Annotated in this window: 106 protein-coding genes, 3 tRNA genes and 1 pseudogene (1 of these 110 running past the window's edge); 63 read left to right on the forward strand and 47 right to left on the reverse strand. The window is 70.4% G+C overall.

The genetic code is table 11. The features are described 5' to 3' along the window. Positions 1-144: 144 nt before the first annotated feature. The 4 genes from J5V96_RS00005 (at position 145) to J5V96_RS00020 (ending at position 4,197) form a co-directional block, all read left to right on the forward strand. The gene (locus tag J5V96_RS00005) at positions 145-1,464 is read left to right on the forward strand and encodes a sensor histidine kinase (protein WP_208499170.1); all 1,320 of its coding nucleotides are present in this window, start codon (positions 145-147) and stop codon (positions 1,462-1,464) included. Further along, the gene (locus tag J5V96_RS00010; RefSeq protein ID WP_208499172.1) at positions 1,464-2,099 is read left to right on the forward strand and encodes a response regulator; all 636 of its coding nucleotides are present in this window, start codon (positions 1,464-1,466) and stop codon (positions 2,097-2,099) included. The genes J5V96_RS00005 and J5V96_RS00010 overlap by 1 nt, the downstream gene beginning before the upstream one ends. Before the next feature lie 95 nt (positions 2,100-2,194). Next, positions 2,195-3,079: an ABC transporter ATP-binding protein gene (locus J5V96_RS00015; RefSeq protein WP_208499174.1), complete on the forward strand. Its 885-nt coding sequence runs from the start codon at positions 2,195-2,197 to the stop codon at positions 3,077-3,079. Next, the gene (locus J5V96_RS00020; protein WP_208499176.1) at positions 3,076-4,197 is read left to right on the forward strand and encodes an ABC transporter permease; all 1,122 of its coding nucleotides are present in this window, start codon (positions 3,076-3,078) and stop codon (positions 4,195-4,197) included. Before J5V96_RS00015 ends, J5V96_RS00020 begins: the two co-directional genes overlap by 4 nt. A gap of 55 nt (positions 4,198-4,252) precedes the next feature. Here J5V96_RS00020 and J5V96_RS00025 read toward each other — a convergent pair whose 3' ends face one another. The 3 genes from J5V96_RS00025 to J5V96_RS00035 all read right to left on the reverse strand — a co-directional run bounded on the left by J5V96_RS00025 (position 4,253) and on the right by J5V96_RS00035 (position 7,607). After that, entirely contained in the window at positions 4,253-5,845 is a 1,593-nt protein-coding gene (locus J5V96_RS00025) for a hypothetical protein (protein WP_208499178.1), read from the reverse strand. Continuing rightward, positions 5,827-6,606: an ABC transporter ATP-binding protein gene (locus J5V96_RS00030; RefSeq protein ID WP_208499180.1), complete on the reverse strand. Its 780-nt coding sequence runs from the start codon at positions 6,604-6,606 to the stop codon at positions 5,827-5,829. Before J5V96_RS00030 ends, J5V96_RS00025 begins: the two co-directional genes overlap by 19 nt. A gap of 89 nt (positions 6,607-6,695) precedes the next feature. After that, positions 6,696-7,607: a hypothetical protein gene (locus J5V96_RS00035; RefSeq protein WP_208499182.1), complete on the reverse strand. Its 912-nt coding sequence runs from the start codon at positions 7,605-7,607 to the stop codon at positions 6,696-6,698. Between J5V96_RS00035 and J5V96_RS00040 the strand changes: the two genes are divergently transcribed. After that, positions 7,606-8,457, forward strand: a complete 852-nt coding sequence (locus J5V96_RS00040) for an SMP-30/gluconolactonase/LRE family protein (protein ID WP_208499185.1) — start codon at positions 7,606-7,608, stop codon at positions 8,455-8,457. The genes J5V96_RS00035 and J5V96_RS00040 overlap by 2 nt on opposite strands. Before the next feature lie 204 nt (positions 8,458-8,661). Then, positions 8,662-9,690, forward strand: a complete 1,029-nt coding sequence (locus J5V96_RS00045; protein ID WP_208499187.1) for a VanZ family protein — start codon at positions 8,662-8,664, stop codon at positions 9,688-9,690. Between the two features lie 100 nt (positions 9,691-9,790). Here the strand turns inward: J5V96_RS00045 and J5V96_RS00050 are convergent, their stop codons facing one another. Further along, entirely contained in the window at positions 9,791-11,929 is a 2,139-nt protein-coding gene (locus J5V96_RS00050; protein WP_208499189.1) for an ATP-dependent Clp protease ATP-binding subunit, read from the reverse strand. Positions 11,930-12,115: 186 nt separating this feature from the next. Between J5V96_RS00050 and J5V96_RS00055 the strand changes: the two genes are divergently transcribed. From J5V96_RS00055 to J5V96_RS00075, 5 genes are all read left to right on the forward strand, one after another. Continuing rightward, positions 12,116-12,442, forward strand: coding sequence for a hypothetical protein (locus J5V96_RS00055; protein ID WP_208499192.1), 327 nt, complete (start codon positions 12,116-12,118; stop codon positions 12,440-12,442). Positions 12,443-12,764: 322 nt separating this feature from the next. Then, complete coding sequence (locus J5V96_RS00060; RefSeq protein ID WP_208499194.1) at positions 12,765-13,610, forward strand: methylenetetrahydrofolate reductase; 846 nt, start codon at positions 12,765-12,767, stop codon at positions 13,608-13,610. Positions 13,611-13,743: 133 nt separating this feature from the next. Further along, a complete protein-coding gene (gene metE / locus J5V96_RS00065; protein WP_208499196.1) occupies positions 13,744-16,089 on the forward strand; it encodes a 5-methyltetrahydropteroyltriglutamate--homocysteine S-methyltransferase in 2,346 nt (781 codons plus the stop codon). A 126-nt stretch (positions 16,090-16,215) separates the two neighbouring features. After that, complete coding sequence (locus tag J5V96_RS00070; RefSeq protein WP_208499198.1) at positions 16,216-18,129, forward strand: FAD-dependent monooxygenase; 1,914 nt, start codon at positions 16,216-16,218, stop codon at positions 18,127-18,129. A gap of 25 nt (positions 18,130-18,154) precedes the next feature. After that, a complete protein-coding gene (locus J5V96_RS00075; protein ID WP_208499200.1) occupies positions 18,155-18,619 on the forward strand; it encodes a MarR family winged helix-turn-helix transcriptional regulator in 465 nt (154 codons plus the stop codon). 200 nt (positions 18,620-18,819) lie between these two features. On the opposite strand, the gene J5V96_RS00080 is transcribed toward J5V96_RS00075, so the two are convergent. Further along, positions 18,820-19,983 (reverse strand): acyl-CoA dehydrogenase family protein, encoded by a 1,164-nt coding sequence (locus tag J5V96_RS00080; protein ID WP_208499203.1) that lies wholly within the window; start codon positions 19,981-19,983, stop codon positions 18,820-18,822. Between the two features lie 115 nt (positions 19,984-20,098). On the opposite strand from J5V96_RS00080, the gene J5V96_RS00085 reads away from it, so the two are divergent. Together J5V96_RS00085 and J5V96_RS00090 are read left to right on the forward strand one after the other, a co-directional pair. Next, positions 20,099-20,959: a 3-hydroxyacyl-CoA dehydrogenase family protein gene (locus J5V96_RS00085; RefSeq protein WP_208499205.1), complete on the forward strand. Its 861-nt coding sequence runs from the start codon at positions 20,099-20,101 to the stop codon at positions 20,957-20,959. Beyond that, entirely contained in the window at positions 20,943-22,076 is a 1,134-nt protein-coding gene (locus J5V96_RS00090) for a CaiB/BaiF CoA transferase family protein (protein ID WP_208499206.1), read from the forward strand. Before J5V96_RS00085 ends, J5V96_RS00090 begins: the two co-directional genes overlap by 17 nt. 130 nt (positions 22,077-22,206) lie before the next feature. On the opposite strand, the gene J5V96_RS00095 is transcribed toward J5V96_RS00090, so the two are convergent. From J5V96_RS00095 to J5V96_RS00110, 4 genes are all read right to left on the reverse strand, one after another. Continuing rightward, positions 22,207-23,178 carry a GlxA family transcriptional regulator gene (locus J5V96_RS00095; RefSeq protein ID WP_208499208.1) on the reverse strand — a complete coding sequence of 324 codons (972 nt, stop codon included), beginning with the start codon at positions 23,176-23,178 and terminating at the stop codon, positions 22,207-22,209. Between the two features lie 249 nt (positions 23,179-23,427). Continuing rightward, positions 23,428-24,639, reverse strand: a complete 1,212-nt coding sequence (locus J5V96_RS00100) for a glycosyltransferase (RefSeq protein WP_208499210.1) — start codon at positions 24,637-24,639, stop codon at positions 23,428-23,430. 41 nt (positions 24,640-24,680) lie between these two features. Next, complete coding sequence (locus J5V96_RS00105) at positions 24,681-25,910, reverse strand: glycosyltransferase (RefSeq protein ID WP_307793060.1); 1,230 nt, start codon at positions 25,908-25,910, stop codon at positions 24,681-24,683. Between the two features lie 179 nt (positions 25,911-26,089). Then, complete coding sequence (locus tag J5V96_RS00110; protein ID WP_208499214.1) at positions 26,090-27,517, reverse strand: CCA tRNA nucleotidyltransferase; 1,428 nt, start codon at positions 27,515-27,517, stop codon at positions 26,090-26,092. 67 nt (positions 27,518-27,584) lie between these two features. Here J5V96_RS00110 and J5V96_RS00115 point away from each other — a divergent pair, with 67 nt between their 5' ends. Then, the gene (locus J5V96_RS00115; RefSeq protein WP_208499216.1) at positions 27,585-28,427 is read left to right on the forward strand and encodes an EamA family transporter; all 843 of its coding nucleotides are present in this window, start codon (positions 27,585-27,587) and stop codon (positions 28,425-28,427) included. Positions 28,428-28,434: 7 nt separating this feature from the next. Here J5V96_RS00115 and J5V96_RS00120 read toward each other — a convergent pair whose 3' ends face one another. After that, on the reverse strand, positions 28,435-29,955 hold the full coding sequence (locus tag J5V96_RS00120) for a DUF7059 domain-containing protein (protein ID WP_208499218.1): 1,521 nt from the start codon (positions 29,953-29,955) through the stop codon (positions 28,435-28,437). A gap of 260 nt (positions 29,956-30,215) precedes the next feature. Then, complete coding sequence (locus J5V96_RS00125; protein ID WP_208499220.1) at positions 30,216-30,584, reverse strand: DoxX family protein; 369 nt, start codon at positions 30,582-30,584, stop codon at positions 30,216-30,218. A gap of 107 nt (positions 30,585-30,691) precedes the next feature. On the opposite strand from J5V96_RS00125, the gene J5V96_RS00130 reads away from it, so the two are divergent. Then, a complete protein-coding gene (locus tag J5V96_RS00130) occupies positions 30,692-31,084 on the forward strand; it encodes a winged helix-turn-helix transcriptional regulator (RefSeq protein ID WP_208499222.1) in 393 nt (130 codons plus the stop codon). A 129-nt stretch (positions 31,085-31,213) separates the two neighbouring features. Next, on the forward strand, positions 31,214-31,648 hold the full coding sequence (locus tag J5V96_RS00135) for an Hsp20/alpha crystallin family protein (RefSeq protein WP_208499224.1): 435 nt from the start codon (positions 31,214-31,216) through the stop codon (positions 31,646-31,648). A 137-nt stretch (positions 31,649-31,785) separates the two neighbouring features. On the opposite strand, the gene galK is transcribed toward J5V96_RS00135, so the two are convergent. Together galK and galT are read right to left on the reverse strand one after the other, a co-directional pair. Then, a complete protein-coding gene (gene galK, locus J5V96_RS00140) occupies positions 31,786-32,979 on the reverse strand; it encodes a galactokinase (RefSeq protein WP_208499225.1) in 1,194 nt (397 codons plus the stop codon). Next, the gene (galT, locus tag J5V96_RS00145) at positions 32,976-34,154 is read right to left on the reverse strand and encodes a galactose-1-phosphate uridylyltransferase (RefSeq protein ID WP_208499228.1); all 1,179 of its coding nucleotides are present in this window, start codon (positions 34,152-34,154) and stop codon (positions 32,976-32,978) included. The genes galK and galT overlap by 4 nt, the downstream gene beginning before the upstream one ends. 93 nt (positions 34,155-34,247) lie before the next feature. On the opposite strand from galT, the gene J5V96_RS00150 reads away from it, so the two are divergent. From J5V96_RS00150 to J5V96_RS17180, 9 genes are all read left to right on the forward strand, one after another. Then, the gene (locus J5V96_RS00150; protein ID WP_208499230.1) at positions 34,248-35,249 is read left to right on the forward strand and encodes a LacI family DNA-binding transcriptional regulator; all 1,002 of its coding nucleotides are present in this window, start codon (positions 34,248-34,250) and stop codon (positions 35,247-35,249) included. A gap of 261 nt (positions 35,250-35,510) precedes the next feature. Then, positions 35,511-37,658 (forward strand): DUF6049 family protein, encoded by a 2,148-nt coding sequence (locus J5V96_RS00155; protein ID WP_208499232.1) that lies wholly within the window; start codon positions 35,511-35,513, stop codon positions 37,656-37,658. Then, entirely contained in the window at positions 37,658-39,274 is a 1,617-nt protein-coding gene (murJ, locus tag J5V96_RS00160) for a murein biosynthesis integral membrane protein MurJ (protein WP_208499234.1), read from the forward strand. The genes J5V96_RS00155 and murJ overlap by 1 nt, the downstream gene beginning before the upstream one ends. A 236-nt stretch (positions 39,275-39,510) precedes the next feature. Next, positions 39,511-39,972, forward strand: coding sequence for a DUF4383 domain-containing protein (locus J5V96_RS00165; RefSeq protein ID WP_208499236.1), 462 nt, complete (start codon positions 39,511-39,513; stop codon positions 39,970-39,972). A gap of 107 nt (positions 39,973-40,079) precedes the next feature. Then, complete coding sequence (trxB, locus tag J5V96_RS00170; protein WP_208499238.1) at positions 40,080-41,060, forward strand: thioredoxin-disulfide reductase; 981 nt, start codon at positions 40,080-40,082, stop codon at positions 41,058-41,060. A gap of 64 nt (positions 41,061-41,124) precedes the next feature. Then, complete coding sequence (gene trxA, locus J5V96_RS00175) at positions 41,125-41,448, forward strand: thioredoxin (RefSeq protein ID WP_208499240.1); 324 nt, start codon at positions 41,125-41,127, stop codon at positions 41,446-41,448. Between the two features lie 343 nt (positions 41,449-41,791). Beyond that, positions 41,792-42,535: an SDR family oxidoreductase gene (locus J5V96_RS00180; protein ID WP_208499242.1), complete on the forward strand. Its 744-nt coding sequence runs from the start codon at positions 41,792-41,794 to the stop codon at positions 42,533-42,535. A 53-nt stretch (positions 42,536-42,588) separates the two neighbouring features. Further along, on the forward strand, positions 42,589-43,485 hold the full coding sequence (locus J5V96_RS00185; protein ID WP_208499244.1) for an SDR family oxidoreductase: 897 nt from the start codon (positions 42,589-42,591) through the stop codon (positions 43,483-43,485). A gap of 116 nt (positions 43,486-43,601) precedes the next feature. After that, on the forward strand, positions 43,602-44,204 hold the full coding sequence (locus J5V96_RS17180; RefSeq protein ID WP_307793061.1) for a TetR/AcrR family transcriptional regulator: 603 nt from the start codon (positions 43,602-43,604) through the stop codon (positions 44,202-44,204). A 119-nt stretch (positions 44,205-44,323) separates the two neighbouring features. Here J5V96_RS17180 and J5V96_RS00195 read toward each other — a convergent pair whose 3' ends face one another. The 4 genes and pseudogenes from J5V96_RS00195 to J5V96_RS17320 all read right to left on the reverse strand — a co-directional run. Continuing rightward, positions 44,324-45,292, reverse strand: a complete 969-nt coding sequence (locus J5V96_RS00195; RefSeq protein ID WP_208499248.1) for an SRPBCC family protein — start codon at positions 45,290-45,292, stop codon at positions 44,324-44,326. A 33-nt stretch (positions 45,293-45,325) separates the two neighbouring features. Next, positions 45,326-45,661: an ArsR/SmtB family transcription factor gene (locus J5V96_RS00200; protein ID WP_208499250.1), complete on the reverse strand. Its 336-nt coding sequence runs from the start codon at positions 45,659-45,661 to the stop codon at positions 45,326-45,328. A 76-nt stretch (positions 45,662-45,737) separates the two neighbouring features. After that, on the reverse strand, positions 45,738-46,538 hold the full coding sequence (locus tag J5V96_RS00205) for an alpha/beta fold hydrolase (RefSeq protein WP_307793515.1): 801 nt from the start codon (positions 46,536-46,538) through the stop codon (positions 45,738-45,740). Positions 46,539-46,608: 70 nt separating this feature from the next. Beyond that, positions 46,609-46,935: pseudogene (locus tag J5V96_RS17320) on the reverse strand (epoxide hydrolase N-terminal domain-containing protein); the annotation flags it as partial. 54 nt (positions 46,936-46,989) lie between these two features. On the opposite strand from J5V96_RS17320, the gene J5V96_RS00210 reads away from it, so the two are divergent. Together J5V96_RS00210 and J5V96_RS00215 are read left to right on the forward strand one after the other, a co-directional pair. Continuing rightward, positions 46,990-47,994, forward strand: coding sequence for a helix-turn-helix transcriptional regulator (locus tag J5V96_RS00210; RefSeq protein ID WP_307793062.1), 1,005 nt, complete (start codon positions 46,990-46,992; stop codon positions 47,992-47,994). 105 nt (positions 47,995-48,099) lie between these two features. Continuing rightward, positions 48,100-48,819: a Type 1 glutamine amidotransferase-like domain-containing protein gene (locus J5V96_RS00215; RefSeq protein WP_208499252.1), complete on the forward strand. Its 720-nt coding sequence runs from the start codon at positions 48,100-48,102 to the stop codon at positions 48,817-48,819. Between the two features lie 12 nt (positions 48,820-48,831). Here the strand turns inward: J5V96_RS00215 and J5V96_RS00220 are convergent, their stop codons facing one another. From J5V96_RS00220 to J5V96_RS00230, 3 genes are read right to left on the reverse strand one after another with little or no spacing between them, the layout of a single operon-like run. Further along, positions 48,832-49,182: a tryptophan synthase subunit alpha gene (locus J5V96_RS00220; protein WP_208499254.1), complete on the reverse strand. Its 351-nt coding sequence runs from the start codon at positions 49,180-49,182 to the stop codon at positions 48,832-48,834. 49 nt (positions 49,183-49,231) lie between these two features. Continuing rightward, positions 49,232-49,915 (reverse strand): response regulator, encoded by a 684-nt coding sequence (locus J5V96_RS17185; RefSeq protein WP_208499256.1) that lies wholly within the window; start codon positions 49,913-49,915, stop codon positions 49,232-49,234. A gap of 30 nt (positions 49,916-49,945) precedes the next feature. After that, entirely contained in the window at positions 49,946-51,571 is a 1,626-nt protein-coding gene (locus J5V96_RS00230) for an ATP-binding protein (RefSeq protein ID WP_307793063.1), read from the reverse strand. Positions 51,572-51,740: 169 nt separating this feature from the next. Between J5V96_RS00230 and J5V96_RS00235 the strand changes: the two genes are divergently transcribed. The 3 genes from J5V96_RS00235 to J5V96_RS00245 are packed head-to-tail and all read left to right on the forward strand — an operon-like array spanning position 51,741 to position 54,923. Next, complete coding sequence (locus tag J5V96_RS00235; protein WP_208499258.1) at positions 51,741-52,796, forward strand: Bug family tripartite tricarboxylate transporter substrate binding protein; 1,056 nt, start codon at positions 51,741-51,743, stop codon at positions 52,794-52,796. Further along, positions 52,796-53,359, forward strand: a complete 564-nt coding sequence (locus J5V96_RS00240; protein WP_208499260.1) for a tripartite tricarboxylate transporter TctB family protein — start codon at positions 52,796-52,798, stop codon at positions 53,357-53,359. The genes J5V96_RS00235 and J5V96_RS00240 overlap by 1 nt, the downstream gene beginning before the upstream one ends. Then, the gene (locus J5V96_RS00245) at positions 53,352-54,923 is read left to right on the forward strand and encodes a tripartite tricarboxylate transporter permease (RefSeq protein ID WP_208499262.1); all 1,572 of its coding nucleotides are present in this window, start codon (positions 53,352-53,354) and stop codon (positions 54,921-54,923) included. The genes J5V96_RS00240 and J5V96_RS00245 overlap by 8 nt, the downstream gene beginning before the upstream one ends. Before the next feature lie 82 nt (positions 54,924-55,005). Here the strand turns inward: J5V96_RS00245 and J5V96_RS00250 are convergent, their stop codons facing one another. The 11 genes from J5V96_RS00250 to rpmH form a co-directional block, all read right to left on the reverse strand. Continuing rightward, on the reverse strand, positions 55,006-55,263 hold the full coding sequence (locus J5V96_RS00250; RefSeq protein WP_208499264.1) for a DUF7218 family protein: 258 nt from the start codon (positions 55,261-55,263) through the stop codon (positions 55,006-55,008). 1 nt (position 55,264) lies between these two features. Beyond that, positions 55,265-56,128, reverse strand: coding sequence for an SDR family oxidoreductase (locus J5V96_RS00255; protein WP_208499265.1), 864 nt, complete (start codon positions 56,126-56,128; stop codon positions 55,265-55,267). A gap of 1,616 nt (positions 56,129-57,744) precedes the next feature. Then, on the reverse strand, positions 57,745-58,734 hold the full coding sequence (locus J5V96_RS00260) for a ParB/RepB/Spo0J family partition protein (protein WP_208499266.1): 990 nt from the start codon (positions 58,732-58,734) through the stop codon (positions 57,745-57,747). Next, positions 58,734-59,648 carry a ParA family protein gene (locus J5V96_RS00265; protein ID WP_372439920.1) on the reverse strand — a complete coding sequence of 305 codons (915 nt, stop codon included), beginning with the start codon at positions 59,646-59,648 and terminating at the stop codon, positions 58,734-58,736. The genes J5V96_RS00260 and J5V96_RS00265 overlap by 1 nt, the downstream gene beginning before the upstream one ends. Before the next feature lie 183 nt (positions 59,649-59,831). Then, positions 59,832-60,842: a diacylglycerol/lipid kinase family protein gene (locus tag J5V96_RS00270; RefSeq protein WP_307793064.1), complete on the reverse strand. Its 1,011-nt coding sequence runs from the start codon at positions 60,840-60,842 to the stop codon at positions 59,832-59,834. Between the two features lie 852 nt (positions 60,843-61,694). Further along, on the reverse strand, positions 61,695-62,366 hold the full coding sequence (gene rsmG, locus J5V96_RS00275) for a 16S rRNA (guanine(527)-N(7))-methyltransferase RsmG (RefSeq protein ID WP_208499268.1): 672 nt from the start codon (positions 62,364-62,366) through the stop codon (positions 61,695-61,697). Then, a complete protein-coding gene (locus J5V96_RS00280) occupies positions 62,323-62,814 on the reverse strand; it encodes a Jag family protein (RefSeq protein WP_208499270.1) in 492 nt (163 codons plus the stop codon). Before J5V96_RS00280 ends, rsmG begins: the two co-directional genes overlap by 44 nt. A gap of 40 nt (positions 62,815-62,854) precedes the next feature. After that, positions 62,855-63,904: a membrane protein insertase YidC gene (yidC, locus tag J5V96_RS00285; RefSeq protein ID WP_307793065.1), complete on the reverse strand. Its 1,050-nt coding sequence runs from the start codon at positions 63,902-63,904 to the stop codon at positions 62,855-62,857. A 7-nt stretch (positions 63,905-63,911) separates the two neighbouring features. Beyond that, positions 63,912-64,265, reverse strand: coding sequence for a membrane protein insertion efficiency factor YidD (gene yidD, locus J5V96_RS00290; protein ID WP_372439925.1), 354 nt, complete (start codon positions 64,263-64,265; stop codon positions 63,912-63,914). Positions 64,266-64,267: 2 nt separating this feature from the next. Further along, positions 64,268-64,642, reverse strand: a complete 375-nt coding sequence (rnpA, locus tag J5V96_RS00295; RefSeq protein WP_208499274.1) for a ribonuclease P protein component — start codon at positions 64,640-64,642, stop codon at positions 64,268-64,270. A 27-nt stretch (positions 64,643-64,669) separates the two neighbouring features. Further along, positions 64,670-64,807, reverse strand: a complete 138-nt coding sequence (rpmH, locus tag J5V96_RS00300) for a 50S ribosomal protein L34 (RefSeq protein ID WP_055988770.1) — start codon at positions 64,805-64,807, stop codon at positions 64,670-64,672. 353 nt (positions 64,808-65,160) lie between these two features. On the opposite strand from rpmH, the gene dnaA reads away from it, so the two are divergent. From dnaA to J5V96_RS00345, 9 genes are all read left to right on the forward strand, one after another. Then, positions 65,161-66,555, forward strand: a complete 1,395-nt coding sequence (dnaA, locus tag J5V96_RS00305; protein ID WP_208499276.1) for a chromosomal replication initiator protein DnaA — start codon at positions 65,161-65,163, stop codon at positions 66,553-66,555. Between the two features lie 546 nt (positions 66,556-67,101). Then, positions 67,102-68,244 carry a DNA polymerase III subunit beta gene (gene dnaN, locus J5V96_RS00310; protein WP_208499279.1) on the forward strand — a complete coding sequence of 381 codons (1,143 nt, stop codon included), beginning with the start codon at positions 67,102-67,104 and terminating at the stop codon, positions 68,242-68,244. Between the two features lie 93 nt (positions 68,245-68,337). Further along, entirely contained in the window at positions 68,338-69,564 is a 1,227-nt protein-coding gene (gene recF, locus J5V96_RS00315; protein WP_208499281.1) for a DNA replication/repair protein RecF, read from the forward strand. Then, positions 69,561-70,049, forward strand: a complete 489-nt coding sequence (locus J5V96_RS00320) for a DciA family protein (RefSeq protein WP_208499283.1) — start codon at positions 69,561-69,563, stop codon at positions 70,047-70,049. The genes recF and J5V96_RS00320 overlap by 4 nt, the downstream gene beginning before the upstream one ends. 122 nt (positions 70,050-70,171) lie before the next feature. Then, the gene (gene gyrB / locus J5V96_RS00325) at positions 70,172-72,235 is read left to right on the forward strand and encodes a DNA topoisomerase (ATP-hydrolyzing) subunit B (protein WP_208499285.1); all 2,064 of its coding nucleotides are present in this window, start codon (positions 70,172-70,174) and stop codon (positions 72,233-72,235) included. 104 nt (positions 72,236-72,339) lie between these two features. Continuing rightward, the gene (gyrA, locus tag J5V96_RS00330) at positions 72,340-74,901 is read left to right on the forward strand and encodes a DNA gyrase subunit A (protein WP_208499287.1); all 2,562 of its coding nucleotides are present in this window, start codon (positions 72,340-72,342) and stop codon (positions 74,899-74,901) included. Further along, complete coding sequence (locus J5V96_RS00335; RefSeq protein ID WP_208499289.1) at positions 74,898-75,302, forward strand: DUF3566 domain-containing protein; 405 nt, start codon at positions 74,898-74,900, stop codon at positions 75,300-75,302. Before gyrA ends, J5V96_RS00335 begins: the two co-directional genes overlap by 4 nt. A gap of 85 nt (positions 75,303-75,387) precedes the next feature. Further along, positions 75,388-75,464: transfer RNA gene (locus tag J5V96_RS00340), tRNA-Ile, on the forward strand. A gap of 140 nt (positions 75,465-75,604) precedes the next feature. Further along, a tRNA-Ala gene (locus tag J5V96_RS00345) sits at positions 75,605-75,677 on the forward strand. A gap of 81 nt (positions 75,678-75,758) precedes the next feature. Here J5V96_RS00345 and J5V96_RS00350 read toward each other — a convergent pair. Continuing rightward, positions 75,759-76,427, reverse strand: coding sequence for an aquaporin (locus tag J5V96_RS00350; protein WP_208499291.1), 669 nt, complete (start codon positions 76,425-76,427; stop codon positions 75,759-75,761). Between the two features lie 69 nt (positions 76,428-76,496). Then, complete coding sequence (locus J5V96_RS00355; RefSeq protein ID WP_208499293.1) at positions 76,497-76,838, reverse strand: ArsR/SmtB family transcription factor; 342 nt, start codon at positions 76,836-76,838, stop codon at positions 76,497-76,499. A gap of 56 nt (positions 76,839-76,894) precedes the next feature. Between J5V96_RS00355 and J5V96_RS00360 the strand changes: the two genes are divergently transcribed. From J5V96_RS00360 to J5V96_RS00385, 6 genes are all read left to right on the forward strand, one after another. Continuing rightward, on the forward strand, positions 76,895-78,340 hold the full coding sequence (locus J5V96_RS00360; RefSeq protein ID WP_208499295.1) for an NAD(P)-binding domain-containing protein: 1,446 nt from the start codon (positions 76,895-76,897) through the stop codon (positions 78,338-78,340). Further along, positions 78,337-78,837 carry a GNAT family N-acetyltransferase gene (locus J5V96_RS00365; protein ID WP_208499297.1) on the forward strand — a complete coding sequence of 167 codons (501 nt, stop codon included), beginning with the start codon at positions 78,337-78,339 and terminating at the stop codon, positions 78,835-78,837. Before J5V96_RS00360 ends, J5V96_RS00365 begins: the two co-directional genes overlap by 4 nt. A 78-nt stretch (positions 78,838-78,915) precedes the next feature. Beyond that, entirely contained in the window at positions 78,916-79,782 is an 867-nt protein-coding gene (locus J5V96_RS00370; protein WP_208499298.1) for a metalloregulator ArsR/SmtB family transcription factor, read from the forward strand. Between the two features lie 49 nt (positions 79,783-79,831). Further along, positions 79,832-80,248: an arsenate reductase ArsC gene (locus J5V96_RS00375; RefSeq protein WP_208499300.1), complete on the forward strand. Its 417-nt coding sequence runs from the start codon at positions 79,832-79,834 to the stop codon at positions 80,246-80,248. A 113-nt stretch (positions 80,249-80,361) separates the two neighbouring features. After that, a complete protein-coding gene (locus tag J5V96_RS00380; protein ID WP_307793067.1) occupies positions 80,362-81,591 on the forward strand; it encodes an MFS transporter in 1,230 nt (409 codons plus the stop codon). A gap of 69 nt (positions 81,592-81,660) precedes the next feature. After that, a complete protein-coding gene (locus tag J5V96_RS00385) occupies positions 81,661-81,849 on the forward strand; it encodes a CsbD family protein (RefSeq protein WP_208499302.1) in 189 nt (62 codons plus the stop codon). Between the two features lie 56 nt (positions 81,850-81,905). On the opposite strand, the gene J5V96_RS00390 is transcribed toward J5V96_RS00385, so the two are convergent. The 3 genes from J5V96_RS00390 to J5V96_RS00400 form a co-directional block, all read right to left on the reverse strand. Next, the gene (locus tag J5V96_RS00390) at positions 81,906-83,324 is read right to left on the reverse strand and encodes an MFS transporter (RefSeq protein ID WP_208499303.1); all 1,419 of its coding nucleotides are present in this window, start codon (positions 83,322-83,324) and stop codon (positions 81,906-81,908) included. A gap of 92 nt (positions 83,325-83,416) precedes the next feature. Beyond that, positions 83,417-83,980: a TetR/AcrR family transcriptional regulator gene (locus tag J5V96_RS00395; RefSeq protein ID WP_208499304.1), complete on the reverse strand. Its 564-nt coding sequence runs from the start codon at positions 83,978-83,980 to the stop codon at positions 83,417-83,419. Between the two features lie 138 nt (positions 83,981-84,118). Further along, complete coding sequence (locus J5V96_RS00400; RefSeq protein WP_208499305.1) at positions 84,119-84,430, reverse strand: hypothetical protein; 312 nt, start codon at positions 84,428-84,430, stop codon at positions 84,119-84,121. A 405-nt stretch (positions 84,431-84,835) separates the two neighbouring features. Between J5V96_RS00400 and J5V96_RS00405 the strand changes: the two genes are divergently transcribed. The 3 genes from J5V96_RS00405 (at position 84,836) to J5V96_RS00415 (ending at position 87,127) form a co-directional block, all read left to right on the forward strand. Beyond that, on the forward strand, positions 84,836-85,264 hold the full coding sequence (locus J5V96_RS00405) for an NUDIX hydrolase (RefSeq protein ID WP_208499306.1): 429 nt from the start codon (positions 84,836-84,838) through the stop codon (positions 85,262-85,264). Positions 85,265-85,275: 11 nt separating this feature from the next. Further along, positions 85,276-85,713, forward strand: coding sequence for a type II 3-dehydroquinate dehydratase (gene aroQ, locus J5V96_RS00410; RefSeq protein WP_208499308.1), 438 nt, complete (start codon positions 85,276-85,278; stop codon positions 85,711-85,713). A 97-nt stretch (positions 85,714-85,810) separates the two neighbouring features. After that, positions 85,811-87,127 carry a PAS domain S-box protein gene (locus J5V96_RS00415; RefSeq protein ID WP_208499309.1) on the forward strand — a complete coding sequence of 439 codons (1,317 nt, stop codon included), beginning with the start codon at positions 85,811-85,813 and terminating at the stop codon, positions 87,125-87,127. Here the strand turns inward: J5V96_RS00415 and J5V96_RS00420 are convergent. Together J5V96_RS00420 and J5V96_RS00425 are read right to left on the reverse strand one after the other, a co-directional pair. Beyond that, positions 87,124-87,618, reverse strand: a complete 495-nt coding sequence (locus tag J5V96_RS00420; RefSeq protein ID WP_208499310.1) for an aminoacyl-tRNA deacylase — start codon at positions 87,616-87,618, stop codon at positions 87,124-87,126. The two genes, J5V96_RS00415 and J5V96_RS00420, sit on opposite strands and share 4 nt — an antisense overlap. Beyond that, positions 87,618-88,139, reverse strand: a complete 522-nt coding sequence (locus tag J5V96_RS00425; protein ID WP_208499312.1) for a DNA helicase — start codon at positions 88,137-88,139, stop codon at positions 87,618-87,620. The genes J5V96_RS00420 and J5V96_RS00425 overlap by 1 nt, the downstream gene beginning before the upstream one ends. Positions 88,140-88,278: 139 nt before the next feature. Between J5V96_RS00425 and J5V96_RS00430 the strand changes: the two genes are divergently transcribed. After that, positions 88,279-88,836, forward strand: coding sequence for a peptidylprolyl isomerase (locus tag J5V96_RS00430; RefSeq protein WP_208499314.1), 558 nt, complete (start codon positions 88,279-88,281; stop codon positions 88,834-88,836). Between the two features lie 24 nt (positions 88,837-88,860). Then, positions 88,861-89,742 carry a rhomboid family intramembrane serine protease gene (locus J5V96_RS00435; RefSeq protein WP_208499316.1) on the forward strand — a complete coding sequence of 294 codons (882 nt, stop codon included), beginning with the start codon at positions 88,861-88,863 and terminating at the stop codon, positions 89,740-89,742. Positions 89,743-89,893: 151 nt separating this feature from the next. Here the strand turns inward: J5V96_RS00435 and J5V96_RS00440 are convergent, their stop codons facing one another. After that, positions 89,894-90,145: a cell division protein CrgA gene (locus J5V96_RS00440; protein ID WP_208499318.1), complete on the reverse strand. Its 252-nt coding sequence runs from the start codon at positions 90,143-90,145 to the stop codon at positions 89,894-89,896. 34 nt (positions 90,146-90,179) lie between these two features. Here J5V96_RS00440 and J5V96_RS00445 point away from each other — a divergent pair, with 34 nt between their 5' ends. Continuing rightward, positions 90,180-90,959, forward strand: coding sequence for a class E sortase (locus J5V96_RS00445; RefSeq protein WP_208499321.1), 780 nt, complete (start codon positions 90,180-90,182; stop codon positions 90,957-90,959). Continuing rightward, positions 90,959-91,114 (forward strand): hypothetical protein, encoded by a 156-nt coding sequence (locus J5V96_RS00450; protein ID WP_208499323.1) that lies wholly within the window; start codon positions 90,959-90,961, stop codon positions 91,112-91,114. The genes J5V96_RS00445 and J5V96_RS00450 overlap by 1 nt, the downstream gene beginning before the upstream one ends. A gap of 18 nt (positions 91,115-91,132) precedes the next feature. Here the strand turns inward: J5V96_RS00450 and pknB are convergent, their stop codons facing one another. The 7 genes from pknB to J5V96_RS00485 all read right to left on the reverse strand — a co-directional run bounded on the left by pknB (position 91,133) and on the right by J5V96_RS00485 (position 100,296). Then, complete coding sequence (gene pknB / locus J5V96_RS00455; protein WP_208499325.1) at positions 91,133-92,887, reverse strand: Stk1 family PASTA domain-containing Ser/Thr kinase; 1,755 nt, start codon at positions 92,885-92,887, stop codon at positions 91,133-91,135. Between the two features lie 53 nt (positions 92,888-92,940). Continuing rightward, positions 92,941-94,767, reverse strand: a complete 1,827-nt coding sequence (locus J5V96_RS00460) for a serine/threonine-protein kinase (protein WP_208499327.1) — start codon at positions 94,765-94,767, stop codon at positions 92,941-92,943. Further along, complete coding sequence (locus J5V96_RS00465; RefSeq protein WP_208499329.1) at positions 94,764-96,233, reverse strand: peptidoglycan D,D-transpeptidase FtsI family protein; 1,470 nt, start codon at positions 96,231-96,233, stop codon at positions 94,764-94,766. The genes J5V96_RS00460 and J5V96_RS00465 overlap by 4 nt, the downstream gene beginning before the upstream one ends. A 67-nt stretch (positions 96,234-96,300) precedes the next feature. Beyond that, positions 96,301-97,677 carry an FtsW/RodA/SpoVE family cell cycle protein gene (locus J5V96_RS00470; RefSeq protein WP_208499331.1) on the reverse strand — a complete coding sequence of 459 codons (1,377 nt, stop codon included), beginning with the start codon at positions 97,675-97,677 and terminating at the stop codon, positions 96,301-96,303. Continuing rightward, positions 97,674-98,996: a PP2C family protein-serine/threonine phosphatase gene (locus J5V96_RS00475; RefSeq protein WP_208499333.1), complete on the reverse strand. Its 1,323-nt coding sequence runs from the start codon at positions 98,994-98,996 to the stop codon at positions 97,674-97,676. Before J5V96_RS00475 ends, J5V96_RS00470 begins: the two co-directional genes overlap by 4 nt. Before the next feature lie 11 nt (positions 98,997-99,007). Next, on the reverse strand, positions 99,008-99,544 hold the full coding sequence (locus J5V96_RS00480) for an FHA domain-containing protein FhaB/FipA (RefSeq protein WP_208499335.1): 537 nt from the start codon (positions 99,542-99,544) through the stop codon (positions 99,008-99,010). Between the two features lie 5 nt (positions 99,545-99,549). Continuing rightward, complete coding sequence (locus tag J5V96_RS00485) at positions 99,550-100,296, reverse strand: FHA domain-containing protein (protein WP_208499337.1); 747 nt, start codon at positions 100,294-100,296, stop codon at positions 99,550-99,552. Positions 100,297-100,435: 139 nt separating this feature from the next. On the opposite strand from J5V96_RS00485, the gene J5V96_RS00490 reads away from it, so the two are divergent. Further along, positions 100,436-100,519 (forward strand) — tRNA-Leu (locus J5V96_RS00490). A 97-nt stretch (positions 100,520-100,616) separates the two neighbouring features. On the opposite strand, the gene J5V96_RS00495 is transcribed toward J5V96_RS00490, so the two are convergent. Then, on the reverse strand, positions 100,617-101,324 hold the full coding sequence (locus J5V96_RS00495; RefSeq protein WP_208499339.1) for a FadR/GntR family transcriptional regulator: 708 nt from the start codon (positions 101,322-101,324) through the stop codon (positions 100,617-100,619). Between the two features lie 162 nt (positions 101,325-101,486). On the opposite strand from J5V96_RS00495, the gene J5V96_RS00500 reads away from it, so the two are divergent. The 10 genes from J5V96_RS00500 to nagA all read left to right on the forward strand — a co-directional run. Then, entirely contained in the window at positions 101,487-103,079 is a 1,593-nt protein-coding gene (locus J5V96_RS00500; RefSeq protein WP_208499341.1) for an ABC transporter substrate-binding protein, read from the forward strand. A 71-nt stretch (positions 103,080-103,150) separates the two neighbouring features. Beyond that, positions 103,151-104,107, forward strand: coding sequence for an ABC transporter permease (locus tag J5V96_RS00505; RefSeq protein ID WP_307793068.1), 957 nt, complete (start codon positions 103,151-103,153; stop codon positions 104,105-104,107). Between the two features lie 3 nt (positions 104,108-104,110). Beyond that, complete coding sequence (locus J5V96_RS00510; RefSeq protein WP_208499343.1) at positions 104,111-106,159, forward strand: dipeptide/oligopeptide/nickel ABC transporter permease/ATP-binding protein; 2,049 nt, start codon at positions 104,111-104,113, stop codon at positions 106,157-106,159. Further along, complete coding sequence (locus J5V96_RS00515; RefSeq protein ID WP_208499345.1) at positions 106,156-106,962, forward strand: ABC transporter ATP-binding protein; 807 nt, start codon at positions 106,156-106,158, stop codon at positions 106,960-106,962. Before J5V96_RS00510 ends, J5V96_RS00515 begins: the two co-directional genes overlap by 4 nt. Before the next feature lie 15 nt (positions 106,963-106,977). Then, entirely contained in the window at positions 106,978-107,925 is a 948-nt protein-coding gene (locus J5V96_RS00520; RefSeq protein WP_208499347.1) for a dihydrodipicolinate synthase family protein, read from the forward strand. Next, positions 107,925-108,872, forward strand: a complete 948-nt coding sequence (locus J5V96_RS00525; protein ID WP_208499349.1) for an ROK family protein — start codon at positions 107,925-107,927, stop codon at positions 108,870-108,872. The genes J5V96_RS00520 and J5V96_RS00525 overlap by 1 nt, the downstream gene beginning before the upstream one ends. Further along, positions 108,869-109,555, forward strand: coding sequence for an N-acetylmannosamine-6-phosphate 2-epimerase (locus J5V96_RS00530; protein ID WP_208499351.1), 687 nt, complete (start codon positions 108,869-108,871; stop codon positions 109,553-109,555). Before J5V96_RS00525 ends, J5V96_RS00530 begins: the two co-directional genes overlap by 4 nt. After that, complete coding sequence (nagB, locus tag J5V96_RS00535; RefSeq protein ID WP_208499353.1) at positions 109,555-110,328, forward strand: glucosamine-6-phosphate deaminase; 774 nt, start codon at positions 109,555-109,557, stop codon at positions 110,326-110,328. The genes J5V96_RS00530 and nagB overlap by 1 nt, the downstream gene beginning before the upstream one ends. Then, a complete protein-coding gene (locus J5V96_RS00540; RefSeq protein ID WP_208499355.1) occupies positions 110,325-111,272 on the forward strand; it encodes a DUF4862 family protein in 948 nt (315 codons plus the stop codon). Before nagB ends, J5V96_RS00540 begins: the two co-directional genes overlap by 4 nt. After that, on the forward strand, positions 111,272-112,262 hold the 5' portion of the coding sequence (gene nagA / locus J5V96_RS00545) for an N-acetylglucosamine-6-phosphate deacetylase (RefSeq protein ID WP_208499357.1). It continues 188 nt past the right edge of the window; 991 of the gene's 1,179 nt are visible here — the first part of the coding sequence; it begins with the start codon at positions 111,272-111,274; its stop codon lies beyond the right edge, outside the window. Before J5V96_RS00540 ends, nagA begins: the two co-directional genes overlap by 1 nt.

The following is a 112,262-nucleotide window of genomic DNA, read 5'->3' on the forward strand; positions in this document are numbered from 1 at the left end:
GGGAGCGATCCCCCGGCCCGCTTTCGCATCCCCGCGGCGCCCCGCCCGGGCCGACCCCGCGCCACCCCCGCGCCACCCCCGTCCCGCCCGGATGTCCGCCTCGCGGGGGAGGAGCGTGCGCCGTCCATTCCGTACGGTGAAGGGATGACCCTTCTCGTGCGCGGCGCGCGCGGCGTGCGCGGCCTGCTCACCCCGGCCGCCGACGCCCCCGCCACCGACGCAGCGGCCGCCGCGCGACCCGCGCCGAACCGCAGCGAGCTGCGCCGCGACGCCGCGCTCGCGGTCGGCCTCTTTGTGGCCGCCGTGCTGAGCGTGGCCCTGTCGACCGTGTCTCAGCTGTTCACCTTCCGCGACGACTCGGGCGCGTGGCCGCTCGTCTTCGCCGCGCTGGGCACTCTGCCGCTCGCGCTGCGCCGGCGCTTCCCCCTCACGATCGGCGTGGTGATCGCCGCGGTCTACTTCGTCGGCGCGAGCCTCGAGGCCACCGAGCTCTACGTCAGCCAGGTGACCGTGTTCATCGCGTTCTACACGGTGGGCGCGTGGGCGACCGACCGGCGCCGCGCCACCTGGGGCCGCGCGCTGATCATCATCGGCATGTTCATATGGCTGCTCGTCTCCACCTACGCCGGGGCGGTGAACCCGGATGAGCGGATGCCCGACGCGTCGCCGGGCGCGTTCTCGCCCTACGTCGCCTACATGCTCATCCTCTGGCTGATCAACATCGCGTACTTCGGCGGCGCCTGGTATCTCGGCGACCATGCCTACGCCGCGGCGCTCGACCGCGAGGCCCTGCGGCGACGCACGCGCGAGCTCGAGGAGGAGCGCGAGATGTCGGCCGCGCAGGCCGTGGCGCTCGACCGCGTGCGCATCGCCCGCGAGCTGCATGACGTCGTCGCGCACCACGTCTCCGCCATGGGAGTGCAGGCCGCCGCCGCACGCACGGTGATGGATCGGGATCCCTCGGGGGCGCGCGACATCCTGCAGTCGGTCGAGGGATCCGCCCGCTCGGCCCTGCGCGAGCTGCATCTGCTGCTCGACACGCTGCGTTCGGGCGAGGGCGCCGACGACTCCGGGTCGACTCTGCGCCTCGACGACCTGAAGGACCTCGCGCGGGAGGCCTCGGCCGCGGGCACGCCCACCACGCTCACCGTGGTCGGCGAGCCGCGCGAGGTGCCCGAGACGGTGCACGTGAACCTCTACCGCATCGCGCAGGAGGCCCTCACGAACACCCGCCGCCACGCGGGGCCCGATGCGACCGCCGATCTGCGCCTGCGCTACCTCGCCGACGCGGTCGAGCTCGAAGTGACCGACACCGGACGCACCGCGGCGCACGCGCGTCCCGGTCTCGGGCAGCTGGGCATGCGCGAGCGCGCGATCGCGTCGGGCGGCTCGCTGGAGGCACGGCCTCGCGACCGCGGCGGATACCTCGTGCGCGTGCGGGTGCCCTCGGGCGGTGCCGGATGATGCCCCGCGTGCTCCTCGTCGACGACCACGCCGCGATGCGGCTCGGGTTCCGCACCATCCTCGAGGCCTCGGGCATCCGCGTCGTCGGGGAGGCGTCGACGGGATCCGAGGCGGTTGTGGCGGCGGCGACACTGCGCCCCGACGTGATCCTGATGGACGTGCAGATGCCCGACATGGACGGGATCGAGGCGAGCCGCCGGATCCTGCAGAGCGGCGGATCCGCGCAGGTGCTGATCGTCACCACCTTCGACCGCGACGACTACCTGTTCGCGGCGCTGGATGCGGGAGCGAGCGGGTTCCTGCTCAAGAACGCCGATCCCGAGGACCTCGTGTCGGCGGTGCGCGTCGTCGCCGCGGGCGACGCGCTGCTGGCGCCCGAGGTCACCCGGCGCGTCATCGAGAGGCACGCGCGCCTGGCTCCCCCGGCGGCCCCGCGGCTCGCCGTCGAGCTCACCGAGCGCGAGCGCGAGGTGCTGCGGCTGCTCGCCGAGGCCCTCAGCAACTCCGAGATCGCCGCCCGCCTGCACATCGGCGAGGCCACCGTGAAGACGCACGTGTCGAACCTGCTGCTCAAGCTCGGCGCCCGCGACCGGGTGGCGGCGGTCGTCTTCGCCCATCGGCACGGGCTCGCCTGACCCGCCGCACGGGGGATCAGGATCTCCGCCCGGCGGGGGATCCGCCGCATCCGCCACCTGCCTAGCGTGAGTGTCATGGATGAACAGGATCGCCGATGCTGGCGTTGACCGGGATCGAGAAGAGCTACGGCGAGCGAAGAGTGCTCGATGACGTGTCGTTCGCCGTCGCACCGGGTCGTCTGACGGGTTTCGTCGGCGGCAACGGCGCGGGCAAGACGACCACCATGCGCATCGCCCTCGGGCTGCTGGCGCACGACGGCGGGCAGGTGACGCTGCACGGCGCACCGGTCACGGCCGCAGACCGCCGGGGCTTCGGCTACATGCCGGAGGAGCGCGGGCTGTACCCGAAGATGCGGGTGCTCGAGCACATCGTCTACCTCGCCCGCCTGCACGGTCTGTCACGCGCGGATGCGCACACCCGCGCCACGGCGATCCTGGAGCGCCTGGGGCTCGAGGAGCGCCTGAACGACAACATCGAGGCCCTCTCGCTCGGCAACCAGCAGCGCGCGCAGATCGCGGCGGCGCTGGTGCACGACCCCGAGGTGCTCATCCTCGACGAGCCGTTCTCCGGTCTCGATCCGCTGGCCGTCGACGTGGTGGCCGGCGTGCTGCAGGAGCGCGCGGCCACGGGCGTCTCGGTGCTGTTCTCGTCGCACCAGCTCGACGTGGTCGAGCGGCTCTGCGACGACCTCGTGATCATCGCGGGCGGCACGATCCGTGCACAGGGATCCCGTGACGAGCTGCGCGCGCAGCACGCCTCCCGCCGCTTCGAGCTGCTCACCTCCGCCGATGCCGGCTGGCTGCGTGAGGAGCCCGGCGTCGAGGTGCTCTCGTTCGACGGCGGCTATGCGGTCTTCGAGGTGACAGATGACGCCGCCGCGCAGCGCGTGCTGCGTGCCGCCGTCGAGCGCGGCGACGTCGCCGCGTTCACCCCCCAGCGTCCGTCGCTGGCCGAGATCTTCAAGGCGGTGATCGTGTGAGCGCCCCCGCACCGCGCGCCACGGCGCGCCCCGAGGCGAACCTCTCGCCGCTGCAGGCGGTCTGGCTCGTCGCCGAACGCGAGATCGGCGGCAAGCTGCGCAGCAAGTCGTTCCTCATCTCCACCGCGATCCTGCTGCTCCTCGCCCTCGCCGGCGTGCTGTGGGGCGGCTTCCAGGCCGGATCGACGGAGGCCACGCCCGTCGCCGCCACGAGCGGAGTGGCCTCGGACGTGCGCGGGCTGAGCGGCATCGAGGTCACCGAGGTGGCCGACCGTGCCGAGGCCGAGGAGCTCCTCGCCGATGGCACGGTCGAGGCCGCCGTGCTCGACGACGCCGATTCGCCCACGGGGATGCGCGTGCTCGCCGAGACCGAGGCCCCCGGCTCGCTGCTGTCGCAGCTCTCGCTGTCGCCGACGGTCGAGCTGCTCGACGCGGACGGGGCGAGCGAAGGCCCGCTGCGCTACCTGCTGGGCATCATCTTCGGCGTGGTGTTCATGATGTCGGCCGTCACCTTCGGCTCTCCGATCACCATGAGCGTGATCGAGGAGAAGCAGACCCGCGTGGTGGAGATCCTGATCTCGGCCATCCCGGCCCGTGCGCTGCTGGCCGGCAAGGTGCTCGGCAACACGATCCTCGCGATCGGGCAGATCGTGCTGCTCGCCGCCGTAGCGGTGATCGGGCTCATCACCACCGGGCAGACCACGATCCTGCAGGGTCTCGGCGCCCCGATCGTGTGGTTCGCGGTCTTCTTCCTGTTCGGGTTCCTGCTTCTCGCGGCGATGTTCGCGGCGGCGGGGTCCCTGGTGTCGCGTCAGGAGGACGCCGGCCCGACCCTGCAGCCAGTGATGTGGCTGACGATGATCCCGTACTTCCTCGTGCTGTTCGTCGGGGAGAACCCGGTGGCGATGGCGATCATGTCGTACGTGCCGTTCTCGGCGCCCGTGGCGATGCCGATCCGGCTGTTCTTCGGCGAAGCCGCCTGGTGGGAGCCGCTGCTCTCGATGGCGATCATGCTGGCGTCCTGCCTCGCCGTGGTCGTGCTCGGAGCGCGGATCTACGAGAACTCGCTGCTGCGTATGGGCGCGCGCGTGAAGCTCGCCGACGCGCTGCGGGGCTGACGGCCCACGCACAGGGGCGGGCCGGGGGATCACCTCCGGCCCGCCCCTTCGTGTGTCAGCTCTCGCTGCCGACCTCGGCCAGGATCTCGGGCCAGCGGCGGTCGAGCACGCGTCCGCCCCAGACCACCCCGCCCCAGACGGCCAGGCCGCCGAGCACCAGGCCGCTCAGCAGCGACAGCCACCCGAGCCAGGGGTTCCACAGCGCCGCGATCGCCAGGCCGAAGGGCAGCCCGCCGACGATGCCCGCCGCGGGCATCATGATGAGCAGCGCGAGTAGCGACTGGATGCCGCCCGACGAACCGCGTCCGAGCGGGCTGGCCTCCGGCGCGGGTGCCCGCCCGGGAAGCCAGGTGCCCACCAGCGCCCCCGCGCCCGCCGCGATCGCGGAGAGGCCGATGGACGACCCCAGCGCCGCCGGCAGCAGCTCCCAGGCGCCGGTGAACCCGCAGGCCGCGATCGAGAGCACCACGGCCGAGGGAACGGCGATCACGAGCACTCCGAGAACGCGACCGGCGCGATCCGACGATCCGCGCAGCCCCACCAGCACGTGCAGGGCGACCGCGTTGTTGTCGTAGGCGACATCCATCTGCACGATGGTCGCCACCATCAGCGCGCTGATCGACGGCGCGAGCACGATCATGTTCCGCAGCACACCCAGGTCGAACTCCTCGGGCTGCAGCACGATCGGCACCACGAACAGGATCGGCAGCGCGACCAGCGCGACCGTGTTCAGGATGTGCCGCGGGTCGCGTCGCCGGTACCGGAGCGCGCGGGCGGCGATCGCTCCGGCGGGGGAGGCGGGCAGCATCCGGTCGAGCAGCGCTCCGCCGCGGATGCGCCCGCCGCCGCGGTTGACGATCGGGGCCACCAACCGCGCCGCGAGCATGGCGCGCGCGGCCAGCCAGAGGGCCGCGAGGGTGACGAGCGCGATGACGAGCCGAGCCGTCGCCACGCCCACGGCGCCCTGCGAGATCGCCGCGGGCACGCCGAAGGCCGCGCCGAGGGGCGTCCACGCGGCGACCGCGGCGAGGTCGGTGACGGCGGCACGGGGGTCTTCAAGCGAGGCGAACGCGCTCACCCCGAGGTTGAGGATCACGCCCGAGAAGATCAGCACGAGCGCCACGAGCACCGCGACAAGATCGCGGGTCTTCCGTCCCGCCAACCAGGACGCCAGCAGCCCGGCCACGACTCGCGCGCCCAGGATGCAGATGGCGAAGGCCACCGGGAGCATCACCACCGCCGCGATGACCGCCGGCCACGACGCCGACCATCCGATCAGCGACAGCAGCAGGAACACGAGGGTGAACATGCCGCCGATGCCGAGAGCGCTCGCGGCGAGCAGGCCCGGCAGCAGCTGGGAGGCACGCACGGGCAGCAGCGAGAAGCGCTCGGGAGCGAGAAGCTCATCGGCGCTCACGAGCACGGCGCCCGCCCACCAGCCGAGCGTCACGACAGCGCCGAGCAGCACAAGCACCATGGCGGCGAGCTCGGGCGCGGTCACGCGCATGGCGATGAGCCCGGCCCCGAGGCCGAACAGCGCACCCAGCGCCATCAGGCCGAAGACCACGAGCGACACGATCATCCACGGGTTCTTGGTCAGCTGGTGCCCCAGCTGACGCCACCGCAGGCTTACGAGGAGCGCAACCATGCGAGCGTCTCCTCTCCGAGGTCGTGGCGCCCCACGAGCGTGAGGAAGCGCTGCTGCAGCGACTCTCCGGCACGCACCTCGTCGAGGGATCCGTGCGCGAGCAGGCGCCCCTCCGCGACGATGGCGACGCGGTCGCAGAGCGACTCGACGAGCTCCATCACGTGACTCGACATCACGACGGTGCCGCCGCCGGCCACGAAGGCACGCAGGATCTGCCGGATCGTGTCGCCCGAGACCGGGTCGACCGCCTCCAGAGGCTCGTCGAGCAGCAGCAGGCGGGGAGCGTGGATCAGCGCGCACGCCAGCCCGATCTTCTTGCGCATGCCGGCGGAGTAGTCGACGACGAGGGTCGATCCGGCGTCGGCGAGACCGAGGGCATCGAGCAGCTCACCCGAGCGCGAGACCACGTCGGCCTCGGCCATGCCGTGCAGCAGGCCGGTGTAGCGCAGCAGCTCGGCGCCCGTGAGGCGGTCGAACAGTCTCACGCCGTCGGGCAGCACGCCCATCTGCCCCTTGGCGGCGGCCGGATCCTGCCAGACGTCTCGCCCCATCACGTAGGCCGTGCCGTTGGTCGGGCGCAGCACACCCGTCGCCATCGAGAGGGTGGTGGTCTTGCCGGCGCCGTTGGGGCCGAGCAGGCCGAGCATCGAGCCGGGCGGCACGTCGAGCGACAGGTCGTTGACCGCGACCTTTCCGGAGGGGAACACCTTGGTGAGGTTGCGCAGGGCGAAAACGGGCGGGACAGGGGAAGGGGCTTCCATGCTCAGCACGCTATCGGCGGGCCCGGATGGCGCGCATCCGTCCAGAGACGGAGACGCGATCCGGATGCGCGATCCAGCTCTGCGGCCGGTCAGGCGACCGAGGCGAGGCCCCAGGCGATCATCAGCACCACGACTCCGAGGGCGAGAGCCACGGCGAAGCATCCGATGCCCCTGCGCGCCGCCTGCTTCGTCTGTTCGCCGTAGGCCGCCCGCAGGGCGGGCGAGAGGGCACCGGATCCGTCCCGCGCGGCACGGCGCACGCCGTCGACCGCCCCGCGCAGGTCGGCGGCGGTGATCTCGCCGTCGAGCAGCTGGGCGGCGTGGCTCTGCAGCCCCGCGCCGATACGTCCGAGCTGCTGCCGCTGGGCATCGTCGAGTCTCGCCCCGACCGCCGCGACGGCGGAGGCGATCCGGGGATCCTGCGCGATGTCCTGCGCCCGGTCGGCGACGCGGCGTGCGGCCGGATCGTCGCCGGCGACCTGCGCGATGCGCTGGGCTACCACGCCGGCGACGTGTCCCGGATGCGCGCGCGACGCGGCGAGCGCCTGCTCGACCTCACCGCGACTGGCGCCGATGGCATCGAGCGCGCCCGCGACATCGCCTCCGCGCAGGGCGGCGAGCGCCTCCTCGAGGTCGCGGTCCGCTCCGACGGCGACGCTCGGCGCGGCCCCGGTCGCGGGCGCGGAGGCGGCGTGCGGCGGGTCGGCCTGCGGGGCGGCGTCTTGCCGCGGGATGTTGTGCGGCGAGGCGGCGTGCGGGGCGGCCATCGCGGTCCAGTCGCCCACGGCGGGCAGACCCAGCGGCCTCAGCTCGGGCAGCTCGACGCGCCCGATGGAGAGCAGCTCCGCCAGATCGGGCAGCCCCGGCACCTCGGCGCGGGGCGGCTGAAAGCCCGTCGCACCGCTCGTCTCGTCGCCCATGCGCACATCCTGCCGCACCTCGGCGCCCGCGATGTCGACAGAATGGAGACGCCCCACCCGATCCGTCCCCAGGAGAGCCATGCCGACCGCCTCACAGATCACCGATTCCGTCACCTATCACGGCGAGGGTGCGGTGTGGCATGAGGGCCTGGGCGGCCTCCGCTGGGTCGACATGCTGGAGGGCGACGTCCTGTCGCTCGACGAGCGCACCGGATCCGTCTCCAGGCTGCACACCGGGTCACCCGTGGCCTGCGTTGTGCGCCCGCGCACGACGGGCGGATTCATGGTCGCGCTCGAGCGCTCGTTCGCCGCCTACGACGCCGACGAGCGCCGCGAGTGGGAGACCCCGCCGCTGTGGGAGGGCGCCATCCGCTTCAACGAGGGCGCGGTCGACCCGAAGGGCCGTCTGCTGCTCGGCCAGATGGCGTACGACGCGGCCGAGGGGGCGTCTGCGATGTTCCGCCTGGGCGCGGACCGCTCGGTCGAGAGGCTCTTCGGGGGCCTCACCATCTCGAACGGGCTGGGGTTCACCGCCGACGGTTCGCGCGCGTACTTCGCCGACACCGCGACGGGGCGGATCGACGTGTTCGACGTCACCGACGAGGGCGAGCTCACCGAGCGCCGCCCGTTCGTGACGATCCCCGAGGACGCCGGCGGCCCCGACGGACTGTGCGTCGACGTCGACGGCGGATTCTGGGTCGCGCTGTACAACGGCCATGCCGTTCGCCGATACAGCGCCTCGGGAGAGCTCACCGAGATCGTCGAGGTGGGCGCCGCCCGGGTCACTTCCTGCGCGCTCACACCCGACGGCACCCTCTACATCACCACCTCGCGCGAGGGCCTCGCCCCGGGCGAGGAGCCCGCCGCGGGCGCGCTCTTCCGCGCCTCCGTCGGCGTCGCGGGCGTGCCGATCCGCACCGTCGAACTCTGACCCCCGGCGCGCCGGCCGACCGACGCCGAGCGGGTGCGTGCCCGCCGACCGGGTGCGTGCGCGCGCACCCGGTCGGCGCAGGCGCACCCGCTCGGCGCCGGGGCCAGCCGGCCGATCATCCCGCCGATGTATTCAGGGTCGCCTCGCGATGTATGTCGCGCTCTTTCACGCGGTCGGCGCACCGCGCGCCCATAGCGTGAAGACATGGGACCACATCTGACACCCGCGATCGTCGCGGTGCTCGCCGGTGTGCCGGTGGCCGTTGCCCTGTTCGTGCCGTTCGTCGCGGGAGAGTACCGCCGACGCGGGCGTCTCTCGGTCGGGCGTCTCCTGCTGTGGATCTCCTCGCCCGTGTACGCCATGGCGCTGTGGACCTACACGCTGCTGCCGCTGCCGGATCCCGCGACGGTCGTCTGCGCGCCCGCGCAGCTGCGGCCGGGTCAGTTCATCGCCGACATCCTCACCTTCGACGTCTCGTCCGTCGGGGCGATCCTGCGCAACCCGGCCGTGCAGCAGGTGGTGCTCAATGTGGTGCTGTTCGTGCCGCTCGGGATCTATCTGCGCTGGCTGTGGGGCCACGGCGTGGTGGCGGCGACCGCGGCGGCGCTGACCGTCTCGGCGCTGATCGAGGTCACCCAGCTCACCGGCCTGTTCGGCCTCTACCCCTGCGCCTACCGCGTGTTCGACGTGGACGATCTCCTCGCCAACACCCTGGGCGGCCTGATCGGCGCCCTCATCGCGCTGCTGTCGGCGCGTCGCCGTCCGACGGAGGCACTGCCCACGCGTGTCACCGCGGGGCGCCGATTCGTCGGCATGCTGTGCGACCTGCTCACCGTCACCGTGCTCAGCGTCCTGGTGGGCATGAGCACGCGGCTCGTGCAGATCGCCGCGCTCGACATCCCGTCGTCCGATCGCTCCGCCGAGCAGCTCGCGACCGCGCTCGCCTCGCTTGTGCCCTTCATCCTCTGCGGCCTGGTCGCCGCGGTGACTGGCCGCACGATCGGCGATCACGCGGTCGGCATCCGGTTCGCCGGGCGCAAGGCGGGCGTGCGGCGCTACGTCTTCGGCATCGGCGGCTTCCAGCTGCTCGGCATGGTCAGCGGGCTCGACACGCTGTTCGCGGTGATCAGCGTCGTCGCCATGGTGGCCACGGCAGACCGCCGGGGTCTGCCGGGCCTGCTGCTTCGCCGCGCACCCGAGATCCACGCCCCCGCGGCGGCACCGCACCCCTGACCCGCGCCAGCGCGGCGTGCCCGCCGAGCGGGTGCACGCCCGCCGAGCGGGTGCGTGCGCGCGCACCCGCTCGGCGCCGGAGCACCCCCTCGGCGCCGAGCTACGCGGCGGTCACAACCAGCTGGCTGCCGTCGGCCGAGACGTCGACGCGCACAGCCTCGCCGTCCTTGACGCCGCCCGACAGGATCGCGAGAGCGAGGCGATCCTGGATCTCCTGCTGGATGAGGCGGCGCAGCGGGCGCGCGCCGTAGATCGGGTCGTACCCGCGCTCGGCGAGCCACGCCCGCGCATCCGGGGTGACGGCGAGGGTGAGGCGACGATCCGACAGGCGCTTCTGCAGCAGGTCGACCTGCAGCTCCACGATCTGGGCGAGGTCGTCCTGCGACAGCGCCTGGAACATCACGATGTCGTCGAGGCGGTTCACGAACTCGGGCTTGAACGCCTGGCGCACGAGCTGCATGACCTGATCCCGCTTGGCGTCGGGCGCGAGGATCGGATCGATGAGGATCGGCGATCCGAGGTTCGACGTCAGGATCAGGATGACGTTCTTGAAGTCGACCGTGCGGCCCTGGCCGTCGGTGAGGCGGCCGTCGTCCATCACCTGCAGCAGCACGTCGAAGACCTCGGGGTGCGCCTTCTCGACCTCGTCGAGCAGCACCACGCTGTACGGGCGCCGCCGCACGGCCTCGGTCAGCTGGCCGCCCTGCTCGTAGCCGATGTAGCCGGGAGGGGCGCCGACGAGGCGCGAGACCGAGTGCTTCTCGCCGTACTCCGACATGTCGATGCGCACCATGGCGTGCTCGTCGTCGAAGAGGAACTCGGCCAGGGCCTTGGCGAGCTCGGTCTTGCCCACTCCGGTGGGGCCGAGGAACAGGAAGGATCCGGTCGGCCGGTTCGGGTCGCTGATGCCCGCACGCGAGCGACGCACCGCATCCGAGACGGCCTTGACGGCGTCCTTCTGGCCGATGAGGCGGCGACCGAGCTCGTTCTCGAGGTGCAGCAGCTTCTCGGTCTCGCCCTGCAGGAGGCGTCCCACGGGGATGCCTGTCCATGCGGCGATCACGGCGGCGATGTCGTCGTCGGTGACCTGCTCGTTGACCATCCGCGGCTCGTCCGATCCGGCATCCGCCTGGGATTCGGCCTCGGCCAGCTGCGCCTCGAGCTGGGCGATGGTCTCGTACTGGAGCTTGGACGCCTTCGCGTAGTCGGCGTCGCGCATGGCGCGGTCGCGCAGCGTGACGGCCTCGTCGAGCTTCTTCTTGAGGTCGCCGACGCGGGTGAGGCCGCCCTTCTCGCGCGCCCACCGGACCTCGAGCGCACGCAGCTCGGCCTCGGACTCGGCCATCTGCTCGCGGAGCTTGGCGAGGCGCTCCTTGGAAGCGTCGTCCTTCTCCTTCTTGAGCGCCAGCTCCTCGAGGCGCATGCGGTCGACCTGCCGCTTGAGCTGGTCGATCTCGACGGGCGACGAGTCGATCTCCATCTTGAGACGGCTCATGGCCTCGTCGATCAGGTCGATCGCCTTGTCGGGCAGCTGGCGGCTGGGGATGTAACGGTTCGAGAGGGAGGCGGCGGCGACGAGGGCGCTGTCGGTGATGGTCACGCCGTGGTGCGCCTCGTAGCGGCCCTTCAGGCCGCGCAGGATCGCCACCGTGTCCTCCACCGATGGCTCGCCCACGTACACCTGCTGGAAGCGGCGCTCGAGGGCCGCGTCCTTCTCGATGAACTCGCGGTACTCGTTGAGCGTGGTGGCGCCGATGAGGCGCAGCTCGCCGCGGGCGAGCATGGGCTTGAGCATGTTCGAGGCCGCGACGGATCCCTCGCCGCCACCTGCGCCCATCAGCACGTGCAGCTCGTCGATGAAGGTGATGACCTCGCCCTCCGACTCGGTGATCTCCTTGAGCACGCTCTTCAGGCGCTCCTCGAACTGGCCGCGATACATGGCACCCGCCACGAGCGCCGACATGTCGAGGCTGATGAGGCGCTTGTCCTTGAGGCTCTCGGCGACGTCTCCCGCGACGATGCGCTGAGCCAGGCCCTCGACGACCGCGGTCTTGCCGACGCCCGGCTCGCCGATGAGCACGGGGTTGTTCTTGGTGCGTCGCGTGAGCACCTGACTGACGCGACGGATCTCACTGTCTCGCCCGATCACGGGGTCGAGCTTTCCGGCGCGCGCACGCTCGGTCAGGTCGATGCCGAACTGCTCGAGGGCGCTCTGCTGCTCTTGCTGCTGGTCTGCCATGCGGTCCTCCCCGGTGGTGATCTGCTCTCGTGGCGAACTTGAGCCGCGTCGACTCAAGTTTACCGGATCCCTCCCGAATCCGTCGAGAGGGCGCGAGCGAATGGAGGCGCCGAGCCCTCCTCGGTCGCCCCACCCCCTCCGAAATACCTACAGACATACCCACGCGATATCCACCACTCTGGGGGGATGCCCGCGACGCACGCCCCCTTCGCAGCCTCGCGACCCAAGCTCGCAGTCGCCGGCACGGTCGTGACCGTGCTGGGCCTGGTCGCCGCCGCCATCTCGATCCTCGGACTCCTGCAGGTGCTCTACGTGGCCGTCTCGGCCGAGGGCAGAGAGGCGCTGTGGAACCTCTACGGCGTGGCCGCTTCGGTGGTCGCCGGTGCGATCGCCGTTGTGCTCGGCGCGATCGGCTGCTTCTTCGAGGACACCGTGCGCCTCGCCCGCGTGGCGGTGATCACCGGCATCGCCTCTCCCGGCGCGGTGCTGCTGCTCGGCTGGACCACCAGCTGACCCGATCCGGATCCGGATCCCCCGGACAAGGCCGCCGTCGCTGATCACAGCGGGGGCGGTCTTTTTTGCGAGCGGCCGAGTCGCTCCGCAGCGCCCAGCCATACTTTCTCGTGCCGGAGAGGCATGTGCCGGAGCTATGGCTCGCGGCGCCGACCGCAGCGGCGAGCGCAGGAACCCCCGGTGAGATGCCGTTTCCTTGGCATACCTATGGGCCGAGGGATATGCGCGTATCCATGGTGCAACAGAGGGCAACCCGGCGAGCGCGCCCGCTGCCCGCTTCCTACCGTGAAGGGGTCCCCACCGGCCCACGTCAGGAATCCTCATGTCGTATCCCGTTCCGTTCTCGTTCGAGCTGTACCCGGCGCGCACCGAGGCCGGCATGGACATGGTGGCCGAGACGGCGACGGCCCTCGCGGCGGCCGGTCCCGAGTTCGTCTCGGTGACCTACGGCGCCGCCGGATCGTCGAACGACCGCTCTCTCGGTCTGCTCGGACACCTGCACGGGGCGGGAGCCCGCACCGTGGCGCACCTCACGACCGTGGGCCAGACCCGCGCGCAGCTGGTGGAGCGCGCCGAGACGTTCCTCGCCGCGGGCGTGCGCGACTTCCTCGCCCTGCGCGGCGACCTGCCGGCGTCGGGGGATGCCGGGGAGCTCGACGGCCCCGTACCGCTCACCGCCCTGCTGCACGAGGTGGCCGCACGCCTCGGTGTGGACATCTCGGTCGGCGTCGCGGCGTACCCGCAGGGACACGGCCGAACGGGCGACATCGCCGGCGACATCCGGGCCCTGCTCGCCAAGCAGGCCGCGGGAGCCTCCTACGCGATCAGCCAGGTCGTCTTCGAGGCGTCGGCCTACGGATCCTTCGTCGCGGCGGCGCGTGCCGCGGGCGTCACGATCCCGATCATCCCGGGGCTGATGCCCGTGAGCACGTCGCAGAAGCTCGAGCGCGTGGCGGAGCTCACGGGAGTGGATGCCCCGATCTCGCTCGTCGAGGCGCTGCTCGCGGCCGGCGACACCGACCGCGAGGTCGTCGCCATCCGGTCGACCGCCCGGCTCGCGCAGGAGCTGCTCGCAGCCGGCGCCCCCTCGATCCACCTCTACGCCTTCAACCGCCACGAGACGGTGCTCGCCGTGCTCGACGAGCTGACCAGCGCCGCTCTCGTCTGACCCCACCGCGGCGCGCGGCCCGTCAGGCGGCGCCCCTCTTCCTCTTCCGTCCCACTCGCTCGACCAGCGAAGGGTCCACAGCTCCGGCTGTCGCACCGCTCGCGCACCCACTTCCGCCCTCAGGAGGCTCGAAATGACCGCATTCCCCGCCGGCACCGTACTCGGCTACCCCCGCCTCGGCCCGCAGCGCGAGCTCAAGCGCGCACTCGAAGCGCACTGGGCCGGACGCCTCGACGCGGCCGGGCTCGAGGACGCCGCGCGCGCCCTCCGCGCCCGCACCCGCTCCCACCTCGCCGCGCTCGGCCTCAGCGCCGACGGCTCGGCCATCCCCGAGGCCTCGTCGCTCTACGACCAGGTGCTCGACGCGATCGTGGCCACCGGCGCCGTGCCCTCGCGCTTCACGGCCCCCGGGCCCGACTCGGTGCTCGACGCCGACGGCGGGGTCAGCCTCGCCGGGTACTTCACCCTCGCCCGCGGCTCCGAGGCGCATCCGGCCCTCGAGATGACGAAGTGGTTCGACACCAACTACCACTACCTGGTTCCCGAACTGGCTCCGGATCAGGCCTTCCGCGCCGATCCGTCGCGTCTGGCCGCGCAGGTCGCCGAGGCGCGCGCGCAGGGATTCGTCACGCGCCCCGTGCTCGTGGGCCCCGTCACCCTTCTCGCGCTGGCCAAGCCGGCCGCGGATGCCCCGGAGGGCTTCCAGCCGCTGTCGCTGCTCGACCGCCTGCTGCCCGTGTACGCCGAGCTGCTCTCGGCGCTGCGCGAGGCCGGCGCCGAGTGGGTGCAGCTCGACGAGCCCGCGCTGGTCTCGGAGTCCCTCGACGCGACGCCCGCCGAGCTCGCCGCGGCGGCCGCGCAGGCCTACGCCGTGCTCGGCGCGCTCGAGGCGCGCGCGCGCCTGCTCGTGACCACGCCGTACGGCTCGCCGTCGGAGGCGGCGTGGGCCGCCCTGACCGCGGCCCCCGTCGAGGCGCTCGCGATCGATCTGGTGCGGGGCTCGCTGCCGGCCGCCGCGCCGGGCCTTGCCGACAAGACGCTGGTGGCCGGTGTGGTCGACGGTCGCAACGTGTGGCGCGGCGACCTCGCGGCCGCCTTCGACACGCTCGAGGCCGCGGCTTCGCTCGGTGCCGCCGCCGTGACCGTGGGCACGTCGACCTCGCTGCAGCACCTGCCGCACACCGTCGCCGACGAGACGGCCCTGGATCCGCGCCTCGTGTCGTGGCTCGCCTTCGCGGACGAGCGCGTGGCGCAGGTGACGACCCTCGCGCGCGGCCTGGGCGAGGGGCGCGCGGCGATCGCCGCCGAGCTCGACGCCGCCACGGCCGCCCTCGCCGACCGCGCCGCGGCCGACGGCGTGCGCGTCGAGGCCGTGCGCGCCCGCACCGCCGCCCTCACGCCCGCCGACATCGAGCGCCTGCCCGCGCACGAGCGCGCCGTGATCCAGCAGGACCGACTCGCCCTGCCGATCCTGCCGACGACGACGATCGGGTCGTTCCCCCAGACCGCCGAGCTGCGCATCGCGCGTGCTCAGCACGCTCGCGGCGAGGCCACGACCGAGGCGTACGAGGAGGTGCTGCGCCTGGAGATCGCGCGCGTGATCGGGCTGCAGGAGGAGATCGGCCTCGACGTGCTCGTGCATGGCGAGCCCGAGCGCAACGACATGGTGCAGTACTTCGCCGAGCACCTCGACGGCTTCGCGGTCACGCGCAACGGCTGGGTGCAGTCGTACGGATCGCGCGCCACGCGACCGTCGCTGCTCTGGGGCGACGTGTCGCGCCCCGCGCCGATCACCGTGCGCTGGGCCGAGTTCGCGCAGTCGCTGAGCGAGAAGCACGTCAAGGGCATGCTCACGGGTCCCGTGACCATCCTCGCCTGGTCGTTCGTGCGCGACGACCTCGCGCTGGGGGAGACCGCGCGACAGGTGGCGCTCGCGCTGCGCGACGAGATCGCCGACCTCGAGGCGGCGGGCATCGCGATCGTGCAGGTCGATGAGCCCGCGCTGCGCGAGCTGCTGCCGCTGCGGGCCGACGCGCAGGAGGAGTACCTGCGGTGGTCGGTCGACGCGTTCCGCCTCGCCACGGCGGGCGCGGCGCCCGAGACCCAGATCCACACGCACCTCTGCTACTCGGAGTTCGGCGTGGTGCTCGACGCGATCCGCGGCCTCGACGCCGACGTCACCTCGATCGAGGCCGCCCGCAGCCGTGGCGAGGTCATCGCCGAGCTCGCCGCCGCCGGCTTCGACCGCGGCATCGGCCCGGGTGCGTACGACATCCACTCCCCGCGTGTTCCCTCGACCGACGAGGTGGCGGCGCTGCTCACGCTGGCCGCCGAGCAGCTGCCGCTGCGCCAGGTCTGGGTCAACCCCGACTGCGGGCTCAAGACCCGCGCCTACCCCGAGACGATCGCCGCGCTGACCCACCTCGTCGAGGCCACGGCCCGCGTGCGCGAGACCGTCACCAGCGACGCCCTGGTCTGAGGTCGCCCGCCTCTCCCGCCCTCTCGCCGGGCTCACCGGCTCAGGGGTGGGAGAGGCGTCCGCCTCATATCGTTGGGGTACGCACTAATATGGGAGATCCCACCCCAGGGCATCAAAGGAGATCCCATGCAGTTCTTCGCGGACGGCTACCACCCCGGCGACCCGACCATCGCGCCCGAGCACCCGCAGCGCTGGCAGCCCGGCCTTCCGGCCGAGATCGATGTGCTCATCGTCGGCACCGGCCCCGCGGGTCTGGTGCTCGCCGCCCAGCTGGCGCGTTTCCCCGGCATCCGCACCCGCATCGTCGAGCGCCGCACCGGCCCGCTCCTGCGCGGCCAGGCAGACGGCGTCTCGTGCCGCTCCGTCGAGATGCTGCAGGCCTTCGGCATCGCACAGAAGCTGCTCTCGGAGGCGTACTGGGTCAACGAGACGATCATGTGGCAGCCCGATCCGGATGACCGTCGCCGCATCGTGCGCACGAGTCGCGTGCAGGATGTCGCCGACGGACTGAGCGAGATGCCCCACGTGATCATGAACCAGGCGCGTGTGCACGACTACCTGCTCGAATCGGCGCGCGCACAGCCCGCGCGTCTCGAGCCCGACTACGGCTGGGAGTTCGTCTCGCTGCAGAGCCCCGACGATGACGGACCCGTGCTCGTGACGCTCGCGCATCGCGACGACACGGGCGAGGCGACCGGCCGCACCCGCACGATCCGGGCCCGCTATGTGATCGGGGCCGACGGCGCCCGCAGCCGCGTGCGCACCGCGATCGGCCGCGCGCTCTCGGGCGACGCCGCGAACCACGCGTGGGGTGTCATGGACGTGCTCGCCGACTCGGACTTCCCCGACCTGCGCTTCAAGACGATGATCCAATCGGACGGACACGGATCGATCCTCCTCATCCCCCGCGAGGGCGGACGCCTCGTGCGCGTGTACGTCGATCTCGGCACCGTCACCGACGAGAGCCGTGAGCGCGTGCGCGCGATGACCGCCGCCGAGATCACCGACATCGCCAACGGCGTGCTGCACCCGTACTCGCTCGATGTGAAGCAGACGGTGTGGTCGTCGGTGTACGAGGTGGCCCAGCGCATCGCCGACGGCTTCGACGACGCCGCGGGACGCGACCGCGCACCGCGCGTGTTCATCGCGGGCGACGCCTGTCACACCCACTCGGCGAAGGCCGGCCAGGGCATGAACGTGTCGATGCAGGATGCCTTCAACCTCGGCTGGAAGCTCGCGGCCGTGCTCGAGGGACGGGCCGACGCGTCGCTGCTCGAGACCTACGACGCCGAGCGCCGCCCGATCGCGCAGGAGCTGATCGACTTCGACAGGGAGTGGTCGGCGATGCTCGCGCAGCCCGCGCAGGATCCGGATCACCCGGAACGCGGCGGCGTGACGGCCGCCGAGCTCGCCACGTACTGGGCGCGACAGGGTCGCTACACCGCGGGCGTCGCCGCGCGCTATGCGCCGGGCCGGCTCACGGGGAAGGGCACGCACCAGCACCTCGCGACCGGCTTCGAGATCGGCACCCGGTTCCACTCGGCCGAGGTCGTGCGGGTGGGCGACGGGCGACTGCTGCAGCTCGGGCACACGCACGAGGCGGATGGCCGCTGGCGCCTCTACGCGTTCGCCGACGCCGGCGAGCAGGCGCTCCGCGCTCTTCTCGGCTGGCTGAGGACGGATCCGTCCTCTCCCGTTGTGCGCACAAGACGAGACGGCGACGACATCGACGCGCTGATCGATGTGCGCGCGATCCTGCAGTCCCCGCTGCACGACGTCGACTTCGCGGGGCTGCCCGAGATCCTGCGGCCGCGCACCGGTCGCCTCGGGCTCGTCGACTACGAGAAGGCCTTCACGGCCGCACCGACCGGGTCGGCCGCGACCGCGGGCATCGACATCTACGGCGAGCGCGGCGTCTCTCGCGAGGCCGGGGCGCTGGTGGTCGTGCGCCCGGATCAGTACGTGGCGCATGTCCTTCCGCTCGATGCGCGCGGCGAGCTGACCGGGTTCTTCGAGGGCATCCTGTTGTCGGCGTCGTAAGCCGCCTCTGCGGCAGGATGGCCTGATGGAGAGCCTGGTCGACGAGGAACCCGAACCGCTGCGCCACCTCGGCCACCTGCTGCGCCGCGCGCAGCAGGTGCACCTCGCGGCGTGGCAGCGCGAGGTCTCGCGCGACATCACCAGCGTGCAGTACGCCGCGCTCGCCGTGCTCGAGCGCCTGCCCGGATCGAGCCAGGCGGTGCTCGGCGCCGAGCTCGACCTCGACCGCTCGACCATCGCCGACCTCGTCGCGCGGATGACGCGCCGCGACCTCATCGCACGCACGACGGATCCGGACGATCGCCGCCGCAACGTGCTCGAGCTCACGGCCACGGGCCGCCAGACGCTGGAGGCACTGCGCCCGCGCGTCCACGGCCTCGAAGAGGTGCTTGTCGGATCCCTCGCGCACGCCGATCGGGCCGAGCTGCGGCGCATCCTGCGCGCGATGCTCGCGGAGGCCCAGCGCGACGGCCTCCTCGCGAGCGAGTAGCCCCCACCCCCTCGCTCGTCGAGCGAGCGCCAGCGAGTCGAGACGCCCCAAACCCGCCGGCGGCTCCAGCCCGCGGTCGTGACACCCGTTTCGACTCGCTCCGCTCGCTCAACGAACGAACCAGCACCTCCGCCCGAGGTCGTGACACCCGTTTCGACTCGCTCCGCTCGCTCAACGAACCGGCCGGCGAGCGGGCCGGGTCAGCCGCGGAAGGCGGCGTGGCCGGTGATGCGCTGCCCGAGGATCAGCGTGTGCACCTCGTCGGTGCCCTCATAGGTGCGCACCGACTCGAGGTTGTTCGCGTGGCGCAGCGGCGAGTAGTCGAGCGTGATGCCGTTGCCGCCGAGCACCGTGCGCGCCTGGCGGGCGATGTCGATCGCGATCCGGGTGTTGTTGAGCTTGGCGACCGAGATCATGTGGTGCTCGAGCGTTCCGGCGTCCTTGAGGCGCCCGAGGCGCAGGGCCACGAGCTGGGCCTTGACGATCTCGAGGGCCATGTTCACGAGCTTCTCCTGCGTCAGCTGGTAGGCCGCGAGGGGCTTGTCGAACTGGATGCGCTGCTGCGAGTAGGCCAGGGCCGCATCGAAGCTGTCGCGCGCCGCGCCCACCGCGCCCCACGCGATGCCGTATCGCGCCTCGTTCAGGCACGAGAAGGGCCCGCTCAGGCCCCGGGCTCCCGGCAGCATCGCCGACTCGGGCAGACGCACGTCGGTGAGGGTGATGTCGCACTGGATCGATGCGCGCATCGAGAGCTTCTGCGTGATCGGCGTCGCGACGAACCCGGGGGTGTCCGTCGGCACGACGAAGCCGCGCACGCCGTCGTCGGTCGCGGCCCAGATCACCGCGACGTCGGCGATCGAGGCGAGGCCGATCCAGCGCTTCGCGCCGTTGAGCACCCACTCGCCGCCCTCGAGCACCGCCCGCGTCTGCATGCTGGAGGGATCCGATCCGGCCGTCGGCTCGGTGAGGCCGAAGCATCCGACGGCCTCGCCGCGCGCCATCCGCGGCAGCCACTCCTGCTTCTGCTCCTCGGATCCGTGCTTGGCGATCGCCGACATCGCGAGAGAGCCCTGCACCGACACGAACGTGCGGATGCCCGAGTCGCCGGCCTCCAGCTCCTGCATCGCGAGTCCGTACTCGACGGCCGATCGCCCGGCGCATCCGTAGCCCTTCAGGTGCATTCCGAGCAGGCCGAGCTCGGCCATCTCGGGGACGATCTCGACGGGGAAGCGCGCGTCGTCGTACCACTCGGCGATGTTCGGTCGGATCCGCCGATCGACGAAATCGCGAACGCGGTCGCGGATCTCCTGCTCTTCTGCACTGAATTCGGCCGAGATGTCGAGCAGATCGCTGGGGTCGGTCATGATGTGAGTCTGACGCCCCGAGGCGAGGATCGGAAGGGCCGATCTGCCCGGCGCCCCATCTGGTGGCGCCCCGTCGCACGGGCGAAGCTGGTCGGACGACAGCAAGGGAGCAGTCATGACCGTCGAAGTGCAGAGGATTCTCGTGATCGGCGCGGGCGCAATGGGCCGGCAGATCGGCGCCGTGTTCGCCCTCGCCGGATACGACACGACCGTGGGCGACGTGTCGCAGGACATCGTCGACGCGGCGCGCGACGAGATCCGCACCCGGATCGCACGGCTCGCCGAGAAGGGGCAGGTGGACGATCCGCAGGCGGCGCTCTCGCGCCTGACCTGGACGTCCGACTGGGACGACGCGGCGCGGGAGGCCGACCTCGTGGTCGAGGCCGCGACCGAGCGGCTGGAGCTGAAGCGGCAGATCTTCGCCCGGGTCAGCGAGCTCGCGCGACCCGACGCGATCCTCGGCACGAACTCGTCGACGATCCCGTCGTCGCTGCTGGCCGACAGCATCCGCAATCCCGAGCGTCTCTGCAACATGCACTTCTTCAACCCGGCGCTCGTGATGGCGTGCGTCGAGATCGTGCCGAACCCGCAGACCTCGCAGGAGACGATCGACACGGTCGTGTCCGTGTCGCAGCGCACAGGCAAGGAGGTCGTGCTGCTCAAGCGCGAGATCCCGGGGTTCATCGCGAACCGGCTGATGCAGGCCGTGCTCGACGAGGCGATGCGCCTGCACGCGTCCGACGTCGCCACGATCGAGGACATCGACGCGGCCGCGCGCCTGGCGCTCGGACACCCCATGGGGCCGTTCCAGCTCATGGATCTCGTCGGCAACGACGTCATCAGCTTCATCCATCACGCCGAGTTCGAGCTGACGGGCGACGAGAGCGCCAAGCCCAGCCCCGAGCTCGAGGCGCTGGTGGCCGAGGGGCGGCTCGGCCGCAAGGCGGGACGCGGCTGGTATGACTACTCCTCCTGAGGGCGGGCCCCTCGCGGGAGTGGTGGTCGCCGACCTCAGCCGGGTGCTGGCGGGGCCCTACTGCACGATGATGCTCGGCGACCTCGGCGCGACGGTGATCAAGGTCGAGAGTCCGCAGGGCGATGAGACCCGCACGTGGGTGCCGCCGGAGCGCGACGGATCCGGCACGTACTTCCTGTCGGTCAATCGCGACAAGCAGTCGATCGCGCTCGACTTCTCCGCGCCCGACGACCTCGCGCTGGTGCGACGCATCGTCGACCGCGCCGACGTTGTGGTGCAGAACTTCAAGCCCGGCGGGCTTGTGCGGTTCGGCCTCGACTACGAGACGCTGAGCGCCGCACGCCCGGAGCTCGTCTACGCCTCCATCTCGGGGTTCGGATCGACGGGCGGCGCGGATCTGCCGGGCTACGACCTGCTCGCCCAGGCGGTGAGCGGCATGATGTCGGTCACCGGATCGCCGGACGGCGAGCCGACGAAGGTGGGCGTCGCGGTCTTCGACGTGATCGCGGGGCTTCATGCCGTCACGGGCATACTCGCGGCGCTGCGCGCCCGCGACCTGACCGGCCGGGGCGATCACGTCGAGGTCAACCTGCTGTCATCGGCGCTGTCGGGCCTGGTCAACCAGGCCTCGGCATATGTCGCCGGCGGCGTGGAACCGGGGCGCCTGGGCAACGCGCATCCGTCGCTCTACCCCTACGAGCCGTTCCCCGCGCGCGACCGCGAGATCGTGATCGCGGTGGGCAACGATGCGCAGTTCGCCCGGCTCGCGGATGCCGTGGGGCTGGAACCGGATCCCTCCTGGGCCACCATGCGCGGACGCAACCTCGCGCGCGCCGACGTGCGCGCAGCCCTCATCGAGCGCCTGGCCGCGCGCGATGCCGACGAGTGGTTCGCGGTGCTGCGCGCCGCGGGCGTGCCGGCCGCGCCGATCCTGTCGATCGGCGGGGGCGTCGCCCTCGCCGAGGAGCTGGGGCTCGCGCCCGTCACCCTCGCGGGCGACGTGCCCACGATCCGCCACCCCATCGGCTTCGCGAACGCGACCCTGCCGGATCCGGTCGCCCCTCCCGCCCTCGACGCCGACCGCGCCGCGGTGCTGGAGTGGCTGGGCGAGCAGTAGCCCGGGGTGGCTCGGCGCAGCGGCGTTGACTAGTCCCGCGCGGCGTTACTAGTCCAGGCGGGACCAGTAATCCCGCGGAAGACTAGTCAACGCCAGGCAGGTGGCCCGGAGTTCGTGCCACGACCTCGGCTCAGGCCGCGACGGCCTCACGCACGGGGCAGGCGAACCGCGCGCGGTACGCCGTGGGGGTGAGGCCCAGCACACGGCCGAAATTCTGGCGCAGCACGGCGGCCGATCCGAAGCCGCACTCGTCGGCGATGCGGTCGAGGCCCCACTCGGTCTGCTCGAGCAGGCGCTGGGCGTGGATGATGCGCTGGCGTGCGAGCCACGCCGCCGGCGTGGTGCCGTAGTCGGCCTTGAAGCGGCGGGCGAACGTGCGAGGCGACATGTGCGCGTGCTGCGCGAGCAGCTCGACGGTGAGGTCGCGGTGGAGGTTCTCGAGCGCCCAGTCGGCCACCGGCGCGAGCGAGAGCCCCGTCGCCTCGGGCACGGGTCGCACGATGAACTGCGCCTGGCCGCCGTCGCGCTGCGGCGCCACGACCATACGCCGCGCGATGACGTTGGTCGCCTCGGCGCCGAGCTCCTGCCGCAGCAGGTGCAGGCAGGCATCCAGGCCCGCCGCCGTGCCGGCGCTCGTGATGATCTTGCCGTCCTGCACGTAGAGCACATCCGGATCCACGTCGATCTCGGGATACATCCGCGCGAGGCGGTCGGTGTACTTCCAGTGCGTGGTCGCGCGGCGACCGTCGAGCACGCCGGCATCGGCGATCGCGAAGGCCCCGCTGCACACGCTCAGCAGCCACGCGTCACGGTCGACGGCGGCCCGGATGACATCGAGCACACGCGGGTCGACCGCGCCCCACTGCTCCTTCGGCACGGGGGCGACGACCACGAGGTCGGCTTCGTACGCGAACGAGAGGTCGAGGTCGACGTTGAGCGAGAAGCCGAGCTTGGTCGTGACCACGCCGGGCTCAGGCGTGACGACGCGGAAGTCGAAGTTCTCGATGCCGTCGTCGCTGCGATCGAGGCCGAACGCCTCACACGCCACGCCGAACTCGAACGGCGAGAAGCCGTTCTGCACGATGCACGCGACGGTCTTCATCCGGATCCTCCTGGCAGTTTTCCGATGCAATGTGTCGATCCTGCCACTGTTGGCAGGATCTTCGCAATCGCAGGATGACTGCCATGATGATTCTCGTGGTGGCGCTGGTGATGTCGGCAGTCGGCGTGGGCGCGACGGTGCGCGCCCTCGCGTCGGACGGGATGCGAAGGGTGCCGACCCGGCACGCGGCGGAGTGAGGGCTCGCATCCCCGCTCGTCGAGCGCGGAAGGAGCGACCGGGGCGAAGCGCCTAGACGCCCGTCGCGCGCCGGTAGACCTCGATCATCGCGGCGGTGCGCGACGACTGGCGGAACTTCGTCGGCATCTGCGGATCGGGCGCCGGCGCGGTGCCGTGCTGGATGTCGGAGGCCGCCTTGCGCAGCGCCGCGGCGAGCGCGGTGATGCGCCCCGGCTCGTCATCGGCGATGGCGACGGGCCAGACGCCCGCCCCGACCTCCGCGGCGATGTCCGGATCGCTGACGACGGCGGGCGTGCCGAGGGAGGCGGCCTCGAAGGGTGTCATGCCCTGCGTCTCGAAGCCGATCGACGTCTGCACGAGGGCGTCGGCTGCCGCGATGCGGCGCAGGGTCTCGTCGTACCCGAGCCGGCCCGCGAAGGTCACCGGCAGGCGGTGCTTGGCGACCAGGCGCTGGGCGGCCGCGAGCTGGGCTCCGCCGCCGATGATCTCGACCTCGCAGGTCACGCGCGCCTCGGCGAGTGCCTCGAGGAAGGGCAGCAGGCGCTTCTCGGGGCTCATGCGGCCGAGCCAGACGAAGCGCGGCGGCCCCGCCGTGCGCTCCGGCGCGGCTTCGGCGCGCACCCGATCCAGCAGCTCGTCGTCGATGCCGTTCCACACGACATCCACGCTCGGGAACACGGCGTGCTGCTCGAGGCGGCGGGCGAAGTGCCCCGACGGCGCCGTCACCGCCCGCGCGCCGAGCGCGAGCCCCCGCAGGTACGCCCATCCGTCGACGCCGGTGGCGAGTCCGCCGATCCTGCCGCGCAGCGCCCCGCGCCGCCAGGCGTTCAGCGCGCGCAGCACCAGGGCGGGGAAGGGCGCCGTCGCCTCGATGCCGACGTCGACGCGGTTGTGCATCGTGTGCACCACCGGCAGGTCGTGCCGCGCCGCAAGGCGATAGCCGAGGAACGCGCCCCAGAAGTCGGCCTGCACGTGCACCACGTCGACGGGCGGTCGCCCCGCGAGTCCGGCGTCGATGGCGCGGTCGGCACGCCGCCCGGGCCAGGTGAGCGAGTACTCGCGATCGGGGGTGATCGGAACCGACGGAAGGTCGAGGTAGGCGGGATCATCCGGATTCACGCGCGCTCGCGCCCCGTGCCGCCGCGGTGCGACGATCGTCACCGTGTGACCCGCCCACTCGAGATAGCGGCGCTGCAGGCGCATGGACACCTGGGCGCCGCCGAGCGACTCGACGTGCTGATCCGCGAAGATCACAACGTGCATGACGGCAGCGGATCCGATCCTGGTCAGGTGTTTCCGGTCGCTTATGCGGCCGGCTTCTCGCCCCGGCCGCTCTGGAGGTCGCGGGGATCCGCACCGCGATAGAGCGCCTCGAAGGTGTCGAGCGTGCGGTTGATGTCGTGCACGAGCACGCCGTCGAGCGAGGCCTGCTGCATGCGCAGGTACTCCTCGGGGCGTGCGGTGAGCACGGTGGTGAGCTTGGCGGCGAGCTCGTCGGCGTCTCCGGGCTTGAAGAGGTAGCCGTTCTCACCGTCGTGCACGAGGTGGGGGAGCGCCACGGCGTCGGCGGCCACAACGGGCAGGCCCGAGGCCATCGCCTCCATCGTTGCGATCGACTGCAGCTCGGCGATTGACGCGATCGCGAAGACCTTGCCGGCCGTGAGCGTCGCCCGCAGGTGCTCGTCGCTCGAGCGTCCGTGCAGCACAACGCGGTCGGCGATGCCGAGCTCGACGGCCAGCTGCTCGAGCGCGGGCTCCTGGTCGCCCTGGCCCACGAGATCGAGCTTCACGTCGAGCGACGGGTCGAGCTTCGCGATCGCGCGCAGGATGACGTCGACCTGCTTCTCGGTGGTCATCCGGCCCACGAAGACGATGCGGTTCTCGCTGCGGGGCGTGAGGTCGGCCGTGTAGACCGTGCGGTCGATGCCGCAGCTGATCGGGATCACGCCCTGGATGTCGATGGACTTCTCGAGGAAGTCGGCCGCTCGGCGCGTGGGTGTGGTGACCGCGCGCGTCATGCCGAAGGTGCGCTTGGCGTCGTCCCACGCGAGCTTGACCAGGATGCGGTTTGCCCACTCGGGCAGGGTCGTGTGGTCGAGGATGTTCTCGGGCATCACGTGGTTGGTCGCGATGACGGGGATGCCGCGCTTGCGGGCCTCACGTGCCAGCCCCCGGCCGACGACGATGTGCGACTGGATGTGGACGACGTCGGGCTTGACCCGGTCGAGCACGCGGCGCGCGTGGTGCTTCGAGCGCCACGGCCAGACGAAGCGGATCCACTCGTGCCACCACAGCCTCTGCGACGGCAGGCGATGCACCGTCATCTGCTGGCCCTCGATGACCTCGGTGCGGCCGGGCTCGTCGGCGAAGCGGGTGTTGGGCGCCGCGACGTGCACCTCATGGCCGCGCTGCACGAGGCCCGCGGCGAGGCGCTCGGCGAAGCGCGCGGCGCCGTTGATGTCGGGCGCGAAGGTGTCGGCGCCGATCAGGACGCGCAGCGGACGACGCTGCTCGGAAGCGGGAGAGTCGGTCACGTTCGGCCTCACTGGTGCTGTTCGTGGCGGCACGTCGCCCCGGCGCGGGTCGGCTCGGGGGACGGGAAGTCGGAGATCCGAGCCTATCCGACCCTCCTCCGAGGCCCCAGGAGGCATGCCGCGCCCTGTGGAGAGCGGATCCCGCCCGCTCAGCCCTGCTCGGCCCCGCTCAGCCCTGCTCAGCCCTGCTCAGCCCACCAGGCCAGCAGGCGGCGCTCGGCCTCCTCCTGACCGAGCACACCCTCGTCGAGGCGCAGGTCGAGCAGGAAGCGGTACGCCTGGCCGACCACCGGGCCCGGCTTCACACCCAGCAGCTCCTGGATGCGGTTGCCATCCACCTCCGGGCGGATCGAGTCGATCTCCTCCTGCTCCCGCAGGGTGACGATCCGGGCCTCGATGTCGTCATATGCCGAAGCGAGCATGCGGGCCTTGCGCTTGTTTCGCGTGGTGACGTCGGCACGGGTCAGGATGTGCAGGCGCTCGAGCTGGTCGCCCGCGTCGCGCACGTAGCGGCGCACTGCCGAGTCGGTCCAGGCGCCCTCCGCGTAGCCGAAGAAGCGCAGGTGCAGCTCGATGAGCGTGGTGACCGCGTTGATGGTGTCGCCGTCGAAGCGCAGAGCCTGCAACCGCTTGCGGGCCATCCGCGCACCCACCGCGTCGTGGTGATGGAAGGTGACCGCACCGCCCGGCTCGAGCTTGCGGGTGCGGGGCTTGCCGATGTCGTGCAGCAGGCTGGCGAGGCGCAGCGGGATGTCGGCGCCCCGATCCGGGAACCGCGCCTTCTCGTGCCCGATCGCCTGCTCCAGCACCGTGAGCGAGTGCTCGTACACGTCCTTGTGATGGTGGTGCTCGTCGACCTCGAGACGCAGCGCCGAGACCTCGGGCAGGAACTCCTCGATGAGGCCGGTCTCGACGAGCACGCGGATGCCGCGCACCGGATCGTCGGTGCCGAGCAGGCGCGTGAGCTCGCCCTGGATGCGCTCCGGGCTGACGATCGAGAGGGTGCCGCGCAGCTGGGCGATGGCGTCTCGTGTGTCGTCAGCGATGTCGAAGCCGAGCTGCGACGCGAAACGTGCCGCTCGGAGCATACGAAGCGGATCGTCGCCGAACGAGACGGCCGGATCGATGGGCGTGCGCAGAATGCCTGCGAGCAGGTCCTCGACACCGCCCGTGGGGTCGATCAGCTTCGCCTCGGGCACCTTGAGCGCCATGGCGTTGACCGTGAAGTCGCGGCGCACGAGGTCGGCCTCCAGCGAATCGCCGAATGCGACGGTGGGCTTGCGCGTTGTGCCGTCGTACTCATCCGCGCGGTAGGTGGTGATCTCGACCTGCTCGCCCTGCACTCTCGCGCCGATCGTGCCGAAGGCGCGTCCGATGTCCCAGTGCGTGCTCGAGATCGGCCGCACGATGGACAGGATCTGATCCGGCGTCGCGTTCGTGGTGAAGTCGAGGTCGTGGGTGTCGCGGCCGAGCAGGGCGTCGCGCACCGGGCCGCCCACGATCGAGAGGTCGAAGCCCGCCTCGGCGAAGGCTCGCGCCAGGGTGGAGATCACCGGCGAGGCCGCCAGCTCGCCGAGACGTGCGATTCCGGCGGCCATGTTCAGCATGGTCTCCAGTCTACGGAGGGTGGTCCCCACCCACCCTCGCCCGCGTTTCACGTGAAACCATGGACGGATGCTCGCCGTCGTCCTCGCCCTCGCCAGCGCGGCGGCCTATGGCGTCTCCGACTTCCTCGGCGGCCTCTTCGCCAAGCGCGACAGCGCCTGGACCATCGCCCTGTGGGGTCAGGCGGGTGCACTCGTCGCGGCGGGAGGGCTCGCGCTGTTCTTCGGCGGCGCGCCCGCCGGGGCCGATCTCCTCTGGGCCGCGGTGTCGGGCGTGGGCTCCGGCCTCGGCGGAGCCTTCCTCTACCGAGGCCTCGCGAACGGCCGGATGAGCGTCATCGCGCCGATCTCGGCCGTGATCAGCGCCGCTGTGCCGGTCGTCACGGGCGTCGTCACGGGGGAGCGCCCGTCGGGGCTGACCTGGGTCGGGATCGTCGTGGGGCTCGTCGCGATCTGGCTGGTCGCGCGCGCCCCGGATCCCTCGGGCGCGCCGCGCGAGGGAACGGGGGCGTCGATCCGCGACGGTCTTCTCGCGGGCGCGGGCTTCGGCACCTCGTTCGCGGCGATCGGTCAGATCCGCGACGAGGCGGGGCTGTGGCCGAACGCCGCGAGCATGGTGGTCGCGATCGTGGTGCTGCTGGGCGCCGTGCTGCTGGTGCGTGCGCGCATCCTGCTTCCCCCACGCCGGGCGCTGGTGGCGATGACGCCCGGAGTGCTCAGCGCCGCGGCGCTGGCGTTCTTCCTCTTCGCGAGCCAGGCGGGGCTCCTCACCGTGGTGTCGGTGATCTCGTCGCTCTACCCGGCCAGCACTCTGGTGCTCGCCGCCCTCGTGCTGCGGGAGCGAATCCTTCCGGGCCAGGCGGTCGGGCTCGCCGCCTGCGCGGTGGCCGTCGGTCTGGTGGCCGCCGGATAGGCGCCCGTCAGGCGAACGCCAGGAACCCGTCCATCAGCAGCTCGCGCACGCGCGGAAGCAGCTCGGCGCGGAGCGCTGCGGGATCCACCTCGAGCAGCGAGGCGATCGCGTCGATCAGCGTTCCGACGGGCAGGTCGCCGTCGCACGCTCCCACGAGTGCCGCGAGCCCCGGATCCACACCGATGGCCCGGCCGAAGCCCGCCCCCTGGCGCAGCTCGATGACCTGCGGGTCGCCGACGCCCGGAAGGTGATGCCGCGCCTCGGTGACGTCGGCCGCGGTGCGCAGCGTGACATCGGCGAGCGCGTCGTCGGAGAGGCCGGCGACGCGGTCGAACGCCTCAAGCGCCGCGGCGAGGTGCCCGCCGAGCCCGCCCTCGGAGGGAATGGGCTGGGTCACGCGCTCGTAGCGCGTGAGCCTCGGCCCTCCGACGGCACGGCGCAGCAGCACGTAGCCGAAGCCCACCGCGCTCACTCCGCGCTCAGCGAAGTCGTCGAGCCACGCACTCAGCAGCCCGTCGTGGGCGGGGGATCCGGGCGCGGTGCCGCCATCGCGGATCCACATCTCGGCGTACTCGATCGGGTTCAGCTGCTCACGCTCGACCACCCATGCCTCGAGCGGAATATCCGACTCCTCGACCCATCGGCGCACGCGCTCCAGGCCCGGCACCCCGCCACGGGTCTCCCAGTTGCCGAGCAGCTGCGCCACACCGCCCGGAGTGAGGTGAGCGCCCACTCCGCGCACGACCTGCTCCACGAGCGCGTCGCCGACCAGGCCTCCGTCCCGGTACTCGTAGCCCGGAACACCCTTCGCGCGCGGGGTGATGACGAACGGCGGATTCGACACGATGCGATCGAACGACTCGCCCTCGACGGGCTCGAACAGGCTGCCGTGACGGGTGTCGATCCGCTCGTCGCGGTTCAGCATCGCGTTCAGCCGTGCGAACAGCAGCGCGCGCTCCGACAGGTCGGTCGCCACGACCGCATCGGCGTACCGGCGCGCACGCAGGGCCTGGATGCCGCAGCCCGTGCCGAGATCGAGCACACGCCGGGCCGGCGTCGGGAGCTGAAGACCGGCGAGCGTGAGGGAAGCCCCGCCGACGCCGAGCACGTGATCCTCGGCCAGCGCGCCGCCACCCGTCGCGATCTCATCGAGATCGCTCGCGAACCACCACTCGCCGGTGCCCTCGGTGTCGAGATACGACTGCGGCCGGATGATCGCTCGCGGGGTCACCAGTTCGGTGACCGAGGCGAGTCCCAGCGACGCGAGCCCCGCGGATCCGAGCGTCGGCAGCGCCGCGTCGACCGCGGCCACGGGCTGGGCCACGCCCAGCACAAGCAACCGACCGAGCGTGGCGAGCGCGTCATCGCGGTCGCCCAGGCCGCGCAAGGCGGGCACGCGCAGGCCACGACCGATGGCATCGTCGGCCTCGACGCCCCATGCGGCGCGCAGCGCCTCGGAGCGGAAGCGCGCGGCCTGCAGGTCGGCGGCGAGAGCGGCGCAGAGCGCGGGATCCGGGTTCGGAGTCATGCGTCCATTCTCGCCCGCACCCGCCTGCGCCCCGCTCCCGCGCCCCGCCCGGCGACGCGCCCCGCCCGAGCGCCCCACCGCCGCTCGTCGAGCGAGGGAGGAACGACCGAGTCGAGACGCCCCAGCCCAGCCCTGCACCCCGCCCGGCGCCCGCCCCAGCGCCCCACCCCCCGCTCGTCGAGCGAGGGAGGAACGACCGAGTCGAGACGCCCCAGCCCGCCCGCGCCCGCCCCGCGACGCGCGGCGACGCGCGCCCCGGATCAGCCGAGCACGACGGCGAAGCTGAGCGCCGCCGACGCCACGGCGATCAGAGTGATCACGAGCGCGGGCACAAAGGGCTCCTTGCGGCGGATGTGAACCACCGTGGCGCCGGCCATGATGATGACGAGTCCCAAGGCCGCGAGGGGCGTCAGGATCGGCGCGATGCCGGTGGCGAGGGGCAGGATCAGGCCGAGCGCGCCGAGAACCTCGACGATGCCGATGAAGCGCGAGAATCCGCCGGGGAAATCGTCGACCCAGCCCATGCCCTTCTCCTTCAGCTTCTCCGGGGCGGAGAGGGCCTTCATGCCGCCCGAGAGCAGCATGAGCGCGGCGAGGATGCCGTTGACGATCCAGGTGGCGATGAGCATGGGTTTCCTTCTGTTACTGACTTACGATGTGTGAGCTACCTCATGATCCGTGATCATTCAGGCGCATACAAAAGGCACATCCGTGTGCCTGACCAGGAGGGATCCGGATGGGCGACGCCACCGAGACCGAGTACGCCTCCGCCTGCGCCGCGGTCAGCGACAGTGACAGTCGCGCGATCCGCGCGGTGCTCGATCGCATCGGCGACAAGTGGTCGCTGCTGGTCATCGGCGAGCTGAGCCACGGAGTGCGCCGGTTCACCGGGCTCCTCCGAGGCATCCCGGGCATCTCGCAGCGCATGCTCACGCTCACCCTGCGTCAGCTCGAGCGCGACGGACTTGTGACGCGCACGGTGCACGCCGAGGTGCCGCCCCGCGTGGAGTACGAGCTCACACCGGTGGGCGAGACCCTCATTCCGCACGCCATCGCGCTCGCGCACTGGGCCGTCGAGCACTACCCCTCGATCGAGACATCCAGAGCCTCCTTCGACGCCGGATCCTGATCCGGATCCCGCAGAAAAAGATCTGGCACTCTCGGGTCGAGAGTGCTAAAACAGGTATCGAGTCCAGAGGGCTCGACCCTCGGGACTCCGTCCGAAGAATCAGCGCTTCAGACAAAGAGGAGGATCACGATGGCGATGTTCTTCGACCCCTTCCGCGAGTTCGACCGCGTGGCCGAGCAGCTGTTCGACCGTCAGGGTCCGCGGCTGATGCCGATGGACCTCTACCGCGACGGCGATCACTACGTGCTCAGTGCCGACCTTCCCGGCATCGATCCGGGCAGCGTCGACATCGACGTGGACGGCCAGCTGCTCACCATTCGGGCCGAGCGCACCCCGCGCAGCGACGACGGCGTGAAGTGGATCACGCGCGAGCGCTCGACGGGCTCCTACCTGCGCCAGCTGAACCTGGGGCAGGGCATCGACACGGCCGGCATCTCGGCCACCTATGACAACGGCGTGCTCAGCGTGCTGATCCCGATCAGCGAGCGGGCGAAGCCGCGCAAGGTCGAGGTGCAGCGGTCGGTCGGCGGCGCGCAGGACGTCACGCCCGAGCTGACGACCTGACGCACTCCTGGCTCGTCGAACGAGCCGACGAAGAACGAGCGAGGCGAGACGCCCCGGCCTCACGCGAAGGCTAGGCGTGTCTCGCCTCGCTTCACGCGCGCGCTCGCCCGGCGCACGAGCGAGCGCGACGAGCGGTGTCACACGTCGCGGCGCGCGCCCTCCGACGGGGTGATGGTGAAGCAGACGGGCGCGGTGTAGCCGCGCTCGGCGAAGGCCGCCTCGACGGCGGTCGTCACCTCGGCGACGGCGTCACGCGAGATGAGCGCGATGGCCGAGCCGCCGAAGCCGCCGCCGGTCATCCGCGCGCCGACCGCGCCGGCCGCGAGCGCGCCCTCCACGGCGGTGTCGAGCTCGGGCACCGAGATCTCGAAGTCGTCGCGCATCGAGGCGTGCGAGGCGACCAGCAGGTCGCCGATCGCGCGCGGACCGGCCGCGGCGAGCGCCTCGACGGTGTCGAGCACCCGCTGGTTCTCGGTGACGATGTGGCGCACCCGCCGGAAGGTCACGTCATCCAGCAGCTGCTGGGCGCGCGGGAGATCCGCGACCGTGAGGTCGCGCAGCCACGGCACGCCCATGGTGGACGCGCCGAGCTCGCACGAGGCACGCCGCTCGCGGTAGCCGCCCGAGGCGTGCGCGTGCTCCACGCGGGTGTCGATGGCGAGCAGCACGAGGCCCTCGGCCTCGAGCCCCAGGTCGACGGACCGCGTCTCGAGCGTGCGGCAGTCGAGGAAGGTCGCGGCATCCGAACGGCCCATGATCGACGAGACCTGGTCCATGATGCCGGTCGGCGCCCCGACGGCCTCGTTCTCGGCCTTGCGGCCGACCTGGGCGAGTTCGAGCGGGGTCAGCTCGAGCGCCCAGAGGTCGTTCAGGGCGAGCGCGACGGATCCTTCGATCGCCGCCGACGACGAGAGTCCGGCCCCCACGGGGACGTCCGATGCGATCGCGATGTCGACGCCGGCGACCTGGTCGGCCGCGCGGCCGGCCGCGGCGAGCGCCGCCCACGCCACGCCCAGCACGTAGGCCGCCCACTCGGGCACACGGCCGGCGGCGACCGCTGCGCCGGGCTCCCCGTCGAACATCGCGAGGTCCGCGAGGCGCAGCTCGACCGGATCCGGAGCGAACGTCGACGAAACGCGGATCGCCAGATCCGCATGCATGCCCACCGCGGCATACGTGCGGTGCTGAATGGCGAAGGGCAGCACGTAGCCCTCGTTGTAGTCGGTGTGCTCGCCGATGAGGTTCGCGCGGCCGGCGGACGACCAGACGCCCTCGGGGGCGTGCCCCGTGCGCGACTCGAACAGGGCGCGCGCGTCGTCGAGAGCGCTCATGACAGGACCTCCGGGATGGTGGCGAGGGCCTCGCCCAGCCGGTCTGCGGACTGCTCGGGCGGGATGTCGCCGATCCAGGCGCCCATGGCGGCCTCGGATCCGGCGAGGAACTTGAGCTTGTCGGCCCCGCGACGCGGCGACGTGAGCTGCAGGTGCAGACGCGCGCTGTCGCGAGCGACGTCAACCGGGGCCTGGTGCCAGGCGGCGATGTAGGGCGTCGGGGTGCCGTACAGCGCGTCGACACCGCGCAGCAGGCGCAGGTAGAGAGGGGCGAGCTCGTCCTTCTCGGCCGAGGAGAGCTCGGCGAAGTCGGCCACGTGGCGTCGCGGGGCCATGTGCACCTCGACCGGCCAGCGGGCGGCGAACGGCACGTAGGCGATCCAGTGCTCACCCTCGAGCAGCACGCGCGGCCCGGCGGCCTCGAACTCGATGATGCGCGCGAACAGGTCCGCTCCCTCGCGCTCGATCGACTGCAGCAGCAGCTGCGTGCGCGGCGTCACGTAGGGGTAGGCGTAGATCTGGCCGTGGGGGTGGGGGAGCGTGACGCCGATCTCGGCGCCGCGGTTCTCGAACACGAACACCTGGCGCACGCCGGGCAGGGCCGACAGCGCGGCCGTGCGGTCGGCCCACGCCTCGATCACGGTGCGGGCGCGCGTGACCGAGAGCGATCCGAAGGATCCGACGCGGTCAGGGCTGAAGCACACCACCTCGCACCGCCCCACGGAGGTGCGCGAGCGTCCGAGCCCCGGGGCGGCGAGGTCTTCGAGGCCCGAAGCCGGGTCGATCGCGGCGGGCGCGTCGCCGACGGCGACGTCGAGGGCCGGCCCGAACGAGGGGGAGCGGTTCTCGAACACCGCGACGTCGTACGCGCTCGGCAGCTCCGACGGGTTCGTGGGCGTCTGCGGGGCGAGCGGATCGAGGTCGGCGGGCGGCATGACCACGCGCGACTGGCGCGACGCGGCCACCGAGATCCAGTCGCCCGTGAGCACATCGCGCCTCATCGTGGCGGTCTCCGGACGCGGGGCCAGCTCGCGCGCGTCGATGGCTCGCTCGGCCGGAAGCGCCGTGCCGGGGTCGTCGTAGTAGAAGAGGTCGCGGCCGTCCGCCAGGCGGGCGGAGCGCTTCACGACCCCCGCGCCGAGCGTGGCGGCGGGCAGGTCTGCGGACTGCGTCATCGGTATCCTTCGAACGCGCGCTCTCGCGCATGTTGACGTCAACATGGATGATAGAACGAGAGTGCAGGATCCGGCAACGAGAGCGAGCAGCGGATGTCCAGAAGCGTGTCGGCAGCGGATGTCGCCCGCCTTGCCGGTGTCTCCGGTCAGACGGTGTCCCGCGTGGCCAATGGCTCCGAGCGCGTCGATCCGGGCACCCGGGCACGCGTCGAGGCGGCGATGCAGCAGCTGGGCTATCGCCCCCACCGGGCGGCACGGGCGCTGCGCACCGGCCGCACGCGCACCATCGGCGTGCTCGTGCGCACCTTGGCCTCGGTGGGCAACGCCCGCATGCTCGAGGCGCTGGTGTCCGCGGGCGCCGCGCACGAACACGCCGTGCTCGTCGTCACCCTGGCCGATGACACCCCCGAGGCGGCGAAGGCGGCGCTGGCCGGACTCGCCGATCACGGCGTGGACGGCGCCATCGCCCTGAACGAGGCGACCCCGAGCGTGCAGGCCGCAGGCACCGCCTCGTTCCCGCTGGTGGCCGTCGACGCGTCGCCGGAGGCGGGGCTCATCGCGCTCGAGTCGGATCACGCCGGGGGAGCCGCCGCCGCCGTGCGGCATCTGCTGGACGCGGGGGCGGCAACCGTCCACCACCTGGCCGGGCCGGCCGGATCCTTCGCCGCCGATGAGCGAGAACGCGGCTGGCGATCCGCGCTCTCTCACACGGCGGGGCAGGATGTCGCGGGTCGGGCGGATGAGGCGACCCCGCCGGATCCGATCCGCGGCGACTGGACCGCGGCATCCGGATTCACGGCGGGGCGGACCCTCGCCGCCGATCCGTCCGTCACGGCGGTGTTCGCCGCGAACGACCAGATGGCGCTCGGTCTGCTGCGCGCCCTGCGCGAGGCGGATCGCGCCGACGTGGCCGTTGTGGGCTTCGACGACGTGGTCGACGCCGCGCACTACCAGCCGCCGCTGACCACCGTCGCCCAGGACTTCGACGCGCTCGGCGCCACCGCGGTCGATCTGCTGCTCGCCCGCGTCGCCGGCACCGAGGTGCCCGCCCGCACCGTCATCCCCACGCGGCTCGTCCTTCGCGGGAGTGCGTAGCCTGCGGGCTCGGCGAGGGGCGTTGACTAGTCCCGCGCGGCATCACTAGTCCAGGCGGGACTAGTAATCCCGCGGAAGACTAGTCAACGCCCCGACGCTAACCCACCCCGCGCCCCACACGACCACGCGGGCCGACCCGGCACCACGCCGCGCGGGCCGACCCCGCGCCTCATCGCACCGCGGCGGTCGCGCTTCCAGAGGTTCCGCAGGCATCTCCGTAGAATCGAGTCACTGCGGGCGACGTTCCGCGGAAAACACACCATGACGCCGAACACCCCTCGAGCGCGGGCGCCCCGCCGCCTGCTCGCCGCCCTCGCTGCCGCGGTCTTCACCGCGCTCTCGGGCGCGATCGTCGCCCCCGCGTACGCCGCCGTCGAGGAGCAGCCCGAGCCCGAGCTCATCCTCGCGTCGAGCGTGCGCGGCGTCGCCCACGCGGGCGCGGCGCTGAGCGCGTCACTCCAGATCGCCAATGCGGGCAACGAGCCGCTGCCCGCATCCACCGCCGTGCTGCAACTGGGCACTCGACCCCTCGCCGACCGCTCGGCCCTGCGCTCGTGGCTGGCGGGACTGGATCCGGATCTCCCGCTCACGTCGATCGGCTCGACGGCCGGATCCGCGGTGGCAGCCGACGGCTCCACGGAGGTGTCGCTGACCGCGCCGGCCGAAACGCCCGCGCTCGCGGCGCTGACCCCGGGTGTCTATCCGCTGCAGGCGACCTACGGCGGAGCGACGGCGCAGTCGGTGATCGTCGTCGGCGCCGAAGCCGAGCCCACCAGCCTGATCCTGCCGATCACCGCGCCGGTCGAGAACGCCGGCCTGTTGAGCGCCGACGAGCTCGCCTCGCTGACCGCCCCCGACGGCGCGCTCACCGCGCAGCTCTCGGCGGCCGCGGGCACTCCTGCCGCCCTCGCGGTCGATCCGGCGATCCCGGCCGCCATCCGCGTGCTCGGCGAAGACGCGCCGCTGAGCGCGATCGAGTGGCTCGAGCGGCTGATGCTGCTGCCCAACGACCGCTTCGCGCTGCAGTTCGGCGACGCAGATGTCGCCCCGCAGCTGCAGGCCGGGCTGCCGGCGCCGCTCTCACCGCTCTCGCTGGAGGGCTACGAGGCCGCGGCCGAGCCCGAGCCGACACCCACCCCGACGCCGACGCCCACCGAGAAGCCCGCCGCGGTCGGTTCGGACGAAGAGGACCTCGACCTCGCCCGCTTGCTCTCGATCGGCGACGACGCCATCGATTCGGTGTACTGGCCCGCCCCGGGTCAGGCGACGCCGGCCGTGATGGATGCCCTCCGCGCGGCGAATCCGGACGCGATCGCCGTCACGCCGTCCGAGGCGACACAAGAGGGGGCATCCGGATCTGCGGTGCCTGCCTCCGGCGCGATCGCGGGCGGGGGAGCGGCGCTGGTCTACGACACGGATGCCTCGGCCGCGCTCGACGCGGTGGTGCGCGCCGCGACCGCAGCGGAGCGCTCCGCAGCCTCGGCCGTCGCCACGGCCGAGCTGTTCTTCGCGGGACGGGAAGCGGGCGACGCCCCCGTGCTCGTGGCGCTCGACCGCGCTCTGAGCACCAGGCTGAGCATGGCAGAGGAGGGCGAGGCCGGCGACGCCGCTCTGGACGACCTCGCCGATCGCCTGAGCGCCGCGATCGACCTCGTGGCGCTCACCTCGACGATCGCCCCCCAGCACCTCGACGATGTGCTGGCCGCCCCTGCGCAGCCGATCACCCCCGTCGACGCGACGCCCGACGCGGCGCGCGTGGCCCTGGCCGCGAGCATCGCCGATGCCGAGTCGAGGGTCGGCGTGATCGCCACGGTGCTCGAGACACCCGCCATGCTCAACGGCCTGCAGCGCGCGGAAGCGCTCCAGGCGCTGGGCGTCGGATGGGCGGCTCGCACCGACGAGTGGCAGGCGGTGGCGACCGGGTTCGCCGATCGCACGGCGGCCCGGGCCGACGCGGTCGCCATCCAGGAGCCCGCCCCCGTGAATCTGCTCAGCGCCGGCGTCAACCTGCCGGTCTGGGTGCGCAACGACCTGCCCTGGCCCGCGACGCTCACGCTGCGCGCCAGCCCGTCGGATCCGCGTCTCGTCGTCGCCGACACCACCTCGGTCGTCGCCCAGCCCGCGAGCCGCACGCAGGTGCAGGTGCCCGTGCAGGCGCGGGTCGGCAGCGGCGATGTCGACATCGCGCTCACGCTCATCAGCCGGGACGGACACCGGATCGGACCGTCGCAGACCGTCGATGTCAGCGTGCGTGCCGAGTGGGAGACGATCGGCGTCATCGTGCTCGGTGTGCTCATCGGCGGCCTGCTCGTCGCGGGCGTGATCCGCACAGTGCGCCGTCGACGCAAGACGAAGGATCCGGATGCCGCGGCACGCGCGGACGACGACGTCACCGAGGGAGACGCATGATGGCCGGCCTCGGACGCGCGAGCGCGATGATCGCCGCGGGCACACTGGTGTCCCGCGTGACCGGACTGCTGCGATCGGTTGCGCTCGTCGCCGCGATCGGAGGCTTCGGCAAGGCGTCCGATGCGTTCGGTATCGCGAATCAGCTGCCGAACTACGTGTTCCAGGTGCTCTCGGCCGGCCTCATCACCGCGGTGCTCGTCCCCCAGATCGTGAAGTGGTCCGCGCGAGACGACGGTGGCAAGGCGCACCTGTCGAAGCTGTTCACTCTCGGGACGGTCGTACTGTTCGCCGTCACCTTGATCGCCACCGTCGCCGCCCCTTGGCTCGTCCGATTGATGGGCGCCAACTGGCCCGAGTACCAGGTCGCGCTGGCAACCGCGTTCGCGTACTGGTGTCTGCCCCAGGTCTTCTTCTATGGAATGTTCGCGCTGATCGGCGAGACCCTCAACGCCCGCCGCGTGTTCGGGCCGTATGCCTGGGCACCCATCGTGAACAACGTCGTGACGATCGTCGGCTTCGGCGCGTTCATCCTGATCTTCGGGGGCGAACGCAGCGCGGTCGACCAGTGGGATTCCACGACCATCGCCGTGATGGGCGCAATCACGACCTTCGGCATCGTCGCCCAGACCGTCGTGCTCGTCTTCTTCTGGCGCCGCACCGGTCTGAGTCTGCGCCCCGACTTCGGCTGGCGCGGGCTGGGTCTCGGCGAGGTGCGCAACCTCGCCGGTTGGAGCTTCGGAATGCTGCTGGTGGGCCTCGTGGTCTCCACGGTGCAGCAGCGCGTGATCTCCGGCGCATCCGGAGACAACGCCTCCGCCATGGTGTGGTTCAACGCCTGGCTCGTCTTTATGCTGCCGTACTCGATCATCGTGATGTCGATCGGCACCCCCTACTTCACGCAGCTCTCGGAGCACGCGTCGGCAGGGCGCGATAAAGAAGTGCGTGCCGACATCGGGCGATCCATCCGCACCCTCGGCGTGCTGATCGTCATCGCGGCGGCCGCGCTGATGGTCGCCGCGGTGCCCGCGTCGCGCATCTTCACCGGCAGTGAGGAGGAGGCCGTCGCCGCGGGCCCCGTGCTCATCGGCTTCCTCGTGGGTCTCGTGCCGCTCGCCGTGCAGTTCGTTGTGCAGCGCACCTTCTACGCCTATGGCGACACCCGCACGCCCTTCTTCTTCACGGTGTTCCAGGCGGCGATCGCGATCGGCCTCGCCCTGCTGATGCCCTATGTCGCGTCCCTCGGCTTTCTCACGGCGACGATCGCGCTGTCCCAGTCCCTCTCGAGCCTCGCCCAGGTGATCCTGGCGACATGGCTGCTGCGCCGCCGCCTCGGTCCGCTCGGCATGGTCGAGAACGTCTGGGCGCTCATCCGGTTCACCCTCGCCGCGATCCCCGCGGGCGCGGTCGCGCTCGTTGTGTACATCCTGAACGGCGGCAACGACGGCTGGATGGCTGCCGCGGGGGTCTCCGGCATCCCCGGCAAGCTCCTCGCCGCGGTCGGCACCGGCGTCCTCGGCGTCGTCGCCGTGGTGGTCTACGTGGCGATCCTCGCGCTCTTCCGGGCCCCCGAACTGCGCACCGCCACGGGCCTCGTGCGTCGTCTCGTCGGCCGCTGACCCGCGCTGACCGCGCCCGACCCTCGCGAGGCCACACCCGCCCCCACGAGGGCACATCCCGCGCGCGGGGGCACACCCCGAAGCATGCGCCCTCTCGAGCGAGATGTGTCCCCGCCGCCCGCACGCGCGCCCCTACGCACCTTTCCCCGGTCGGCGTCAAGCCTCTCCCGCCGTCCCGTCGGCACTGATTCTCTGGGAATCCGTCGCGGAGAGGCCGCGCGGAGAGAGGCACCCTCATGAGCACCGCAGCGACCCGCGGCAACGGACGGTACGCGGAGACCCCCGTCCAGAAGGCCGCCCTCGTGTTCGGCATCGTTTTCTTCATCGTCGGCATCGCCGGATTCATCCCGGGGCTCACGTCGAACGTCGACGCGCTCGAGTTCGCCGGCCACGAGTCGGGAGCGATGCTGCTCGGCATCTTCCAGGTCTCGATCCTGCACAACATCGTGCACCTGCTCTTCGGCGTGCTCGGCCTGGTCACGGCCCGCACCTTCAGCGGCTCGCGAGGCTTCCTGATCTGGGGTGGCGCGATCTACGCCGTGCTGTGGATCTACGGCCTTGTTGTGCCGCACGACCACCAGGCCAACTTCGTGCCGCTGAACACCGCCGACAACTGGCTGCACTTCGTGCTGGCCGCGGCGATGATCGCGCTGGGCGTTCTGCTGGGTCGTCGCGTTCGCGACGCTCGCACCGTCTGACGCATCCGGATTCGTCCGCTTCCACGTCCGGGCTATTCCATAGATGTTGATCTATGGAATAGCCCGGACGTACGATGTGTTCTGGCAGTCGAACCAAGGAGGCACTCGTGCGACAGCTCACCATCATCGGATCCGGCCCGGCCGGTTTCACCGCCGCCATCTATGCGGCGCGTGCCAACCTGAAGCCGCTCGTCGTGGCGTCGTCGGTCGAGGTCGGCGGTGAGCTCATGAACACCACCGAGGTCGAGAACTTCCCCGGATTCCCCGAGGGCATCATGGGTCCCGACCTGATGGCGAAGATGCAGGAGCAGGCCGAGAAGTTCGGCGCCGAGATCGCCTACGACGACGTCACCGAGCTGGATCTGTCGGGCGACATCAAGAAGGTCACGCTCGGAAGCGGCCAGGTCGTCGAGACCGAGGCGCTGATCTACGCGACCGGCTCGGCCTACCGCAAGCTCGGCCTTCCGGGCGAGGAGCGACTGAGCGGCTACGGCGTCTCGTGGTGCGCCACCTGCGACGGCTTCTTCTTCCGCGAGAAGGAGATCGCGGTCGTCGGCGGCGGCGACTCGGCGATGGAAGAGGCGACGTTCCTCACGAAGTTCGCGTCGAAGGTGTACATCATCCACCGCCGCGACACCCTCAAGGCCTCGAAGATCATGCAGGAGCGCGCGCTGGCGAACCCGAAGATCGAGTTCATCTGGAACGCCGAGGTGGTCGACATCCTGGGTGATGGCGCCGTCACCGGCGTGACCCTGAACGACACCGTCACGGGCGAGAAGCGCGACCTGGCGCTCGAGGGCCTCTTCATCGCGATCGGCAACGACCCGCGCACCCACCTCGTGCACAACAAGCTCGAGCTCACCGAAGAGGGCACGATCGCGGTCGACGGCCGCTCGTCGCGCACCTCGACCGCGGGTGTCTTCGCCGCCGGCGACGTGATCGACCCGCACTACCGTCAGGCCGTGACGGCCGCTGCATCCGGCACGGTGGCGGCTCTCGACGCCGAGCACTACCTCGCCGCGCGCGGCGACGCCGGAGCCCCGCTCGTCACGGGCGACCAGCTCGACCAGGACGTCGTCACGGTCTGAGCGGAACAAACGAGCGGATACGCGCGTTCTCCCTCTTCACAGGACTTCCGATTAAGGAGCAATCATGACCGCCAAGGCCACCACCTCGGCCACGTTCGAGCAGGACGTGCTTCAGGCCGAGGGCCCCGTCCTCGTCGACTTCTGGGCTGCCTGGTGCGGCCCGTGTCGTATGGTCTCCCCGATCCTGGACGAGATCCAGTCGGAGAACCCCGACAAGATCACGATCCTCAAGCTCAACGTCGATGAGAACCCCGACCTCGCGATGAAGTACCAGATCACGTCGATCCCGGCGATGAAGGTCTTCCAGGGCGGCGAGGTCGCCACCACGATCATCGGCGCAAAGCCCAAGTTCGCCCTCGAGCAGGACCTCGCAGAGTTCCTCAAGTAAGAGCGCTTCACACAGAACCCCCGGCCGCACGGCCGGGGGTTCTGTCGTTCCCGGGTGCGGCGTTTCGACTCGCTCCGCTCGCTCAACGAGCGGGTGAGGGGCGGAGCGGGGAAGGGGAGGAGCGGGGTAGGGGAGGAGCGGGGTAGGCGCAGGGGCGGGGCCGTTGCCCTCACCCTTGCCCCTCCTTCCCTCGTTCGTTGAGCGAGGGAGGAACGACCGAGTCGAAACGCCTCACGCGCGCAGCGCCCGCCGATCCTGCGCGCTTCCAGGAATATATGGACCATTCGTCCACTTAGGTATATAGTGAACGCATCGTTCATATAAACCACTCCTGGAGGAAACCATGAACACCACTGAGAACCCCACGCGCGTCGCCCTCGTCACCGGCGGATCGGGCGGCATCGGCACCTCGATCGTCGAGCGTCTCGCCGCCGACGGCTTCGCGGTCGCCGTGCACTACGCCGGTCGCGCCGCGGCCGCAGAGGCGGTCGTCGCCTCCGCCGTCGCGCAGGGCGCCCGTGCGATCGCCGTGCAGGGCGATGTGGCCGATGAGCACCAGATGGCCCGTGTGTTCGACTCCGTCGAAGCCGAGTTCGGAGGCATCGACGTGGTCGTCAACACCGCGGGGATCATGATCAACGGCCCGATCGCCACGTTCGATCTCGCCGACCTCGACCGCATGCACCGCACCAACATCCGCGGCGCCTTCGTCGTCTCGCAGCTCTCGGCCAACCGCCTGCGCTCCGGCGGAGCGCTGATCAACTTCTCGACCAGCCAGACGCGCGGCCAGCTGGCGGGTTACGGCCCGTACGCGGCGAGCAAGGCGGCGGTCGAGGGGATGACCCTGGTGCTGGCGCGCGAGCTGCGCGGCAAGGACATCACGGTCAACGCCGTCGCCCCCGGCCCCGTGGCCACCCCGCTCTTCCTCGAGGGGAAGAGCGACGAGCTGATCGAGCACTTCTCGAAGGTCGTGCCCCTCGAGCGCCTCGGTCAGCCCGATGACGTCGCCGAGGTCGTCGCGCTGCTCGCCGGTCCCGGCCGCTGGATCAACGGGCAGACCCTGTTCGTCAACGGCGGCCTCGCCTGATCCGAGCGACCAGAGCCGATCAGATCCGAACCTCAGCGAGAGAGAAGACAGTCATGTCCACACAGAACATCGTGCTGATCACGGGCGCATCCAGCGGCTTCGGAGCCCTCACCGCGCGTGCGATCGCGCGCTCGGGCGACGTCGTCTACGCCGGGATGCGCGAGACAAACGGTCGCAACGCGCCGGCCGTGCAGGCCGCCGCCGACTGGGCCACGGAGCATCGCGCCGACCTGCGCGCGATCGAGCTCGACGTCAATGACGTCGCCTCGGTCGAGACGGCGGTGCGGCAGATCCTCGCCGAGCACGGTCGTATCGACGTGCTCGTCCACAACGCCGGACACATGGTCGTCGGTCCCGCCGAGGCCTTCACGCCCGAGCAGCTCGCGGAGCTGTACGACGTCAACGTGCTCTCCACGCAGCGCGTGAACCGCGCCGTGCTGCCCGGGATGCGGGAGCGGGGCGAGGGCCTGGTCGTCTGGGTCGGCAGCTCGAGCACCCGCGGCGGCACCCCGCCCTACCTCGCGCCGTACTTCGCCGCCAAGGCGGGCATGGATGCGCTGGCGGTCAGCTATGCCGCGGAGCTCGCGCGATGGGGAGTGGAGACGTCGATCATCGTGCCCGGATCCTTCACCCGGGGCACGAATCACTTCGCGCACTCCGGACGGCCGGCCGACGCGGATGTCGAAGCGGCCTACGAGACCCGCTACGCCGGCCTGATGGAGCAGGTCGCGACGAAGCTGGCCGCGCTCGCGCCGGCGGACGCCGACGCGTCGATGGTCTCCGACGAGATCGCCCGCGTTGTGGCGCTGCCGCGAGGCGAGCGCCCCTTCCGCGTGCACATCGACCCGGCCGACGACGGATCCGAGGCGGTCTCGTCAGTCGCGGATCGCGTACGCGGGGAGTTCCTCACCCGGGTCGGGCTCGACGACCTCCTCACGATCACACGATGAGCATCCCGCCCCGCGGCGAGGGGTGCGCCGCCCCCGCACGGGCGCGCCCCTCGGCGCGGGCGCTCGCACCGAGCCTCGTTAGAATTCACACGGATCCCCGACCCCCGAGGAGAGCTGTGTCCGAGCAGGAAACGCCCCCGCGTCGCGGTCGCGGCCGGCGCCCCGCAGACGAGGTGCGCACGGACGTCTACAACGCGGTCGGGGAGCTCCTGCTGTCCGAGGGCATGGCCGACCTGACCTTCGAACGCGTCGCGCGCATCGCCGGCGTGAGCAAGACGACGCTCTACCGCTGGTGGCCGAGCGTGGGTGTGCTCGCCCTCGACTGCTACAAGCACGCGGTCGAGACGCGCTTCGCCTTTCCGGACACCGGCGACATCCGCACGGATCTCCTCACGCAGATGACCTCCTTCGCGGACGTCATGACGCACACCCCGGGCGGACGCATCCTGGCCGAGCTGATCGGGGCGTCGCAGACCGACCCCGAGCTGTCGGCGACCTACCGCGAGCTGTACTCGTCCGAGCGCCGCGCGCTTGCCGTCGCCCGCCTCGAGATCGCTCAGCAGGCCGGCCAGATCCGGGAGGGCGTCGACCTGCGTGTGCTGGTCGATCAGCTCTGGGGCGCGATCTACCACCGCGTGCTCATCCCGGACGAGCCGGTCGACGAGGCCTTCATCACGGCGCTGGTCGACAACCTGCTCGGCGGCGTCGCGCCGCGCTGAGTCTCGCCCCTCGCCGAGCCCCGCGCCACGCCGGGCCGCCCGGCAACACACCGATCCCGCGAGCACACACCCGGCAGGATGTGGTCTCGCGGGATCGATGTGCCCTCGCGTGAAGACGGTCAGACGAGCACGTCCTCCAGTCGCGCGTAGCTCGTCTCCATCCCATCCGTCATGCCGGTGGCGAGCACGGTCTCGCGCATCTCGGCGCTCGGATACGTGATCACCAGCGTGAGCAGCGTGCCGCCCTCGACGGGCGTGAGGGTCAGCTCGTTGCGGGCCGGATCTCCGGGCATGCCGATCATCGACTCCGTGGTGACCTCGCGGTGCGGCGGCTCCGATTCCAGCAGTTCGCCCTCGAAGCCGAACCCATCGGATCCGTCCTCCCGGGTCCACTCCTGGCGGAAGCGCCCGCCGACCTCCGGGGCCTGTTCGGCCACGGTCATGATCCAGCCGTCGGGGCCCTTGAGCCACTGCTTCATCAGCTCGGGCTCGTGGTGCGCCCGCCACACCTGATCGACGGATCCGCGGATCACCCGGCTCACGCGCACCTGGGTGTCGCCGATCAGCTGGGCGGCGACAGGCAGCTCGGCGGCGAACGAGCGCAGGTCATCGAGCACGGCGTCGATCTGGCCCATGGCCGCCTTCGTGCCCTCTTCCATCCCCATCTCGACGAGCTGCTCGAGCGCCTCGAGCGAGGGGAACGTCGCGACCGTCACCAGCCGCGAGCCGCCGTCGGTCTCCTCGAACCCGAAGGTCATCACCGTCAGGGGCAGGTCGGTGTTCAGCGTGCCGTCCTCGCGAGCGAAGCCGTCACGCACGGTGAACGAGCGCCCCTCGTCGACGGCGTCGAAGAGCCACAGGCCGCCGGCCCGCTCGCCGTCCGGACCGGTCATGTAGTAGTGCGACTCGCCGCCCTCGAACACGTCGTGCCGCGTGAAGGTGGCGGGCCACTCGGGCGGACCCCAGAAGCGCTCGATCTGGCGCGGGTCGACATAGGCGTCCCAGAGCCGGCGCACGGGCACCGGGAAGTCGGCCGTGATGGTCATCGTCAGGGCGTCGAGGTCCTTCTCGACAGAGGTGAGAGGCATGGGTGTCTTCCTCGGTTGATTCGGTCAGTCGTGTCAGTCATCGGTGAGCAGCTCGTCGAGGCGCGTCATGCGGCCCCGCCAGATCTGCTCGAAGCGGTCGAGCAGCGCCTGGGCGCGCTTGATCCGCTCCGGATCGCCGCGGACGATGCGTTCGCGGCCCTGCGGGTGCTTCGTCACAAGACCCGCCCCTTCCAGCACAGCGACGTGCTTCTGCACCGCCGCGAAGGACATGTCGTAGGCGGCGGCGAGCTGCGACACCGTCGCCTCTCCCTCGAGGGTGCGGCGGAGGATGTCGCGGCGCGTCGCATCGGCGAGTGCCCGGAACATCCGGTCGATCTCGTCGTCGGTGAGCTCAGTTCGTACAACCATTTGGTTGTACGATAGCGCATCCCGAGGCGATGTCAACAGGGTGTTTGTCGGAAGCGTGCCGTGCCGCGACATCCGGTCACCGCAGGGGACGGAAGAACTCGCGCAGGTCGCCGACGAGCACCTCGGGCACCTCCATCGCGGCGAAGTGACCGCCGACCTCGTGCTCCTTCCAGAACACGATCTGATCGTTGTCGCGCTCGGCGAACACCCGGATCGACCGGAAGTCGTTCCTGAAGATCGAAACGCCCGTCGGCGCGTGGTTGATGCGCGCGCCGACGCCCTCGCCGGCGTTGAACCGCGCGTCCTCCTTGTACTGGCGCGCCGACGAACCTGCGGTGTTGGTGAACCAGTACAGCGAGACGTGGGTGAGGATCTGGTCGCGGCTGAGTTCTGTGGGCCGGTCGAACGTCGCCATCAGCTCGTTCCAGGCGAGCTGACCTACCGGAGAGTCGGCAAGGGCGTGCGCGATCGTCTGCGGCCTGGTCGACTGCAGCGACGCGAAAGCCGAGATCTCGCCGAAGTTCTTCAGGATCTCGAGCGCCTCGAAGTCCTTCGGGCCGAGCTGCTCGAACTCGGCCGGGTCGCCGCTCGGGAAGGAGAACAGCTGCAGCACGTGGGTGCCGACGAGCCCGTCGGGCGCGAGGATGCCGAGTTCCCGACCGACCAACGATCCGCCGTCACCGCCGTGCGCGCCGTACCGGGCGTAGCCGAGTCGCTTCATGAGCGTGTCCCACGCCGCCGCGACACGGGCCGACCCCCAGCCGGCCTCGGTGACCGGCCCGCTGAAGGTGTAGCCCGGGAAGCTCGGCACCACGACGTGGAAGGCGTCCTCCGCGCGGCCGCCGTGCGCGACCGGGTCGACGAGCGGGCCGATCATGTCGACGAACTCGCGCGAACGATCCCGGCCAGCCGTGCGTGAGCACGATCGGGAAGGCGTTCGGCTCGGCAGAGCGCACGTGCAGGAAGTGGATCGGCTGCCCGTCGATCGTCGTCATGAAGTGCGGGAACGCGGTGAGTCGCGCCTCTACGGCGCGCCAGTCGAACTCGTCACGCCAGTACTCGGCCATCTCGCGCACCTTGGCAAGGCTCGCCCCGTAGGCCGGGTCGCCGCCCGGAACCTCGGTCGTGTACCTCGTGCGGGCGAGACGGTCGCGCAGGTCGTCGAGATCCGCGGCGGGGATCGAGAACGTGAACGGGCTGACCTGGTGGTCGCTCGCCTCGGTGGTCGGAAAGGGGGTCTGCAGGGTGCCGGTGTTCGGCTCGTTGTTCGTCATGCCCGTACGGTAGGAACCAATGCGGAAGACGAGCTTCCGCGAAACGAGGCGTCCGTGAAACAGACCGCGACACGTGTGCTGCAGGTGCTCGCGCTCCTGCGGCAGCGGCCCGACTGGTCGGCGACGGAACTCGCCGTCCGAATGGATGTCTCGACCCGCACGATCCGCTCGGATATCGGGCGCCTGCGCGAGCTCGGCTATGTCATCGACGCCACCAGCGGACGAGGGGGCGGCTACCGGCTCGACCGCGCCAGCGACCTGCCGCCGTTGATGCTCGACGACGATGAGGGCATCGCCGTCGCCATCGCGCTGCACCAGGTCACCTCGAACGCCGTCGCCGACATCGACGCGAGCGCGGCCCGGGCTCTCGCGAAGCTCGAGCACGTGCTGCCACGCCAGCTGGCCGATCAGGTGAACGCGATGACCGTGGCGACGGCACCGCGGACCCGCGACCGTGGGCCGAGCGTCGAGGCCCCGACGCTCGCCACGATCGCCCAGGCGGTGCAGCGCGCCGAGTGGCTGAGGTTCGAGTACACGCCGTTCCAGGGCGAGGCCTCGCTTCGACGCGTCGAGCCGCACCGGCTCGTCAGCTGGGGCCGACGCTGGTACCTCGTGGCCTTCGACCTCGAACGCGACGACTGGCGCAGCTTCCGCGTCGACCGCATGGCCTTGCGCCCGCCCACCCGGCGACGGTTCGAACCCCGGGGCCTGCCCGCCGACGACGTCGCGGCCTACGTGCTGCGGGGCGTCGCCTCGGCGGGGTGGCGGTTCAGAGCCCGGGTACTCGTGCACGCGCCGGCGACCGTCGTCGCCGAGAAGATCGATCCCTCGGTCGGCCTCGTCGAGGCGATCGACGACAAGAGCTGCGTCTTGATCACCGGCGCCGACCACCCCATGACGGTCGCGGTGTACCTCGCCCTGCTCGACGAGGACTTCACCGTCGACGGCCCCGCGGAACTGACCGAGGCGATTCAGACGCTCGCCCGGCGATACGCGACAGCGAGCACGCAGCGCAGGGAGGCGCCCGGCGCCGCGGAATCAGAATCCCGGGATCGGTGACGACAACCGTGGAGGCGCGGCGATTGATGCCGAGTTCACGCGGAGCATCCACTGGTCGCCGCGTGCCCCGCGTCCCTACGCTTGAAGGATGACCGGAGTCACCACATGAGCGTGCACCTGCTGGGCGGCGGGGCGCTGGAGCCGACGGACGCGCCCCTGTACGCGCCGTTCGTCGCCGAGGCGACGGCCCTCGCCCACGCGAACGGACGAAAGACGCCCCGGATCGCCGTTGTGTCGATCCACCCGGGCGGCCCGGAGAGGGCCGAGGTGCTGGTGCGCGTGCTCAGCGCGGCGGGCCCCATCGAGGCCCAGGTGACGAGTTCGCTCGGGGGAGAGGCCCTGCCACTCGCTGCCGTGACGAACGTCGACGGGATCGTCATCGGCGGCGGCATCGTGGAAGACGTTCGGGCGGGCCTCGCGCCGCTGTTCGACGAGCTGCGCGGGAAGGTCGGGGAGGGTGTGCCCTATCTGGGCGTCTCGGCCGGCGCCATGGTCGCCGCGCGCCACGCCCTCGGCGGCGGCACCCGGATCGGCGGGAGGCCCGTCTGCCCGGAGGATCCGGATGATCCGGGTCCCGAGCTCGAGGTGCAGGACGGCATCGGCCTCATCGAGCCCTCGATCGACGTGCACGTCGCCCAGCGCGGCACGCTGTCGAGGCTGGCCGCGGCCGTGGAGTCGGGACTCATCGGCGGTGCGCTCGGCATCGACGAGCGCACCCTGCTCGTCATCGACGACGGGCGGCAGAGCGTCTCCGGCAGCGGCAGCGTATGGCAGGTGCAGCAGGGTGACGGCGGTGCGCTGATCTCGACGACGCGCGCCCGCTGATCCGGATCAGGATCAGCGCGGGTCGCTCACGCGCACCACGGCGTCCCAGCGGCGGTGCGTGTTCTCCTGGCCGATGAGCCGCCAGACGGCGCGCGTCAGCTCGGGGTACTCCTGGGCGATGAGGCGCAGGAGACGCTGGTTGCGGGCGTGCGTGGGGCGCAGTCCGCCGTCGGCCTCGATGTGCTCGGCACGCAGCGTGAAGACGACGAGCTCGTCGACGGTGGGCAGATCCTCCATGAACTCCCAGGGATCCTCGCCGCCGCGCAGGCGCTCGTGCACCAGGGCGGCGAGCTCCTCGGCCGCCTCCGCGCGCAGCACCTCGACGCTCGCGCGTCGCTGGGGCAGGGAGGCCGGATCACTCACCCGACAAGGCTACGCGCGTGCAGCAGGGGAGGGGCCGTAAGAGGCGGAGCTACCGCCGCGCGGAGTACATCAGCTCGGGACGCCCGGCGTGGCCGTAGCGCGGCTCGCGCGCAGCGAGACCCGCCTCCACCAGGCGCTCGAGGTACCGGCGCGCGCTGACGCGCGACATCCCGAGCTGATCGCCGAGCTCGGCAGCGGACACCGGTTGACCGTGTGCCTCGAGCGCCGACGCGACGCGTTCGAGGGTGAGCGGAGAGACGCCCTTGCGCGCACCGGCCGAGGCGAGCGCGTCGCGGCGCATGAGCTGGTCGACGGCGGTCTGGTCGAGCTCGGAACCCGCCGCCAGGGCGGAGTCGCGCTCCAGGGTGCGCCACACGTCGTCGAGGCGCTCGTGCAGCGCCTGCATGGGGAAGGGCTTGACGAGATAGTGGTGCACGCCGTGGGCACGGGCCACGCGCACGGTCTCGAGGTCGCGCGCCGCGGTGACCGCGATCACCTCCACGCGCGATCCGGACACCCGGGCCCGCCCGAGCACCGAGATGCCCGACATGTCGGGCAGGTAGACGTCGAGCAGCATCACGTCGGGCTCGAGCTCGGCGAGCGCCCGGAGGGCCTCCGAGCCGGTCGACGCGACGCCTACGACCTCGTACCGCGGATGCCGCTCGACGAACCCGCGCGTCACGTGTGCGACGGCGAAGTCGTCCTCCACGATGAGGCACCGCACCTTGCTCATTACCGCACCTCGCTCATGACCGCACCTTGCTCATGACCGCACCGCTCGTTCCGCCCCGGCCCCCGGCCCGACGGGCGAGGGCAGCCGCACGACGAACCGGGCGCCGCCGGCCGGCGAGGTCTCCACCCCGACCCGGCCGCCCAGTCGCTCGACGATGCGCGACACGAGCGTCAGGCCGTATCCGCGCTGCATCGCCCCGTCCTTCGTCGAGTAGCCGAGGACGAACACGTCCGCCCCCTCCGGCACGCCGGGGCCGTCGTCGTCCACCGCGATCTCCAGCCCGTCGGGCGACCCGACCACTCTCAGCTGCACCCGCCCTCCGCGGCCCGCGGCGTCGATCGCGTTGTCGAGCAGGTTCCCCACGACGGTGACGAGATCGGCGTCGTCGCCGGCGCCGGCCGGCAGCAGCGAGTCGTCCGAGATGGTGAGCGCCACGCCCCGCTCGCGGGCCCGCGCGCGCTTCGCCAGCAGCAGCGCGGCGAGCTCGATGTCGCGGATGCCGCCGTGCCGGTCAAGGGGATGCGCGTCGAGCCGAGTGATCGCCCCGCCGTCGCCGCTGCGCTCGATCACGCGCATGGCGGCATCCGTCTCGCCCAGCTCGATCAGGCCGCCGAGGGTGTGCAGGGTGTTGGCGAACTCGTGCTGCTGCGCGCGCAGGCCCTCGGCGAGGCTCTGCGCTCCCGCGAGCTGCTGCAGAGCGTGGTCGAGCTCGGTCCGATCCATGAGGATCACCACGGCGCCCACAAAGCGCCCGTCGACCCGCACGGGCGCCGCCCGGGCCACAAGCACCCGCTCTCCGGACAGCACAAGCCGCTGGGGCGCCTCTCCGCCGTCGTGGCGCACCTGGTCGACCAGCGCGGCCAGATCCTGCTCCAGCAGCTCGTCCACCGCCGTGCCCACCACGCCGGCGGGCGAGTCGAGGCCGAGCAGGCGCGCGGCGGCGTCGTTGCAGAGCGACACCCGCCCCTCCTCGTCGAAGGCGATGAGTCCCTCGCGGATGCCGTGCAGGGTCGCCTCGCGGGTCTCGAGCATGCCCCTGATCTCCTCCGGCTCGAGTCCGTAGATGCGACGGCGCACCATCCGCGCCGTGAAGGTGGCCGCGACCACGCCGATCACCGTGGCGGCGCCGAGCGCGATCGAGAACCCCGTCATCTCGCCGAGGAAGTCGGCTCGCAGCTCCGACTCCAGGATGCCCACCGACACCTGTCCCACCACCGCGCCGTCCGTGCCGAAGACCGGAACCTTGACGCGCCACGACTCGCCCAGCGTGCCGGTCTGCGTACCGGTGTAGATCTCGCCCGAGCGCACCGCATCCGGATCGGTCGACACCCGCTCTCCGATGAGGCCGGGGTTCGGATGCGAGAACCGGATGCCTTCGGCGTCGCTGACGACCACGTAAGCGACATCCGAGGACTCCCGGATGAGCTCCGCGATCGGCTGGATCACGGCGGACGGATCCGGATCGTCGAACGCCTCGGTGACGGAGGGCAGCTGTGCGACCGACTGGGCGACGGCGATCATCCGATCCTGCGATGCCTCGCGGATCTGACGCTCCTGCATCCACATCGCCGAGAGACCGACCGTCACCACGATCACGAGCACGATGACGACCTGCAGCAGCACCAGCTGCGTGCGGAGCGTCATCGCCTTCACCACCGCTTCATCGTAGGTCGACGCGGTTTCACGTCCCACGGCCGTGGCGGGACCGTAATGAACGAAACCTTCCGTTGCGACCACAAGCCGCGCGACGTCGCCCCGCCTCCATACGCTCCGGAGATCAGCGGCACCGTCGCCGCGCACCTGTCGGACTCGAGGAGGAGCCCACATGTCACAGCACACCGTCTTCCGCGCACGCCCCCACCTGCGCCTCACCGCCTTCGCCGCCCTCGGTGCGGCGGCCCTCGCCCTCACCGCCTGCGCCGGCGGCACGGGCGCCGGATCCACTCCCGGCGGCGACGGCGGGGGAGAGGCGAAGCCCGCCGCGATCGACGCGGTCAAGGTCATCGCCCCGGCCGACCCCGGCGGCGGATGGGACCAGACCGCACGCGCCCTCGCCCAGTCGCTCACCGATGCGAAGCTCGTGAGCTCGGCGCCCGTCAGCAACATCGGCGGCGCGGGCGGCACCGTGGGCCTTGCCTCGCTCAAGACCGAGACCGATCCGAACACCCTGATGGTCACCGGCAGCGTGATGGTCGGCGCGGTCGAGACCAACCAGTCGGAGGTGCGGATCGAGGACATGACCGCGGTCGCGAAGCTCACCGAGGAGCCCCTCATCGTCGTGGTGCCCCCGGACAGCGAGTACGACAGCATGGAGGACTTCGTCGAGGCGTGGGCGAAGGCCGGCGCCGACATGGCCGTGACGGGCGGGTCGGCCGGTGGCATCGACCACATCCTCGCGGGCATGCTGCTCACCGACGCGGGAGTCGACTCGGCCGATGTGCCGGACACCCTCAACTACATCGCCAACTCGGGTGGCGGCGAGGCTCTCACCATGCTGCTGGGCGGCCAGGTCGACGCCGGCATCTCGGGCGTCGGCGAGTTCGCCGAGCAGATCAAGGCGGGCAAGCTCAAGGCTCTCGCGGTGTCGTCGGCCGAGCCCGCCGAGCTGCTGCCCGACGTGCCGACGCTCGCCGACGAGGGCATCGACATCACGCTCACCAACTGGCGTGGTCTGCTCGCCCCCGGCGACCTCGACGACGCCCAGGTGAGCGCGCTGCAGGATCTGGTCACGCAGCTGCACGAGAGCGAGTCCTGGACCGCCACCCTCGAGGAGAAGGGATGGACCGACGCCTTCCTCACGGGCGACGAGTTCACCTCGTTCCTCGAGAGCGACATCGCGACGACGCAGGACACCCTGCGCACCATCGGGCTCATCGAGTGATGTCCGAGCCGCAGCCGATCACGCGCCCCGGGGAGGTCGTCGCCTCCCCGGGCTCCGGGCCGTCCCGGGAGCGCCGGATCGGGGAGCTCGCCTTCATCGGCGTGATCCTGGTGTTCTCGATCGTGGCGCTCGTGATGACCGGGTTCATCCGCGAGCCGGCCGGATCATCGAACGTGCTCGGCGCCCGCGTGGTGCCGTACGCGGTGAACGGGCTGATGCTCGTCGCCTCGATCGGCGCCTTCATCGCCGTGCTGCGCGGCGACGTCGGGGCCCCCGACGAGGGGGAGGACATCGATCCTGATGCCCCCACCTCGTGGCGCACGGTGGTGCTGGTGGCGCTAGCGTTCGCCTCGCTCATCGTCACCATTCCGCTTCTCGGCTGGCCGGCCGCCGTGACGATCCTGTTCACCGGCGCCTCTCTGGCCCTCGGCTCCGGTACGTGGTGGAAGGCGCTGCTGATCGGTCTCGGCCTCGGTGTGCTGACGCAGGTCGTCTTCGGCACCCTGCTGGGCCTGTCCCTCCCGCCGTTCGGCGACGTTCTTCCGGGGGTGTTCGGTGGATAGCCTGCAGCTGCTGATGGACGGCTTCGCCACCGCCCTGCAGCCCCAGTACCTGCTCTACGCGTTCATCGGCGTGCTGCTCGGCACGGCCGTGGGCGTGCTGCCGGGCATCGGCCCCGCCATGACCGTGGCGCTGCTGCTGCCCCTCACGTACACGCTCGATGTGACCAGCGCGATCATCATGTTCGCCGGCATCTACTACGGCGGCATGTACGGCGGATCGACCACGTCGATCCTGCTGAACACCCCCGGCGAATCGGCATCGATCGTGACCGCGCTCGAAGGCAATCGCATGGCCCGAATGGGCCGTGCCACCGCGGCTCTCGCGACCGCCGCGATCGGATCCTTCATCGCCGGCACGATCGCCACCGCGCTGCTGACCCTGTTCGCGCCCTTCATCGCCGACTTCGCGATCACCCTCGGCCCCGCCGACTACTTCGCGCTGATGGTCGTCGCCTTCCTCACGGTGGGTGCGCTGATGGGAGGCTCGCCCCTGCGCGGGCTCGTGTCGCTCTCGGTGGGCCTGTTCCTGGGGCTCGTCGGCACCGACACGCTCACGGGCCAGGCGCGTTTCACGTTCAACATCCCGAACCTCGGCGACGGGATCGACGTGGTCATCATCGCGGTCGGCCTCTTCGCCCTCGGCGAGGCGCTCTATGTGGGGTCTCGGATGCGCCACGGCGAACTGCCGATCATCCCCGTATCGGGCAGCTGGCGCAGCTGGATGAAGAAGAGCGACTGGAAGCGCTCGTGGAAGCCCTGGCTGCGGGGCACGTTCATCGGCTTCCCGATCGGATCCATCCCGGCGGGCGGCGCGGATGTCGCGACGTTCCTGTCGTATGCGACCGAGAAGAAGCTGGCGAAGGAGCCGTACCGTCGCCAGTTCGGCAAGGGCGCCATCGAGGGTGTCGCCGGCCCGGAGGCCGCGAACAACGCCGCGGCTGCGGGTGTGCTCGTGCCGCTGCTCACGCTGGGCCTGCCGACCACCGCCACCGCGGCGATGATCATCACGGCCTTCACCACGTACGGCATTCAGCCGGGGCCGCTGCTGTTCCAGAACCAGCCGGCCCTGGTGTGGGCGCTCATCGCGAGCCTCTACATCGGCAACATCGTGCTGGTGGTGCTGAACCTGCCGCTGGTGGGCATGTGGGCGAAGGTGCTGCGGATCCCGCGTCCCTACCTCTACGCGGGCATCCTCGTGTTCGCGGGCCTCGGTGCGTACGCGGCGAACTTCACGGTGTTCGACATCGGCGTGCTGCTGGTGCTGGGTCTCGTCGGGTTCTTCATGCGCCGGCATGGCTTCCCGGTGGCGCCGATGGTGGTCGGATCCATCCTGGGTCCGATGGCGGAGGAGCAGCTGCGCAAGGCGATGGCGATCAGCCAGGGCGACCCGTCGTACCTCGTGCACAGCCCGGCGTCGATCGTCATCTACGCCTCGCTTGCCGCGCTGCTCGTCGGCGGCTTCTGGCTCAAGCGCCGCCAGGCGCGCTACGAGGCGTCGATTCCCACGGTGGACACCACGGCCATCCGCACGGTCGACGCGGAGGTGAACTCGTACGACCGCTGATCCACCCCTCGATCGCTCGCCGCACCGGCCGAGCGCGAAGAAGGCCCCGAACCCCTGCGGGTTCGGGGCCTTCTTCGTGGGATCAGTGGTCGCGCAGCTTGGCGATCAGCTGGTCCTTCTTCAATCCCGAGTAGCCCTCGATGCCGAGCTCCTTGGCGCGCTTGCGCAGCTCGTCGACGGTGCGATCCTCGTAGTCCTCCGCTTCGCCGCCACGGTGTCCTACGGCGCCGCGACCGTCACGAGCGGCGGCATTCGAGATGCGGGCCGCCTTCTCCTTGGAGTTTCCCTCGTCGCGCAGCTTCTCGTAGAGCTCTTCGTCCTTGATGCTGCGGTTCGGCATGTCAGAACCCCTTTCCTCCTGTCACGGGCAGCACGGCACCCGAGGTGTAGGTCGCCTCTTCGCTGGCGAGGTACACGTAGGCTCCGGCGAGCTCGGAGGGCTGTCCCGCCCGGCCCAGGGGAGTGTCGCCTCCGAAGTCCTTCACCTTGTCGGCGGGGAAGCCTGTCGCGGGGATCAGCGGCGTCCAGATGGGGCCGGGAGCGACGGCATTGACCCGGATGCCCTGGGGCCCCAGGTCCTCCGCGAGGGCCTGGGTGAAGGCGACGAGCGCCGCCTTGGTCATCGCGTAGTCGATGAGGCCGGGGGAGGGGGCTGAGGCCTGGATCGAGGCGGTGACGATGATCGACGAACCCTCGCTCAGGTGCGGCAGCGCCTCACGGGCGAGGACCATCGTCGAGACGAGGTTCGTGCGGAAGGTCTTCTCGATCTCCGACACGGGCAGATCCTTCACACCCTCGCGCTGGCGCTGGTAGGCGGCGTTGGGGATCAGGATGTCGATGCCGCCGAGCTCTTCCCGCGTCTTGGCCACCACATCGATGCAGGCCTGCTCGTCGGTGAGGTCGGCGGGCAGAAGAAGCGCCTTCCGTCCGGCCTCCTCGATGTACCGCTGGGTGTCCTGCGCGTCCTCTTCTTCCTCCGGCAGGTACACGATGGCGACGTCGGCACCCTCACGCGCGTACGCGATGGCCACCGCTCGGCCGATGCCGGAGTCGCCGCCGGTGATGAGCGCCTTGCGTCCTTCGAGGCGGCCTCGTCCGACCCAGCTGTTCTCGCCGTGGTCGGGCTCGGGGGCCATGGGGTCGGTGAGCCCGGGCTGGTCGGGCTGCTGCTGGGCGGGGAACTGGGTCGTCGTCTCATCGCTCATGCCCCCGACGCTACGGACGCACGCACGCTGGGTGCAGGGTCTTGACATCCCCGCCCTCGGAGAGCAAGCTCCGCCGCCCCCCGCCCCGCCGACCCCTCGCTCGTTGAGCGACCGCAGCGAGCTCTGCGAGCGCAGGGAGTAGAAACGCCCAAGCCCAGCTCGCGCCCGGGCCGCGTGCTCCAGCCCCGCGGGCCGCAACCCGCGAGCTCCAACCCCGCGGGCTCAAACCCCCCGGGCCCGCCCCCCCGCTCGTTGAGCGACCGCAGCGAGCTCTGCGAGCGGCGGGAGTCGAAACGCCCAAGCCCACCGCGGGCCCAACCCCGCGAGCCGCAACCCGCGAGCTCCAACCCCCGGGCCCGCCCCCCGCTCGTTGAGCGACCGCAGCGAGCCCTGCGAGCGCAGGGAGTCGAAACGCCCAAGCCCTGCCCGGGCCCCAACCCGCGGGCTCGACCCCCGGGCTTCGCCGCCGCTCGTTGAGCGACCGCAGCGAGCCCTGCGAGCGCAGGGAGTCGAAACGCCCAAGCCCAGCCCGCAGCCCCAACCCACAGGCGCGAACCCGCGGGCCCGAACCCCCCCGCTCGTTGAGCGACCGCAGCGAGCTCTGCGAGCGCAGGAAGTCGAAACGCCCAAACCCACCGCGGCCCCATCCCGCGGGCTCCACCCCGCGGGCCGTAGCCCCAACCCCTCGCTCGTTGAGCGACCGCAGCGAGCCCGGCGAGCGCAGGGAGTCGAAACGCCCCAGCCTCCCCCCGGGCCCCAGCCCGCGGGCGCGACTCCCGCGCTCGAAGCCCCCGCTCGTTGAGCGACCGCAGCGAGCCCTGCGAGCGCAGGAAGTCGAAACGCCCAAGCCGATCCGCGCCCCACCCCGCGGGCTCGAACCCCGCGGGCCGCAACCCGCGAACTCCAACCGCGAACTCCAACCCGCGCCACGCTGGCACGCGCCCCGCCTGCCCCCTCGCTCGTTGAGCGACCGCAGCGAGCCCTGCGAGCGCAGGGAGTCGAAACGCCCTACGCCAGCTCAACGCGTTTCGACTCGGTCGCGGGCTCCCTCGCTCAATGAGCGCGGGTGGTCACGCTCCACGCGGGCCACACCCCACCCGACGCCGTACGCCAGCTCAACGCGTTTCGACTCGGTCGCAGGCCCCTCACTCAACGAGCGCGGGGTGCTCACCCCGCGCGGGGCCACCCCCGTCCCACGCCCAACGCGGCTCGACGCGTTTCGACTCGGTCGCGGGCTCCCTCGCTCAACGAGCGCGGGTGGTCACACTCCACGCGGGCCACACTCCATCCGAGGCCCTACGCCAGCTCGACGCGTTTCGACTCGGTCGCGGGCTCCCTCGCTCAACGAACGGGGTGATCACAGCTCACACGGGCCACCCCTGTCCACGCCCTCGCCCGACGAACGCGGTGGCCATACCCACGCGGCCCAGCCCACCCGACGCTCTACGCCAGCTCGGCACGTTTCGACTCGGTCGCAGGCTCCCTCACTCAACGAGCGCAGTCATCACAGCTCACGCGGGCCACCGCTGTCCCGCGCCCCGAAACACCCCAAACCACCGGCCCGCAACACAAAGGGGCCGATGTTTCACGTGAAACATCGGCCGCCTCGAGTCGGTTCAGGCTCCGTAGCCCTCTTCGCCCAGCTCCGAGAGGATGCGGTTGAGATCCTGGATCGTCGCGAAGTCGATCTTGATCTGCCCCTTGCGCGAGGTGAGGTCGATCTTGACCTTGGTGTTGAGGCGGTCGCCGAGGCGCTCCGACACGTCGTTGAGGAACGCCCGGCGCGCGCCCGCCTTGGGCTTCGGGGCCTTGCTGGCAGCGGTGCCAGACTCGGCCGTGACGACCTTGGCGGCGGCCTCCGCGGCGCGGACCGAGAGATCCTCGTTCACGATCTTGTCCGCAAGCTTCTGCATCGCGTCGGCGTCCTGCAGCGACAGGATCGCGCGCGCGTGACCCGCGCTGAGCACTCCCGCGGCGACACGCTGCTGCACGGGGACGGGCAGGCGCAGAAGGCGGATGGTGTTGCTGATCTGCGGACGAGACCGTCCGATCCGCTTGGCCAGCTCCTCCTGGGTGGTGCCGAAGTCCTCGAGCAGCTGTTGGTAGGCCGACGCCTCTTCGAGCGGGTTCAGCTCAGAGCGGTGAAGGTTCTCAAGCAGCGCATCGCGCAGGAGATCCTCGTCGGCGGTGTCACGCACGACCGCGGGGATCGAGGTCAGTCCGGCTTCGCGCGAGGCGCGCGTACGGCGCTCGCCCATGATGAGCTCGAATGTGCCATCGCCCTTGTCACGCACAACCACGGGCTGAAGCACACCGAACTCGCGCACGCTGTGCACCAGCTCGGCAAGGTCCTCCGGGTTGAAGTGCGTGCGCGGCTGACGCGGGTTCGGCACGATCTTGTGCGGATCGATGTGGACGAGCCTCGCACCCGGCACTGCGAGAAGTTCCGCCTCCGCGGCGGCCTCCGCCGCCTTATCGGCTGCCTCCGCCGCCTTCTTGGTTGGCGCCCCGGGGAAGAACACGTCGACCGGGCGCTCCGATCCGGAGTCTGCCGTCGGGATGAGCGCGCCGATGCCTCGCCCCAGTCCTGTTCGCTTCGCCGCCATCAGGCTTCCTCTCCATTGGATCCACGTCGCACGATCTCCACCGCGGCCTCGCGATAGGCGATCGCGCCCGCCGAGTTTCCGTCGTACGCGATGACCGTCTGCCCGAAACTCGGGGCCTCCGAGATCCTCACCGATCGGGGGATCATCGTCCTCAGCACCTCCTGCGAGAAGTGCTCGCGCACCTCGTCGGCCACCTGCTGGGCCAGCTTCGTGCGGCCGTCATACATGGTGAGCAGGATGGTCGAGAGGTGCAGCTTCGGGTTGAGGTGCTTCTGGATCATCTTCACGTTGCCGAGCAGCTGGCTCAGGCCTTCGAGGGCGTAGTACTCGCACTGGATCGGAAGGAACACCTCCTCCGCCGCGGTGAAAGCATTGATCGTGAGCAGTCCGAGTGAGGGCGGGCAGTCGATCAGGATGAAGTCGAGCGGCTGCGCGAGGGAGGCCAAGTACTCGTCGATGGCGGTCTTGAGTCGCTGTTCGCGTGCCACCTGCGTGACGAGTTCGATCTCCGCCCCGGCAAGGTGGATGTTGCTCGGCGCACAGAAGAGGAGTTCGCTCTCGGGACTCTGCTGCACCACGTCGTCGAGAGGGAATCCATCGATCAGCACGTCGTAGATGCTCGGCACATCGGCGGAGTGGGGGATGCCCAGGGCCGTGGACGCATTGCCCTGCGGATCCAGATCGATGACCATCACGCGACCACCGAGCGACGCGATCGCGGCCGCGATGTTGACCGTCGTTGTGGTCTTGCCCACGCCGCCCTTCTGGTTCGACACCGTGAGGATTCGGGTGCGACCAGGGAAAGAAACCTCGACGTTCGCCAGCGCACGTCGGCGAGCCGAGAGATCGGCCAGCTCACGAGCGAGAGGGGTGTCGTCGGGCAGTGAGAACGAGGCCGTCTCGGACTGTTTCACGTGAAACACTCTTCCCTTCGGAGCGGTGGGTGAATCCACTCTAACTGCCGCATCCGACACCGCCGCGTGTCGCCGCGGCGCGACACGTTTCACGTGAAACATCCGCACGACCCACACCCGTCATGCCGACGTTTCACGTGAAACATCGGCCCCCGCAACCGGATATGCGGCTCCTGACCGCCCTCACGCAAGCAAGCGCAGCGCCCCCGGAGCCACCTCGACGCGCACGGGCAGGGTGCCGATACGCTCCCCATCGCCGTACACGGCCGGCCAGTCGGCGGGGGCGTCCGAAGACTCCATCGTCACCGTGCGCGCGCGGACGGCGCGTAGGTCTTCTGACTGCAGATGCTTGCCAGCGATCATCAACGGAAACAGCTTCCCGGCCGTGAGTGCACCGACATCTCGCGCGAGGATCAGGTCGAGCAGACCGTCATCGAGCAGGGCGTCGGGTGCGACCCGGATACCGCCCCCGATGGTCGAGGTGTTGGCAGCCGTGACCAGTGCTCCGCGGCTCTCCCACCTGAGGTGATGCTCTCCCGCGACCGCGGACGATTCGATCATCACGCCCGGGAATCGCTCCAGCCCAGCGCGTAGTGGGGGAGTGAGGTCGACGCCCTCCACCTGCAGGCGGTAACCCCACGATCGATACGACAGGATCTCCCGCACCGCGGCAACAACATACTTCGATGCTCCCTTGGGGAAGCGCATCCGGTTCGCGCGGGCATTGACGGCCGCGTCCAGCCCCGCGGACACTGCCCCTGCCACCCATCTCGGTGCACCCCCCTCTACACCCGCACCCTCCACCCGCAACAAGTCCAGCGAGCGCGGAGCGGTGCCGTCGACCACGCGGCGCATCACCGCGGCGATGGCGTCGGCGGGCACGAGCGGGACTCCCGTCGCCGCGGCGAAGTCGTTACCCGTGCCGACGGGGATCAGGCCCAGCGGAACGTCAGTCTGCGCCACGGCCTGCACGCCGAGATGGACCATGCCATCACCACCGACCACGACGAGTGCGTCGATGTCGCGCAGTGCGCCGCGCACGTTCGAAAGCGCGACGTCGGCGCTCAGCGCGGACAGTCCGACGATCTCGCAGCCGGCGTCGACGACCGTTCGCGCGAAGCTCGCGCCGACTTCTTTCGCGGTGCCGCCGCCGGCTGCCGGATTGACCACCATGCCGATGCGTCGCACGTTCACGTCCCCACGCTACCGGCCCGTTTCACGTGAAACACGCACATAGAAGCGGGTACCCCAGTGCCACTCAATTGACCCGCGTTTTGCACGAGCAAACGCCCGCCTCGCTTTCGTCGTGCGAGCGCCGCGAGTCGAAGTGCACTTACGCCCGCGGGCGGCTCGGCGCGTTTCGACTCGGTCGCAAGCTCCCTCGCTCAACGAACGATGGGAGGGGAGCGTTCGGACTGCGCACTCACCCTCCCGCTCGTTGAGCGAGCGCAGCGAGTCGAAACGCCCTCACCCCCGCGGGCAGCTCGGTGCGTTTCGAACGAAAGAGGGGAGGGGAGCGATCGAGCCGCGCACTGATCACCCTCCCGCTCGTTGAGCGAGCGGAGCGATTCGAAACACCCTCCTCCCCACGGGCAGCGCGGCGCGTTTCGAACGAGGGAGGGGAGGGGAGCGACCGAACCGCGCACTGATCACCCTCCCGCTCGTCGAGCGAGCGGAGCGAGTCGAAACGCCCTCATCCCCACGGGCGGCTCGGCGCGTTCCGAACGAGAGGAGGGGCCCGATCGAAGCGGGCACTCACCTTCCCGCTCGTTGAGCGAGCGCAGCGAGTCGAAACGCCCTCACCCCCGGGCGGCAGCTCAGCGCGTTTCGACTCGGTCGCAAGCTCCCTCGCTCAACGAACGAGAGGAGGAAGCCCGCTACGCACTCGAGTCGGGCGTAAGCCGCCTCACTCAACGCCTTTCGCCGCGGCGTCCGTTTCACGTGAAACATCCGCACGCCAGAGCGCCGCAGCACCCGCAACCCACCCCAAAAGCCGAGGGCCGGTGTTTCACTTGAAACACCGGCCCTCAAGACAAGAAAGGCGTGTCAGCCGCGCACCGTGGCGCGCACAACGCGCGTCTCCTCGCCGAGAACGCCCTCGCCGAGCACCTCGACGCGGACATCCGACAGCTTGTACTTGCGAATCGCCTTCGCCGCCGCCTCGATCTCAGCCGGAGCACCCGAGCCCTTCAGCAGGATCAGTTCACCGCCGTCGCGCACGAGGGGTGCGGTCCACGGCAGCAGGGTCCGCAGAGCCGAGACCGCGCGCGCAGTCACCGCGTCGAGCACACCCTCGTACCGGCCTGCGTCCTCAGCGCGAGCGCGCTCGACGATCACGTTGTCGAGCCCGAGAGCCTCGACCTGCTCCTCCAGCCAGGCGACCCGGCGCTCCATGGGCTCGATGAGAACCCAGCGGATGTCCGGACGCGCGATGGCGAGCACCAGACCGGGAAGGCCGGCCCCCGAACCCACATCGCCCACCGTTCCCCCGGCGGGGAACAGGGGAGCGGCGATCGCGCTGTTCAGGATGTGCCGGGTCCACAGTCGCGGCACCTCAAGCGGGCCGATGAGCCCGCGCTCCTCGCCGTGCTCGGCCAGTGCACGCGTGAACTGGCGGGCCAGCTCGATGCGGTCGCCGAAGAGCTCGGCCGCGGCCGAAGGCTCCTGCTCGAGCTCAGCCACGTCGGATGACGGTGTGACGGTCGGCTCCGTCGCCATACGACTCGGAGACGAGGCCGCGCTCAGCCACGATGTCGTGGATGAGCTTGCGCTCGTAGCTCGACATCGCGGGCAGCGACGCCTGCGAGGCGCCCTCATCGAGGCGCGAGACCGCCGCGTCCACGAGCTTCTCCAGCTGCGCCCGGCGAGCATCGCGCGACCCGTCGACGTCCAGGATCAGGCGCGAGAAGCGGCCCGTCTTCGCCTGCACAGCGAGCCGCGTGAGCTCCTGCAGGGCCTGCACCGTGTCGGGGTCGGCCAGCACACCGAGCGAGTCGTCATCCGACTCGACCGAGACGTACGCGCGGCCCTGCTTGACGTCGAGCGTCAGGTCGCCGTCGATGTCGGCGATGTCCAGCAGGCCCTCGACGTAGTCGGCGGCGATGTCGCCCTCAGCCTCGAGCTCGGCCTGGGTGGGCGCGTCACCGGTGACGGGAGTGGTGCTCATGTGATGTCCTCGAGAATCCAGAATGCCTGATCAGAAGGTATTACTTGGCCGGGGTGCCCGCAGCGCCGGAGTCACCGTCGTGCGGTCGCTGCCCCTGCTTCTTCGCGCGCTGCTTGCTCATCGGCTGCTGGCGCTTGGGCTGCTGCGCCTTGCGCTTCTCGTTCTCCTCGAGCAGGCGCTGCTGCTCGGCCTCGTACACGGCCATCGGCACGATCTTGCCCTTGGAGTCGAGCGCCTTGCCCTTGCGCGCCAGACGCTCCTCGCGGGCCTTCGCGGCCTCCGATCCGGGCGTCGGCATCTCGCGGATCACGATGAACTGCTGCACCATCGTCCAGATGTTGGAGAAGAACCAGTACATAACGACGCCGAGCGGGAAGAAGACGCCCGAGAAGATGAAGCCCAGCGGCAGGATGTAGAGCATCACGCGCTGCATCTGGTAGGCCTGGCCGGTCTTGGCCTCGGGGGAGAGGTTCTTCGAGATGATCTGCAGCTGAGTGTAGAACTGCGACGCGATCATCAGGATGACCAGCACAACGAGGATGATGATCGTCGCGGTCTGGCCGGCGCTCCACGCCTCACCAAGGGTCTGGTGGAAGGGCGCGATCTCGAACAGCTTCGAGTCGTTGAACTGCTTGGTGAGCTCGGCGTTGAGCAGGCCGACGCCGCCGACGCCCTGCTGCGCGTGGTGCTTCACGTCGGAGAGCGTGTAGTACATCGAGAAGAAGATGGGCATCTGCACCAGCAGCGGCCAGCAGCCCGACAGCGGGCTCGATCCGTGCTTCTTGTACAGCGCCATGGTCTCGCGGCTCATGGCCTCGCGAGAGAGCTGGTCGCGCTTGCCCTTGTAGCGATCCTGGATCTTGCGGATCTCAGGAGCGAGCTCCATCATCGCGCGCTGGCTCTTGATCTGGCGCACGAACAGCGGCACAAGCGCGCCGCGCACCACCAGGACGACACCCAGGATGGACAGCATCCAGGTGACACCGCCGGTCGCGGACAGTCCGAGCGACGTGAACAGCCAGTGCCAGCCGACGAGGATGGCCTCAACGGCCCACTTCAGGGGCCAGAGGATGATTCCGAAGAAATCCACGAGTGGATCAGTCCTTTCGAAGGGGCACGACGAAGCCGTGAGGGGTGAGGTCGTAGCGGAAGGCTCGGTGCGGACGGACATCGTCCTCGCCACCGGCCGCCCAGGGATGGCAGCGCGCGATCCGCGCGGCGGAGAGCGCGGATCCCTTCACGAGCCCGTGCTGCTGCACGGCCGTGACCGCGTAGGCGGAGCAGGAGGGGTAGTAGCGGCACACATCGCCGTAGAGCGGGGAGATCACGGCGCGGTAGCCGTGCAGCATCGCGATCCCCGCGTTGCGGGGCGCGAGCAGAGCGGCCGTGAGCGCGTCGGAGACCCCGGATACAGAAAAGCGCGCTGTCCCGGACGCCGAAGCAGGCAGCACGCTCACTTCGGCTCCCTCCGGTCGCTCGATGCATCGATAGCTCGAGCGGCCCGTCGGGCGAGACAGCGCGTCACTTCTGCGCGCAGATCCTGATACGTCGCCGTCGCGGAGGACGGCAGGGCGCGGATCACCACGTCGGCTCCCTCGCGGACGTCGGGAAGCGCCTCGGCGCAGATGGCCTTGAGGCGCCGGCGCACCGTGTTGCGTGTGACCGCGTTGCCCACGGCCTTGCTCACGATGAAGCCGAACCGCGCGGCGCGCGGTTCGGCTGTCAACACGACGTGCGTCACCGAGTTCGCACCCGCGCACCGAGCGCCCCTGCGGACGACGAACCTGTAGTCGTCGCCGCGGGTGAGGCGTCTCGGCCGCGCGAGCACGGTCCAGCGGGAAGCCGGAGCTGCGGCTTAGGCCGACAGCTCGGCGCGGCCCTTGCCGCGGCGGGCGGCGAGGATCGCGCGGCCGGCACGCGTGCGCATGCGAGCGCGGAAGCCGTGCTTCTTGGCGCGACGACGGTTGTTGGGCTGGAAGGTGCGCTTGCTCATGGAATCACTCCGGAGAAGATGTCACCGGGATCGATACTGCCGGAGACGGTTGGGATGGTATGGGAATGCCGAGAAGGCATAAGTCAACCGACCTAGGTTACGTCTGGGCGCGTGATTCACGCAAACCGGCCCGACAACCTGACAGTATCTCCACAGCCCACGCGCCCCGTCGGGAGGGACACGCTCCCGCGACGCGGGAATCGCATCCGGATCCGATCTGCTCGTTTGCCGATGCGCGATCCGGCGACTAGCGTTGCACGAGTTATCCACAGGCCCGGGCCCCCGAATGGCGCGGCTGCACCCCGTAACAGGAGGATGCCCTGTGGATGGATGATGACTTCTCAGGGGGACCCATGACCACGCCCGATGTCCCGGTCTGGCGGGCGGTGCTCGCGGAGCTTGAACACGACGCCCGCGTCACGCCGCAGCTGCGCGGATTCCTGAGTCTGACAGTGGCCGAGGGCGTGATGGGCGGCACCCTCTATCTCGCGGTGCAGAACGACCTCACCAGCCAGCAGATCTCGAAGCGACTGCGCGAGCCGATCATGGACGCCCTCGCGAAGGTCGGCGGCGACGCCCAGTCGTTCCGCGTCACGGTCAACCCGGATCTGTCGGACACGGCCCCTGCCGCCCCTCTCGCGGCCGCCGAGACGCCGGCCGCTCAGCAGGTCCCGCAGCGACCCGTCGAGTCGCCGGCGGAGTCGAACACCCCCAGCCGCAACGACACGCGCCTGAACCCGAAGTACACCTTCGACAACTTCGTGATCGGCCAGTCCAACCGCTTCGCGCACGCCGCCGCGGTGGCGGTGGCCGAGGCGCCGGCGAAGGCCTACAACCCCCTCTTCATCTACGGGGACTCCGGCCTCGGCAAGACCCACCTGCTGCACGCGATCGGCGATTATGCGCAGAGCCTGTTCGCGGGCGTCCGGGTTCGCTACGTGTCGAGCGAGGAGTTCACCAACGACTTCATCAACTCGATCGCGAACAACCGCGGCGCCGCGTTCAACGCGCGCTATCGCGACGTCGACATCCTGCTGATCGATGACATCCAGTTCCTGCAGGGGAAGGCCGAGACCCAGGAGGCCTTCTTCCACACGTTCAACACCCTGCACGACCACGACAAGCAGGTCGTGATCACGTCGGATGTCGCCCCCAAACTGCTCACCGGCTTCGAGGACCGCATGCGCAGCCGTTTCGAGTGGGGCCTCATCACCGACGTGCAGGCGCCCGACCTCGAGACGCGCATCGCGATCCTGCGCAAGAAGGCCGCCTCCGAGCGCCTCTACATCCCCGACGACGTCGTGGAGTACATCGCCACCGTCGTCTCCACGAACATCCGCGAGCTGGAGGGCGCCCTGATCCGCGTCTCGGCCTTCGCCAACCTCAATCGGTCGGATGTCGATGTGCAGCTCGCGCAGAACGTGCTGCGGGACATCGTGGATCAGACCGAGGACAACGTCATCTCGGAGAACGACATCATCACGGCGACCGCGGCCTACTTCAAGCTGACGGTCGACGACCTGTACGGATCCAGCCGCTCGCAGGCGGTCGCACAGGCCCGTCAGATCGCCATGTACCTGTGTCGTGAGCGCACCAACCTCTCGCTGCCGAAGATCGGCCAGCTGTTCGGCGGTCGCGACCACACCACCGTCATGTACGCGTATCGCAAGATCAGCGACCTGATGAAGGAGCGCCGCTCGCTCTACAACCAGGTCACCGAGATCACCACGCAGCTCGGTCGCCGCTGACCGCATCGTCTTCCAGGGCCGCTCCTCCATACGGATGAGCGGCCCTTCGCGTTGCCCGGGTCCCTGAGGCGCCATTCACGCGGCCCTGGCGTGTATGCCGTCAGGGTGCTCGTTTCGCGCCGCCATCTATGCCCTGAAACGTTCTTGACACGCCGGAGCGGACGGCTCTATAAGGGTTCTCCCCATGTGGAAAGTGCTGTGGATAACTGTGGAGACCCGCCGGTGACCATGTGAACGACATGCGGGCGGGGTGTGGAGACGCCTGTCAGCACGGCAGACGACACCCGGTCGCCGTCCACGTCGCGTCCGCACCAGATCCACAAGTCACAGAGATGTAGTTCCTTAGAAATCACAAGGATCCACAGAGTTATCCACATTTTCCACAGGGGCTACTACGACTACAGAACAACAAGTTTCCGCAGGGCTCCCCGATGACCTTCACGGGCCGTCGGCCCCGAATCACACGATTCCGGGGCGGGGGCTAGCATGGGATTCCCACGGGCGCTGAGGTCCGTGACGATTGTTGTGATTCGAGGGGAAGCACCCGTGAAGTTCCACGTGAACCGTGACGTCTTCAGCGAGGCAGTGTCGTTCGTCGTCAAGCTGCTGCCCCAGCGCAACCCTCAGCCGATCCTCGCGGGCGTGCTCATCGAGGCCACCGCCGACGGACAGCTCGCGCTATCGGCCTTCGACTACGAGGCCTCCGCTCGCACGACGATCGAGGCCACGATCGACGAGCCCGGCACGATCCTGGTGCACGGCCGTCTGCTCTCGGACATCGCCAGCCGCCTGCCGAACGCTCCGATCCAGATGACGACCGAGGACGACGGCAACATCGCCCTCACGTGCGGCTCCGCGCGCTTCGCGCTCGCGTCGATGCCGGTCGAGGAATACCCCGCGATCCCCGAGGTCACCGGCGAGTCCGGCCTCGTTCCGGCCGACGACTTCGCCACCGCGATCTCGCAGGTCGCCTTCGCGGCCTCGCGTGACGACGTCACCCCGGTGCTCACCGGCGTCCAGCTCGAGGTCGCGGGCCAGCAGCTCAGCCTCGTCGCCACCGACCGCTATCGCGTTGCGCTGCGCGACATCGACTGGGACGGCGGCCAGGAGGAGGCCCACGCGCTCGTTCCGGCGCGCACCCTGACCGAGGTCGGCAAGACCTTCTCGCACGGCGGCAACATCTCCATCGCGTTCTCCGGATCGGGTGACCGCGAGATCATCGCGTTCACGGCGGGCAACAAGACCGTGACGTCGCTGCTGATCAAGGGCAACTTCCCGCCGGTCCGTCGCCTCTTCCCCGCGCAGACCGACCACTACGCGGTCGTCAGCACGGCCGACCTCACCGAGGCCGTGCGTCGTGTGGCCCTCGTGCTCGACCGCTCGGCGCCGCTGCGTTTCAGCTTCACGACCTCCTCGGTGACGATGGACGCCTCGGGAGGCGACCAGGCGCGCGCGTCCGAGTCGGTCGATGCCCACCTCCAGGGCGAGGACGTCACGCTGGGCCTCAACCCGCAGTACCTGCTCGAGTCGCTCTCGGCGGTGAAGAGCGAGTTCGTGCGCATCACGTTCACCTCGAGCGACAACGCGAACAAGCTCAGCCCCGTGCTGATCACGAGCCAGACGTCGGTCGACCAGGCCGGCCAGGACTCGTTCAAGTACCTGCTGCAGCCCAACCTGCTGCTGCGCTGAGACTCGGCGTATCGCGGGAGGCGAGACGGCGACGACTCGGCTGCTCCTCCTTCGCTCACCGACCGGAAGGACCGCGCTTCGCGCGCAGCTGTCATGTACGTCGAGCACCTCTCGCTGAAGGACTTCCGCAACTACGCGGAGGCCGAGCTCGCGCTCGGGCGCGGGGCGAATGTGCTGGTGGGCCGCAACGGTCAGGGCAAGACGAATCTCGCCGAGGCCATCGCGTACCTCGCCACGCTCGGCTCGCACCGGGTGTCCGCCGACGCGCCGCTGGTGCGCGAGGGCTGCTCGGCCGCTTTCGTGCGAGCCCGGCTCGCCCACGGCGAGCGTCGGGTGACCCTCGAGCTGCAGATCAACAAGCAGGGCTCGAACAAGGCCCGGATCGGGGGTTCTCCCGTCCGCACGAACGAGCTTCCCCGCTATGCGCAGGTGGTGCTCTTCGCGCCGGAGGATCTCCAGATCGTTCGCGGCGATCCCTCCTCGCGGCGCCGCTTCGCCGATCAGCTGCTGGTGCAGCGCACGCCGCGCATGTCCGCCGTGCTCGCCGACTACGACCGCACGCTGCGTCAGCGCACCGCGTTGCTGAAGTCGGCCCGCGCCCGCGGCATGAAGGCGCAGAGCCTTCCGACGCTCGACGTGTGGGACGACAAGCTCGTCTCGCTCGGCTCCGAGATCATCGACGCGCGCACCCGGCTGGCGCAGGATCTCGCGCGCCCGGTCGCCGAGGCGTACGCGGCGATCGCGGGCGAGGATCACCGCCCCGAGCTCGAATGGGCGCTCTCGATCCGCGGCGGCGATCCGGAAGACGGCGACGACCACCAGGAGAGCGGATCCGGATCGACCGCAGAGCTGTTCCGCGCGGCGCTCGCCGACAAGCGCGCGGCGGAGCTCGACCGGGGGCTGACGCTCGTGGGCCCGCATCGCGACGACCTGATCCTGCGCGTGCGCGGCCTGCCGGTGAAGGGCTACGCGTCGCATGGCGAGTCGTGGTCGGTCGCGCTCTCGCTGCGCCTGGCGTCGGCCGAGCTGCTGCGGGCGGAGTCGCCGGGCGGGGATCCGGTGCTCATCCTCGACGATGTCTTCGCCGAGCTCGACGCCGACCGCCGCGCGCGCCTGGCCGGGGTGGTGTCGGGGTACGAGCAGGTCATCGTGACGGCGGCCGTCGCCGGCGACATCCCCGAGGCCCTGCGCGAGAACGCCGTCCGCATCGACGCGGGCCGGGTGCTGGGACCGCTGAGCGAGCATCCGCTGGAGCCCTCGGATGTCTCGACTCGCCTCGCTGCCTCGACGAGCGATCGGGATGAGGAGCACGGCGCATGAGCGACGGCGGCCTCCCCGAGACGATCGCGACCTACCTGCGACTGCGCGGCCTCGAGCCCAGCCGGCGCGCGAAGTGGCAGAAGAAGAAGCGCGACCGCGACGACGATGACAAGCAGCCGTTCACTCCCGGACGGGATCCCGGATCCCTCGGAGATGCGCTGGATGTGCTCACGCGAGCCAACGGCTGGGAGAAGCAGCTGTCGCGCGAGGACCTGGTGCGCCAGTGGGAGGACGTCGCCGGCGCGGAGACCGCGCAGCACTCCAGCCCCGTGTCGTTGAACGAGGGCATGCTCACGATCCAGTGCGACTCGACGGCGTGGGCCAAGAACCTCTCGTACATGCGCGCGCAGATCCTGACGCAGATCATCACGAGCTACCCCGAGGCCGGCGTCTCGTCGGTGCGTTTCGTGGGGCCGGACGTCCCCACCTGGAAATGGGGTCCCAGATCGATTCCAGGGCGCGGTCCGCGCGATACCTACGGCTGATCCATCTCCGGGGATGTCCGGGTCGTTTTTCTCGCCTCAGAGGGCCCGCTGCGCCCAGGGGAGAGGGGCTGTCTTGATAGGATGGCGGTGCACCCGACTGAAGATGTGGAGCACCCCCTCAGATGACGATCGACAACCCCCAGGACCCGCAGAGCGCGCCCGAAGAAGCCGTGCAGGCATCCGGTTCGGACGACTCGAAGAAGGTCAGCGGAGAATACGGCGCTGACAACATCCAGGTCCTGGAGGGACTCGAGGCGGTGCGCAAGCGCCCCGGCATGTACATCGGCTCGACGGGACCTCGCGGTCTGCATCACCTCGTGTACGAGATCGTCGACAACTCGGTCGACGAGCACCTCGCCGGCTACTGCGACACCATCAAGGTCACGCTCCTGAAGGACGGCGGCCTGCGCTGCGTCGACAACGGCCGTGGCATCCCCGTGGCCATGCACAAGACCGAGGGCAAGTCGACGCTCGAGGTCGTGCTGACGGTGCTGCACGCCGGCGGAAAGTTCGGCGGCGGCGGATACGCGGTCTCGGGCGGTCTGCACGGCGTCGGCTCGTCGGTGGTCAACGCCCTCTCGACCCGCCTCGACGCGGTCGTCAAGCGCGACGGCTACGAGTGGCGCCAGTCGTTCGAGAACGGCGGCACGCCGACCGGCCCGATCCAGCAGGGCGCCGAGACCGAAGAGACCGGCACCACCATCACCTTCTGGCCCGACGGCGAGATCTTCACCGAGACCCTCGACTTCGACTACGAGGTGCTGCGCACGCGCTTCCAGCAGACGGCGTTCCTCAACAAGGGTCTGCGGATCGAGCTCTACGACGAGCGCGAGGACGCCACCGAGGAGGTGGCGAAGGAGGACGGCTCGACCGAGATGGTCCAGCGCCACAACGTCTTCCACTACGAGCGCGGCCTCGTCGACTACGTCGAGTACCTGAACAAGGTGCGCAAGACCGACCACGTCAACGAGGAGATCATCGTCCTCGAGCAGGAGCAGGCCGACGGCCGGATGTCGGTCGAGATCGCCATGCAGTGGACCACCTCGTACAGCGAGAACGTCTTCACCTACGCGAACATGATCAACACCCACGAGGGCGGCACGCACGAAGAGGGCTTCCGCGCCGCGCTGACGACGCTCGTCAACAAGTACGCGCGCGCCAACAACATCATCAAGGAGAAGGACGACAACCTCACGGGCGATGACGTCCGCGAGGGTCTCACCGCCGTCATCTCGGTCAAGCTGTCCGAGCCGCAGTTCGAGGGCCAGACCAAGACCAAGCTCGGCAACACCGAGGCGAAGGCGTTTGTGCAGAAGGTCGTGGGAGATCAGCTCGCCGACTGGTTCGAGCGCAACCCGCAGCAGGCCAAGAACGTGATCCGCAAGGCGATCGACGCGGCCACCGCGCGCATGGCGGCCCGCAAGGCCCGCGAGACGGCGCGCCGCAAGAGCGTCTTCGAGTCGGCCGCGATGCCCGACAAGCTCAAGGACTGCACGTCGAAGGATCCGTCGATCTCCGAGATCTTCCTCGTCGAGGGCGACTCGGCCGGCGGCTCGGCCGTCGGCGGCCGCGACCCGCACACGCAGGCGATCCTGGCGCTGCGTGGCAAGATCCTGAACGTCGAGCGCGCGCGCATCGACAAGGCCCTGGGCAACAAGGAGGTCCAGGCCATGATCCAGGCTTTCGGCACGGGCATCGGCCCGGAGTTCGACATCGACAAGGCCCGGTACCACAAGATCGTGCTGATGACCGATGCCGACGTCGACGGCCAGCACATCACGACGCTGCTGCTGACGCTGCTGTTCCGCTACATGCGCGGTCTCGTCGAGGCCGGTTTCGTCTACCTGGCGATGCCCCCGCTCTACCGCCTGAAGTGGACGAACGCCGCACACGAGTACGTCTACAGCGACCGTGAGCGCGACGCGCTCCTGAAGGAGGGCGCGGCCGCCGGCAAGCGCATCCCCAAGGAGGCGGGCATCCAGCGCTACAAGGGTCTCGGCGAGATGAACGACCACGAGCTGTGGGACACGACGATGAACCCCGAGACGCGGACGCTGCGTCAGGTCACCATCGACGACGCCGCCGCAGCCGACGAGATCTTCTCGGTGCTGATGGGTGAGGACGTCGAGTCGCGACGCTCGTTCATCCAGCGCAATGCGAAGGACGTGAGATTCCTCGACATCTGATGACTCTGTCGACGCGCAGCGAGACGCCACCCGGTCGTCGAGCGAGCGAAGCGAGACGAGACGTCGCAAGCCGACCTCACGAACTGATCTGAGACGAAGAGAACATGACTGACGAGAACAACGACGAGCAGCGCCCCGACGCGAACGCGGCCCACAACCACGGCCGCATCGACCAGGTCGACCTGCAGTCGGAGATGCAGCGCAGCTACCTCGACTACGCGATGAGCGTCATCGTCGGGCGCGCGCTGCCCGACGTGCGCGACGGCCTCAAGCCCGTGCACCGCCGCGTCGTCTACGCGATGTACGACGGCGGCTACCGTCCCGACAAGAAGTTCTCGAAGTGCGCCCGCGTCGTCGGCGAGGTCATGGGTCAGTACCACCCGCACGGCGACTCGGCGATCTACGACGCCCTCGTGCGCCTCGTGCAGCCGTGGTCGCTGCGCTACCCGCTGGCACAGGGGCAGGGAAACTTCGGCTCGCCCGGCAACCAGGGCGCGGCCGCCCCGCGTTACACCGAGACCAAGATGGCTCAGCTCGCGCTCGAGATGGTGCGCGACATCGAGCAGGACACGGTCGACTTCCACGACAACTACGACGGCGAGACGCAGGAGCCGACCGTTCTGCCGGCCCGCTTCCCGAACCTGCTGGTCAACGGATCCGTCGGCATCGCGGTCGGCATGGCCACGAACATCCCGCCGCACAACCTGCGCGAGGTCGCCGACGGCGCGCTGTTCGCGCTGGAGAACCCCGAGCTGCCCCGCGAGGAGCTGCTCGACGGCCTGATGCAGCGCATCCCGGCCCCCGATTTCCCGACCGGCGCGCAGATCCTCGGCACCAAGGGCGTGCACGAGGCGTATCGCACCGGACGCGGATCCATCACGATGCGCGCGGTCGTCGAGATCGAGGAGATCCAGGGCCGCACGTGCCTCGTGATCACCGAGCTGCCGTACCAGGTGAACCCCGACAACCTCGCGGTGAAGATCGGCGAGCTCGCCCGCGAGGGCAAGGTCACCGGCATCGCCGACATCCGCGACGAGACCTCGGGTCGCACCGGTCAGCGCCTCGTCGTTGTGCTCAAGCGCGACGCGGTGGCGAAGGTCGTGCTCAACAACCTCTACAAGCACACCGAGCTGCAGACGAACTTCGGCGCGAACATGCTCGCGATCGTCGACGGCGTGCCGCGCACGCTCTCGCTCGACGGTTTCATCGGATACTGGATCGCCCACCAGCTCGAGGTCATCGTGCGTCGCACGAAGTTCCGCCTGCGCAAGGCGGAGGAGCGGATGCACATCCTGCGTGCGCTGCTGAAGGCCCTCGACGCGCTCGACGAGGTCATCGCGCTGATCCGCCGCTCGCCGACCGTCGACGAGGCCCGCGAGGGACTGAAGTCGCTGCTGGACATCGACGACATCCAGGCCGAGGCGATCCTGACGATGCAGCTGCGTCGTCTCGCGGCCCTCGAGCGTCAGAAGATCATCGACGAGGCCACCGACCTCGAGGCGCAGATCGCCGAGTTCAAGGCGATCATCGCCGACGAGATGCGTCAGCGCGCGATCATCCGCGAGGAGCTCACCGAGATCGTGTCGCGCTTCGGCGACGAGCGCCGCACGCACATCCTCCACGGCTTCGACGGCGACGTGTCCATGGAGGACCTCATCGCCGAGGAGGACATGGTCGTCACGGTCACGCGCGAGGGCTACGTCAAGCGCACCCGCAGCGACAACTACCGCTCGCAGCGACGCGGTGGCAAGGGCGTGAAGGGCGCGCAGCTGCGCGCCGACGACGTGGTCGAGCACTTCTTCGTCACCACCACGCATCACTGGCTGCTGTTCTTCACGACGAAGGGCCGCGTCTACCGCACCAAGACGTATGAGCTGCCCGAGGCCGGCCGCGATGCGAAGGGCATGCACGTGGCGAACCTGCTCGCGCTGCAGCCGGATGAGCAGATCGCGCAGATCATCGAGCTCAAGAACTACGAGGCGGCCGAGAACCTCGTGCTCGTCACGAAGTCGGGTCTGGTGAAGAAGACGCGCCTCGCCGAGTACGACTCGAACCGTCAGGGCGGGATCATCGCCATCAAGCTGCGCGAGGACGACGAGCTCGTCTCGGCGCTGCTGGTGAACGCGACCGACGACATCCTGATGATCAGCCGCGGTGGCCAGTCGCTGCGCTTCTCGGCGACCGATGAGGCCCTGCGCCCGCTCGGTCGCTCGACCAGCGGCGTCAAGGGCATGTCGTTCCGTGAGGGCGATCACCTGCTGTCGGCGTCGGTCGTCACCGACGAGGGCTACGTCTTCGTCGTGACCGAGGGCGGCTTCGCCAAGCGCACCGCCGTCACCGAGTACCGCGTGCAGGGCCGAGGCGGTCTCGGCATCAAGGTGGCGAAGCTGTCGGATGAGCGCGGCGGGCTCGCGGGCGGTCTGATCGTCTCCGAGGACGACGAGGTGCTCGTGGTTCTCGCCAAGGGCAAGGTGGTACGCTCGGCCGTCGCCGAGGTCCCTGCCAAGGGCCGCGACACCATGGGCGTGCTCTTCGCGCGACCTGACAAGGACGACCGCATCCTCGCCATCGCACGCAACACCGAGCGCGCCGTGGCTGCGGACGACGAGAACGACGGCGAATCCACGGACGAGTCCGCGCCCGAGACCCCCGGAGAGAACGCATGAGCACGGTAGCCGACAAGCTCGCCAAGAAGTCGACCCACAAGTCGAGCTCCAAGCAGGTGCGCCTGCGCCTCGTCTATGTGGACTTCTGGTCGTCCGTGAAGCTGTCGTTCCTCGCGGCGGTGGCGCTGGCGATCGTGACCTTCGTGTCGTTCTTCCTGATCTACATGGTCGTGCAGACGACGGGCCTCATCGCCAAGGCGGATGAGTTCTTCAAGAGCTTCACCGACGGCAGCATCGCGATCTCGCAGCTGATCGGTCTGCCGCAGGTGATGGCGTTCGCGACCGTGGTGGCGATCCTGAACCTGGTGGTCGTGACCGTGCTCGGTGCGGTCATCGCGGGCATCTACAACCTCGCGGTGAAGGTCACGGGCGGACTGCTCGTCGGCTTCACCTCGAACTGACCCGCCCGGGACGTCGCCCCGATTCGCGAACCCCTCACGGATCGGGTAAAGTCTTTGAGGTTGAGGGCGCAAGCCCGAGGCCCACGGGGGTATAGCTCAGGCGGTTAGAGCGCTTCACTGATAATGAAGAGGTCCCAAGTTCAAGTCTTGGTACCCCCACCAGAAAAGCCCCTCGCGAAAGCGAGGGGCTTTCTCGTTGCCCGGTCGGCCCATGGCGCGGCTCGCAGGTCTCCGCACCTGAGTGCTCGGCGTGAAAGGCCACCTCGAGACGCATGTAAACTCATTCAGGTTCACCCGAACGCGGGGCCTTAGCTCAGTTGGTAGAGCGCCTGCTTTGCAAGCAGGATGTCAGGAGTTCGAATCTCCTAGGCTCCACAGACACCCCTGGTCAGTCCAGGGGTTTTGTTTTTTCGCAGGCTGGCGTGCGGACGGGCACGTCGTCACCGGGCGACGCGGTCAATCGGCGTGCTTCGGGGTGAGCCAGACGGTGATCGCCAGTCCGAGTGCGCCGCCGATGAGCTGGGCGATGACGAAGCCCGGCGCGGAGGCGGGGGCGATACCCGCGAAGGTGTCGGAGAACATCCGGCCGATCGTGATGGCGGGGTTGGCGAAGCTCGTCGACGCCGTGAAGAAGTATGCGGCGCCGATGTAGGCGCCCACCGCGACCGGAGCGAGCGCACCACGGCCGGTGCGGGCCAGCACGAAGATCACGAGCACGAGGCCGGCGGTCGCGATGATCTCCGAGAGCAGGTGGGCCGGCGTCGCGCGCTCTGTGGTGCTCCACGCGATCGGCGCCGCGAACATCGCGTTCGCCAGGATCGCGCCGGCGATGCACCCCACGATCTGCGCGGCGGCGAAGGGGGCGACCCTGCGCCACGCGCGCGTCAGGAACGCGTCGGCGAGCGTCACCACGGGGTTGAAGTGCGCCCCGGAGATCGGCTGCAGCAGCAGGATGAGCACGCCGAGGCCGAGTGCCGTCGCGAAGGCGTTCTCGAGCAGCTGCAGCCCGACGTCATCCGGCGACAGGCGCTGCGCCATGATTCCCGAACCGATCACGACGGCCGCGAGCAGGAGGCTGCCCAGGAACTCCGCGGTGAGCGGGCGCAGGGTCTCGGTGCGATCCATAGATCGCAGTCTATATGTTGAGTGAGCGGAGGCCCTGCCCGAGGGTCGACCCTTGCCCGTGCGGCGGCCTCAGCCGCGCAGCACGTCGGCGATGCGGTCGAGTGCACCCGGAACGAGCGCGTAGTAGGCCCACGTTCCGCGCTTGCTGCGGGTGAGGAATCCGGCTTCGGTGAGCACACGCAGGTGGTGAGAGACGGTGGGCTGGGCCAGGCCCAGCGGCTCCTGCAGGTCGCAGACGCAGGCCTCCGATCCCTCGCTCGCGGCCACGAGCGACAGCAGGCGCAGGCGTGCCGGATCGCCGAGGGCCTTCATCGTGCGCGCGAGATCTTCGGCGTCGCTCTGGCCGAGCGGCTCGCGGGTGAGCGGCGCGCAGCAGGCGGAGGGCTGGATGATCTCGAGCTGAGCGGGCATACATTGATGGTAGTCGATATTGACAGACATCGATAGAGGGCGCAGACTTCCTGATTGTGACCACGCTCACCGAACTCGCCCCGTCCCGCCCCGCCGCCGGCGACCGCCTCTCGGCGCTTCCCGTCGCCATCATCGGCGCCGGCCCCGTCGGCCTCGCCGCTGCCGCTCACCTGCACGAGCGCGGCATCCCGTTCGTGGTGTTCGAGCGCGGCGCCGTCGTCGGCGCGGCCGTGCGCCAATGGGGCCACACACGCCTCTTCTCGCCGTGGGAGCACCTGGTCGACGATGCTGCCGCGCGCCTGCTCGCCGGCACCGGCTGGGAGGCACCCGTCGCCGGTCGCGCGCCCAGCGGATCCGAGCTCATCGACGAGTACGTGGCGCCCCTTGCCGCGCATCCGGCGATCGCCCCGGCGATCCGGTCGGGTGTCGAGGTGGTGGCCGTCACGCGCGAGGGGATGGACCGCACCCGCACGGCGGGCCGCGCAGCGGCGCCGTTCGCCCTGCGCCTGCGGTTGGCTGACGGCGCGGTCGTCGACGAGACGGCCCGCGCCGTGATCGACGCGTCGGGCACCTGGGGGCAGGCGAACCCGCTCGGATCAGGCGGTCTCGAGCCGCTCGGGTGGGAGGACGTGGCCGACCGCGTGCTGCCCGCGCTGCCGGACGTGCTGGGCGCCGATCGCGAGCGCTTCGCAGGACGCCACACCACCGTGGTCGGGGCGGGTCATTCCGCGGCGAATACGCTGCTCGCGCTCTCGAGGCTCGCGGAGGACGAGCCGGGCACCCGCGTCTCCTGGCTCATCCGTGGCGCCGCCGCTCAGCGCATCTCGACCGACGGCGACGAGCTGCCCGACCGCGGATCGCTCGGCACGCGACTGCAGCGCCGGGTGCGCGACGGGCGGATCGCGCAGGTCGACCGCTTCGAGATCCTGCGGGCCGAGAGCACCGGCGACGGCGTGCGCCTGCAGGGCCGCCGCGGGGGAGAGGTGGCGACGCATGACACCGACCTCGTGGTGGTGGCGACCGGCTTCCGCCCCGAGCTCGGCATGCTCCGCGAGCTGCGGCTCGACCTCGACGAGGTGGTCGAGGCACCGCGCGCGCTGGCACCCCTCATCGATCCGAACGAGCACTCCTGCGGCACCGTGCGGCCGCACGGCTACCGCGAGCTCACGCATCCGGAGCAGGGCTTCTTCATCGTCGGCATGAAGAGCTACGGCCGTGCGCCGACCTTCCTGCTGAAGACGGGATACGAGCAGGTGCGCTCGGTGGTGGCCTGGCTCGCGGGCGACAGCGCCGCGGCGGAGCGCGTCGAACTTGTGCTGCCCGAGACCGGTGTGTGCTCGACGTCGTCGGGCGACGGCGGCGACTGCTGCGGCCCGGTCGTGGCGAAGAGCCCGCAGCCCATCACCCTGCAGGCGCCGGCCGGCCTGACGCTCCTTCCGCTCGCCGGAGCCTCCGCGGGTGGATCCTGCGGGGTCGACTCCGCCGACGGCTGCTGCGGATGATCCGGATCCGTCCCCTCAGCCCCGGCGACTGGCCCGCTGTCGAGCGCATCTACCGCGAGGGGATCGCCACTGGCGAAGCCACCTTCGAGACCGAGCCGCCCACCTGGGAGGCCTTCGACGCGGGCAAGCTGCCGGAGCTGCGGATCGTCGCGGTCGACGGCGACGACGTGCTCGGCTGGGCGGCGGCCTCTCGCGTCTCGACGCGTGAGGCGTACCGCGGCGTGATCGAGCACTCGGTATATGTGGCCGGGGCCGCACGCGGCCGGGGTGTCGGGCGGCTGCTGCTCCACGCGCTCGTGGAGGCCGCGGACGCGCAGGGATTCTGGACCATCCAGTCGGCGATCTTCCCCGAGAACACCGCCAGCCTGCGGCTGCACGCGGCCGCCGGATTCCGGGAGGTCGGCCGGCGCGAGCGCATCGCCCGCGCGCAGCTCGGCCCGCGCGCGGGAGAGTGGCGCGACACGATCCTGCTCGAGCGTCGCCGCGCCGACGACTGAGTCGCGCTTCCCTGAGCCGCGTGCCCTGCTTCGCGTGGAGCGAGAACCGGTCCGGCACGCGGACATAGACTCGGATCTATGGGTTCCCCGGCCGCTCTCGCGACGATCGCGGATCCGACGCGCGCGCGGATCCTGAGTCTTCTGCTGGGCGCGCCGGAGGGGCGGCTGCGCGTCGGCGAGCTCGCGGAGGCGATCGGCCTGCGCCAGCCGACCGTGAGCTACCACCTGCGCCTGCTGCTCGAGGACGGCGTCGTCACGCGCACGCAGGAAGGGCGAAACGCCTGGTTCGCCGTGGCCGCCGAGCGCGAGAACGAGCTGCGTGCCGTGCTCGGTGGCGAGGGCGACAGCGCGCCGGATCTCGAGCGCATCGTGGCGGATCTGACGACGCGTTTCCGGGGGACGTTCGGCCCCGAGACCATCGACGCGTACGTGCGCGAGAGCCTCTCGCTGCTGTCGCGCGACGCGGTTCCGAAGCAGCTCGCCAGTCGCACCGCGGCCTTCGCCGCCGAGCGACTCGAAGCGCTCGCGCGGGCGGACAGCCCGACCCGCGAGAAGCCCGAGGTGCTGTTCGTGTGCGTGCAGAACGCCGGTCGTTCGCAGATCGCCTCGGCCATCCTGCGTCACCTCGCGGGCGACCGGGTGGTTGTGCGCAGCGCCGGATCCATGCCCGCGCTCGAGATGCGCTCGACGATCGCGACCGCGCTCGACGAGATCGGCGTGCCCCAGGGGTCCGAGTTCCCGAAGCCGCTGACCGACGAGGCCGTGCGCGCGGCGGATGTCGTGATCACCATGGGCTGCGGCGACGCGTGCCCGATCTACCCGGGTCGGCGCTATCTCGACTGGGATCTCGAGGATCCGAAGGGTCTGCCGCTTGAGCGCGTGCGCCCCATCCGTGACGAGATCGAGCGCCGGGTGCGCGGTCTGCTCGACGAGCTGCTGGATTAATACATAGATCCTGATCTATGCTTTTGGGTATCCGACCGAAGGAGACCCCATGAGCGCCACGCCCACCGTCCTGTTCGTCTGCGTCCACAACGCCGGCCGCTCGCAGATGGCCGCCGGCTGGCTGCAGCACCTCGCGGGCGAGCGCGTCGAGGTGCTCTCGGCGGGCTCGGCGCCGAAGGACGAGATCAACCCCGTCGCCGTCGAGGCCATGGCTGAGGCCGGCATCGACATCTCCGCCAACACTCCCAAGGTGCTCACGGTGGATGCCGTGCGCGAGTCGGATGTGGTCATCACGATGGGCTGCGGCGACGCGTGCCCGATCTTCCCGGGCAAGCGCTACGAGGACTGGCAGCTCGACGACCCGGCCGGCCAGGGCATCGAGGCCGTGCGCCCGATCCGCGATGAGATCAAGGCGCGCGTGGAGGCCCTCCTGGCCGAGATCGCTCCGGCGACCCAGTCGGCCTGATCCGTTCACCCCTGCGCAACCCGCGGTGCCTAGCGTGAGCGTGACGAGCGGGGGATGCCGTGGTGGGAGACGCCCCTCGGGAACACACACCGAGCGGATCCGGATCACAGGGAGTGCGCGAGAGCACATCCCCGTGGATGTCCGGTGACGGCGACGATGTGACGCCGGTGGCGCCTGCCGCGCCCGAGCCGTGGCAGCCGTGGCGCCTGGCGGCGTTGAGCCTTGGTCAGGTGGTCAGCTGGGGCATCCTGTTCTACGCGATGATCGTCGCCGCGCCCGTGGTCGCGGAGGACACCGGATGGCCGCTGGCGCTCGTGACGGCGCTCTTCTCGGCGGGGCTCGTGGCCTCGGCGATCGCGGGCGTGCCGGTCGGGCGCTGGCTCGACGCCAAGGGGCCGCGCGGCGTGATGACCCTCGGCAGCGTGCTCGGTGCGGCAGGCCTGATCGTGGTGGCCGGCGCCCCGGAGCCGTGGCTGTTCGGGCTCGGCTGGGTCGTCGCCGGCACCGCCCAGGCGGCGACGCTGTACCAGGCCGCGTTCACGGTGCTGGCTCGCCGATACGACCTGCGTCGCCGCGGGGCCATGACGATCCTCACACTCGCGGGCGGGCTGGCATCGACGATCTTCGCGCCGATCGTCGCGGGCCTGCTGTCGGTCATCGACTGGCGCTCGACGTTCGTGGTGCTGGCGGGTGTGCTGGCGGTCGTCACGGTGCCGTTGCACTGGTTCACACTCGAGCGGCGATGGCCGCCGCTGCTCCCGACGGCGGTCGCAGAGGTCGGTCCGGGCGTGCGCGCGGTGCTGCGCAGCCGACGGTTCTGGGCCCTCGAGGGCGGCACGCTGCTGCTCGTCGCCGCGCTGTACATGGTGACCCTCTCGGTGATCCCCCTGTATTCCGAGAAGGGCATGGATTACGGGCTGGCCGCCTGGGCGCTCGGCCTTCTCGGCGCGGGGCAGGTCGCCGGACGGCTGCTGTACGTCGCGATCCCGCGCACGTCGGCGCCGCGGGTGCCGCTGGTCGCGACGGCGGCGACCGGCGCGGTGGCGCTCGCATTGATGGCCCTCACCCCCGGACCCACCTGGCTGCTCATCGCGCTGGCCATCGTCGCCGGCGCCGTGCGCGGAGCCCAGACGCTCGTGCAGGGTTCCGCGGTCATCGAACGCTGGGGCGCCGCGACCTACGGGTCGCTCAATGGCGTCTACGCCGCTCCGATCACGATCGTCGCCGCGCTCGGGCCCGCACTGGGGCCGATGGCCGCCGCAGCCGTGGGCGGATACGGCGTGATGGCGCTGATCGCGTCGGGATGTGCGCTGCTCGCGATCGTCTTCGCACGGGCATCCTGACCGCTGTCAACCCCCGTGCGTGATCCGGCGGCCGTTCGTAGCGTGGTTGTCCTACGGAAGGAGTCGCACATGGGATTCGATGACAAGGTCAAGAACACCGCGCAGGACCTGTCCGGCAAGGTGAAGGAAGGTGTCGGTGACGCGACCGACAACGAGCGTCTCGAAGCCGAGGGCAAGGCCGACCAGGCCGGTGCCCATGTGAAGCAGGCTGGCGAGCACGTCAAGGACGCTGTCAAGGACGCCACCGACGGCCACTGACCGACCGCAGAAGGCGGGCCACCCGAGAGGGTCGCCCGCCTTCTGGCTGTTCCGGATCAGGATCGGCGCGCTCCGAGCGCAACCGCACCGGCGAGCACCGCGAGGCCCGCCGTGCCGAGGAAGAGCCATGAGAAGCCGCCCGTGAGGGCCTGTGCCTCGGCGACCCCGGCGGCGCCGAGCGCCTCCGTCCGCATGGTCGCCACCGCGGCGAGCACCGCGAGGCCGAGCGCTCCGCCGATCTGCTGGCTCGTGTTCACGAGGCCGCCGGCAAGGCCCGCCTCGCCGCCCTCGACACCGTCCACCGCGAGCTGGGTCGTGGTGACGAACGCACCGCCCATGCCCACGCCGATCAGCAGGCTCGGGCCGAGCAGGTGCGCGACGAAGTCCGCGTCGGCCGGCGCGAAGGCGAGCCACACCAGCCCACCCGCGAGCATCACGAGCGAGCCGGCGAGGGTCATCCGCGCTCCGGCCTTTGCGATGAGGCTCGGCACCACGCCCGCGGCGACAACGAGCGCGCCGGCGAGCGGCAGCTGGCTCAGGCCGGTCGTGAGCGCGTCGTAGTGCAGCACGGCCTGCATGTAGACCGACAGCGCGAAGAACAGCGCCACCATCGCCGCACCGACCAGCAGCATCACGACGTTGCCGACCGTCAGATTCCGATTGCGGAAGACAGCGAGCGGCACGAGCGGATCGGATGCGCGCCGCTCGACCGCGACGAACACGGCCCCGAGTACGGCGGCGAGGAGACCCAGGCCCCAGACCACGGGGTGCGCGAGCCCGAACTGCTCGATCGCGCTCGCGGCGCCCACCGCGGCCAGGAGCGCGCCGGTGATCGAGGCGGCGCCCGGCAGGTCGAGACGGGACGGTGCCGTGGCGCCATCACGCGTGATGAGGAGCGGGATCGCGATGAGCACGACCGCACCCACCGGCACGTTCACGAAGAAGACCGACTGCCATCCGAGGCTCGCGGTGAGCACGCCACCGAGCAGCACGCCCGCGGCCGACCCGATGCCGGCGACGGCGCCCCAGACGCCCAGCGCCTTGGCGCGCTCGCCCGCGACGGGGAACAGGTGTGTGAGCAGCGCGAGCGCCGCCGGGGCGAGCAGAGCTGCCGAGGCGCCCTGCACGGCGCGGGACGCCAGAAGCATCTCCGCTCCGACCGAGAGGCCGGCCGCCGCCGAGGCCGCGACGAACCCGGCCGTGCCGATCAGGAACACCCGGCGGTGGCCGTAGCGGTCGGCGAGACGCCCGCCGAGCAGCATCAGGCTGCCGAAGGCGAGCACATAGGCGGTGATGACCCAGGCGAGCGCCGTGGTGTCCATCCGCAGCTGCGCGCCGAGCACGGGCAGGGCGATGTTGACGATGGAGGCATCCAGCACCACGAGGAACTGGGCGAGGGCCAGCACGCCGAGGGCCAGCCAACGGCGTGGCGAGCGCGCGTGCGCCTGGGTCGAGGGGGAGGCGAGAAGGGTCATGCGCTTCTTCCTTTCAGATGGAGAGTGATTCAACACTCACTCTTGAGGTCAAAAGAGAACCCGCGCGACGCGGGTGCTCGGGATGGGTTGGATCAGTCGGGGTGGCGGATGCCGCGGGTCAGCAGCTGCGCCCACGGCTCGGGGATCTCTTCGAGACCGACCGTGACGATGAGATGGCAGAGCTGCCCGTAGGCGACGAATCGCTGCACGGCCTCGTCTGAGGCGCCCGAGCGATCCTTCGCGAACGTGGTGATGCGCGCGAGACCGGCGCGCAGGGCGGATCCGATCTCCGGAACGTCGGCGACCGACTGCGCGTGCACCTGCAGCATCAGCAGCGCGCGGTCCTGGATGAGATGCGCGTACGCATCGCCCATCGCGTCGAGCACATCGTCGGCGCCCGGTGATGCGGCGGCATCCGCGCCCTCTGCGACGGCCTCGAGGATGCGATCGAAGCAGAGCTCGAGCGCCGCGACGAACAGGGCCTCCTTGCGGGGGAACAGCTTGAACGCGTACGCGGGGGAGATCTTCGCCTCGGCCGCGACGTCGGCGACCGTCGTCGCGTGCAGGCCGCGCTCGGCGAACCGGCGCAGCGCGGCGTCCGTGACGACGGGTCGCCGTTGCTCGGCGGTGGAGAGGACGGATCCGCGGGGGCTCATGAGAGTGACTGTACACTCACTCATCGAGTCGGTGCAACCGAGGATCGTGACGCCCCGGGGATGCAGTACGCCAACGTAAGACGCCGAAGATCGCCGATCCGCCCCGAGATGCCCGATTCGACTAGCCCTGGAGGGGGTCTAGACCGGCTTTCGCCGGTTGGTGAAGTACCAGACAGTTACGCACACGTCAGTGGCGATCAAGAACAGCAACGAGGCGTTCGCGGCGATCCACATCAGATGCGCATTCGGCAACATCGACGATGGGTCATATCCGGCGCCCGACTCCACCCCGTTGATTGTTGCGGCGTCTGCGATGTTCCAAAAGAAATAGAACGCGATCAGTGCGGTGTTCAGGAGGAGGAGCGCGATCGCTCCCAGAATCGTTGCGATGGTGCCCAGCGGGAGACTCTGCGTTCGTCGCGTTTCGGGGCGTGCTTCCGTTGCACTCATGAGTGATGAATCCTCCGTATCCGCGGCTGGGAAGCTTCGAATCTGTGACCACTCTTGCACATTGCGTAGCTCATGGCCGCGGCCACGGTCCCGACCGGGTCGGCAGCTCTGGCGACACGAAGCAGAAAAGCTCAGCGCCTCGCGGAAAAGCTTGAGTAGGAAGCAGCCAAGCTGGAAAGGACGGTCCAGAATTTGCGAGATTAACCACCGAAAGGCACTGGCGCCGCATAAATACGCACGTCATTTGTTCCTCCCGCGGACTGATCATTCCCGTCGCGGAGAAAGCTGCTGCCCGAGTGCTGTATGCACCGCTCCACCTCCTTGGAACCGGGGGACCGTCCTGTGGGTCTTCAGGGGCTGCTCCGCCCTCGTTCGAAGAGCCGGCAGGCTCACTAGGCTGTCCCCATGGATATGCGCGTCGCGGCCTACTGCGTCATCGTCGACGATGAGGATCGGCTGCTGCTGACGCGGTGGATCGAGGGCCGCGTTCCCGCGTGGTCGCTTCCCGGCGGTGGGCTCGAGCCCGGCGAGGATCCGGCCGACGCGGCGGTGCGCGAGGTCTGGGAGGAGAGCGGCTACAAGGTGCGGCTCGACGGCATCCTGGGTGTCGACTCTCGCGTGGTGCCCGCTCGCAAGCGCCTCGCTCAGGGCGCAACCGGCCCGCTGCACACCCTGCGCCTCGTCTACAAGGCCACGATCGTGGGCGGCGAGCTCACGCATGAGGTCGACGGATCGAGCGACATGGCCGAGTGGATCCCGCTGTCGAAGGTGCACGGGATCGAGCGCGTGTCGCTCGTCGACGCCGCCCTGACACTCGCCGGACTGAAGCACTGAACGGAGCATCCATGTACAACCGCCTGCTGCTCGTCAACGGCCCGAATCTCAACCTGCTCGGCACGCGCGAGCCCGAGATCTATGGGCGCGAGACGCTCGACGACGTCTTCGCCCTGGCGAGGGCGACCGCCAAGGAGGTCGGTTTCGACCTTCGCGCCTTCCAGTCGAACCACGAGGGCGCGCTGATCGATGTGATCCACGAGGCGAGGGCGGATGTCGACGGCATCGTCATCAATCCGGGCGGCCTCACCCACACGTCGGTTGCGCTGCGCGATGCCCTGGCCGGCGTCGAGCTGCCGTTCGTCGAGGTGCACATCTCGAACGTTCACGCGCGCGAGGCCTTCCGCCACCACTCCTACCTCTCCGACATCGCCTCGGCCGTGATCGTCGGGGCCGGCGTGCAGGGGTACGAGTTCGCCGTGCACCGCCTCGCGACGATCCTGCGCTGATCCGCGCTGCGGCAGTGGCCGCGATCGCCTGCCGGGTGGTCTGACCACACAAGGGGGAGGGTGTGAACAACGGGTCCGACCGAGCATGATGGGTCGGATGGACGATGTTCAGCTGCGGGCCTTCCTCGAGGCGGCGCCCGACGCGATGCTGCTGGTCGACGATGCCGGCGTCATCCGAGAGGTCAACCCCGCAGTCTCCGTCGTCTTCGGCCACCACCCGTCGTCTCTGATCGGACAGCCGGTGTCGATGCTGTCGCCGCCGCGCCTGCGGGAGAGACTCGCGGCGCTCGCCGGGGGGAACCACTCGCGGCGCATCGACGCCCGAGACGTGATGGCGCTGCACGAGGACGGCCGCGAGATCCCCGTGGACATCAGTCTCACGCCGGTCCCGGGGCCCGGCAGGGGCCAGGTCTGGCAGCTCGCCGCCGTGCGTGATGTCAGTGAGCGCGTCCGGCTTCGCGATCAGGCCGAGGCAGCGGCGGCACAGCTGCGCGGATTCCTCGACTCGGCGCCGGATGCCATGGTCGTGGTCGATTCGCGCGGGATCGTCCAGTACATCAATCCCCAGGTCACCGAGATGCTCGGGTACACCCCGGAGGAGGTGCTCGGGCGCAGCGTCGACCTGTTCGTGCCGGATCGGGTGCGCGAGCACCATGGGGAACTGCGACGTCGGTATGCCGAGCATCCGGTGCGGCGAACGATGGGATCGCGCGACCTCACCGCGCGACGCAAGGACGGCAGCGAACTCGCCGTCGGCATCAGTCTCGGCCCGATCGGCCAGCCGGATGGCAGCTGGACGCTGGCGGCGATCCGGGACGTGACCGAGACCCGCGCTGTGGAGCAGGAGCTCGAGCAGGCCCGGGAACAGTACCGCCGGCTCGCCGAGCACGATGCGCTGACCGGGCTCGCCAATCGCAGACGGCTGGAGCGGGAGCTGAACCACCACGTGGAGCTCTGCCGAGCGCAAGGACCTCGCGGCGCCCTTCTCTCGCTCGACATCGACAGGTTCAAGTCGGTCAACGACAGGCTCGGTCATCCTGTCGGAGATGAGCTGATCGTCCGCGTCGGCCGGCACCTGCGCCGAGCCGTGCGAGCCGGGGACATGGTCGCTCGCCAGGGCGGAGACGAGTTCTCCGTGCTCCTGCACGACGGCGGATTGGAGGATGCGCGCCGGGTCGGGGTGCGCATCGTCGAGGAGGTCAGGGAAGCGGGCGCATTCCTCACAGCGCACGGGATCCACGTGTCCGGATCCGTCGGCGTGATCGCGTTCGAGCAGCTCTCGGGGCCGGCGCTCTCGTCCGAGACCGCGATGATCCGTGCGGATGAGGCGCTCTATGCCGCGAAGAAGACGGGGCGCGACGGCGTGGTGGTGTTCGACGACCGCCGGCTCACGCCGCCGTCCGACGCGAACTAGCCCCGGATCGTCTCGATCGGCTCGGAGATGTCGGCGACGGTCGCGCCGTAGGCGTCGATCAGGGCGTCGGCATCGACGGACAGGCTGTAGCCGTGCGCGCCCGCGCCCATCGAGACGCGACGCCCCACGATGCGCTCGTCGGCGAAGACCGGCCAGTCGTGCGTGCTTCCCAGCGGGGTGATCGTGCCGCGCTCGTAGCCGGTGGCTGCGAGGGCGAGCTCGGGCTCTGGCAGGCGCAGTCGGTTGGCACCCAGCAGCGCCCGCAGCTTGGGCCAGGAGATCGAGCGGTCGCCCGGGATCAGCGCGAAGAGGTAGTTGTCATCGCCGCGGCCCTTGACCACGAGCGACTTGACGATGTCGGCCGGCGTGATGCCGCGCAGCTCCGCCGCCTCCTCCAGGGAAGACGCGCGCGGCGACTCGATGACCTCGATCTCGAGGCCGCGAGCCGCCGCGGCTTCCCGTACCCGGGAGGTGGCTTCAGAGGTGCCCACTACTGGGCGTCGGGCGAGGCCAGCGGGTCGTCAGCGACCCACAGCTCGTCGTCGGCTCGCAGCGTCTGCCAAGCGGCGTAGAGCACGGCGGCCGCAGCGGCGACGCCGAGCACGAGCGCGATCACGGGGCCCGCGCCGCGCTTCTTCTTCGGCGGTGCGACCGGAGCCACGTGGCCGGTGAACTTCTGGCGGGCGTCGTTGGCCGCATCCAGCGCCGAGAGCGCCTTGCCGACGACACCGCCCACGACCGGAACGACCCTGTGGTCGAGGAAGTGCTTCGAGGCCTTGCGGCTCTCGTCCACGTACGGCGCGACGCGGTCGACGACCGGAGCGACGTACTCGTGGTACTTCTCGTCGACGACCGGGGCGATGTGCTCGCGGTTGTAGTGACCGAGCTGACGACCGGCCTCGCGGGCCACGTCGGACGCGCCGGCCAGGACGACCTGCTGCGCTTCCCACAGCTGGGCGGCCGACTGCTGCAGCCGCTGGAGTTCCTTCTTGCGCTTCTTGCTGAGGCTCATATCGGTGCCCTCCCTGTCGCTGGGATGTGGTGGTTCCCTCATCCTGCCAGATCACCCGTTCAGCGGCAGGGGGATTCCAGGGGCCTTGACAGGTGTCCGGAAGCGGTGCAGTGTCGGCGGCCTCTGCGAGGATGGACCCATGCCTCAGCACACTGCCGTTGCCACGCTGCACACCAACCACGGCGACATCGTCGTCAACCTCTTCGGCGACCAGGCCCCGAAGACGGTCAACAACTTCATCGGCCTGTCCGACGGATCCGGTCAGTGGACCGATCCGCGCACCGGCAAGCCGGGCGAGGGCGCGCTCTACAGCGACGTCATCTTCCACCGCATCATCCCGGGCTTCATGATCCAGGGCGGCGACCCGCTCGGTCAGGGCGTCGGCGGCCCCGGCTACACCTTCGACGACGAGATCAGCCCCGAGCTGAACTTCAACGAGCCCTACAAGCTCGCCATGGCGAACGCCGGCAAGCGCCCCAACGCCATCACCGGCAAGCTCTCGGGAACCAACGGCTCGCAGTTCTTCATCACGACCGATCCGACGCCGTGGCTGCAGGGCAAGCACACGATCTTCGGCGAGGTCGCCGACCAGGCCTCCAAGGCCGTCGTCGACTCGATCGCCGCAGTCGAGACGGGCGCCCAGGATCGACCGCGCGAGGACGTCGTCCTGCACTCGGTCGAGATCGCCTCGGTCTGAGCTGACGCAGGCCCCGCCGCCATCGTGACCACCTCAGACGTCTCCCGCGATCCCGCGAACTACTGCTATCGGCATCCCGATCGGATGAGCTTCGCGCTGTGCCAGCGCTGCCAGCGCACCATCTGCCCGGAATGCCAGACGCAGGCGGCGGTGGGAGTGATCTGCCCCGAGTGCATGCGCGAGCAGCGCAACGGGCGCAGCACCGCGCAGAAGCGCGCGGAGCGTCGATGGGGTCGCGGTGGCGGCGTCGCCGTCCGGGCGGGTGCCGCACCCGTCACCAACTGGATCGTCGGCATCACCGCCGGCTTCTTCCTTCTCGATCTGCTGCTCGGCCTGTTCGGCGTGAGCGTCGCCCAGTGGCTGGCGTTCGCCGCACCGACGCTGTATCCGCAGTACTTCGGCGTCTTCGAGCCGTGGCGCCTGCTCACCTACATGCTCGTGCACGGCAGCTTCATCCACGTCGGACTGAACCTGCTCTCGGTCTGGATGATCGGCCGCGTGCTCGAGCCCATGCTCGGGCGCTGGCGCTTCATCGCGCTCTACCTCGTCGCAGGGCTCGGTGGTGCCGTCGCCGTCGCGTTCCTCGCCTTCGGCAGCACGGTCGTCGGCGCGTCGGGTGCGCTGTTCGGCATGCTCGGCGCGCTGCTCGTCATCGGCCGCACGCTCGGCGGCGACGTGCGGGGCATCCTGATCATTCTCGGCATCAACCTGGTGGTCGGGTTCCTCCTGCGTGCGATCTCCTGGGAGGCCCACATCGGCGGCCTCATCGCGGGACTTCTCGTCGGGTGGGTCTTCTCCACCACCCGGCGTGCGGACCAGTCGCGCAGACAGCTCATCCTGCTCGGCGTGATCGTCGTCGCCCTGCTGGCGCTCCTCGCGGTGCCGCCGCTCATCTGGCTGCGCTGACATCGGAGTTATCCACAGAGTTATCCCCGGCTGGGGATGGAATCACACCGTTGTGATTTCGCCGCCCTCCACCGGTGGAAAAACCTGGTGATAAGTAGAAAAGCGCCCCTCGACCGAGTCGAGGGGCGCTTCGTTTTCCAGAGGCTGTGGATTACCGCCAGCGAGTGGTCATGAGGAAGCCGATGAACGCGATGCCGAAGCCGATCACGAGGTTCCAGGCGTCGATGCCCGGGATGGGGAACTGCATGCCCGACAGGTAGAACACCAGGATCCACACCAGGCCGATGAGCATAAAACCGACCATCACCGGCTTGAACCACACCGGGTTCGGGGCGGCGTCGACCGCGGGACGCTCGACGGCGTCGTCGTCATTCGGGCGCGCGGGCTTCTTGGTTCCTGCCATGGGGCATATCCTACCGGCCGCGTAAACTGGATCCGTGACCACTGTGGGGGAGCTCAGGGGCGCGCGTCGCCGGCCCCGGCCCCGAAGTCGTGCCACTTTCGCGAGCGTGCTGGGCGAGATCCTGCTCACCTTCGGCGTGGTCATCCTGCTCTACGTGGTCTGGCAGATCTGGATCGGCGATCTGATCTACGGGCAGACGTCCCGGGCGGAGGCGCAGGAACTGTCGGCGCAGTGGGCGCAGAGCGCCCCGGTCGCACCGGCGCCCGAGCCGATCGCCGACCCCGAGACCCAGGCGGTCACGTACGAGCCCGCCGCGGTGCCGCGTGATGAGGACGGCGTGCCGTGGGCGATCATGCGGGTGCCGCGCTGGGGATCCGACTACGAGATCAAGATCGCCGGCGGGGTGAGCAAGCCCCGTACCCTCGATCGCACCTGGATCGGCCACTACCTCGACACCCAGATGCCGGGTGAGGTGGGCAACTTCGGTCTCGCCGCGCACCGCACCACCTTCGGCGCACCCTTCGCGCGCCTCCCGGAGCTGCGCGTGGGCGATCCGCTCGTGATCGAGACCGAAGCCGGGTGGTACGTCTACCGCTTCCGCAACCTCGAGTACGTGCGGCCCGACGCCTACGACGTGCTCGCCGACGTGCCGCAGGCCCCGGAGGTCGCTCCGGGCGAGCGCTACATCACCCTGACGAGCTGCTCGCCGAAGTTCTCCATGACCGAGCGCATCGTCGGCTATGGCGTCTTCGATTCGTTCCTGCCGCGCGCCACCGGGGAGACCCCCGCGGCGCTGACCGAAGGGCTCATCTGATGTACGCCGCCCTCTGGCGCATCCTGCCCGGCCCCTGGTTCGTGAAGCTGCTGATCGTGCTCGCGCTGGTGGCGGCCGCGCTCTACGGACTGTTTATGTACGTGTACCCGTGGATCGCCACGACCTTCGTGCCCGACGGCGGCACGATCCAGTAGACGAGCCGGCCGAGCGGTTCACTCACCGGTGCAGTAGGTGAGGGTGATCGTCGAGTGCACGGGCACATCGCCCACGGCCGACTGCTTGTGCACCAGGGGGCTTGAGCCTTCGGCCTGGCATCCGGCATCCTCTGCGGGGGTGACGACGAGGCCCTGAGCCTCGAGCTCGCTCTGAGCGAGGGCCAGCGTGCCGCCGGTGTAATCGACGATCGTCACGCGACCGGAGGCGACCACGAGGTTCACGGTCGAACCCGAGGGCACCTCGTCGCCCTCCACGACATCGCGGCCGTTGACCTGGGCCGAGATCACGGTGCCCGCGGCGAGCTCCGGGTCGTTGCGCGGCGTCACCGTGCCCACGAGCAGCTCGGCGCCGTCGATGGCGGCGCGCGCGTCGGCCTCGCTGGCCGACACGAGCTTCGGGACGACCGACACCTTCGGGCCCTCCGACACGACGACGGTGACCTCGGTTCCCGGTTCGACCTTCTCGCCCGCGGCCGGATCCGTCCGGATCACCACGCCCTCGACGACGGTGTCACTCGGCTCGGTCGTCGGAGACGACACGAGGTCCTCGTCCGTGAGCTCCGCGGATGCGTGCTCCAGATCCATCCCCGCCACGGTGGGCACGATCCTGGCGCTTGCGGGCACGGGATTGAGCGGATCCGTCTGCACCACCCAGAACAGCAGGGAGGCGACCAGCACGGTGATGAGGGCGACACCCGCCCAGATCCACGCCACCGGCGGGCCGGACTGCGTGCGTGTCATGGTGTTGTCGGTAGAAAGCTGGCGAAGCGAGCGGGCCGTCTCGGCCGCGCGGCGCGGGTCTTCGCCGTAGAGCTGGGTCGTGAGGGAGCCTACAGCCCGCTTCGACGGGGCCTTGCCGTCGGATGCGGCGTCGAGCGCTTCGCGGAACGAGGCCGCATCCGGGAAGCGCTGTGACGGTTCCTTCGCGAGCGCGCGCAGCACGACCGGATCGAACGCGCGGGGCGACGTCTCGTTGACGAGCGACGGCGTCACCGGGGTCTCGCTGACGTGCTGGTACGCGACCGCGACGGGGGAGTCGCCGCGGAAGGGCGGGCGTCCGGTGAGCAGCTCGTAGAGCACGATGCCGGTCGAGTACAGGTCGGCGCGACCGTCGACGGGTTCGCCCTTGGCCTGCTCGGGCGCGAAGTAGGCGGCCGTGCCGAGGATGGCCGTGGTCTCGGCCACCGTCGAGGAGGTGTCGGACACCGCGCGTGCGATGCCGAAGTCCATGACCTTCACCTGGCCGGCGTCGGTGACCATGACGTTGCCGGGCTTGATGTCGCGGTGCACGACCCCCGCTCGGTGCGAGTACTCGAGCGCTTCCAGGATGCCGTCGACATAGCGCGACGCGTCGGCGGCGGGCACGGGACCCAGGGCGATGAGGTCCTTGAGCAGCACGCCGTGGACGAGCTCCATCACGATGAACGGGATCGGGCGATCGGCGTTCACATCGGCCGCCACGTCCTCGCCGGCATCGAACACGCGCACGATCGCCTGGTTCGCCATGCGCGAGGCCGCCTGGGCTTCGAGCCGGAATCGCGTGCGGAACGCACTGTCGCCGGCGAGGTCGCGCTTGAGGATCTTGATCGCGACGTCGCGGCCGAGGGTCAGGTCATACCCGCGATAGACCGTCGCCATGCCGCCGCGCCCGATGAGCGCGCCGATGCGATAGCGCGCGCCGAGCACGCGCCCGTCGAGGGCGTGTGTCTCATCTGCGGTGCGTTCTTCCACGGCCTGCTTCTGATCGGTCATCTCGTCCCCCCGGACCCGACGTCTGCGGTCGCGAACTGCTCGGCGGCTGCCGGTCAGTTCGCGGTGGTTCCCTCCGCAGCGGGCTCCTCGGTCGGATCCGGCGTGGGAGTGGTCGGCGGCTCGACGGGCGGGGTCACCAGCGCGACCGAGCCCGTGGGCGACGGCTCCGATGCGCGCGGCGCCACGTCACCGAGCGTGCAGCGCACCTGGTAGTACGCGGAGACCTCTGAGCCGGAGTTGGACGCCTGCACGGCGGCCGACGTGGTCGCACCGTCGAAGTCGGCGGTCTGCGCGCCGTTCTGCTGGAACACCGCGTTCTGCAGGGTCACCGTGTAGCCGGCGCGGTCCGGCGCGGACGCCGGGCAGTTGACGGGCGACCAGCTGACGCTGAAGACGCTGCTCGGCGCGGTCTGGCTGATCGGCGCGCCGTTCAGCGAGAACGTCGGGGCGTTCACGGGCGGGGCGATCGAGGCGATCGGTCCGTAGGTGCTCGCGGTGATCGGCATGCTCTCGTCGACGAATCCGCCCGGGGTCACCTCGTAGATGAGGCCCTCCTGCGAGAGGTCGGAGGCCTGCATGCTGCCGACGCCGCAGTTCCAGGTGAACTGGCCGTGCTCGGCGAGCTTGGCGCTCGCCGCGTCGCACGTCAGACCCTCGAGACCGAGCGCGTCGATGTCGACACGCGCCACGGTGGGCGTGGGCGTCGGCGAAGGCGTCGGCTTCGGTGTGGGATTGGCAGCGGTCGTGGTGGGCGTCGGCTTCGGATCGCCGCCGAACAGCTGGTCGCCGAACAGGCCGAAGATGGCACCGCCCAGCACCACGAGCAGCAGCACGATGAGCGCGATGAGCGGCCAGGTCCACGGGCTGCGCTTCTTCTTGGGCCCCGGCTCGGCCGGCACCTCCTCCTCGTCGCCGATCGGCACGGGAGTCGTGTTCGGCAGGATGCGCGTGGCGCTGTCGTCGCCGGGGCGCAGCAGCTGCGTGAAGGTGTCGTCGGCGCCCTTGGCGGCCAGAGCCGTGCCGGCGGCGATCGCGGGCACCGCGGCCGCGGCAGCGGCGACGTCTCCGCGGCGCAGCGCATTGGCCGCTCGCGCGACGACCGCGGCGGAGGCCGGGCGATCCTCGGTCTTCTTGGCGATCATCGCGAGCACGAGATTGCGCACCGGCTCGGGGATGTCGTCCTGCAGCGGCGGGGGCTGCTCGTTGATCTGCGCCATCGCGATCGCGACCTGCGACTCGCCCGTGAAGGGCCGGCGGCCGGCCAGCGACTCGTAGGCCACGATGCCGAGGGAGTAGATGTCGGTCGCGGGCGACGCGGGGTGGCCGGACGCCTGCTCGGGCGACAGGTACTGCACCGTGCCCATGACCTGACCCGTGGCGGTCAGCGGCACCTGGTCGGCGATGCGGGCGATGCCGAAATCGGTGATCTTCACGCGCCCGTCGGGCGTGATCAGCAGGTTTCCGGGCTTGATGTCGCGATGCACGAGGCCTGCCGCGTGTGCGGCCTGCAGGGCCGAGGCGGTCTGCGCGACCACGTCGAGCGCGCGCTCGGGCTGCAGACGGTTCTCGCGCTCGAGCACCGTGGAGAGAGCCTCGCCGGGCACGAGCTCCATCACGAGGAAGGCGGATCCGTTCTCCTCGCCGTAGTCGAAGACGCTCGCGATGCCCTCGTGGTTGACGAGCGCGGCGTGGCGGGCCTCGGCGCGGAAGCGCTCGAGGAAGCCCGGGTCGCCCATGTACTCGTCTTTGAGGATCTTGATCGCGACGGAACGCCCGATGACGTGGTCGGTGGCCTCCCAGACCTCGCCCATGCCGCCGATCGCGATCCGCGAATTCAGCTCGTATCGTCCGCCGAAGGACACGCCCTGTGTCGGCCTCATCTGCTCAGCACCGCCTCCATGACCTTCTTCGCGATCGGAGCCGCGATCGTGTTGCCGCTGCCCGATGTCCCCTGACCGCCGCCGTCTTCGACGAGCACCGCCACCGCGATCTCGGGGTCGTCGGCCGGCGCGAAGCCCGTGAACCACAGCGTGTACGGGTTGTCCCCGCCCATCTCCGCGGTGCCCGTTTTTCCAGCCACGTCGACGCCTTCCATTCTTGCACCCGTGGCCGCACCATCCTGGACACTCGAGACCATCGCCTCGGTGACCTGCTCGGCCGTCTCCGAGCTCATCGTCTCCCCGAACACCGAGGGCTCGAAGGTCTGCTGGGTGGACAGATCGGCACCGACGACCTCATCGACCGCGTAGGGGTTCATGAGGGTGCCTCCGTTGGCGATCGCGGCCGAGATCAGCGCCACCTGAAGCGGCGTCGCGGTGACCTGGCCCTGACCGAAGCCGCTGAGGCCGGTCTGCGCGTCGTCGGTGATTCCCGCGGGGTAGCCGGACACGGCGGCGGCGAGAGGCGCGACGGCGAGCTCCTGGTTGAACCCGAGCTTCTCGGCCATCTCGCGGATCGCCTCGTCGCCCAGCTTGATGGCGAGCTCGGCCATGGGCACGTTGCAGCTCAGGCGGATCGCCGTGGCGATGGTGGTCGTCGCGCCCGGGCCGCAGGTGGTGCCGCTCGAGTTGGCCACCTTGTGGTTCGACTGCGGCAGCGTGAACGTCGCCGGGTTGGGGAGCTGGCTCGTCATCGTGTAGTCGCCCGACTCGAGAGCTGCGGCCGCGACGACGAGCTTGAACGTCGATCCGGGAGGATTGACGTCTCCCGCCAGCGCGCGGTTGAGCAGGGGGCGCCCCGGATCGTCCTCGAGCGCCGCGTAGGTGGCGTTGGTGCCGTCGGGGTCGTGGGTGGCGAGGGTGTTCGCGTCGAAGCCGGGCGTCGACACGAGAGCCAGGATCCGGCCCGTCTTCGGCTCGATCGCGACCACGGCGCCGGTGAAGCCGGCCTGGGTGAGCCCGTCGTACGCGGCCTTCTGCGCGGCGGGGTCGAGGGTCAGCAGCACCGACGATCCGCGCGGCGGCTGGCCGGTCACGATCTGGTCGATGCGCTGGAAGAACGCCGATCCGGCGGTGCCCGACAGCTCCTGGCTCATGGCCTGCTCGATGCCGGTCTGCGAGCCGAGCGACGGGTTGAGGAAGCCCGTGACGTGCGACCACATGGGCGAGTCGAGGTACTGCCGCTGCCAGACGTAGAGGTCGCTCGACGGCACGGAGGTCGCGATCTCCGATCCGCCCGCGACGATCGCGCCGCGTTGCGTCTCGAAGCCGTCGAGGGTGGTGCGACGGTTGTTCGGATCGTCGGCCAGTTCGTCGGCCTGCAGCACCTGGATGGTGCTCGTCGAGGCGAACAGGCCGAGGAACATCACCAGCACGATGATGGAGAGGCGCCGGAGCTCCTTGGTCATGCGCTCTCACCCCCTCGGGACACCCGGGGCATCTCTTCTCGCTTCGTGTGCTCGATGATCGCGGGCGTCATCCGATCACCGCCCTCGGCTGCTGGCGCACGGCGTCGCTGATGCGCAGGATGATGCCCACGATGATCCAGTTCGCAAGCAGCGAGGATCCGCCGGCCGCCAGGAACGGGGTGGTCAGACCCGTGAGGGGGATGAGACGCGTGACGCCGCCGACCATGATGAACACCTGCAGCGCGAGCGTGAACGACAGCGCGGTCGCGAGCAGCTTGCCGAAGTCGTCCTGGCCGGCGACGCCGATGCGGAGGCCGCGGGCGACGAAGACGAGGTAGAGGCAGAGGATCGCGAACAGGCCCGCGAGCCCCAGCTCCTCGCCGAGGCTCGGGATGATGTAGTCGCTCTGCGACACGGGCGTGAGGTACGGGCGGCCGAGGCCCAGGCCCGTGCCGATGAGTCCGCCGTGCGCGAGCCCGAAGATGCCGTTCACCAGCTGGTAGCTGCCGCCCTGGGCGGCGATGAGCTCGGGGTCGAACGCGTTCAGCCAGGCGCTGAAGCGGCCGTGTACGTACTCGAGCACAAACGAGGCCGCGATCGCGCCGCCCACGGCGAGCAGCACGCCGATGAGCACCCATCCAGTCTTGCCCGTGGCGACGTAGAGCGTCGCGACGAACATGCCGAAGATCAGCAGACCGGTGCCGAGGTCGCGCTGCACCACGATGATCGCCATCGAGATCAGCCAGATCACGAGCAGCGGTCCGAACTCGCGTGCCCTCGGGAAGGTGAATCCGAGGATGCGGCGTCCCGTCGAGGCGAGGCTCTCGCGGGTGCGCACGAGGTAGCCGGCGAAGAAGATCGCAAGGCAGATCTTCGCGATCTCGCCGGGCTGGAAGTAGTACGGGCCGATGTGGATCCACACGAGGGCGTTGCCGCCGCCCCGGATGCCGGGGATGAACGGGAGGATCAGCAGCACCACACCCAGCAGGCCGAAGATGTAGGTGTACCGGAACAGCACGCGGTAGTTGCTCAGCACCCAGACGAGCGCGCCGCACAGCACCACGCCGATTCCGGCGTAGATGAGCTGGCGTCCCGCGGCGCCCGCGTCGGTGCCGGCGGCGCCGGAGATGCCGAGGCGGTAGATCATCGCGAAGCCGAGGCCCGTCAGCAGCGTGGCGATCGGCACGACGAACGGATCCGCCTGCGGTGCCTTCAGGCGCAGCACGATGTGCAGGATCAGCACGAGCGCGCCGAGCACACCCTGCGAGATCAGCACGCCCGATTCGATCGAGCCGAGCTCGCCGAGCTGTGAGAGCGCCGTGGCGACGATCGTGAGGGCGATCGCGAACAGCGTCAGACCCAGTTCGCGGTTGCGCTGGGGCTGCGGCTGCCGCACCTTGCGCAGCGCCTTGAGGACGGCGGTGTCGGCCGCGGGGGCGGTCATCCGGCTGCTCCCGTCGGGGTCGGGGTGGGCGTCGGGGTCGGGGCGGGCGTCGGCGTCGGGGTCGGGGTCGGCTCGACGGGATCCGGCAGGACGGATCCGCGCAGGCGCTGCACGATGGCCTCCGCGTCCGCGAGCGAGCGGGCGCTGATCGTCAGCTCCACGCGGTTGCGCTGATACGGCGACAGGTCGGCCAGGAGGATGTCGGTGTCCTCGTGCGGCGAGGACAGCGAGATCGGCCCGAGCGATTGCTGGATGCCGCGGTAGATGACGACGGAGTCATCGTCGGCGCCGACGAAGTAGCGCGTCTGCGTCCAGTTGAAGAAGAGGCAGAACCCGGCCACGACCACCGCAGCGAGCAGCACGATGAGGGCGATCCCGCCGATGCGCCGGCGACGCGCGCGGCGGCGATCCTCCTCGATCAGCTCCTCGAGGTACTCGGGCTCCGGCTCGAAGTGCGTGGGCTCGTTGGCGGCCTGGCGGTTCGGGTGCAGCCAGCTCGTGGGCAGCAGCGTGCTGCGCGTGGCCGCCGGCACCTTGATGCCCTGCGGGTTCGAGGCGGCGCCGACGATCGTCGCGGTGCCGCTCACGAGCGGATGCTGGCCGCCGACGTCCACCAGCACGATGGTGACGTTGTCGGGGGCTCCGCCGTCGAGCGCGTACTTGAGCAGCATGTCGGCCGTGCGGCCCGGGGGGAGCCCGAGCTTCAGCACCTTCTGCAGGTGGGTCTCGTCGACCACACCGCTCAGGCCGTCCGAGCACAGCAGCCAGCGGTCGCCCGGACGCGTCGGCATGATGAACGTGTCGACTTCCGGATCCGGATCCATGTCGCCGAGCACACGCATGAGCACCGAGCGACGCGGATGGAAGCGCGCCTCCTCGGGCGTGATGCGGCCCGAGTCGACGAGGCGCTGCACGAAGGTGTGGTCGGTGGTGATCTGGGTGAGCGCGTTGTCGCGCCACAGGTAGATGCGCGAGTCGCCGATGTGGGCGATGACGGCGAACTCGTCGACCATCGCGATGGCGCTGACCGTGGTGCCGAGACCGGCGAGCTCGGGGCGGCGCGAGGCGATCTGGATGAGGTCGCCCGCCGTGCCCGCGATCGTCTCGCGCAGGGTGACCTCGGCCTCCTCGGGGGATGCCCACGTGTGGTCGAGCTCCTGCAGGGTGGTCACCGCGACGCTGGAGGCGACGTCGCCTCCCGCGTGGCCGCCCATGCCGTCGGCGACGACGAACAGATTCGAGCCCGAGTAGCCCGAATCCTGATTGTTCGATCGCACCTTTCCCGTATGGGAGAGGGCGGCGCTCGATCCGATGAACATCCGGCGGGCGCTTACTTCCGCAGCTCGAAGGTCGTGGCGCCGACCTTGATCGGCGTCGAGGTCTGCACCGCGACCGGCGAGTTGGGCTGCACGCGCTCACCCGCGTGGAACGTGCCGTTGGTCGACTCGAGATCCTGCAGCATCCACTGCTCGCCCCACAGCACAAGACGCGCGTGCTGGCTCGAGGTGTAGTCGTCGCGGATGACGAGGCCCGTCTCGCTCGAGCGTCCGATCGTGAGCGAATCGGTGCCGAGCGGCAGCTCGAGACCCGCCTTCGGGCCCGAGGTGATGACGATGCGCGAGGCGGTCTTGGTGGTCGCCGGAACGCGCGGCGCGGCATCGGGGGCGGCGCGGGGGATCGACGGCGGCGTGGTCGGGGCGGACGCTCTGGGCGCGCCCTTCGCCGGCGCGGCGGCGGCCGCGCTCGGAAGCTTGCGCACGCGCACGCCGAACACGTCGGAGCGCAGCGCGAACACCACGGCGAACACAAACAGCCACAGCAGCACCAGGAAGCCGATCTGCAGGATCAGCAGGGTCAGCGAACTCACGTCGGTCACCTCCAGTCCCCGTTCTGCGGCAGGATCCGGGTCGACGATGTGCGGTCGACACCGGTCGGACGCCGCGTCTGGGGGGACGCGAGCGGCACCACGTGGAAGACGATGTCCGTGCGGCCGATGGTGATCGTCTGGCCGTCGCTCAGGCCCGACTGCTTCACCGGGCGGCCGTCGAGCTTCGAGCCGTTGGTCGATCCGAGGTCGCGCACCATGGCGCGCTCGCCGTCCCACAGGATCTCGACGTGCGCGCGGCTCGTTCCGGCGTCGTCGACCGTGATGTCGGCGTCACTGCCGCGGCCGAGCACGGTGCGCGCCTTGACGAGCGGATAGCGGCGGCCCGCGACGTCGATGACTGCTCGCCACTCGACCTCGCCGCCCTCGGCTGCCTGCGAGTCGACCTGCACCGTGCCGGTGGTGATCTCCTCGCTCGCACGGATCTGCAGGCGCAGCGGACCGGCGAGGCTGTAGCCCTGCGACGACGCGTGGCCGCGCAGCATCGTGTCGAGCTCGGTGATCAGCGCGCTGCCGAGGGCGCGCATGCGCTGCTCGTCGGCGGGGCTGAGCAGCACCGTCAGATCATTGGGGGCGAGGATGCGGTCGCGCGAGACGACGGCGGCCTTCGTGTCGAGCTCGCGCTTCAGGGCGGAGGCGATCTCCACGGGCTGAATGCCGCTGCGGAAGGTCTTCGCGAACGCCTTGTTCACGGCGCGCTCGAGACCTTGCTCGAAGCTGTCCAGTAGTCCCACGGGTCTCCTCTATCCGGCCGACCGGTAGCGCCATCGTAGCCAGACACCCTGGAGAGGGTGGGTGGGGGCGGCCGGTTTCGCGCCAGGCGCGGTCGCGTGATAATCTCAGGAAGTTGAGTTCGGAGCGATCCGGTCTCATGCGCGAGTGGCGGAATAGGTAGACGCGCTGGCTTCAGGTGCCAGTGCCCGCAAGGGCGTGGGGGTTCAAGTCCCCCCTCGCGCACAGCACAGAAGAAGGCCCCGGTGAGAACCGGGGCCTTCTTCTTTTGTGTGTGCCGCCCGCTCGGCCCCGGCGCGTCGCCCGGGGCCGAGCGGGCGGATCAGGGCTGATCGGATGCCGTGCTGGCCGTCGCCGCCTCGAGCGATCGCTGGATCGGCCGATAGTGCTCGATGACCGCCTGCTTGTAGCCCTCGACATCCCCATTGAGGGCGCATCGCAGCATGTCGCCGTGCGCGGCGGCGGTGTCGGCGATGTCGTGCGGCGGCACGATGCCCAGCTGGGGCACGACCGCGGTGTGCACGTCCCAGAACGCGCCCACGAGCTGCATCGCGAGCTGATTGCCCGTGATGGCGAACAGCTTCGTGTGGAAGGCGCGGTCGGCTTCGAGGAACACCTCCCCGCGCGACGCGCGGTCGACCATCTCGTCGACGAGGGCGCCGAGCTCGTGCGCCTCGTCGCTGCCCATCGCGCGCGAGACCACGAGGTCGGCGAGAGCCAGATCGAGAGCGAGGCGCACCTCGACGACCTCGCGCAGCGCGTGCAGCGACCCCTCCGGGGAGAGCACTCCGCGGAAGACGAGGGCCTCCACCATGGGTGCCAGCGACATCTTCCCGACGTAGGTGCCGTGTCCGTGGCGCACATCGACGATGTCGAGCGTGGACAGCTGCCGGATGGCCTCGCGCACCGACGAGCGCGACACATCGAGAGTCTCGCAGAGCTCGCCCTCGGTGGGGAGGGGATCGCCGGGCTTCAGGTTTCGCGTGAGGATCAGCTGCTTGATGTCGTCGGCGGTTGTCGTGCGGCGCATTCGCGATCCGCGCTTCACCTCGTCCGGCATGACGTCTCCATCTCTAGGGTCCTCCGAAGGTTACAAGTTCATCTCGGCGTTGTGTGCCGGGGCCTCCTGTCCTAATCTTACGTACGACGTCAGATGTCTGACAACAGGTTCTCAACCCAAACAGGAGAAACCATGAATCGCTTCCCCACTCGCCGCGCGGGTCGGCGGGCGGCCTTCGTCGCCGGCACTGTCGCCGCCGCGATCGCGCTCGCCGGATGCGGCGCATCCGCGAACACCCCGTCGAACGGCTCCGCCGCCGGAGAGATCGACACCGACGCCGTCATCGAGGCCGGCATCTCCTATTCGCTGAACGGCAGCTTCGACCCGATGATCGCCTCCGGGGCGGTCACCGTCTCGGCGAACTGGCACATCTTCGAGGGGCTCGTCGATCTCGACCCGGTCACGCGCGAGCCCTATGCGGCCCTCGCCGCGGAGCTGCCCACGAAGGTCGACGAGACGACCTACGAGGTCGACCTCCGCAAGGACGCCACCTTCCAGAACGGCGATCCCGTCACCGCGGACGACGTCGTCTTCAGCTACGAGCGAGTGCTCGATCCGGCCAACAACTCGCTGTTCACCAGCTACGTCGACTTCATCGACACCGTCACGGCCGTCGACGACGACACCGTGCGCATCACCACCGACTTCCCCTTCTCCCTGATCAACGATCGCCTCGGCATCGTCAAGATCGTGCCGAAGTCGGTTGTCGAGGCCGACCCCGACGACTTCGGCGTGAACCCGATCGGATCCGGCCCGTACTCGCTGGTGTCGGCGACCCCCGAGGACAAGCTGGTCTTCGAGCGCTACGACGACTACAACGGGCCGCGCCCGGCGCAGGCCGCCGGTATGAACTGGAACCTGCTGGCCGATGCGTCCGCGCGTGTGACGGCGCTGTCGAGCGGCACCATCCAGGCGATGGAGGACGTGCCCTACATCGACGTCGACTCGCTCGCCGCGACCGCCGACGTGGAGAGCGTGCAGTCGTTCGGCCTCCTCTTTATGATGTTCAACACGAAGGCCGCGCCCTTCGACGACGTGCGCGTGCGCCAGGCGATGCACTACGCGCTCGACATGGACAAGATCATCGAGACCGGCATGCTCGGCAACGCGGAGGCGGCCACGTCCTTCCTGCCCGAGGACCACCCGAACTACCACGAGGCGTCGACGGTGTACACGTACGACCCGGAGAAGGCGGAGTCGCTCCTCGCGGACGCCGGTGTCTCGGACCTCACGATCAACCTGCTCACCACCGACACCGGCTGGGTCAAGGAGGTGGCTCCGCTCATCAAGGAGTCGCTCGATGCCGTGGGCGTCACCGTGAACCTCGAGATCCTGCAGTCGGCCGCGATGTACGAGCGCGTCGACTCGGGCGACTACACCGTCGCCGTCGCGCCGGGTGACCCCTCGGTGTTCGGCAACGACCCCGACCTGCTGATGAACTGGTGGTTCGCTCCGGGTGTGTGGACGCAGACCCGCACCCAGTGGGCCGGCACGCCCGAGTTCGACGAGCTGACGACCCTCCTCGACACGGCCGTCCAGCAGGAGGGCGACGAGCAGCAGGAGAACTGGAACGAGGCGTTCGACCTCATCGCGGAGCAGGCCACCCTGTACCCGCTGTTCCACCGTCAGCTGCCGACGGCCTGGAGCGGCCAGCAGCTCGTGGGCTTCGCGCCCGTCCCGACGACGGGACTGTCGTTCCTCGACGTCGGCGTCGCCGCTCAGTAAGCCCTGAGCACCGCGGGGGCGCGCCCCGCGCGCCCCCGCCCTGATCCTGAACATCACGGAAGGACGGCTTCGTGTCCCACACGCTCCGCCTCATCGGCGTGCGGCTCCTGCAGCTGCCGATCATGATTCTCGGCATCACGTTCCTCGTGTTCTTCGTGATGTCCTTCTCGCCGGTCGATCCGGCGCGCAACGCACTCGGTGAGACCGCGTCGGCCGAGGCCCTCGCCGACTACCGCGCAGCCAACGGCCTCGACCTCCCGCTCCTCGCGCGCTACGCGGCGTTCCTGCTCGGTCTCGTGCAGGGCGATCTCGGCACCTACTCGGCTCGCCGACTGCCGGTGATCGACGAGGTGGTGCGGGCCTTCCCGGTGACCCTCTCGCTCACCTTCCTCGGCCTGCTCATCGCCGTCGTCATCGCCTTCGTGCTCGGCATCCTCGCCGCCGTCTACCGCGACCGCTGGCCCGACCAGGCGATCCGCATCCTCGGCGTGGCCGCGCTGTCGACCCCGTCGTTCTGGCTCGCGATCCTGCTGATCCAGGCCTTCACGCTTGCCCTCGGCGTGCTGCCCGCATCGGGACCTCTGCCCCCGTTCGGGCAGAACCCCGGCGGATGGCTGGCGCGGATGACGCTGCCCGCCATCGCGCTTGCGGTGCCCGTGATCGGCCAGCTGTCGCGGGTGGTGCGCACCTCGATGGTCGAGGAGCTCGACCGCGACTACGTGCGCACCGCACTGGGCGCCGGCATCCCGCGCGTCGTCGTGGTCGGCCGCAATGTGCTGCGCAACGCGCTGATCACCCCCGTGACCGTGCTCGGCCTGCGCATCGGCTACCTGCTCGGCGGCGCCGTCGTCATCGAGATCATCTTCGCCATCCCCGGGATGGGCACGCTCATCCTCAACGGCGTGACCAACAACGAGCCCAATCTCGTCCAGGGCGTGACGCTGGCGGTGGCGCTGGCCTTCGTCATCATCAACATCATCGTCGACCTCCTGTACGTGCTCATCAATCCCCGAATCCGGGCGGTGTGACCCATGCGACGCAAACTCACTGAACGACTCTCCGTTCCCGGGCTCCGCTTCGGCGGGCTGTCCGCGGGATCCGTGATCTGCATGGCGATCCTCGCGATCATCGCCATCGCGGCCGTCGCGGCGCCGCTCGTCGCGGCCTTCGACCCGCTCGCCTCCGGCGCGCCCGTGCAGGCTCCCAGCGGCGAGCACTGGATGGGCACCGACCGGCAGGGACGCGACATCTTCTCCCGGCTCGTCTACGGCGCGCGCTACTCCCTCGTGATCGGCATCGGCGCAACGCTCGTGGCTCTCGTGGCGGCCTGCGTGCTCGGCACGATCGCCGCCACGGCGCCCAAGTGGATCTCCGAGGTGCTGATGCGCGTGATGGACATCGTCATGTCGTTCCCGGGCATCGCGCTCGCCGCGGTCTTCGTGGCCGTCTTCGGCAAGTCGCTGCCCGTGCTCGTGCTGACCATCGCCTTCCTGTACGTGCCGCAGCTCACCCGGATCGTGCGGGCGAACATCCTGGACCAGTACGGCGAGGACTACGTCTCCGCGGTGCGCGTGATGGGGGCGCCGACACCTCGGATCATCGTCAAGCACGTGGCGCGAAACGCGATGGCGCCCGTGCTCGTGTTCGCGACGATCCTCGTGGCCGACGCGATCGTGTTCGAGGCGTCGCTGTCGTTCCTGCAGGCGGGCGTGCCCGATCCGGAGCCCAGCTGGGGCAACGTCATCGCGGCCGGCCGCAACCTGCTGATGTCGGGTGCCTGGTGGGCGACCTTCTTCCCCGGACTGCTCATCATGATCACGGTGCTGTGCCTCAACATCCTCTCGGAGGGGCTCACCGACGCCATGGTGTCGCCGCGTGCGCGCAAGCTCACCGCCGACGCCGCCAACTCCGAGGAGGCGCTGTCCGACCTCGAGCAGGCGGGGGTCGACGACACCCACACCCTCGTGACGATCGACACCGCGGTCAACCTCTCGGTGCCGAGCGGTGTGCCGGATGCGCTGCCCAGGGCGACGGCGGTCGTGCCGCTCGACGAGCGGCTGGCGCAGCTGCGCCGCACCGAGCTCGCCCGGACCGACCGTCTCGTCTACGCCTCGGACGCGCCGCCGCTGCTGGAGGTCGAGGATCTGCGCATCTCGTTCCCGCGGCACGGAGACGTCGACGTGGTCGACGGCGTGAGCTTCACCGTCCGCCCCGGGGAGACGATGTCGCTCGTGGGCGAGTCCGGCTGCGGCAAGTCGATCACCTCGCTGGCGATCATGGGCCTCCTCGACCCCAAGGCGGATGTGCGGGGGCGCATCACGTTCGACGGCCGCGACCTGCTGTCGATGTCGCCGAAGGAGCGCAACGCGCTGCGCGGCCACGAGATCGCGATGATCTACCAGGACGCGCTCAGCTCGCTGAACCCGGCCATGCTCATCCGCTCGCAGATGAAGCAGCTCACCTCCCGCGGCGGCACCCGCACCGCGGAGGAGCTGCTGGAGCTCGTTGGTCTCGATCCGCAGCGCACGCTGTCGTCGTACCCCCACGAGCTGTCGGGCGGCCAGCGCCAGCGCGTGCTGATCGCCATGGCCCTCACGCGCAACCCCCGACTCGTCATCGCGGATGAGCCGACGACCGCACTGGATGTCACGGTGCAGAAGCAGGTCGTCGAGCTGCTGATGCGGCTGCAGCGCGAACTCGGCTTCGCCATGGTGTTCGTCTCCCACGATCTCGCGCTCGTGGCGGAGCTCACGCATCGCATCACGGTGATGTACGCCGGCCAGGTCGTGGAGCAGGGCACAACGCGCGAGATCCTCACGCAGCCCGTGCACGAGTACACGCGTGGCCTGCTCGGGGCGGTGCTGTCCATCGAGGCCGGCAGCGACCGGCTGCATCAGGTCGCCGGTGTTGTGCCGTCGCCGCGTGACTTCCCGAGCGGCGACCGGTTCGCCCCGCGCTCGTCGGATCCGGCGCGATACCGCGGCGTGGCGCCCGTGCGTCGCACGATCCCCGGCACCGAGCACAGCTACTCCGCGCATCCCGAGGATGCGCCCGTCGAAGCGATTGGAGCGGGACGATGAGCGAGACGATCATCGAACTCGACGACGTGCGCGTGCGATACCGCGCGCGGAACTCGACGATCTTCGCGCCGAAGCACGTCGATGCGCTGGACGGCGTCTCGTTCACGGTGAAGCGCGGGCAGACGCTCGGCATCGTGGGCGAGTCCGGATCGGGCAAGTCGACCTCGGCCAAGGTGCTCATCGGACTCGAGAAGCCCACCAGCGGCCGCGTCGTCTTCGCGGGAGAGAGCGTTCGCTCGTTCACCCCGGCCGTGCGCAGGCGACTGGGCCGGATCCTGTCGGTCGTGTTCCAGGACCCGGCGACGGCGCTGAACGCCCGGATGACCGTGCGCGACACGCTGATCGACCCCATGCAGGTGCACCGCCTCGGCTCGCCCGCGTCGCGCGACCGCAAGGTGCGCGACCTGATCGGGCTGGTCGGGCTGCCCGCTTCCGCGCTCGACGCGCTGCCCGGTCAGCTCTCGGGCGGCCAGCGGCAGCGAGTCGCGATCGCACGGGCCCTCGTGCTCGACCCGCAGGTGATCATCGCCGATGAGCCCACCAGCGCCCTCGACGTCTCGGTGCGCGCGCAGATCCTGAATCTGCTGACCGATCTGAAGACGCAGCTCGGCCTCGGCATGGTGTTCATCTCGCATGACATCCAGACGGTCCGCTACCTCTCCGACGAGATCGTCGTGATGAACCGCGGCCGTGTCGTGGAGGCGGGTGCCGCCGACGCCGTCTTCGACTCACCCACCGACCCCTACACGCGTTCGCTCCTCGGAGCGGCACCCTCCCTGCTCGATCCCCGCACCACCCTCTGAATCGAAAGCGCCATCATGAACACCCGCACCACCACCCCGGCCGTCTTCTCGGGAGTCGTGCCGCCCGTGGCCACCCCGCTCACGGCCGACGGCGCCGTCGATCACGCCTCCCTCGCCTCGCTCACCGAGCACCTCATCGAGTCGGGCGTGCGCGGTCTGTTCGCCCTCGGCTCGACCGGCGAGACGGCGTACTTCACCGACGCCCAGCGCGTCGAGATCGCCCGCACGATCGTCGACACCGCCGCGGGGCGCGTGCCCGTGATCGCGGGCGCCATCGGTCTCACGGCAGCGACGATCAGCGAGACCGCCCGTGCCATCGCGGCCGTCGGCGTCGACGCGATCGTGACGACCGCCCCGCTGTACACGCTCAACTCGACGGCGGAGGTGGCGGAGCACTTCCGCGCCATCGCTCGCGCCATCGACGTGCCGCTGTGGGCCTATGACGTGCCCGTGCGCGTGCACAAGAAGCTCGACATCGACATGCTGGTCGCGCTCGGCGCCGAGGGCGTCATCCACGGGGTGAAGGACTCGTCGGGAGACGACGTGTCCTTCCGCCGTCTGATCGCGGCCAACCAGGCAGCCGGGCGTCCGCTCACGCTGCTGACCGGTCACGAGCTGGTCGTCGACGCGATGGCGCTCGCAGGGGCGGACGGTGTGGTCCCCGGTCTCGCCAACGTCGAGGCGGCGGGCTACGTGCGACTGTGGGACGCCGCCGAGCAGGGCGACTGGGAGGCGGCGCGCGCCGAGCAGGAGCGCATCAACCAGCTGTTCCAGATCGTCTTCCAGGTGCAGGGGCTCTCCGGCGACGCCACGGGCGTCGGCGCCTTCAAGACCGCCATGCACGCGCGCGGTCTCATCGCCACGGCCGCGATGGCCGCGGGCGTCGAGCGGCTGTCGGCGGACGCGGAGGAGCGCATCCGCGCGATCCTCGACGAGCTGGCGCTCCTCCCCGCCGCGTCCTGATGCCCGACGTCGTCCTCGCGGTCGATCTCGGGGGAACGAACACGCGCGTCGCGCTCGTCGATCGTCACCGGGAGGTGCGGGCGACGGCCTCCGGCCCCACGCCCGGCGCGGCGGGGGCCGAGGCGATCGTCACCACGATCGTGGGCCTCGCCGTCGGACTTCTCGAGGCGAACCCGAGCTCGCGCCTGTTCGGCCTGGGCGTGGCCTCGGCGGGAGTGGTGGATCGAGCGCGCGGCGTGATCGTCTCGTCAACGGACACCCTCGCCGGATGGGCGGGCACGCCCCTCGCGCGGTGGCTGCGCGAGGGGATGGGCGAGCGGCTTCCCGCCGGAGCGGCGATCGAGATCCAGAACGACGTCGACGCGCACGCGTGGGGCGAGTTCCGCTTCGGCGCGGCCCGCGGCGCGTCGAGCGCTCTCGTGGTCGCCGTGGGGACGGGGATCGGCGCCGGCGTCATCGTCGAGGGCCGGCCGCTGCGCGGGGCCCGTCACGTCGCGGGGGAGATCGCCCACCTTCCCGCCCCCGGGGCCGAGTCGTTCCGCTGCCCGTGCGGTCGCCGGGGCCATCTGGAGGCGATCGGATCGGGCGTCGGCCTGCATCGCCTCTATCTGGCGGCCGGGGGCGACCCCGCCGTCGCGGACGCCAAGCAGGTCGTCGCGCGGGCGGCACGCGATGAGATCGCGGCCGCCGCGATCGCGCGGTCGGCGACGGCCGTGGGGCGGGCTCTGGCCGGGGCCGTGAGCCTGCTCGATCCGGAGCTCGTGGTCGTGACCGGGGGAGTCGCCGACATCGGGGAGTCCTGGTGGTCGCCGATGCGCGCCGCCTACCTCGCCGAGGCGATCGACGCGCTGCAGGATGTCGAGCTGCGCGCGGGCTCGGCGGGAGGGCACGCGGCGCTGCGCGGCGCAGCGGATGCGGTGTGGGAACAAATCGAAGGAACAGCATGAGATTCGAGTGGAACGAGATCCGCGGCCGGCTCGAGGGCGGCCTCGTCGTGTCGTGTCAGGCCTATCCGGGCGAGCCGATGCGCGACCCCGAGACGATGGCGCGCATCGCGAGGGCCGCCGTGGCCGGCGGTGCCGCCGCCGTGCGTCTTCAGGGGCTCGATGACATCCGGATGGCGCAGGACGTGACCGTGCCGATCATCGGCCTGTGGAAGGACGGGAAGGACGGCGTCTTCATCACCCCGACCCTCGAGCACGCGCGCGCCGTCGCCGAAGCCGGGGCCGACATCGTCGCCCTCGACGGCACCCGCCGCGCACGCCCGGATGGGCGCACCCTCGAGCAGACCATCGCCGAGCTGCGCTTCACGCACGATGTGCTCGTGATGGCCGATTGCGGATCCGCGGAGGACGCGATCGCCGCCGCCGCTGCGGGGGCCGACATCGTCGGGACGACCCTCGCGGGGTACTCCGGCGAGCGTCCGAAGACGGCCGGGCCCGATCTGGACCTCATCCGGGAGATCCGCGAGGCGGTCTCGGTTCCGGTGATGGCCGAGGGTCGCATCCACACCCCGGCCGACGCGGCCGCCGCCCGCGCCGCCGGCGCCTGGGCGGTGTGCGTCGGAACGGCGATCACCCACCCCACGACGATCACCGGCTGGTTCGCTGCCGCGCTGGAGGAGGCGTGATGCAGCTCATCATCGACACGGAGCACAACCTCGCCCTGTGGGCGGCGGACCGGTACGAGCGTCTCCTCGCGGAGGTGCCCGAGGCCGTGCTCGGCCTTGCGACGGGATCGAGCCCTCTGAGGGTCTACGACGAGCTCGCGGCCCGTGTGGCCGCTGGCACCATGAGCTTCGCCTCGGCGCGGGCGTTCACACTCGACGAGTACGTGGGGCTTCCTGCTGGCCACCCCGGCAGCTATCGGCGCGTGATCGACGAGGACTTCGCCCGCCGCGTCGATTTCGCGGACGGCGCGGTGCAGGGCCCGGATGGCACTGCCTCGGATCTCAGTGAGGCCGCCGCGGAGTACGAGCGGCGGATCGTATCGGCGGGCGGGATCGACCTGCAGATCCTGGGCATCGGCACCAACGGCCACATCGCCTTCAACGAGCCCGGGTCGAGCGTGCACTCCCGTACCCGCGTCGAGGTGCTCTCCGAGCAGACGCGCACGGACAACGCGCGATTCTTCGGCGGCGACATCGATGCGGTGCCGACCCGGTGCCTCACGCAGGGCATCGGCACGATCCTCGAGGCGCGGGAGATCATCCTGCTGGCCATCGGGGCGAACAAGGCATCGGCCGTGGCGGCCATGGTGGAAGGGGCGCCCAGCGAGCGGGTGCCGGCCACCGCCCTGCGGTCGCACCCCCGCGTCACGGTGCTGGCGGATGCGGCGGCCGCCGCCGCGCTCACGCCCGAGGCTCGCGCCTCGGCCCGCTCCGCCGACGCGGTGCGCGCATGAGCGGTGCGCTCCCGCCGATCGTGATCAGTGCGTACGCCGCCTCGCCGGCGTACGCACGGTGGGATCCGGCGCTCGAGACCGAGCTGTTCCGGCGGCTGAGCGAGCTCCCCGGGTTCGGCGGGTTCGAGGTGCCGTGGCGCGGGGCCGTGCACCCGCATGATCCGGAGTGGTTCGGGCACCACCTTCCGGAGGGCGCCCCGCTCGTGTTCACCGGGCTCCCGCACGTGATGCAGCGCCTCTCCGTCGATCCCCGGTACGGACTCGCCTCGCCCGACGACGCCGGTCGGCAGGCCGCACTGTCCGACCTGCGCGCGCAGGCGGAGGACCTCCGTCAGCTGCACGCCCGCACGGGCATCCGGATCGCCGCGGCGATGCTCCACAGCGGCCCTCGGGGGGAGGGAGACGCGGCGGCGCTCGCGGCGTCGCTGCGGGAGCTGCACGAGTGGGACTGGGCAGGGGCGGAGCTCCTCCTCGAGCACTGCGATGCGGCCGTTCCGGGGCAGGCGTGGGAGAAGGGGTTCCTCTCGCTCGAGGAGGAGCTGCGCGCGATCGCCGACGCGGCCACGCCGACCGGCGTCTGGATGAACTGGGGACGCTCGGCGATCGAGCTGCGGGATCCGGACGCCGTGGCCGCGCAGATCGCCACCGCGGCCGGCAGCGGGCGCCTGCGCGGCGTCGCGTTCTCGGGCGCCGCAGCCGAGGACGGACCCTACGGGACGGCGTGGGCCGATGCGCACCTGCCGATCGCGACGACGGATCCGGCCGCCGGCTCGCTGCTCGATGTGCCGCGCATCGCCGCCGCGCTGGAGGCCGCGGGGCCGCTCGGTCTCCTCGGCCTGAAGATCAGCCGGCGCCCGCAGGATCGGACGGCGCGGGAGGTGGGGGAGACGGTGCGGGCGAACCTCGATGCCCTCACGCAGGCCCGGAGCCTGGGGAGCGCGTGATGGACGCGTTTGCGGTGACCGGAGCGCGGGTCGTGGGATGGCGCGCCGGCTCGATGCGGGACATCCGGGACGGATGGGTGCTCGTGCGAGAGGGGCGGATCGTCGATGCGGGCGCCGCCGCCGCAACCCTCCCGACCGGCGTCGTCCGCCTCGACGCGCGAGCGCTCGCGGGGCCGTCGCCTCTTGTCACCCCGGGCTTGATCGACATCCACAATCACGGCGGCGGCGGTCACGCGGTCGAGAGCGGTATCGACGCGATCCGCGGAACCCTCGCGGCCCATGCCGCTCACGGGGTCACCCGGCTTGTCGCTTCGCTCGTCAGCGCACCCGAGCGGGAGCTGCGCGCGCAGCTCGCCGCCATCGCCGAGGTGGCCGACGCGGATGGCGGGCTGCTCGGCGCCCACCTGGAGGGGCCCTGCCTCGATCCCGGCCACCGCGGGGCGCACGATCCGCGCGCGTTGAGGGAGCCGGATCCGGATCTGCTCGATCGGCTGATCGCGGCCGGGCCGGTGCTGCAGGTGACGCTCGCGCCGGAGCTCCCCGGCGCGGACGCCGCGATCCTGCGTCTGCGTGCGGCCGGGGTCACGGTGGCCCTCGGGCACACCGGCGCCGACGCGCAGGTGGCGCGCGCGGCCTTCGATTCGGGCGCGACGGTGCTCACGCACGCCTTCAACGCCATGCGCGGGCTGCATCACCGAGCGATCGGCCCGGTCGGGGCCGCGCTCGAGGATCCCCGGGTCTTCCTCGAGGTGATCGCCGACGGCATCCACCTCGATCCGGTTGTGGTCCGCACGCTGTTCGCCGCGGCCCCCGAGCGCGTGGTGCTGGTGAGCGATGCGATGGCCGCCGCGGGTATGGCGGACGGCAGCTACCGGCTCGGCGGGCTCCCCGTGGAGGTCGCGGACGGCCGGGCTGTCGTCGCCGGCACCGAGACGATCGCGGGCTCGACGCTCACCCTGGGCCGAGCGGTGCGCAACGCCGCCGAGTGGG

The organism is Microbacterium stercoris, from assembly GCF_017592545.1.
Classification (GTDB): Bacteria; Actinomycetota; Actinomycetes; order Actinomycetales; family Microbacteriaceae; genus Microbacterium; species Microbacterium stercoris.

Bases quoted from the DNA above. Each gene is read 5' to 3' on its own strand.
- J5V96_RS00405 (WP_208499306.1), top strand. From the start codon at position 84,836: ATGGATATGCGCGTCGCGGCCTACTGCGTCATCGTCGACGATGAGGAT.
- J5V96_RS00470 (WP_208499331.1), bottom strand. From the start codon at position 97,677: ATGACCGCCCCCGCGGCCGACACCGCCGTCCTCAAGGCGCTGCGCAAG.
- J5V96_RS00060 (WP_208499194.1), top strand. From the start codon at position 12,765: ATGTCGTATCCCGTTCCGTTCTCGTTCGAGCTGTACCCGGCGCGCACC.
- J5V96_RS00010 (WP_208499172.1), top strand. From the start codon at position 1,464: ATGCCCCGCGTGCTCCTCGTCGACGACCACGCCGCGATGCGGCTCGGG.
- J5V96_RS00185 (WP_208499244.1), top strand. From the start codon at position 42,589: ATGTCCACACAGAACATCGTGCTGATCACGGGCGCATCCAGCGGCTTC.
- J5V96_RS00115 (WP_208499216.1), top strand. From the start codon at position 27,585: ATGCTCGCCGTCGTCCTCGCCCTCGCCAGCGCGGCGGCCTATGGCGTC.
- J5V96_RS00080 (WP_208499203.1), bottom strand. From the start codon at position 19,983: ATGACCGACCCCAGCGATCTGCTCGACATCTCGGCCGAATTCAGTGCA.
- J5V96_RS00460 (WP_208499327.1), bottom strand. From the start codon at position 94,767: ATGAGGCCGACACAGGGCGTGTCCTTCGGCGGACGATACGAGCTGAAT.
- J5V96_RS00385 (WP_208499302.1), top strand. From the start codon at position 81,661: ATGGGATTCGATGACAAGGTCAAGAACACCGCGCAGGACCTGTCCGGC.
- J5V96_RS00135 (WP_208499224.1), top strand. From the start codon at position 31,214: ATGGCGATGTTCTTCGACCCCTTCCGCGAGTTCGACCGCGTGGCCGAG.
- J5V96_RS00515 (WP_208499345.1), top strand. From the start codon at position 106,156: ATGAGCGAGACGATCATCGAACTCGACGACGTGCGCGTGCGATACCGC.
- J5V96_RS00375 (WP_208499300.1), top strand. From the start codon at position 79,832: ATGAGCGCCACGCCCACCGTCCTGTTCGTCTGCGTCCACAACGCCGGC.
- murJ (WP_208499234.1), top strand. From the start codon at position 37,658: ATGGCCGGCCTCGGACGCGCGAGCGCGATGATCGCCGCGGGCACACTG.
- J5V96_RS00120 (WP_208499218.1), bottom strand. From the start codon at position 29,955: ATGACTCCGAACCCGGATCCCGCGCTCTGCGCCGCTCTCGCCGCCGAC.
- J5V96_RS00500 (WP_208499341.1), top strand. From the start codon at position 101,487: ATGAATCGCTTCCCCACTCGCCGCGCGGGTCGGCGGGCGGCCTTCGTC.
- recF (WP_208499281.1), top strand. From the start codon at position 68,338: ATGTACGTCGAGCACCTCTCGCTGAAGGACTTCCGCAACTACGCGGAG.
- rsmG (WP_208499268.1), bottom strand. From the start codon at position 62,366: ATGGCGACGGAGCCGACCGTCACACCGTCATCCGACGTGGCTGAGCTC.
- J5V96_RS00540 (WP_208499355.1), top strand. From the start codon at position 110,325: ATGAGCGGTGCGCTCCCGCCGATCGTGATCAGTGCGTACGCCGCCTCG.
- trxA (WP_208499240.1), top strand. From the start codon at position 41,125: ATGACCGCCAAGGCCACCACCTCGGCCACGTTCGAGCAGGACGTGCTT.
- J5V96_RS00530 (WP_208499351.1), top strand. From the start codon at position 108,869: ATGAGATTCGAGTGGAACGAGATCCGCGGCCGGCTCGAGGGCGGCCTC.
- J5V96_RS00055 (WP_208499192.1), top strand. From the start codon at position 12,116: ATGCCCGCGACGCACGCCCCCTTCGCAGCCTCGCGACCCAAGCTCGCA.
- J5V96_RS00155 (WP_208499232.1), top strand. From the start codon at position 35,511: ATGACGCCGAACACCCCTCGAGCGCGGGCGCCCCGCCGCCTGCTCGCC.
- J5V96_RS00250 (WP_208499264.1), bottom strand. From the start codon at position 55,263: ATGCCGAACCGCAGCATCAAGGACGAAGAGCTCTACGAGAAGCTGCGC.
- J5V96_RS00370 (WP_208499298.1), top strand. From the start codon at position 78,916: ATGGGTTCCCCGGCCGCTCTCGCGACGATCGCGGATCCGACGCGCGCG.
- J5V96_RS00200 (WP_208499250.1), bottom strand. From the start codon at position 45,661: ATGGTTGTACGAACTGAGCTCACCGACGACGAGATCGACCGGATGTTC.
- galK (WP_208499225.1), bottom strand. From the start codon at position 32,979: ATGAGCGCTCTCGACGACGCGCGCGCCCTGTTCGAGTCGCGCACGGGG.
- J5V96_RS17185 (WP_208499256.1), bottom strand. From the start codon at position 49,915: ATGAGCAAGGTGCGGTGCCTCATCGTGGAGGACGACTTCGCCGTCGCA.
- J5V96_RS00395 (WP_208499304.1), bottom strand. From the start codon at position 83,980: ATGAGCCCCCGCGGATCCGTCCTCTCCACCGCCGAGCAACGGCGACCC.
- J5V96_RS00255 (WP_208499265.1), bottom strand. From the start codon at position 56,128: ATGAGCGATGAGACGACGACCCAGTTCCCCGCCCAGCAGCAGCCCGAC.
- J5V96_RS00150 (WP_208499230.1), top strand. From the start codon at position 34,248: ATGTCCAGAAGCGTGTCGGCAGCGGATGTCGCCCGCCTTGCCGGTGTC.
- J5V96_RS00085 (WP_208499205.1), top strand. From the start codon at position 20,099: ATGACCGTCGAAGTGCAGAGGATTCTCGTGATCGGCGCGGGCGCAATG.
- metE (WP_208499196.1), top strand. From the start codon at position 13,744: ATGACCGCATTCCCCGCCGGCACCGTACTCGGCTACCCCCGCCTCGGC.
- J5V96_RS00510 (WP_208499343.1), top strand. From the start codon at position 104,111: ATGCGACGCAAACTCACTGAACGACTCTCCGTTCCCGGGCTCCGCTTC.
- J5V96_RS00195 (WP_208499248.1), bottom strand. From the start codon at position 45,292: ATGCCTCTCACCTCTGTCGAGAAGGACCTCGACGCCCTGACGATGACC.
- J5V96_RS00520 (WP_208499347.1), top strand. From the start codon at position 106,978: ATGAACACCCGCACCACCACCCCGGCCGTCTTCTCGGGAGTCGTGCCG.
- J5V96_RS00425 (WP_208499312.1), bottom strand. From the start codon at position 88,139: ATGAGCCTCAGCAAGAAGCGCAAGAAGGAACTCCAGCGGCTGCAGCAG.
- J5V96_RS00040 (WP_208499185.1), top strand. From the start codon at position 7,606: ATGCCGACCGCCTCACAGATCACCGATTCCGTCACCTATCACGGCGAG.
- J5V96_RS00110 (WP_208499214.1), bottom strand. From the start codon at position 27,517: ATGCTGAACATGGCCGCCGGAATCGCACGTCTCGGCGAGCTGGCGGCC.
- dnaA (WP_208499276.1), top strand. From the start codon at position 65,161: ATGACCACGCCCGATGTCCCGGTCTGGCGGGCGGTGCTCGCGGAGCTT.
- J5V96_RS00075 (WP_208499200.1), top strand. From the start codon at position 18,155: ATGGAGAGCCTGGTCGACGAGGAACCCGAACCGCTGCGCCACCTCGGC.
- J5V96_RS00030 (WP_208499180.1), bottom strand. From the start codon at position 6,606: ATGGAAGCCCCTTCCCCTGTCCCGCCCGTTTTCGCCCTGCGCAACCTC.
- galT (WP_208499228.1), bottom strand. From the start codon at position 34,154: ATGACGCAGTCCGCAGACCTGCCCGCCGCCACGCTCGGCGCGGGGGTC.
- J5V96_RS00050 (WP_208499189.1), bottom strand. From the start codon at position 11,929: ATGGCAGACCAGCAGCAAGAGCAGCAGAGCGCCCTCGAGCAGTTCGGC.
- J5V96_RS00205 (WP_307793515.1), bottom strand. From the start codon at position 46,538: ATGATCGGCCCGCTCGTCGACCCGGTCGCGCACGGCGGCCGCGCGGAG.
- J5V96_RS00260 (WP_208499266.1), bottom strand. From the start codon at position 58,734: ATGGCGGCGAAGCGAACAGGACTGGGGCGAGGCATCGGCGCGCTCATC.
- J5V96_RS00335 (WP_208499289.1), top strand. From the start codon at position 74,898: ATGAGCACGGTAGCCGACAAGCTCGCCAAGAAGTCGACCCACAAGTCG.
- J5V96_RS00495 (WP_208499339.1), bottom strand. From the start codon at position 101,324: ATGCGCCGCACGACAACCGCCGACGACATCAAGCAGCTGATCCTCACG.
- J5V96_RS00090 (WP_208499206.1), top strand. From the start codon at position 20,943: ATGACTACTCCTCCTGAGGGCGGGCCCCTCGCGGGAGTGGTGGTCGCC.
- J5V96_RS00465 (WP_208499329.1), bottom strand. From the start codon at position 96,233: ATGACCAAGGAGCTCCGGCGCCTCTCCATCATCGTGCTGGTGATGTTC.
- rpmH (WP_055988770.1), bottom strand. From the start codon at position 64,807: ATGAGCAAGCGCACCTTCCAGCCCAACAACCGTCGTCGCGCCAAGAAG.
- pknB (WP_208499325.1), bottom strand. From the start codon at position 92,887: ATGACCGATCAGAAGCAGGCCGTGGAAGAACGCACCGCAGATGAGACA.
- J5V96_RS00125 (WP_208499220.1), bottom strand. From the start codon at position 30,584: ATGCTCATCGCCACCTGGATCGTCAACGGCATCCTCGCCGCGCTCATG.
- J5V96_RS00365 (WP_208499297.1), top strand. From the start codon at position 78,337: ATGATCCGGATCCGTCCCCTCAGCCCCGGCGACTGGCCCGCTGTCGAG.
- J5V96_RS00430 (WP_208499314.1), top strand. From the start codon at position 88,279: ATGCCTCAGCACACTGCCGTTGCCACGCTGCACACCAACCACGGCGAC.
- J5V96_RS00025 (WP_208499178.1), bottom strand. From the start codon at position 5,845: ATGGTTGCGCTCCTCGTAAGCCTGCGGTGGCGTCAGCTGGGGCACCAG.
- gyrB (WP_208499285.1), top strand. From the start codon at position 70,172: ATGACGATCGACAACCCCCAGGACCCGCAGAGCGCGCCCGAAGAAGCC.
- J5V96_RS00070 (WP_208499198.1), top strand. From the start codon at position 16,216: ATGCAGTTCTTCGCGGACGGCTACCACCCCGGCGACCCGACCATCGCG.
- J5V96_RS00130 (WP_208499222.1), top strand. From the start codon at position 30,692: ATGGGCGACGCCACCGAGACCGAGTACGCCTCCGCCTGCGCCGCGGTC.
- J5V96_RS00280 (WP_208499270.1), bottom strand. From the start codon at position 62,814: ATGAGCACCACTCCCGTCACCGGTGACGCGCCCACCCAGGCCGAGCTC.
- J5V96_RS00355 (WP_208499293.1), bottom strand. From the start codon at position 76,838: ATGCCCGCTCAGCTCGAGATCATCCAGCCCTCCGCCTGCTGCGCGCCG.
- J5V96_RS00180 (WP_208499242.1), top strand. From the start codon at position 41,792: ATGAACACCACTGAGAACCCCACGCGCGTCGCCCTCGTCACCGGCGGA.
- J5V96_RS00415 (WP_208499309.1), top strand. From the start codon at position 85,811: ATGGACGATGTTCAGCTGCGGGCCTTCCTCGAGGCGGCGCCCGACGCG.
- J5V96_RS00320 (WP_208499283.1), top strand. From the start codon at position 69,561: ATGAGCGACGGCGGCCTCCCCGAGACGATCGCGACCTACCTGCGACTG.
- aroQ (WP_208499308.1), top strand. From the start codon at position 85,276: ATGTACAACCGCCTGCTGCTCGTCAACGGCCCGAATCTCAACCTGCTC.
- J5V96_RS00390 (WP_208499303.1), bottom strand. From the start codon at position 83,324: ATGACCCTTCTCGCCTCCCCCTCGACCCAGGCGCACGCGCGCTCGCCA.
- gyrA (WP_208499287.1), top strand. From the start codon at position 72,340: ATGACTGACGAGAACAACGACGAGCAGCGCCCCGACGCGAACGCGGCC.
- J5V96_RS00215 (WP_208499252.1), top strand. From the start codon at position 48,100: ATGAGCGTGCACCTGCTGGGCGGCGGGGCGCTGGAGCCGACGGACGCG.
- J5V96_RS00400 (WP_208499305.1), bottom strand. From the start codon at position 84,430: ATGAGTGCAACGGAAGCACGCCCCGAAACGCGACGAACGCAGAGTCTC.
- J5V96_RS00045 (WP_208499187.1), top strand. From the start codon at position 8,662: ATGGGACCACATCTGACACCCGCGATCGTCGCGGTGCTCGCCGGTGTG.
- J5V96_RS00440 (WP_208499318.1), bottom strand. From the start codon at position 90,145: ATGGCAGGAACCAAGAAGCCCGCGCGCCCGAATGACGACGACGCCGTC.
- J5V96_RS00005 (WP_208499170.1), top strand. From the start codon at position 145: ATGACCCTTCTCGTGCGCGGCGCGCGCGGCGTGCGCGGCCTGCTCACC.
- J5V96_RS00015 (WP_208499174.1), top strand. From the start codon at position 2,195: ATGCTGGCGTTGACCGGGATCGAGAAGAGCTACGGCGAGCGAAGAGTG.
- J5V96_RS00095 (WP_208499208.1), bottom strand. From the start codon at position 23,178: ATGAAGACCGTCGCGTGCATCGTGCAGAACGGCTTCTCGCCGTTCGAG.
- J5V96_RS00475 (WP_208499333.1), bottom strand. From the start codon at position 98,996: ATGTTCATCGGATCGAGCGCCGCCCTCTCCCATACGGGAAAGGTGCGA.
- J5V96_RS00100 (WP_208499210.1), bottom strand. From the start codon at position 24,639: ATGCACGTTGTGATCTTCGCGGATCAGCACGTCGAGTCGCTCGGCGGC.
- J5V96_RS00035 (WP_208499182.1), bottom strand. From the start codon at position 7,607: ATGGCTCTCCTGGGGACGGATCGGGTGGGGCGTCTCCATTCTGTCGAC.
- J5V96_RS00165 (WP_208499236.1), top strand. From the start codon at position 39,511: ATGAGCACCGCAGCGACCCGCGGCAACGGACGGTACGCGGAGACCCCC.
- nagB (WP_208499353.1), top strand. From the start codon at position 109,555: ATGCAGCTCATCATCGACACGGAGCACAACCTCGCCCTGTGGGCGGCG.
- J5V96_RS00240 (WP_208499260.1), top strand. From the start codon at position 52,796: ATGTCCGAGCCGCAGCCGATCACGCGCCCCGGGGAGGTCGTCGCCTCC.
- J5V96_RS00450 (WP_208499323.1), top strand. From the start codon at position 90,959: ATGTACGCCGCCCTCTGGCGCATCCTGCCCGGCCCCTGGTTCGTGAAG.
- J5V96_RS00350 (WP_208499291.1), bottom strand. From the start codon at position 76,427: ATGGATCGCACCGAGACCCTGCGCCCGCTCACCGCGGAGTTCCTGGGC.
- J5V96_RS00235 (WP_208499258.1), top strand. From the start codon at position 51,741: ATGTCACAGCACACCGTCTTCCGCGCACGCCCCCACCTGCGCCTCACC.
- J5V96_RS00525 (WP_208499349.1), top strand. From the start codon at position 107,925: ATGCCCGACGTCGTCCTCGCGGTCGATCTCGGGGGAACGAACACGCGC.